General features: G+C 34.4%; 119 protein-coding genes (2 of these 119 running past the window's edge). 63 read left to right on the forward strand and 56 right to left on the reverse strand.

Annotated elements, in window-relative coordinates:
* A protein-coding gene (locus tag E5D58_RS03205) for a T9SS type A sorting domain-containing protein (RefSeq protein WP_235835826.1) crosses the window boundary here: on the forward strand, window positions 1-318 show its 3' portion. The gene continues 24 nt to the left of window position 1, outside the view; 318 of the gene's 342 nt are visible here — the last part of the coding sequence; its start codon lies beyond the left edge, outside the window; it ends in the stop codon at window positions 316-318.
* Window positions 319-390: 72 nt separating this feature from the next.
* Window positions 391-1,371 (forward strand): LuxE/PaaK family acyltransferase, encoded by a 981-nt coding sequence (locus E5D58_RS03210; RefSeq protein WP_136480371.1) that lies wholly within the window; start codon window positions 391-393, stop codon window positions 1,369-1,371.
* 137 nt (window positions 1,372-1,508) lie between these two features.
* Here E5D58_RS03210 and tyrS read toward each other — a convergent pair whose 3' ends face one another.
* Complete coding sequence (gene tyrS, locus E5D58_RS03215) at window positions 1,509-2,804, reverse strand: tyrosine--tRNA ligase (protein WP_136480372.1); 1,296 nt, start codon at window positions 2,802-2,804, stop codon at window positions 1,509-1,511.
* An 87-nt stretch (window positions 2,805-2,891) separates the two neighbouring features.
* Here tyrS and E5D58_RS03220 point away from each other — a divergent pair, with 87 nt between their 5' ends.
* Window positions 2,892-3,899, forward strand: coding sequence for an NAD-dependent epimerase/dehydratase family protein (locus tag E5D58_RS03220; protein ID WP_136480373.1), 1,008 nt, complete (start codon window positions 2,892-2,894; stop codon window positions 3,897-3,899).
* Here E5D58_RS03220 and E5D58_RS03225 read toward each other — a convergent pair.
* From E5D58_RS03225 to E5D58_RS03235, 3 genes are read right to left on the reverse strand one after another with little or no spacing between them, the layout of a single operon-like run.
* Window positions 3,862-4,362 carry a DUF4296 domain-containing protein gene (locus tag E5D58_RS03225; protein ID WP_136480374.1) on the reverse strand — a complete coding sequence of 167 codons (501 nt, stop codon included), beginning with the start codon at window positions 4,360-4,362 and terminating at the stop codon, window positions 3,862-3,864. The two genes, E5D58_RS03220 and E5D58_RS03225, sit on opposite strands and share 38 nt — an antisense overlap.
* 2 nt (window positions 4,363-4,364) lie before the next feature.
* Window positions 4,365-5,711 carry a dihydroorotase gene (locus E5D58_RS03230; protein ID WP_136480375.1) on the reverse strand — a complete coding sequence of 449 codons (1,347 nt, stop codon included), beginning with the start codon at window positions 5,709-5,711 and terminating at the stop codon, window positions 4,365-4,367.
* 15 nt (window positions 5,712-5,726) lie between these two features.
* The gene (locus E5D58_RS03235; protein ID WP_136480376.1) at window positions 5,727-6,452 is read right to left on the reverse strand and encodes a polyprenol monophosphomannose synthase; all 726 of its coding nucleotides are present in this window, start codon (window positions 6,450-6,452) and stop codon (window positions 5,727-5,729) included.
* A 117-nt stretch (window positions 6,453-6,569) separates the two neighbouring features.
* On the opposite strand from E5D58_RS03235, the gene E5D58_RS03240 reads away from it, so the two are divergent.
* Window positions 6,570-7,217 carry a DUF4271 domain-containing protein gene (locus tag E5D58_RS03240; RefSeq protein ID WP_136480377.1) on the forward strand — a complete coding sequence of 216 codons (648 nt, stop codon included), beginning with the start codon at window positions 6,570-6,572 and terminating at the stop codon, window positions 7,215-7,217.
* 19 nt (window positions 7,218-7,236) lie between these two features.
* Window positions 7,237-7,986, forward strand: coding sequence for a uroporphyrinogen-III synthase (locus E5D58_RS03245; RefSeq protein ID WP_136480378.1), 750 nt, complete (start codon window positions 7,237-7,239; stop codon window positions 7,984-7,986).
* Between the two features lie 54 nt (window positions 7,987-8,040).
* On the opposite strand, the gene pckA is transcribed toward E5D58_RS03245, so the two are convergent.
* Window positions 8,041-9,657, reverse strand: coding sequence for a phosphoenolpyruvate carboxykinase (ATP) (pckA, locus tag E5D58_RS03250; RefSeq protein ID WP_136480379.1), 1,617 nt, complete (start codon window positions 9,655-9,657; stop codon window positions 8,041-8,043).
* Between the two features lie 63 nt (window positions 9,658-9,720).
* The gene (locus E5D58_RS03255; protein WP_136480380.1) at window positions 9,721-10,116 is read right to left on the reverse strand and encodes a DUF423 domain-containing protein; all 396 of its coding nucleotides are present in this window, start codon (window positions 10,114-10,116) and stop codon (window positions 9,721-9,723) included.
* 107 nt (window positions 10,117-10,223) lie between these two features.
* Between E5D58_RS03255 and E5D58_RS03260 the strand changes: the two genes are divergently transcribed.
* Both E5D58_RS03260 and E5D58_RS03265 read left to right on the forward strand, forming a co-directional pair.
* On the forward strand, window positions 10,224-11,588 hold the full coding sequence (locus tag E5D58_RS03260; RefSeq protein WP_136480381.1) for a saccharopine dehydrogenase family protein: 1,365 nt from the start codon (window positions 10,224-10,226) through the stop codon (window positions 11,586-11,588).
* A 118-nt stretch (window positions 11,589-11,706) separates the two neighbouring features.
* Window positions 11,707-12,174, forward strand: a complete 468-nt coding sequence (locus tag E5D58_RS03265) for an Lrp/AsnC family transcriptional regulator (RefSeq protein WP_136480382.1) — start codon at window positions 11,707-11,709, stop codon at window positions 12,172-12,174.
* 103 nt (window positions 12,175-12,277) lie between these two features.
* On the opposite strand, the gene E5D58_RS03270 is transcribed toward E5D58_RS03265, so the two are convergent.
* Window positions 12,278-13,822: a glycine--tRNA ligase gene (locus E5D58_RS03270; protein ID WP_136480383.1), complete on the reverse strand. Its 1,545-nt coding sequence runs from the start codon at window positions 13,820-13,822 to the stop codon at window positions 12,278-12,280.
* Window positions 13,823-13,980: 158 nt separating this feature from the next.
* Here E5D58_RS03270 and E5D58_RS03275 point away from each other — a divergent pair, with 158 nt between their 5' ends.
* Window positions 13,981-14,607 carry a ComF family protein gene (locus tag E5D58_RS03275; protein WP_235835827.1) on the forward strand — a complete coding sequence of 209 codons (627 nt, stop codon included), beginning with the start codon at window positions 13,981-13,983 and terminating at the stop codon, window positions 14,605-14,607.
* A gap of 58 nt (window positions 14,608-14,665) precedes the next feature.
* Window positions 14,666-16,273, forward strand: coding sequence for an Ig-like domain-containing protein (locus E5D58_RS03280; protein WP_136480384.1), 1,608 nt, complete (start codon window positions 14,666-14,668; stop codon window positions 16,271-16,273).
* Here E5D58_RS03280 and E5D58_RS03285 read toward each other — a convergent pair.
* From E5D58_RS03285 to leuS, 8 genes are all read right to left on the reverse strand, one after another.
* On the reverse strand, window positions 16,266-17,045 hold the full coding sequence (locus E5D58_RS03285) for an amidohydrolase (protein WP_136480385.1): 780 nt from the start codon (window positions 17,043-17,045) through the stop codon (window positions 16,266-16,268). The two genes, E5D58_RS03280 and E5D58_RS03285, sit on opposite strands and share 8 nt — an antisense overlap.
* 1 nt (window position 17,046) lies before the next feature.
* The gene (locus E5D58_RS03290; RefSeq protein ID WP_136480386.1) at window positions 17,047-18,189 is read right to left on the reverse strand and encodes a methionine aminotransferase; all 1,143 of its coding nucleotides are present in this window, start codon (window positions 18,187-18,189) and stop codon (window positions 17,047-17,049) included.
* Window positions 18,190-18,214: 25 nt separating this feature from the next.
* Window positions 18,215-19,987, reverse strand: a complete 1,773-nt coding sequence (locus E5D58_RS03295; protein ID WP_136480387.1) for a MutS-related protein — start codon at window positions 19,985-19,987, stop codon at window positions 18,215-18,217.
* Between the two features lie 83 nt (window positions 19,988-20,070).
* Window positions 20,071-20,772 (reverse strand): Bax inhibitor-1/YccA family protein, encoded by a 702-nt coding sequence (locus tag E5D58_RS03300; protein WP_136480388.1) that lies wholly within the window; start codon window positions 20,770-20,772, stop codon window positions 20,071-20,073.
* Between the two features lie 90 nt (window positions 20,773-20,862).
* Window positions 20,863-21,558, reverse strand: a complete 696-nt coding sequence (locus E5D58_RS03305; protein ID WP_136480389.1) for a zinc metallopeptidase — start codon at window positions 21,556-21,558, stop codon at window positions 20,863-20,865.
* A 187-nt stretch (window positions 21,559-21,745) separates the two neighbouring features.
* A complete protein-coding gene (gene ald / locus E5D58_RS03310) occupies window positions 21,746-22,843 on the reverse strand; it encodes an alanine dehydrogenase (RefSeq protein WP_136480390.1) in 1,098 nt (365 codons plus the stop codon).
* Between the two features lie 219 nt (window positions 22,844-23,062).
* Window positions 23,063-23,311, reverse strand: coding sequence for a SemiSWEET family sugar transporter (locus tag E5D58_RS03315; RefSeq protein ID WP_317129260.1), 249 nt, complete (start codon window positions 23,309-23,311; stop codon window positions 23,063-23,065).
* A gap of 121 nt (window positions 23,312-23,432) precedes the next feature.
* Complete coding sequence (leuS, locus tag E5D58_RS03320) at window positions 23,433-26,255, reverse strand: leucine--tRNA ligase (RefSeq protein ID WP_136480392.1); 2,823 nt, start codon at window positions 26,253-26,255, stop codon at window positions 23,433-23,435.
* A 152-nt stretch (window positions 26,256-26,407) separates the two neighbouring features.
* Here leuS and E5D58_RS03325 point away from each other — a divergent pair, with 152 nt between their 5' ends.
* From E5D58_RS03325 to E5D58_RS03335, 3 genes are all read left to right on the forward strand, one after another.
* Complete coding sequence (locus tag E5D58_RS03325) at window positions 26,408-27,325, forward strand: DMT family transporter (RefSeq protein WP_136480393.1); 918 nt, start codon at window positions 26,408-26,410, stop codon at window positions 27,323-27,325.
* A 99-nt stretch (window positions 27,326-27,424) separates the two neighbouring features.
* Window positions 27,425-28,303 (forward strand): cell division protein FtsX, encoded by an 879-nt coding sequence (locus tag E5D58_RS03330; protein ID WP_136480394.1) that lies wholly within the window; start codon window positions 27,425-27,427, stop codon window positions 28,301-28,303.
* 80 nt (window positions 28,304-28,383) lie between these two features.
* The gene (locus tag E5D58_RS03335) at window positions 28,384-28,638 is read left to right on the forward strand and encodes a DUF3098 domain-containing protein (RefSeq protein WP_136480395.1); all 255 of its coding nucleotides are present in this window, start codon (window positions 28,384-28,386) and stop codon (window positions 28,636-28,638) included.
* 1 nt (window position 28,639) lies between these two features.
* On the opposite strand, the gene E5D58_RS03340 is transcribed toward E5D58_RS03335, so the two are convergent.
* Window positions 28,640-29,764: a glycerate kinase gene (locus E5D58_RS03340; RefSeq protein ID WP_136480396.1), complete on the reverse strand. Its 1,125-nt coding sequence runs from the start codon at window positions 29,762-29,764 to the stop codon at window positions 28,640-28,642.
* Between the two features lie 85 nt (window positions 29,765-29,849).
* Between E5D58_RS03340 and E5D58_RS03345 the strand changes: the two genes are divergently transcribed.
* Genes E5D58_RS03345 through E5D58_RS03355 form a run of 3 tightly spaced genes read left to right on the forward strand, consistent with a single transcriptional unit; the run spans window position 29,850 to window position 32,110 of the window.
* Window positions 29,850-30,644 carry an undecaprenyl-diphosphate phosphatase gene (locus E5D58_RS03345; RefSeq protein ID WP_136480397.1) on the forward strand — a complete coding sequence of 265 codons (795 nt, stop codon included), beginning with the start codon at window positions 29,850-29,852 and terminating at the stop codon, window positions 30,642-30,644.
* Between the two features lie 3 nt (window positions 30,645-30,647).
* Window positions 30,648-31,340 (forward strand): tRNA pseudouridine(55) synthase TruB, encoded by a 693-nt coding sequence (gene truB / locus E5D58_RS03350; protein WP_136480398.1) that lies wholly within the window; start codon window positions 30,648-30,650, stop codon window positions 31,338-31,340.
* 53 nt (window positions 31,341-31,393) lie between these two features.
* Window positions 31,394-32,110 carry a hypothetical protein gene (locus tag E5D58_RS03355; RefSeq protein ID WP_136480399.1) on the forward strand — a complete coding sequence of 239 codons (717 nt, stop codon included), beginning with the start codon at window positions 31,394-31,396 and terminating at the stop codon, window positions 32,108-32,110.
* Here the strand turns inward: E5D58_RS03355 and E5D58_RS03360 are convergent.
* Both E5D58_RS03360 and E5D58_RS03365 read right to left on the reverse strand, forming a co-directional pair.
* Window positions 32,097-32,714: a thioredoxin family protein gene (locus E5D58_RS03360; RefSeq protein WP_136480400.1), complete on the reverse strand. Its 618-nt coding sequence runs from the start codon at window positions 32,712-32,714 to the stop codon at window positions 32,097-32,099. The genes E5D58_RS03355 and E5D58_RS03360 overlap by 14 nt on opposite strands.
* A gap of 219 nt (window positions 32,715-32,933) precedes the next feature.
* On the reverse strand, window positions 32,934-33,554 hold the full coding sequence (locus E5D58_RS03365; RefSeq protein WP_168796616.1) for a thioredoxin family protein: 621 nt from the start codon (window positions 33,552-33,554) through the stop codon (window positions 32,934-32,936).
* 254 nt (window positions 33,555-33,808) lie between these two features.
* Between E5D58_RS03365 and E5D58_RS03370 the strand changes: the two genes are divergently transcribed.
* The 3 genes from E5D58_RS03370 to E5D58_RS03380 are packed head-to-tail and all read left to right on the forward strand — an operon-like array spanning window position 33,809 to window position 35,604.
* A complete protein-coding gene (locus E5D58_RS03370; protein ID WP_136480401.1) occupies window positions 33,809-34,372 on the forward strand; it encodes a DNA-3-methyladenine glycosylase I in 564 nt (187 codons plus the stop codon).
* Window positions 34,338-34,937 carry a hypothetical protein gene (locus E5D58_RS03375; RefSeq protein WP_136480402.1) on the forward strand — a complete coding sequence of 200 codons (600 nt, stop codon included), beginning with the start codon at window positions 34,338-34,340 and terminating at the stop codon, window positions 34,935-34,937. Before E5D58_RS03370 ends, E5D58_RS03375 begins: the two co-directional genes overlap by 35 nt.
* Window positions 34,924-35,604, forward strand: a complete 681-nt coding sequence (locus E5D58_RS03380; protein ID WP_262710719.1) for a DUF2490 domain-containing protein — start codon at window positions 34,924-34,926, stop codon at window positions 35,602-35,604. The genes E5D58_RS03375 and E5D58_RS03380 overlap by 14 nt, the downstream gene beginning before the upstream one ends.
* Before the next feature lie 19 nt (window positions 35,605-35,623).
* Here the strand turns inward: E5D58_RS03380 and E5D58_RS03385 are convergent, their stop codons facing one another.
* From E5D58_RS03385 to E5D58_RS03405, 5 genes are all read right to left on the reverse strand, one after another.
* A complete protein-coding gene (locus E5D58_RS03385) occupies window positions 35,624-36,451 on the reverse strand; it encodes a copper resistance protein NlpE N-terminal domain-containing protein (protein WP_136480404.1) in 828 nt (275 codons plus the stop codon).
* A gap of 36 nt (window positions 36,452-36,487) precedes the next feature.
* Window positions 36,488-37,159: a DUF4377 domain-containing protein gene (locus E5D58_RS15005; RefSeq protein ID WP_136480405.1), complete on the reverse strand. Its 672-nt coding sequence runs from the start codon at window positions 37,157-37,159 to the stop codon at window positions 36,488-36,490.
* A 23-nt stretch (window positions 37,160-37,182) separates the two neighbouring features.
* On the reverse strand, window positions 37,183-37,806 hold the full coding sequence (gene aat / locus E5D58_RS03395; protein WP_136480406.1) for a leucyl/phenylalanyl-tRNA--protein transferase: 624 nt from the start codon (window positions 37,804-37,806) through the stop codon (window positions 37,183-37,185).
* Window positions 37,807-37,872: 66 nt separating this feature from the next.
* Window positions 37,873-38,250 (reverse strand): DUF3127 domain-containing protein, encoded by a 378-nt coding sequence (locus tag E5D58_RS03400; protein ID WP_136480407.1) that lies wholly within the window; start codon window positions 38,248-38,250, stop codon window positions 37,873-37,875.
* Window positions 38,251-38,280: 30 nt separating this feature from the next.
* Entirely contained in the window at window positions 38,281-39,150 is an 870-nt protein-coding gene (locus E5D58_RS03405) for a flavin reductase family protein (protein WP_136480408.1), read from the reverse strand.
* A gap of 122 nt (window positions 39,151-39,272) precedes the next feature.
* Here E5D58_RS03405 and E5D58_RS03410 point away from each other — a divergent pair, with 122 nt between their 5' ends.
* Together E5D58_RS03410 and E5D58_RS03415 are read left to right on the forward strand one after the other, a co-directional pair.
* Window positions 39,273-40,427: a sensor histidine kinase gene (locus tag E5D58_RS03410; RefSeq protein WP_136480409.1), complete on the forward strand. Its 1,155-nt coding sequence runs from the start codon at window positions 39,273-39,275 to the stop codon at window positions 40,425-40,427.
* A 2-nt stretch (window positions 40,428-40,429) separates the two neighbouring features.
* Complete coding sequence (locus E5D58_RS03415; protein ID WP_136480410.1) at window positions 40,430-40,768, forward strand: hypothetical protein; 339 nt, start codon at window positions 40,430-40,432, stop codon at window positions 40,766-40,768.
* Here the strand turns inward: E5D58_RS03415 and E5D58_RS03420 are convergent.
* Both E5D58_RS03420 and greA read right to left on the reverse strand, forming a co-directional pair.
* A complete protein-coding gene (locus E5D58_RS03420; RefSeq protein WP_136480411.1) occupies window positions 40,765-41,163 on the reverse strand; it encodes an HIT family protein in 399 nt (132 codons plus the stop codon). The two genes, E5D58_RS03415 and E5D58_RS03420, sit on opposite strands and share 4 nt — an antisense overlap.
* Window positions 41,164-41,165: 2 nt before the next feature.
* On the reverse strand, window positions 41,166-41,639 hold the full coding sequence (greA, locus tag E5D58_RS03425; protein WP_136480412.1) for a transcription elongation factor GreA: 474 nt from the start codon (window positions 41,637-41,639) through the stop codon (window positions 41,166-41,168).
* 173 nt (window positions 41,640-41,812) lie between these two features.
* On the opposite strand from greA, the gene E5D58_RS03430 reads away from it, so the two are divergent.
* On the forward strand, window positions 41,813-42,235 hold the full coding sequence (locus E5D58_RS03430; RefSeq protein ID WP_136480413.1) for a hypothetical protein: 423 nt from the start codon (window positions 41,813-41,815) through the stop codon (window positions 42,233-42,235).
* 7 nt (window positions 42,236-42,242) lie between these two features.
* Here the strand turns inward: E5D58_RS03430 and pnuC (E5D58_RS03435) are convergent, their stop codons facing one another.
* From pnuC (E5D58_RS03435) to E5D58_RS03470, 8 genes are all read right to left on the reverse strand, one after another.
* Window positions 42,243-42,815, reverse strand: a complete 573-nt coding sequence (pnuC, locus tag E5D58_RS03435; protein ID WP_136480414.1) for a nicotinamide riboside transporter PnuC — start codon at window positions 42,813-42,815, stop codon at window positions 42,243-42,245.
* A gap of 1 nt (window position 42,816) precedes the next feature.
* Window positions 42,817-43,593 carry a 2OG-Fe(II) oxygenase family protein gene (locus E5D58_RS03440; RefSeq protein WP_136480415.1) on the reverse strand — a complete coding sequence of 259 codons (777 nt, stop codon included), beginning with the start codon at window positions 43,591-43,593 and terminating at the stop codon, window positions 42,817-42,819.
* A gap of 6 nt (window positions 43,594-43,599) precedes the next feature.
* Window positions 43,600-45,777 (reverse strand): TonB-dependent receptor, encoded by a 2,178-nt coding sequence (locus E5D58_RS03445; RefSeq protein ID WP_136480416.1) that lies wholly within the window; start codon window positions 45,775-45,777, stop codon window positions 43,600-43,602.
* Window positions 45,778-46,046: 269 nt separating this feature from the next.
* Entirely contained in the window at window positions 46,047-46,454 is a 408-nt protein-coding gene (gene arfB / locus E5D58_RS03450) for an alternative ribosome rescue aminoacyl-tRNA hydrolase ArfB (RefSeq protein WP_136480417.1), read from the reverse strand.
* Window positions 46,454-48,004, reverse strand: coding sequence for a DUF4301 family protein (locus E5D58_RS03455; protein ID WP_136480418.1), 1,551 nt, complete (start codon window positions 48,002-48,004; stop codon window positions 46,454-46,456). The genes arfB and E5D58_RS03455 overlap by 1 nt, the downstream gene beginning before the upstream one ends.
* A 371-nt stretch (window positions 48,005-48,375) precedes the next feature.
* On the reverse strand, window positions 48,376-49,008 hold the full coding sequence (gene pnuC / locus E5D58_RS03460) for a nicotinamide riboside transporter PnuC (RefSeq protein ID WP_136480419.1): 633 nt from the start codon (window positions 49,006-49,008) through the stop codon (window positions 48,376-48,378).
* A 119-nt stretch (window positions 49,009-49,127) separates the two neighbouring features.
* Entirely contained in the window at window positions 49,128-49,853 is a 726-nt protein-coding gene (locus E5D58_RS03465; protein ID WP_136480420.1) for a geranylgeranylglyceryl/heptaprenylglyceryl phosphate synthase, read from the reverse strand.
* Complete coding sequence (locus E5D58_RS03470; RefSeq protein ID WP_136480421.1) at window positions 49,850-50,476, reverse strand: 4'-phosphopantetheinyl transferase family protein; 627 nt, start codon at window positions 50,474-50,476, stop codon at window positions 49,850-49,852. The genes E5D58_RS03465 and E5D58_RS03470 overlap by 4 nt, the downstream gene beginning before the upstream one ends.
* 132 nt (window positions 50,477-50,608) lie before the next feature.
* Here E5D58_RS03470 and ahcY point away from each other — a divergent pair, with 132 nt between their 5' ends.
* The gene (ahcY, locus tag E5D58_RS03475; protein WP_136480422.1) at window positions 50,609-51,925 is read left to right on the forward strand and encodes an adenosylhomocysteinase; all 1,317 of its coding nucleotides are present in this window, start codon (window positions 50,609-50,611) and stop codon (window positions 51,923-51,925) included.
* Window positions 51,926-52,102: 177 nt separating this feature from the next.
* Here ahcY and E5D58_RS03480 read toward each other — a convergent pair whose 3' ends face one another.
* Window positions 52,103-52,375, reverse strand: coding sequence for a hypothetical protein (locus E5D58_RS03480; RefSeq protein WP_136480423.1), 273 nt, complete (start codon window positions 52,373-52,375; stop codon window positions 52,103-52,105).
* 93 nt (window positions 52,376-52,468) lie between these two features.
* Between E5D58_RS03480 and E5D58_RS03485 the strand changes: the two genes are divergently transcribed.
* Window positions 52,469-52,942 carry a DUF1569 domain-containing protein gene (locus E5D58_RS03485; RefSeq protein ID WP_136480424.1) on the forward strand — a complete coding sequence of 158 codons (474 nt, stop codon included), beginning with the start codon at window positions 52,469-52,471 and terminating at the stop codon, window positions 52,940-52,942.
* Window positions 52,943-52,997: 55 nt separating this feature from the next.
* Here E5D58_RS03485 and rpmA read toward each other — a convergent pair whose 3' ends face one another.
* The 3 genes from rpmA to E5D58_RS03500 all read right to left on the reverse strand — a co-directional run bounded on the left by rpmA (window position 52,998) and on the right by E5D58_RS03500 (window position 54,323).
* Window positions 52,998-53,258 (reverse strand): 50S ribosomal protein L27, encoded by a 261-nt coding sequence (gene rpmA, locus E5D58_RS03490; protein ID WP_136480425.1) that lies wholly within the window; start codon window positions 53,256-53,258, stop codon window positions 52,998-53,000.
* Between the two features lie 25 nt (window positions 53,259-53,283).
* Window positions 53,284-53,793, reverse strand: coding sequence for a 50S ribosomal protein L21 (rplU, locus tag E5D58_RS03495; protein WP_136480426.1), 510 nt, complete (start codon window positions 53,791-53,793; stop codon window positions 53,284-53,286).
* Window positions 53,794-53,870: 77 nt separating this feature from the next.
* Window positions 53,871-54,323 (reverse strand): DUF4199 domain-containing protein, encoded by a 453-nt coding sequence (locus E5D58_RS03500; protein ID WP_136480427.1) that lies wholly within the window; start codon window positions 54,321-54,323, stop codon window positions 53,871-53,873.
* A gap of 195 nt (window positions 54,324-54,518) precedes the next feature.
* On the opposite strand from E5D58_RS03500, the gene E5D58_RS03505 reads away from it, so the two are divergent.
* Window positions 54,519-55,064: a cation transporter gene (locus tag E5D58_RS03505; protein ID WP_136480428.1), complete on the forward strand. Its 546-nt coding sequence runs from the start codon at window positions 54,519-54,521 to the stop codon at window positions 55,062-55,064.
* A gap of 57 nt (window positions 55,065-55,121) precedes the next feature.
* Here the strand turns inward: E5D58_RS03505 and gldD are convergent, their stop codons facing one another.
* The 4 genes from gldD to mutY form a co-directional block, all read right to left on the reverse strand.
* Complete coding sequence (gene gldD / locus E5D58_RS03510; RefSeq protein WP_136480429.1) at window positions 55,122-55,703, reverse strand: gliding motility lipoprotein GldD; 582 nt, start codon at window positions 55,701-55,703, stop codon at window positions 55,122-55,124.
* 2 nt (window positions 55,704-55,705) lie between these two features.
* A complete protein-coding gene (locus tag E5D58_RS03515) occupies window positions 55,706-57,034 on the reverse strand; it encodes a gliding motility-associated protein GldE (protein WP_136480430.1) in 1,329 nt (442 codons plus the stop codon).
* A 48-nt stretch (window positions 57,035-57,082) separates the two neighbouring features.
* Window positions 57,083-57,532: a single-stranded DNA-binding protein gene (locus tag E5D58_RS03520; protein WP_136480431.1), complete on the reverse strand. Its 450-nt coding sequence runs from the start codon at window positions 57,530-57,532 to the stop codon at window positions 57,083-57,085.
* Between the two features lie 87 nt (window positions 57,533-57,619).
* Window positions 57,620-58,663, reverse strand: coding sequence for an A/G-specific adenine glycosylase (mutY, locus tag E5D58_RS03525; protein ID WP_136480432.1), 1,044 nt, complete (start codon window positions 58,661-58,663; stop codon window positions 57,620-57,622).
* A gap of 142 nt (window positions 58,664-58,805) precedes the next feature.
* Here mutY and E5D58_RS03530 point away from each other — a divergent pair, with 142 nt between their 5' ends.
* Both E5D58_RS03530 and E5D58_RS03535 read left to right on the forward strand, forming a co-directional pair.
* A complete protein-coding gene (locus tag E5D58_RS03530) occupies window positions 58,806-59,096 on the forward strand; it encodes an HU family DNA-binding protein (RefSeq protein WP_019386001.1) in 291 nt (96 codons plus the stop codon).
* Between the two features lie 343 nt (window positions 59,097-59,439).
* Window positions 59,440-60,984, forward strand: a complete 1,545-nt coding sequence (locus E5D58_RS03535) for an Rne/Rng family ribonuclease (protein ID WP_136480433.1) — start codon at window positions 59,440-59,442, stop codon at window positions 60,982-60,984.
* A gap of 84 nt (window positions 60,985-61,068) precedes the next feature.
* On the opposite strand, the gene E5D58_RS03540 is transcribed toward E5D58_RS03535, so the two are convergent.
* The 4 genes from E5D58_RS03540 to E5D58_RS03555 all read right to left on the reverse strand — a co-directional run bounded on the left by E5D58_RS03540 (window position 61,069) and on the right by E5D58_RS03555 (window position 65,125).
* Window positions 61,069-62,073: a DUF4421 family protein gene (locus E5D58_RS03540; RefSeq protein ID WP_136480434.1), complete on the reverse strand. Its 1,005-nt coding sequence runs from the start codon at window positions 62,071-62,073 to the stop codon at window positions 61,069-61,071.
* Window positions 62,074-62,251: 178 nt separating this feature from the next.
* Entirely contained in the window at window positions 62,252-63,283 is a 1,032-nt protein-coding gene (locus tag E5D58_RS03545; protein WP_136480435.1) for an aldo/keto reductase, read from the reverse strand.
* A 98-nt stretch (window positions 63,284-63,381) separates the two neighbouring features.
* Window positions 63,382-64,341, reverse strand: a complete 960-nt coding sequence (locus tag E5D58_RS03550) for an OmpA family protein (RefSeq protein WP_136480436.1) — start codon at window positions 64,339-64,341, stop codon at window positions 63,382-63,384.
* 22 nt (window positions 64,342-64,363) lie between these two features.
* Window positions 64,364-65,125, reverse strand: a complete 762-nt coding sequence (locus tag E5D58_RS03555; protein WP_136480437.1) for an exodeoxyribonuclease III — start codon at window positions 65,123-65,125, stop codon at window positions 64,364-64,366.
* Window positions 65,126-65,304: 179 nt separating this feature from the next.
* On the opposite strand from E5D58_RS03555, the gene E5D58_RS03560 reads away from it, so the two are divergent.
* Entirely contained in the window at window positions 65,305-68,727 is a 3,423-nt protein-coding gene (locus tag E5D58_RS03560; protein WP_136480438.1) for a hypothetical protein, read from the forward strand.
* Here the strand turns inward: E5D58_RS03560 and E5D58_RS03565 are convergent.
* The 5 genes from E5D58_RS03565 to E5D58_RS03585 form a co-directional block, all read right to left on the reverse strand.
* Window positions 68,724-69,635, reverse strand: a complete 912-nt coding sequence (locus E5D58_RS03565) for a M28 family peptidase (RefSeq protein WP_136480439.1) — start codon at window positions 69,633-69,635, stop codon at window positions 68,724-68,726. The two genes, E5D58_RS03560 and E5D58_RS03565, sit on opposite strands and share 4 nt — an antisense overlap.
* A 95-nt stretch (window positions 69,636-69,730) precedes the next feature.
* Window positions 69,731-70,474: a succinate dehydrogenase/fumarate reductase iron-sulfur subunit gene (locus tag E5D58_RS03570; RefSeq protein WP_136480440.1), complete on the reverse strand. Its 744-nt coding sequence runs from the start codon at window positions 70,472-70,474 to the stop codon at window positions 69,731-69,733.
* A gap of 12 nt (window positions 70,475-70,486) precedes the next feature.
* Complete coding sequence (locus tag E5D58_RS03575) at window positions 70,487-72,499, reverse strand: fumarate reductase/succinate dehydrogenase flavoprotein subunit (protein ID WP_136480441.1); 2,013 nt, start codon at window positions 72,497-72,499, stop codon at window positions 70,487-70,489.
* 12 nt (window positions 72,500-72,511) lie between these two features.
* Entirely contained in the window at window positions 72,512-73,183 is a 672-nt protein-coding gene (locus E5D58_RS03580) for a succinate dehydrogenase cytochrome b subunit (protein ID WP_136480442.1), read from the reverse strand.
* Between the two features lie 181 nt (window positions 73,184-73,364).
* A complete protein-coding gene (locus E5D58_RS03585) occupies window positions 73,365-75,101 on the reverse strand; it encodes a T9SS type A sorting domain-containing protein (RefSeq protein WP_168796618.1) in 1,737 nt (578 codons plus the stop codon).
* 191 nt (window positions 75,102-75,292) lie between these two features.
* On the opposite strand from E5D58_RS03585, the gene E5D58_RS03590 reads away from it, so the two are divergent.
* A complete protein-coding gene (locus E5D58_RS03590) occupies window positions 75,293-76,588 on the forward strand; it encodes an aminopeptidase P family protein (protein WP_136480444.1) in 1,296 nt (431 codons plus the stop codon).
* Between the two features lie 4 nt (window positions 76,589-76,592).
* On the opposite strand, the gene E5D58_RS03595 is transcribed toward E5D58_RS03590, so the two are convergent.
* Complete coding sequence (locus E5D58_RS03595; RefSeq protein WP_168796619.1) at window positions 76,593-77,342, reverse strand: LytR/AlgR family response regulator transcription factor; 750 nt, start codon at window positions 77,340-77,342, stop codon at window positions 76,593-76,595.
* A 124-nt stretch (window positions 77,343-77,466) separates the two neighbouring features.
* Between E5D58_RS03595 and E5D58_RS03600 the strand changes: the two genes are divergently transcribed.
* Window positions 77,467-78,801 (forward strand): serine aminopeptidase domain-containing protein, encoded by a 1,335-nt coding sequence (locus E5D58_RS03600; protein WP_136480446.1) that lies wholly within the window; start codon window positions 77,467-77,469, stop codon window positions 78,799-78,801.
* 56 nt (window positions 78,802-78,857) lie between these two features.
* Here the strand turns inward: E5D58_RS03600 and E5D58_RS03605 are convergent, their stop codons facing one another.
* A complete protein-coding gene (locus tag E5D58_RS03605; protein ID WP_136480447.1) occupies window positions 78,858-80,180 on the reverse strand; it encodes an aspartate kinase in 1,323 nt (440 codons plus the stop codon).
* 117 nt (window positions 80,181-80,297) lie between these two features.
* Between E5D58_RS03605 and E5D58_RS03610 the strand changes: the two genes are divergently transcribed.
* From E5D58_RS03610 to E5D58_RS03625, 4 genes are all read left to right on the forward strand, one after another.
* The gene (locus tag E5D58_RS03610) at window positions 80,298-80,954 is read left to right on the forward strand and encodes a hypothetical protein (protein ID WP_136480448.1); all 657 of its coding nucleotides are present in this window, start codon (window positions 80,298-80,300) and stop codon (window positions 80,952-80,954) included.
* A gap of 124 nt (window positions 80,955-81,078) precedes the next feature.
* A complete protein-coding gene (locus E5D58_RS03615; protein WP_136480449.1) occupies window positions 81,079-81,858 on the forward strand; it encodes an alpha/beta fold hydrolase in 780 nt (259 codons plus the stop codon).
* 59 nt (window positions 81,859-81,917) lie between these two features.
* Complete coding sequence (locus E5D58_RS03620) at window positions 81,918-82,184, forward strand: hypothetical protein (protein ID WP_136480450.1); 267 nt, start codon at window positions 81,918-81,920, stop codon at window positions 82,182-82,184.
* An 88-nt stretch (window positions 82,185-82,272) separates the two neighbouring features.
* A complete protein-coding gene (locus tag E5D58_RS03625) occupies window positions 82,273-82,524 on the forward strand; it encodes a hypothetical protein (RefSeq protein ID WP_136480451.1) in 252 nt (83 codons plus the stop codon).
* Here E5D58_RS03625 and thiL read toward each other — a convergent pair.
* On the reverse strand, window positions 82,514-83,560 hold the full coding sequence (thiL, locus tag E5D58_RS03630; protein ID WP_136480452.1) for a thiamine-phosphate kinase: 1,047 nt from the start codon (window positions 83,558-83,560) through the stop codon (window positions 82,514-82,516). The genes E5D58_RS03625 and thiL overlap by 11 nt on opposite strands.
* A gap of 83 nt (window positions 83,561-83,643) precedes the next feature.
* Here thiL and E5D58_RS03635 point away from each other — a divergent pair, with 83 nt between their 5' ends.
* The 16 genes from E5D58_RS03635 (at window position 83,644) to E5D58_RS03710 (ending at window position 97,437) form a co-directional block, all read left to right on the forward strand.
* Entirely contained in the window at window positions 83,644-84,876 is a 1,233-nt protein-coding gene (locus tag E5D58_RS03635) for a choice-of-anchor B family protein (RefSeq protein WP_136480453.1), read from the forward strand.
* 10 nt (window positions 84,877-84,886) lie between these two features.
* Window positions 84,887-86,221: a hypothetical protein gene (locus tag E5D58_RS03640; RefSeq protein WP_136480454.1), complete on the forward strand. Its 1,335-nt coding sequence runs from the start codon at window positions 84,887-84,889 to the stop codon at window positions 86,219-86,221.
* On the forward strand, window positions 86,218-86,991 hold the full coding sequence (locus E5D58_RS03645; RefSeq protein ID WP_136480455.1) for an MbnP family protein: 774 nt from the start codon (window positions 86,218-86,220) through the stop codon (window positions 86,989-86,991). Before E5D58_RS03640 ends, E5D58_RS03645 begins: the two co-directional genes overlap by 4 nt.
* 158 nt (window positions 86,992-87,149) lie before the next feature.
* Window positions 87,150-88,049: a cytochrome-c peroxidase gene (locus E5D58_RS03650; protein ID WP_317129264.1), complete on the forward strand. Its 900-nt coding sequence runs from the start codon at window positions 87,150-87,152 to the stop codon at window positions 88,047-88,049.
* Window positions 88,050-88,188: 139 nt separating this feature from the next.
* Window positions 88,189-88,518 carry a HesB/IscA family protein gene (locus E5D58_RS03655; RefSeq protein ID WP_136480457.1) on the forward strand — a complete coding sequence of 110 codons (330 nt, stop codon included), beginning with the start codon at window positions 88,189-88,191 and terminating at the stop codon, window positions 88,516-88,518.
* A 15-nt stretch (window positions 88,519-88,533) separates the two neighbouring features.
* Complete coding sequence (gene sufB, locus E5D58_RS03660; RefSeq protein ID WP_136480458.1) at window positions 88,534-89,982, forward strand: Fe-S cluster assembly protein SufB; 1,449 nt, start codon at window positions 88,534-88,536, stop codon at window positions 89,980-89,982.
* Between the two features lie 14 nt (window positions 89,983-89,996).
* Window positions 89,997-90,407: a hypothetical protein gene (locus tag E5D58_RS03665; protein WP_136480459.1), complete on the forward strand. Its 411-nt coding sequence runs from the start codon at window positions 89,997-89,999 to the stop codon at window positions 90,405-90,407.
* Window position 90,408: 1 nt separating this feature from the next.
* The gene (gene sufC / locus E5D58_RS03670) at window positions 90,409-91,161 is read left to right on the forward strand and encodes a Fe-S cluster assembly ATPase SufC (RefSeq protein ID WP_136480460.1); all 753 of its coding nucleotides are present in this window, start codon (window positions 90,409-90,411) and stop codon (window positions 91,159-91,161) included.
* 112 nt (window positions 91,162-91,273) lie between these two features.
* Entirely contained in the window at window positions 91,274-92,587 is a 1,314-nt protein-coding gene (gene sufD / locus E5D58_RS03675; RefSeq protein WP_136480461.1) for a Fe-S cluster assembly protein SufD, read from the forward strand.
* A gap of 138 nt (window positions 92,588-92,725) precedes the next feature.
* Window positions 92,726-93,940 (forward strand): aminotransferase class V-fold PLP-dependent enzyme, encoded by a 1,215-nt coding sequence (locus E5D58_RS03680; RefSeq protein ID WP_136480462.1) that lies wholly within the window; start codon window positions 92,726-92,728, stop codon window positions 93,938-93,940.
* A gap of 43 nt (window positions 93,941-93,983) precedes the next feature.
* Window positions 93,984-94,463: a hypothetical protein gene (locus E5D58_RS03685; protein WP_136480463.1), complete on the forward strand. Its 480-nt coding sequence runs from the start codon at window positions 93,984-93,986 to the stop codon at window positions 94,461-94,463.
* Between the two features lie 40 nt (window positions 94,464-94,503).
* Window positions 94,504-94,926, forward strand: a complete 423-nt coding sequence (locus E5D58_RS03690; protein WP_136480464.1) for a SufE family protein — start codon at window positions 94,504-94,506, stop codon at window positions 94,924-94,926.
* A 1-nt stretch (window position 94,927) separates the two neighbouring features.
* Complete coding sequence (locus E5D58_RS03695) at window positions 94,928-95,251, forward strand: SUF system Fe-S cluster assembly protein (protein ID WP_136480465.1); 324 nt, start codon at window positions 94,928-94,930, stop codon at window positions 95,249-95,251.
* A 39-nt stretch (window positions 95,252-95,290) separates the two neighbouring features.
* The gene (locus E5D58_RS03700; protein ID WP_136480466.1) at window positions 95,291-95,860 is read left to right on the forward strand and encodes a class I SAM-dependent methyltransferase; all 570 of its coding nucleotides are present in this window, start codon (window positions 95,291-95,293) and stop codon (window positions 95,858-95,860) included.
* 1 nt (window position 95,861) lies between these two features.
* The gene (locus tag E5D58_RS03705; RefSeq protein ID WP_136480467.1) at window positions 95,862-96,368 is read left to right on the forward strand and encodes a DUF2480 family protein; all 507 of its coding nucleotides are present in this window, start codon (window positions 95,862-95,864) and stop codon (window positions 96,366-96,368) included.
* 130 nt (window positions 96,369-96,498) lie between these two features.
* Window positions 96,499-97,437 carry a DUF3078 domain-containing protein gene (locus tag E5D58_RS03710; RefSeq protein ID WP_136480468.1) on the forward strand — a complete coding sequence of 313 codons (939 nt, stop codon included), beginning with the start codon at window positions 96,499-96,501 and terminating at the stop codon, window positions 97,435-97,437.
* A gap of 78 nt (window positions 97,438-97,515) precedes the next feature.
* Here the strand turns inward: E5D58_RS03710 and E5D58_RS03715 are convergent, their stop codons facing one another.
* Window positions 97,516-99,774: a penicillin-binding protein 1A gene (locus tag E5D58_RS03715; protein WP_136480469.1), complete on the reverse strand. Its 2,259-nt coding sequence runs from the start codon at window positions 99,772-99,774 to the stop codon at window positions 97,516-97,518.
* Between the two features lie 13 nt (window positions 99,775-99,787).
* The gene (gene hflX, locus E5D58_RS03720) at window positions 99,788-100,981 is read right to left on the reverse strand and encodes a GTPase HflX (RefSeq protein ID WP_136480470.1); all 1,194 of its coding nucleotides are present in this window, start codon (window positions 100,979-100,981) and stop codon (window positions 99,788-99,790) included.
* A 91-nt stretch (window positions 100,982-101,072) separates the two neighbouring features.
* Between hflX and E5D58_RS03725 the strand changes: the two genes are divergently transcribed.
* The gene (locus E5D58_RS03725; RefSeq protein WP_136480471.1) at window positions 101,073-102,041 is read left to right on the forward strand and encodes an endonuclease/exonuclease/phosphatase family protein; all 969 of its coding nucleotides are present in this window, start codon (window positions 101,073-101,075) and stop codon (window positions 102,039-102,041) included.
* Here E5D58_RS03725 and E5D58_RS03730 read toward each other — a convergent pair whose 3' ends face one another.
* Entirely contained in the window at window positions 102,042-102,419 is a 378-nt protein-coding gene (locus tag E5D58_RS03730) for a hypothetical protein (RefSeq protein ID WP_136480472.1), read from the reverse strand.
* 366 nt (window positions 102,420-102,785) lie between these two features.
* Here E5D58_RS03730 and E5D58_RS03735 point away from each other — a divergent pair, with 366 nt between their 5' ends.
* The 13 genes from E5D58_RS03735 to E5D58_RS03800 form a co-directional block, all read left to right on the forward strand.
* Window positions 102,786-103,370, forward strand: a complete 585-nt coding sequence (locus E5D58_RS03735; protein ID WP_136480473.1) for a hypothetical protein — start codon at window positions 102,786-102,788, stop codon at window positions 103,368-103,370.
* A gap of 147 nt (window positions 103,371-103,517) precedes the next feature.
* On the forward strand, window positions 103,518-104,195 hold the full coding sequence (locus E5D58_RS03740) for a hypothetical protein (protein WP_136480474.1): 678 nt from the start codon (window positions 103,518-103,520) through the stop codon (window positions 104,193-104,195).
* A 167-nt stretch (window positions 104,196-104,362) separates the two neighbouring features.
* Window positions 104,363-105,157: a cation transporter gene (locus E5D58_RS03745; protein ID WP_168796620.1), complete on the forward strand. Its 795-nt coding sequence runs from the start codon at window positions 104,363-104,365 to the stop codon at window positions 105,155-105,157.
* Between the two features lie 194 nt (window positions 105,158-105,351).
* Window positions 105,352-105,870, forward strand: a complete 519-nt coding sequence (locus E5D58_RS03750) for a hypothetical protein (RefSeq protein WP_136480475.1) — start codon at window positions 105,352-105,354, stop codon at window positions 105,868-105,870.
* A gap of 313 nt (window positions 105,871-106,183) precedes the next feature.
* Window positions 106,184-106,519: a helix-turn-helix domain-containing protein gene (locus tag E5D58_RS03760; RefSeq protein ID WP_136480477.1), complete on the forward strand. Its 336-nt coding sequence runs from the start codon at window positions 106,184-106,186 to the stop codon at window positions 106,517-106,519.
* Window positions 106,520-106,521: 2 nt separating this feature from the next.
* Window positions 106,522-109,500 carry an Eco57I restriction-modification methylase domain-containing protein gene (locus tag E5D58_RS03765; protein WP_136480478.1) on the forward strand — a complete coding sequence of 993 codons (2,979 nt, stop codon included), beginning with the start codon at window positions 106,522-106,524 and terminating at the stop codon, window positions 109,498-109,500.
* Window positions 109,487-111,097, forward strand: coding sequence for an Eco57I restriction-modification methylase domain-containing protein (locus E5D58_RS03770; protein ID WP_136480479.1), 1,611 nt, complete (start codon window positions 109,487-109,489; stop codon window positions 111,095-111,097). Before E5D58_RS03765 ends, E5D58_RS03770 begins: the two co-directional genes overlap by 14 nt.
* Window positions 111,098-111,360: 263 nt before the next feature.
* A complete protein-coding gene (locus tag E5D58_RS03775; RefSeq protein WP_136480480.1) occupies window positions 111,361-111,615 on the forward strand; it encodes a hypothetical protein in 255 nt (84 codons plus the stop codon).
* Complete coding sequence (locus E5D58_RS03780) at window positions 111,616-112,056, forward strand: T6SS immunity protein Tdi1 domain-containing protein (RefSeq protein ID WP_136480481.1); 441 nt, start codon at window positions 111,616-111,618, stop codon at window positions 112,054-112,056. It begins immediately after the preceding gene.
* 243 nt (window positions 112,057-112,299) lie between these two features.
* Window positions 112,300-113,463, forward strand: coding sequence for a hypothetical protein (locus E5D58_RS03785; protein ID WP_136480482.1), 1,164 nt, complete (start codon window positions 112,300-112,302; stop codon window positions 113,461-113,463).
* A 193-nt stretch (window positions 113,464-113,656) separates the two neighbouring features.
* Entirely contained in the window at window positions 113,657-114,181 is a 525-nt protein-coding gene (locus E5D58_RS03790) for a hypothetical protein (protein ID WP_136480483.1), read from the forward strand.
* Between the two features lie 169 nt (window positions 114,182-114,350).
* Window positions 114,351-114,932: a hypothetical protein gene (locus tag E5D58_RS03795; protein WP_136480484.1), complete on the forward strand. Its 582-nt coding sequence runs from the start codon at window positions 114,351-114,353 to the stop codon at window positions 114,930-114,932.
* 175 nt (window positions 114,933-115,107) lie between these two features.
* Window positions 115,108-115,343: the beginning of a hypothetical protein gene (locus E5D58_RS03800; protein ID WP_136480485.1), read on the forward strand. It continues 379 nt past the right edge of the window; the window shows 236 of its 615 coding nt (coding positions 1-236); its start codon is at window positions 115,108-115,110; its stop codon lies off the right edge, out of view.

Here is a 115,343-nt window from a genome sequence, read left to right on the forward strand (position 1 = left end):
TTAGTATCAATATCAATGCTCTTTTGGAGCCAAACAAGCAATGGCCAAAACAGCCATTTACAACAACCTGTTGAACAAACTATTGAAGATTTATTAATATACCCAAATCCCGTTAGTAAAGAACAAAATACTATATACATTAGCTCAAAACTAAATACTCAAAAACACGTAGAGTTTTATGATGTTTTAGGAAAGCTTATACTTTCTACTTCACTTCATAGAAAAGCACTAGATATAGGAAATCTTGAGAAGGGTATATATATTTTAAGAATTACTGAAAATAATATAAGTGAGACTAGAAAGCTCATAATAAAATAAATTCCACTCTTCCTCTTTTAATAAGCGTGTTTTTATGCACGGTTTTTTATTTTATCTACTTTTGTTTCATATATGATTAGTCCCAACGATATATTCAATATTACTACCCAAACTGAGTTTAAAGCACTTGCCTTAGAGATCTTTAAATTTCAGTTTACAAACAATAGAGTATACCGTTCGTTTTGTGATTTGCTCAATAAACACCCCAGCGGGGTTAAAGACTTAAAAGATATTCCTTTTTTACCAATTCAATTTTTTAAAACTCGAGAGGTTTTAAGTTCATTAAACCCTATTGAAACTACGTTTATTAGCTCTGGAACAACTGGAAATTCTACAAGTAAACATCATGTAACCAATCTTCAAATTTATAAACAAAGTTTTACCAAAGGGTTCGAAAATTTTTATGGAAGTATTGAGGATTATGTGGTCCTAGGCCTGTTACCTTCTTATTTAGAACGTGATGGCTCTTCATTAGTTTACATGGTAAACGATATGATTAAAGGCTCTAAACACCCTGAAAGTGGTTTTTACCTTAATAACATGACTGATCTAAAAGATACCTTAATGGCTGTTGAGGAGCAAGGCAAAAAAACTTTACTAATAGGCGTTTCTTTTGCCTTACTTGATCTTATAGATCATTATCAATTTAGCCTTAAAAACACCATTATTATGGAAACTGGAGGTATGAAAGGTAAACGAAAAGAATTAATTCGACATGAACTTCATAATATCTTAAAACAAGGGTTTGGTGTTCGCGATATTCATAGCGAATATGGCATGACAGAATTACTTAGTCAGGCCTATTCTAAAGAACAAGGTGTATTTAAATGCCCACCATGGATGCACGTTCTTACAAGAGATCCGGAGGACGCATTAAGTATTCAAGATTTTGGAAAAGCAGGGGGTATTAATATTATAGATTTGGCCAATATAAATTCTTGCTCATTTATTGCCACTCAAGACTTGGGTCGTATTAATAGGGACGGGACATTTCAGATTATTGGTCGGTTTGACAACTCAGACATCAGAGGGTGTAACCTCATGGTTTTTTAAATAAAAAGGTCTCATGCCGTAAGTTGTGAATCATTAAAACGACCAAGCCTGCAACTAAGAAAAAGAAAAATTCATTTTAGTTTAGTTTGGTTGGTTAAACATAAAGTCTGATTTTGTTCAAAATCAGGCTTTATTATTTATATAACTTGAAGTACAAAATAATTCTTCTTACCGCGCTGTAAAAGGACAAACTTTTTATTAATCAAGTCTTTAGTGCTAATGCTATAGCCTTCCTTTACTTTTTCCTTGTTAACTGAAATAGAATTCTCCTTTAAGGCACGCCTTGCTTCTCCATTTGACTTTAAAAACCCTCCTTTTTCTGCAAGTGCTCCAATAATATCAAGTCCTTTATCAATTTCTGATTGGTCTATTTTAGTTTGTGGAACACCATCAAACACATCAAGAAAAGTATGCTCATCAAGAGCTTTTAAATCGTCGCTTGTAGATTTTCCGAAAAGAATATTACTAGCTTTAATCGCGTTGTCCAAATCGGCCTTAGAATGCACCATAATAGTAATCTCCTCAGCTAAGCGCTTCTGCAACAATCTTAAGTGAGGAGCTTCTTTATGCGCATTAATTAACTGATTGATTTCTCTTTTGTTTAAGAAAGTAAAGATTTTAATATACGTTTCTGCATCCTCGTCGCTAGAATTTAACCAGTACTGATAAAATTTGTATGGCGACGTTCTATTGGGGTCCAACCAAACATTCCCGCCTTCTGATTTACCAAACTTAGAGCCATCAGACTTGGTTATTAGTGGGCATGTAATGGCATAACCTTTTCCAGAAGCAATCCTTCTTATTAATTCTGTTCCTGTTGTTATATTCCCCCATTGGTCGCTACCACCCATTTGAATTGAACAGCCATTCTCCTTATACAAATGAAGGAAATCGTATCCTTGCACTAATTGATAAGTGAATTCCGTAAAACTCATGCCTTCTGAAGATTCAGAAGAAATTCTGTTCTTTACAGAGTCTTTGGCCATCATATAATTAACCGTAATATGCTTCCCAACATCACGGATAAACTCTAAGAATGAAAAATCTTTCATCCAATCATAATTATTTACCAATTTAGCAGCATTGGGGGCATCACTTTCAAAATCTAAAAAATGTCCTAACTGCGCCTTAATTGCTTCTTGATTATGACGCAAGGTACGCTCATCAAGCAAATTACGTTCATTCGATTTTCCCGAAGGATCTCCAATCATACCTGTTGCTCCACCAACCAATGCAACAGGCTTGTGCCCACATCGCTGGTAGTGTGCCAAAAGCATAATAGGTACCAAATTGCCAATGTGTAAAGAATCTGCTGTTGGATCAAACCCCACATAAGCACTTTTCATGCCTTCTAATAAATGTTCTTCCGCTCCAGGCATAACCGTATGAATCATACCTCTCCAAGTTAATTCCTCAACAAAATTCTTTATCATTATTCTTAAATTTTAAAAAAACTATGCAAAGATAAAAATACAGGTATAATTACTTATCAATTCTGAATAATTCTTTAATTTAGATCCATGATTTTAGTTACAGGTGGCACTGGTTTGGTTGGTGCTCATTTATTATTTAAGCTTGCATCGAACCATAATCGAGTAAGAGCTATTTATCGAAATGAAAAAAAACTCGTCAATACTAAAAAGGTTTTCGAGTGCTATACCAAAAATTATAAATCCATATTTGAATCTATTGATTGGATACAAGCCGACATCTTAGATATCCCTGCGCTATCTGAAGCCTTTAAAGACGTAACCAAAGTATACCACTGCGCAGCTTTTGTATCATTTGAACCTAACAAGTACCAATTACTTAGAAAAATAAACATAGAAGGCACCGCTAATATTGTAAATCTTTCCATTAGTCATAATATTAAGAAATTATGTTACGTAAGTTCTATTGCCACTTTGGGTAGACCTCTAAACAATGACTATATTGATGAAAACACAAATTGGAATCCTGAGGCCGATAACCATGTATACGCCATTACTAAATACGGTGCAGAAATTGAAGTATGGCGAGGCACCCAAGAAGGACTAAACGCTGTAATTGTTAATCCGGGATTAATTATTGGTGCTGGCATCTGGAAATACGGTTCTGGAAGCTTATTTACCAAAGCTAAAAAAGGGCTAAAATTTTATACGAATGGAACCGTTGGTTTGGTTTCAGTGAAAGATGTGGTGAATATTATGATCAACTTAATGGAGAGTAAAATAACCAACGAACGATTTGTTTTGGTCTCAGAAAACTGGACTTACAAAGATTTTCTGCAATCTTTATCAAAATCGGTTAATGGCAGAATCCCAGAAAAATTGGCTTCCAAGAGCATGCTTGGTCTGGTATGGAGGCTAGACTGGCTGAAACATAAAATTACTGGAAAACGCAGACAATTAACCAAACATATTGCACATGCTTTACAAACTAAAAGTAATTTTAACAGCCAAAAAATAAAAACAACAGTAGATTACAATTTTGAGCCAATGACTGAAGTACTTACTCAGGTTGGGCAAGTGTATCTAAAACAGGACTAATTAGAGCACCTTCCGGTAGATACTTTTCACCTAGGCTTTTCAATTTTAAAGAATCTTTCTTTTTTGACACCTGCATTAAAGAATCTTCCTCTTTTTTAGTTTGCTCTTTCCATTCTTCCGCCTCTATTTCTTTTAAACGTTTAGCTAGCCGTTCTAAACTATCTAAAGCCATATCATGTATGTCCTCGTACTCATCTAAATGAAAGGCATAATAACTGTTACTTTGCGCAAACTGTAAGCTATCGATATTATGCCTCTTAAAAATATAAGTGCTTACATCCACATTACTATCCTTTAAAACCTTTTTCGTATTTGTATTCCCCAGAGTTAATAACTTAGAGTCAATAAGTATATCAACCATTTTTTCTTTGGAAATCAAATTATCAGGCCTATCGGGACCATTAAACCGCTTGCAAGAAAACACAATTAAAAAAACGAATAAAAAAACTAAGAAACGCTTCAAAATTATCTATTAAAAGTTAATCGCTTTGCTGCTTTAACGTTTTTAAACGCTCCGTTTTTATATACCAAAGTTCCGTTTAAAAAGGTATCAGTAATTCTTGATTTAAACGTAGCACCTTCAAAAGGAGACCACCCACATTTATAAAGAATATTGTCTTTAGTTACTGTCCAAGGGTTATTCAAATCTACCAGGACCAAATCTGCAAAATACCCTTCTTTAATATATCCCCTTCTCTCAACATCGAAAAGAATGGCCGGATTATGGCACATTTTTTCAACAATTTTTTCTAACGATATTTTACCCTTATGATAAGCTTCTAACATCGCTGGCAAGGCATGCTGTACTAGCGGTCCTCCAGAAGGCGCATTAGTATAAACGCTTTGCTTCTCTTTTTTAGTATGAGGCGCATGATCTGTTGCAATAACATCTATTCTATCATCTAACAAAGCCTCCCATAATTTATCTCTATCATTAGCTGTTTTAACCGCAGGATTCCATTTTATAAAGGTTCCTTTTTTATCATAGTCTTCGTCGGAAAACCAAAGATGATGAATACAAACTTCGGAAGTTATTTTCTTATCCTTTAATGGGATGTCATTTGTAAATAAGTTGGTTTCTTTACCTGTTGAAAGGTGAAAAACATGTAATCGAGCTCCTGTTTTTTTAGCTAATTCAATAGCCTTAGATGACGACAAATAACACGCTTCTTCGCTTCTTATGATGGGGTGGTATTTTACAGGAATATCATCACCATATTCATCATGGTATTTCTTAAAGTTTCTCTTTATGGTGCCTTCATCTTCACAATGCACAGAAATCACCATATTTGTACTCTCAAAAATCTTTTCCAACACAGCTGGGTCATCGACCAGCATATTTCCGGTAGAAGAACCTAGGAATAGTTTTAGGCCAGCTACTTGGTTAACATCAAGTTTTAAAATTTCCTCTAAATTATCATTGGTTCCCCCAAACATAAAAGAATAGTTGGCAGACGATGTCTTTGCTGCGATATCAAACTTCTCTTCCAACTTTTCAATCGTAGTGGTTTGAGGATTGGTATTAGGCATTTCAATAAATGAGGTAATCCCACCAGCTATAGCCGCTTTTGATTCTGTTTCAATAGTCGCTTTTTGGGTAAGCCCTGGTTCTCTAAAATGTACCTGATCATCAATTGCACCAGGAAGCACATGCTTTCCTTCTGCATCAAAAACCAAAACATCTGCAGATTTAGGACTTATTGAAGCTCCAATTTGTTTAATGTATTCACCTTCAATTAATATATCACCGCTAATGATAGTACCCTCATTAACTATTTTAGCATTTTTTATAAGTGTAATTTTTTCTTTCATATAGCTTTGCTTTTCTTATGATTTCTTAAACAAACTCTTTAATTTCATAGAAATAACTCCAAATATAGCTTCAGAAATTATCCCTGAACTTAATTTAGATTCGCCTTTTGTTCTATCGGTAAAAATAACTGGCACCTCAATAATTTTAAACTGTTTTAAATACGCCTTAAACTTCATTTCAATTTGAAATGCGTATCCAATAAACTTTATCGCATTTAAATCAATAGCCTGTAAAACTTCTTTCTTATAACAAACAAAACCTGCAGTAGTATCATGGATTTTCATACCTGTAATAAACCTAACATATTTTGATGCCAGATAAGACATAAGTACCCTAGTCATAGGCCAGTTTACCACATTAACTCCCGTTACATATCTTGACCCTATAGACATATCTGCCCCATCTACATGACAGGCATGGTAAAGCCTTTTAATGTCTTCTGGGTTGTGCGAAAAATCGGCGTCCATCTCAAAAACATAACTATAATCTCTTTCTAAACTCCATTTAAACCCATGAATATAAGCAGTACCTAACCCAGACTTTTCTTCCCTAACTTCTAAATGCAATCTATTGGTAAATTCCTTTTGAAGCTCCTTAACCTTAATAGCTGTTAAATCGGGAGAATTATCGTCAACGACCAAGATATGTATATCCTCCGACTGAGAAAACACGGCTCTAACTATGGCTTCTATATTTTCAATCTCATTATATGTTGGAATAATAACAACAGTACCCGCCATACTTCTATTTTATGAAACCTTTTTAGTTTTAGCAAATGTACATTATTAAGCCTTTATTTTTTCTAAATATTTCCTAATAATAAGCAGCATTCTTAAAATTTATAATAATTTTATGCCATGCTTCGCGATATAATTTCAAACGAGTTGTTTACAGTTCTATTGGTTATAAGTTTGGTAATAATTGCCATTGCCAAATTAGTCGCGCCCAAACGTTTTGACGATTTTATTTTAGTTCTTGGGAATGATAGATACCTTAAAATCTACTCAAGAGATCAAAAATTCTTCGACAATTTTGATGCCCTGCTGTTTAGCAACCTTATCATATCGGTTTCAGTTTTTTGCTTTATTGTTTACCGCTTTACTAACGACACAACTAGACTACCTATAAACGGCATGTTTAAATTTGCCGTTGGTATTGCCATTTTTATTCTAATTAAAGTGCTTCTGGAACGACTTATAGGCAGTCTTTTTGAAATTGACAAACTCACGGACCTATATTTATTTCAAAAAATAACTTTTAAAAACTATTTAGGCGTTGTATTGCTCCCAATTAATGCACTATTACTTTTCACTCTTGAGCCTACAATAAATTTAATTTATGCAATTGTTATTCTTTTGTTAATTGTTAATATTATTGGGCTTTTAAGCTCTCTAAAAACAAATCAAAGTTTAATAAAAAACAACTTATTTTATTTTATTTTGTATCTTTGCGCTCTTGAAATTGCACCCTATATCATTTTGTATAAGGTGTTTGTTACCAAATAAAGACAAACTACTTGAGCTTATGAAAGTGAAAACAATTTTAGTATCTCAGCCAGAACCTAAAATAGAAAACTCGCCTTATTTCGATTTACAAGAAAAACAACGTGTAAAAATAGATTTCAGACCCTTTATTCATGTAGAAGGTGTGTCTGCTAAAGAAATAAGACATCAAAAAATTGATTTAAATAATTATACTGCCATTATTCTAACAAGTAGAAATGCTGTTGATCACTTTTTTAGAATTGCTGAAGAAATGCGCTTTAAGGTACCAGACTCTATGAAATATTTTTGTCAGTCTGAAGCAGTAGCATACTATTTGCAAAAATATGTAGTTTACAGAAAGCGTAAAATTTATGTTGGAAAAAGAACATTTGCCGAATTATCGCCATTAATCAAAAAATATAAAGACGAAAAGTTTTTACTTCCTAATACGGATAAGGTAAAACCTTTGGTTCCTGAAACTTTGGATAAATTAGGGGTTGATTGGAAACAAGCTACTTTTTACAAAACAGTGGTAAGTGATTTGTCTGACTTAGCAAATGTTTATTACGATGTATTAGTGTTTTTTAGCCCTTCTGGAATAGAGTCTTTATTTAAAAACTTTCCAGATTTTCAACAAAACGATACCAGAATCGCCGTTTTTGGAAACACAACAATTAAAGCGGTTGAAGAAAAAGGATTGCGTGTAGACATTGCTGCCCCAACACCTGAAACGCCATCAATGACCATGGCTTTAGAAAAGTATATTGAAAAAGTAAACAAAGGGAAATAAGAATTATAAAAGAATAAAAAAAGGGATAATGTTTAAACATTATCCCTTTTTTTATTAAAACGCATATCGTTGCGGTCCACCCCGCCTTATTTCCTCACTACAGTGAGCCTCAAATTTCTTGAAGTTCTCCCTAAAAGCATTCGTTAATTTAAATGCAGTCGTATAATAAGCCTGATCATCATTCCAAGTAGCTCTGGGGCTCAATACACTTGTTGGCACTCCCGGACAGGTTCTAGGCTGAGCTACACCAAATACCGAATGAATATGGTAATCGTCGTAATTATAAAGCCCTAATTTACCATCTAACACGGCATTTATCATGGCTCTAGTATATTTTAATTCCATACGCTTACCAATTCCATAGGGTCCTCCTGTCCAGCCTGTATTTATTAACCAAACATTTACGCCAGCATCAATCATCTTTTTACTCAACATCTCAGCATATTTTGACGGATGCAATGGCATAAACGGTGCTCCAAAACAGGCCGAAAAACTAGGTACTGGTTCTACAACACCAGCCTCTGTTCCTGCCACTTTTGCAGTATATCCTGAAATAAAATGATAAGCTGCCTGGCTTGGCGTAAGTTTTGAGATAGGCGGAATAACCCCGAAAGCATCGGCCGTTAGAAAGAATATGTTTTTGGGGTTGTTTCCTATGGAAGGCACCTTAATATTTTCAATATGATGAATAGGATAACTAACCCTCGTGTTTTGTGTTATAGTGGTATTTGTAAAATCGACCTTGGCGTTTTTATCAAGAATCACATTTTCAAGAATCGCCCCTCCCTTGATGGCATCATAAATTTCTGGTTCATTGTTTCTTGAAAGATTAATCACTTTTGCATAGCATCCGCCTTCAAAATTAAATACGGTATTTTCATTGGTCCAACCATGCTCATCATCCCCAATTAAACTACGATTTGGATCTGTAGATAGCGTTGTTTTTCCAGTACCAGACAATCCAAAAAAAATAGCCGTATCCTTTTCTTTTCCAAAATTAGCACTGCAGTGCATTGGCAATGTTTCTTTATATACAGGTAAGATAAAATTTAAGGCAGAAAAAATACCTTTTTTTATCTCACCAGTATATCCTGTACCTCCAATAAGTGCAATTTTTTTGGTAAAATTTAAAATAGCAAAATTATGTTGTCGAGTCCCATCAATCTCTGGGTCTGCCATAAAACTAGGAGCATTTATAACTACCCATTCTGGATTAAAACCTTCGAGTTCTTTTTCTGTAGGTCTTAAAAACATGTTATAAGCAAATTGATTACTCCAAGGGTATTCATTTATTACCCTGATGTTTAATTTGTAGTTTGCATCAGCACAAGCATAGCAATCTCTTGCAAAAACCTCTTTCCCAGATAAATAATCTACTACTTTATCGTATAGTTTATCAAATTGTTCAGATTGAAAAGGAATATTAATATCTCCCCACCAAACCCTATCTTTGGTTACATCGTCTTTAACAATAAACCTATCTTTAGGAGATCGGCCAGTAAACTCCCCTGTATTGACAACTAAAGCTCCCGAAGAGGCCTCAACACCTAAGCCTTTTTCTATACTTATTCTATGAAGTTCTTGATGCGATAACTGATAATTAACTTTTGCATTTTTAATTCCGTAAGCATCTAACTCAATCGTTTTCGTAACCTGATTGTAATTCCCCATATGTTTCTAATAAATTATTTATATCGCAAAATTAAAACATTTATAATAAGTAAAATGCAATTTTTAACCCTTTTTAGATGTGTTAATTAACAATTTCGTAAACAAAATACTCCATGCTGCTATAAGTAACAAGCCACCGATAGGTGTAATAAATCCAAAAACTCTGAAATCAAAATATGTCAACGTATTCGTGGCCAGCGCATAAATAGAAAACGAAAAAAGGCATACCCCAGCGACAACGAAATAACATATAAGTTTTTTTGACTTATTGCTTAGCACGTTAATATTTCCAAGAACAAGTAAAAAAAGAGCGTGGTACATTTGGTACCTTACCCCAGTTTCAAAAGACTGAATCGCTTCAGCCGAAACTAATTCTTTTAATCCATGAGCGCCAAAAGCCCCTAAAACAATACTTAATGCTCCTAAAGCAGTTCCAAAAAGATATAAAACCTTATCCATAATATTTAATTATTAACAAAAAATACTTGATTTTTTTACTAATTTCGCAACAACATGTGTGTTTACGCTTTTAAATCGAAATACAAAGCTACTTAACTAGACTGAATATGCGAAACATTTTAGTAATTGGATCCGGAAAATCAAGTCCGCACCTCTTAAAATACCTTCTTGACAAGTCTGAATCGGAACAACTATTCTTAACGGTTGGAGATATTAATACCACGCCTTCAGAAAGCTTGATTAAAGGTCATAAAAATGCTAAAGCGATAAATCTGGACATTTTTAATGAGCCTGCAAGAACAGAGGCAATAAATGCCGCCGACATCGTTATATCTATGCTTCCTGCAAGATTTCATATAGAAGTAGCTAAAACCTGTATTCATTTAAAAAAACACATGGTCACAGCTTCTTATGTAAGTTCTGAGATGCAAACCTTAGACCAAGACGCAAAAGCAAGCAACTTAATTTTAATGAATGAAATAGGTGTAGATCCAGGTATAGACCACATGAGTGCTATGAAGGTTCTTGATACTATTAGGGGTAAAGGCGGTAAAATAATATTATTTGAGTCCTTTACAGGAGGATTAGTAGCCCCAGAAAGCGATACTAATTTATGGAACTATAAGTTTACATGGAATCCCAGGAACGTCGTTATTGCGGGTCAAGGTGGTGCTGCCAAGTTTCTTCAGGAAGGCAGCTACAAATACATACCTTATAACAGGTTGTTTAGACGCACCGAGTTTGTTGAAATAGATGGGTATGGTCAGTTTGAAGTTTATGCCAATAGGGATTCATTAAAATACCAAAGCGCTTATGGCTTAGAAAACGTAAAAACGTTATATCGAGGCACCATAAGGCGTGTAGGGTTTAGCAGGGCATGGAATATTTTCGTAACACTTGGAATGACAGACGACAGTTATACTGTTGAAGGGAGTGAGCATATGAGCTATCGTGACTTTATTAACGCTTTTTTACCATTTAGCTTAAACGATTCGGTAGAATTAAAACTAAGGCATCAGCTTAAAATAGATCAGGATGATATTGTATGGAATAAGCTTCTTGAGTTGGACATATTTAACCCCAACAAATACATCGGTATCAAAAAGGCCACTCCTGCACAAATGCTTCAAAAAATACTTATGGATAGCTGGACTTTATCAAAAACCGATAAAGATATGATCGTTATGTACCACAAATTTGGTTATGAGCTGGAAGGACAAAAACATCAAATAGATTCTAGCTTAGTGGTTATTGGAAAAAACCAAACTTATACGGCTATGGCCAAAACCGTAGGTTTACCTGTGGCCATAGCTGCCATTGCTATATTAAATAAGCGCATAACCACTCCTGGTGTTCAAATCCCGATTAGAGAAGAAATTTACAAACCAATACTCAAAGAACTTAAAAACCATGGTATTATATTTAATGAAAAGCAAACCGCTTACCTTGGTTACAATCCGTTAAACAATTAAAAACACCCCTAATCCAAAAATCTTGTTTTCAACCAAACTTCTAATCTTTTCAAAAGTTCCTATTATACTTTCAATTTAAAATCAAATTCTTATTTTTACGTGCAAAATCATAACTCTCATGAAAAAAAATAAGGTTGTAACGGTTGATGGTATTGATAAAAAAATACTACGCGTACTTACTGAAGATGCCAGAACTCCTATCTTAGAAATTGCTAGAAACGTTGGTATTTCTGGAGCCGCCATACATCAACGTCTGCGCAAATTGGAAAAATCAAAGTTACTCAGCGGTTCTAAATTTATACTGAACCCTAAAGTCCTTGGTTATTCAACCACAGCCTTTGTCGGGATTTATCTTGACAAAGCTGCAAACACCGATGATGTTCTTAGAGCCTTAAAACGCTTTCCCGAAGTACTGGAATGCCACTACACTACTGGAAATTATAACCTATTTATAAAATTACTTGCTTTAGATAATGAACACCTCATGCATCTTTTAAATAAAAACATACAGTCTATTGAAGGTGTTCTAAGAACAGAGTCTCTTATTTCTTTAGACCAACAAATTGATAGACAGATAAAAGTATAAAGTCGTTTTTATCAGCCTAGTTTTCTAAAATGGTATTAAACAAAAAAGCAGAACTAAAGTTTACCTTGCGTTCTGCTTTTTTCAATAAGATTAATTCTTTTTTTTATTGCATCTTCATTAACCAATTCCGTACATCAACTTCCTCCTTAATTATTTGTCTTAAATCTTCTATTTTTACACGTTGCTGTTCCATGGTATCTCTATGTCTAATCGTAACTGTACTATCTTCTAAAGTATCATGATCTACAGTAATACAAAATGGCGTACCGTTAGCATCTTGCCTTCTATAACGTCTTCCAACGGCATCTTTTTCATCATAAACCACATTAAAATCCCATTTTAAATCATCAACAATTTGTCTCGCAACATCTGGCAAGCCATCTTTCTTTACCAAAGGTAATACCGCCGCTTTTATTGGAGCCAAGACACTGGGCAACTTTAAAACGGTTCTGGTGGTACCATTTTCCAAAGCTTCTTCCTGCAAAGAATTAGAAAAAACTGCTAAAAACATTCTATCTAAGCCTATAGAGGTTTCTAACACATAAGGTACATAGCTTTTATTTTCTTCAGGATCAAAATACTGTAGTTTCTTGCCTGAATACGCTTCATGAGCCTTTAAATCAAAATCTGTTCTAGAATGGATCCCTTCTAATTCTTTAAACCCGAATGGAAATTTAAATTCAATATCGGCGGCGGCATCAGCATAATGGGCTAACTTTTCATGGTCATGAAAGCGGTAATTATCTTCTCCCATTCCAAGCGACAAATGCCATTTTAAGCGTGTTTCTTTCCAGTGCTTATACCAATCGCCTTGTGTTCCTGGTTTAATAAAAAACTGCATTTCCATTTGCTCAAACTCGCGCATTCTAAAGATAAATTGTCGGGCAACGATTTCATTCCTGAACGCTTTACCTGTTTGTGCTATACCAAACGGGATTTTCATACGACCCGTTTTCTGAACGTTTAAAAAATTAACAAAAATACCTTGCGCCGTTTCTGGCCTTAAATACAAATCCATGGCGCTATCTGCAGAGGCACCCAATTTAGTCCCGAACATGAGATTAAACTGCTTCACGTCGGTCCAGTTTTTACTTCCAGTTAACGGGTCGGCAATACCCAACTCTTCAATCAAGGTTTTTACATCGGCTAAATTTTCCTTTTCTAAGGATTTTGCCATTCTAGAAAGAATCGTGTTAATTTTTTCTTGATAGCCTAAAACACGGCCATTAGTAGAAACAAATTCTTCCTTATTAAAGGCATCCCCAAAGCGTTTTGCTGCTTTCTTAACTTCTTTATCAATTTTAGCCTCTATTTTGGCACAATAATCTTCGATTAAAACATCGGCCCGATAGCGCTTTTTAGAATCCTTATTATCGATTAATGGATCGTTAAAAGCATCAACGTGTCCTGACGCTTTCCAAGTAGTTGGATGCATAAAAATAGCAGCATCGATCCCTACTATATTTTCATTCATTTGCACCATAGCTTTCCACCAGTAATCGCGAATGTTTTTCTTAAGCTCGGCACCGTTTTGAGCATAGTCATAAACTGCGCTTAAGCCATCATATATTTCGCTACTCTGAAACACATATCCATACTCCTTAGCATGCGATATTACCTTCTTAAATTTATCATCTTGATTTGCCATAGCTGCAAAAATATAAAACCCGAGTAAACTAAGGGAATGCTTTCATGAAAATTAAGCATTTATACCATAATTTTTCCCTAAGTTTACCAAACGCATTTTATAATTACATGCTTTACTCCTTACTCAATTTATTTTTCCCTAAGGTGTGTTATGCCTGCATGAATCTGCTACAAGACCATGAAGATTCTATCTGTATAGATTGCAGACACCATTTACCGGTTACTAACTTCCATTTTAATAATAATGATAGTCTCGCAAAAGTGCTATATGGCCGTGCTAAAATTGAATTAGGAACAGCGTTGTTTAGATTCGAAAAAAAAGGAAACGTGCAGCGGTTAATCCATAACCTAAAATATAAAGGTCATGAAAATATTGGCTGTGTTTTAGGCAAGTGGTTGGGTGGTGAGTTAAAAACTATAGCAGCATATCAAAATATTGATATGGTAATTCCAGTTCCTTTACACGAGAAAAAATTAAGAAAAAGAGGCTTTAACCAAGTTAGTTTGTTTGGACAAGAAATAGCAAAATGTTTAAATGCCTTGTACACCCAGAATAATTTGGTAAAAATCACCAAAGCGAACTCTCAAACCCAAAAGAAACGGTTTTCCAGATGGCATGCAAACGACGAACTCTTTGCCTTAAAAAACGCGTCTGCTTTGGATGGCAAACACGTTCTTCTTGTTGATGACATCGTAACTACAGGTGCTACTCTTGAAGCCTGTATCGCTATTTTGAATGAGTCGAAAAACATAACAGTAAGCGTGGCAACTATGGCAATAGCCTAATGAATTTACACGTTATATCTTCAAAATTATGTAGGTTTGTAAAAATTTTGATCTCTGGATGAACAAGACTTTTCCTAACATTATATTAGTACTTTTTATTAGTTCTATTTTTATTAATTGTGCCAATAGAGGAACGCCTCAAGGTGGACCAAAAGACGAAACACCTCCTGTTATTATTTCGTCCTCACCAGAAAACTACTCAACTAATTTTAAAGGAGACGAAATTAAAATCCAATTTGATGAGTACATAAAAATTGATGACCTCCAAAAACAACTCATCATATCACCTCCCATGAAAACACAACCAGAAATTTCTCCGCTGGGGGGGGCCAGTAAATACATCTCAATAAAAATTACAGACACCCTGCAACCTAACAGCACTTATGCCTTTAACTTTGGCAATAGTATTAAAGACCACAACGAAGGTAATCCATACCCATACTATAGATACGTGTTTTCTACTGGTGATTATATTGACTCCCTTTCTGTTAAGGGAGACATTCAAGATGCCCTTCTTACAAAACCCGAAACTTTTGTTAATGTTGGACTATATGAAGTTGACTCGACGTTTACCGACTCAATTATTTATAAAGAAGTCCCTAAGTATATAACAAACACATTAGATAGTGCGACCACATTTTCAATTGAAAACATAAAGCCTGGGAAATATATGCTTATGGCTCTAAAAGATAATAATGGAGATAATAGGTTTCAACAAAACTCTGACCAAATTGCTTTTCACAAAAACTTTATTGAGCTCCCTACAGATTCCACATACACCTTAAGACTCTTTAACGAAGCGCTTGACTTTAATGCGAAGCGCCCCAGTTTAATATCTGGAAACAAGATTGCCTTTGGTTATGAAGGCAGCTACGAAAACATGAATATTGAATTACTGTCAGAAACACCAGAAGATTTTGATTATAGAATAACTAAAGACAGTAAAACCGATTCGTTACTATATTGGTATAAACCTAATCTGGAAGTCGATTCGTTAGTTTTTAAAGTTTCGAACCCCATTTTTAAATTTGAAGAAGAATTTACGGCTAGAATTAGAAACCTAGACAGAGATTCGTTAAATTTAGATTCAAATCCCAGCGGTGCTATAGGAATTGATGAAGCTTTTGAGATTTCTGCAAACACCCCTCTAATTGAATTTAACAAATCTAAAGTATACATAACGGATAGGGACTCTTCTTTGGTAGATTTTACGTCAAATTTTGACACCATAAAAAACACCTATTCATTTAACTTTGATAAAACGGAATCAAACAACTATGAAATTCAAATCTTGCCCGAGGCCTTTATTGATTTTTATAACGACACCAATGACACATTGTTTTACACATTAAACACTAGAAAAGAGTCTGAATTCGGATATGCTAGATTCACTTTAATAAACGCGCCATTACCAATAATCATTCAACTTACAGACAAGTCTGGAGTTGTTAAAGTTCAACGTATTGTAAAAGAGCAGGGGGATGTCGATTTTTTAAATATGCCTCCTGGAATATATCCCATTCGCATAATTCTTGATGCCAACGGCAATGGTAAATTCGACACTGGTAACTACCTAAAAAAAATGCAACCTGAACGCGTGATTCATTTTAATGAAATTGAAATAAGAGCCGACTGGGGCATACAAGAAACCCTTAGTTTTAATTAATTATAAAACTATCTCTATCATTTAAAAACTTGAGTTTATTTCGATAAGCTTCAATATGTCGTTTTTCGAGTGTAACGTGTTGAATATGCTGTTCAAATGGTGGTATAGAAGTAAGTTTTTGCCCAAGGACATCGTAAACAGCAGAGTGGCCAGAATACTCACTACCTACACCGTCAACTCCCACTCTATTCACCCCAATACAATAGCACATATTTTCAATAGCTCGTGCTTTTAATAAGGCATCCCAGGCCGAAACTCTTGGTTTAGGCCAGTTTGCTACATAAATAAGCAGATCATAATCTTCAGTATTTCTAGACCAAACTGGAAAACGCAAATCATAGCATATTAGTGGGCAAATCTTCCAACCTTTATAATCAATAACCATTTTTTTGGCACCAGCCGTAAACACTTTGTCTTCCCCAACCAAGGTAAAGGTATGGCGTTTATCATAAATCTTGAGACTGCCATTTGGCTCCACAAAGAGCAACCTATTGAAAAAATTATTTTCCTCTTCGATTACAAGACTTCCTATAATAGCAACGTTTTTTTCCTTTGCTAATTCTTGCATCCATAACACGGTTTCCCCTTTCATGGTTTCAGCAACGTCTTTGGCATTCATAGTAAAACCACTAGTGAACATTTCTGGAAGAACTACTAAGTCGACCGAAGCCTCTAAATCTTCAATTTTTTTTGCGAATCGCTGCCTATTTTCCTTGGGATTTTCCCAAACTAAATCAGCTTGAATTAAAACAACTTGAAGTTCTTTTTTCATGTTAAATTTTATTTAGTATTTCAGCAGCTTGCTTTAATGTCTCATCTTTTTTTGCAAAACAAAAACGCAACATCTTATTGTCTACATTATTTTCATTGAAAACCGACATTGGTATAGAAGCTAATCTAAACTCCTTAGTAAGCCTTTTGGCATAATCCACATCATATTCATTGGTAATTTTAGAGTAATCAAGCACCTGAAAATAAGTTCCACTAGAAGGTTTAAACCTAAAACGAGAATCCTTGATTAGCTTTAAAAAGAGATCGCGTTTTCCCTGATAAAAATTGGCTAAATTGAGATAATGTTTGGGTTCTTTCATATAGTCCGCAATACCTTTTTGAGTGGGGTGATGCACACAAAAAACATTAAACTGATGCACTTGCATAAATAACGCCATAAGCGGTTTTGGAGCACAACAATAACCCATACGCCAACCGGTATTATGAAATGTTTTACAAAAGGATGCCACCACAAAACTCCTTAATTTTAGATCTGGAAACATAGAAGCACTTTGATGTAACAATCCATCATAAACCATGTGTTCATAAACCTCATCACTCAACACAATTATATCTGTATCTCTGGTAAGCTTTTGAAGCGCTAGCATATCATCCTTCGAAAACACCATTCCTGATGGGTTATGAGGTGTATTAATAATAATCATTTTTGTTCGCTTCGTTATCTTTTCCTTAACCTCTTGCCAGTTTATTTTAAAATCTGGCGCCTGTAATTGAACCGATATTGGTTTACCTCCATTAATCTGAACACCAGGCTCATAGCTATCGTAAGCTGGTTTAAAAATAATAACCTCATCATTGGGTTTAATAAAGGTTGTTAATATTGTAGATATAGCCTGTGTAGCACCAGCAGTAATGGTAATTTCATTTTCGGGATGATAACTCGCGTTGTAAAGCGTTTGAATTTTCTTTGAAATAGCTTCCCTAAGTTCAAAACTTCCTGCCATAGGTGCATATTGATTATATCCAGAATTCATGGCGTTATTTACTAAATCAATAAGCTTTTGGTCACTACCAAAATCGGGAAATCCTTGAGAAAGATTAATAGCTCTATACTCTTTAGCCAGACCACTCATTACAGAAAAAATAGTAGTCCCAATATTTGGAAGTTTTGATTGGTGCCGCATATCTGTAAAGTTAAAACAATAAAATCTATACGATATTCATCTTTTTCAATAAAAACGATGCATTCATATTTTTACAAATCCCTGTTTTGAGCATATAATCAAAATGAAGCTCCTCGTTAACAATTTCAGCATCAAAATAATAGTTTTTTACCACATCCAACATGGCTTCAATTTCGCATAAACTCAAATCGTGTGTTGCTATAATGCCTGTAGCTTTTGAAGCAACTAATCGTTCTACAAACTTTTTTGATCCAATTGCTTTATCCTTACTATTGGTGCCTTTTAATATTTCGTCGAGCACAATAAAGTAAGTATCCTTCTGGATTGCGTCTACAATGTATTTTAACCTTGTTAATTCAGAAAAAAAGTATGAACTATCATCTGCCAAAGAATCAGAGGTACGCATACTAGTAATTAGTTTAATTGGCTTGTAAATACTTGAGCTTGCACATACAGGCAACCCCATATTGGCCATGACAATATGTAAAGATACTGTTCTTAAAAAAGTACTTTTTCCTGCCATATTAGCTCCGGTAACAATAAAAAATTGTTCCCCATTTATAGTTAAATCACTATCAATTCGCTTATTTTTATCAAGCAGTGGATGCCCCAAATCTCTAGCATCAATAACCGCACCTGTTTCAATTATTTTAGGATAGGTAAACTCAGGCTTATTGAAAGCATAATTACCCAAAGAATTGAAAGCATCGAAAAAGGACACAACTTCAAACCAATCGGCTACTTTTTTGTGATAGGACTCAATCCAACGTTCTATCTGGTAGGCGTTCTTTAAATCGGTTAAAAACAAACCATTCCCAAAAATAGCACCAATTAAATTATTTCTATTATCCAGGGCATCTAAATATTTTGAAAATGTTTTAAACACATGAGACGCTTTTTCATTTTCAGCCTGTATCTCTTTTTGTTTTTTAACTAATAAACTAGAAGTAAAGTTTTCATTTTCAATTAGATCTAATAACTCAGCATATTGCCTAAATGTATCTTTAACCTTGCTAGTGTTTGCTGCTAAAACATTTATTTTCTTGAGATACAGCCCTGAAATTCCCAATCCTAAAACTAGCCAATATCCAATGATTGCTTGGTATGTTATGGCATTAAAATAGGTAAGCATCAATATTGTAAGTGATAAAAGGCTGAATACTTGAGGCAACCAAGCCATTAGTTTTTTTGGTAAAAAAGACTTGTGTTCGCTTAACCAGCCTATAATTTGATTTGCAGGGGTTTCAACCTCAACTAATTTAGAGGTAGCGATATAATACTGACGCCACTGTGGTTTTAAACACAACTCCTTAATGGCATCCTGCCTGGAAACAATATCATGAATATTGTTGGCTTTTAAATACTCAGCCAACTTTAATGTTCCCTCATTTATAGTGGTTCTGTTTATACATTGAAAAAAAGACCCGCGTCCAAACAAATCTATATCTAGACTGTAAAAATGATTTGAATCTTGAAAACTAAGTCCGGAATCCCTGTCATAAAAATTACCCAATTCAATGTCAAGCTCCTCTTTATTTATTACTGCAAGTTCCTTTTTAAACGCCTTTTGTTTTTTTAAATCTGTATATTTTGAAAGTAAATACAAAAAAGAAACAATCCCAATTAGACCAATAAATACAACTAATTTCCATGATGAAAAAAAAATATAAAGCCCAAAACCTGTAACAGCAAAAACGAATAATCTGAGCATGCTATATGTTAGCATAAGCTTACCTAAACGTTTTTCTTCTAGCTGATACTTGTCTAGATGCTGTTTGTAGAATGTAGTAGGATCCATTTTAAATAAACTGAGGAGTAAAGAAACAAAAAAAGCCCTGATTTGATTCAAGGCTTCCATCATATATTTATGTTAAAGTTAATTTAATCTCTGGAAAGAAAAATGCTTAAAACATACCAAAACAATAACATTAAAGATGCAAATAAGCCTAATGCTGCTGGTATATAATCTTCTTCTGAATATTTATGAACCAAATTAGAAGTTTGATACAAAATAGACCCTGCCGCCAATACGCACATCCCAACAGAAAACCACAATCCCAAATTAAATCCAAATAATACTCCGGCTAAAATAAGCCCAATAGCTATAAAAAAACCAACAGTTAGTGCAGATCTTAAAAAGGAAAAATCCTTTTTTGTTACCAAGACTATAGCGGATAGTCCAGTAAACAAGGATAGGGTAACTATGGCTGCTTGATTTAATAAATCAAAACTCTCGGTATAAGCAATAGCCATATAGATTAATGGTACAAAAATGAACGCCTCCGCTAAGATGTAAAGACCATAAGCCAAATATTGTTTATTCTTATCTGGGGTTTTAAGTGCCATCCCTTCAGCATAATTTGTGATAAACATAAACCCTCCAAGCATAATCAACCAACGCCAACCTTGTGTCATTGACAGTGCAAAATCAATTATAGCGTCACTTTGAAGTAATAAATACTCAAATAGCACAAATACTAGAACCCCTCCTGCTACATGCGAATAGGTCTTTTTATAAAACGCCACTTTATCAGTATCTGATAATTGGCCTACCATTAATTTATTCTGAAAATTAGTTTCCATAAAGTTTTGTCCGTTAAATTTTCTCACGACAATATATAAAAAAGCCTCAAATGACTTTGAGGCTTTCTGTCTTTATTTCTTCGTGTTCAATTAATCCCTGCCTCCAAACACTTGTAATGCCCAATAAAGTAAATTAGCCAAGGCTCCAATGGCCGCAACTAGATATGTTCTGGCTGCCCATTTTAAAGCATCTTCAGAGCCTTTATATTCTTCTGGAGTTACCATATTTTTGTTTTTTAACCATGCTAATGCTCTGTTACTAGCATCGTATTCTACCGGAAGCGTAATAAAACTAAATAGTGTAGCGAATCCCATAAAAACCACTCCTAATACAGCGACCCACCAGCCTAAACCAATGCCAGCAGCCCCTCCAAGCACTAAACCACCAATAATTAACCACTGAGACATCCCAGAAGTAACACTTACCATAGGCACCAAAGTAGATCGCATTTGAAGCCAATTGTATGCCTGAGCATGTTGCACTGCATGACCACATTCATGAGCCGCTACAGCTGCCGCTGCTGCATTACGTTGATTGTAAACCGCCTCACTAAGATTAACCGTTTTATTCTTTGGATTGTAATGATCTGTTAAACGTCCTGGCGTAGAAATTACTTCAACATCATAAATACCATTATCTGCTAGCATTTTTTGAGCAATTTCCGCTCCACTCATACCATTTCTTAACTGTACTTTCGAGTACTTTTCAAATTTACGTTTCAGGGTGTTACTAACAGCCCAACTAACTAATGCAACGACCCCAATTAATATATAATATCCAATCATAATTTCTTTTTTCAGTTTTAATTACTTCAATAAATATAGCAAAAATAACGCCACAATTTTCTTATGAAAATTTGTCAGTTTCATTAATTATGAAACATAATTTCTTCCTATTTATCTTAAAACCTAACTAAAAAAACGCCTTGATCTTTACAGATCAAGGCGCTTGTAAACACTTAAATACTAAAAACTAGACACTCATTTCCATGTCGAAAGCTTCAGCTATTTCTTTATATACAATATCGCCTTTTACAATATTTAATCCTTTAGATAACGGGACATTTTCCTTACATGCTTTTTCCCAACCTTCGTTAGCTAACTTAATAACATATGGTAAAGTTACATTGGTTAATGCCATAGTAGAGGTGTAAGGTACAGCCCCAGGCATATTGGCCACAGAATAGTGAACCACCTCGTCAATGATATAGGTAGGATTTTCATGTGTTGTTGGTTTAGTAGTTTCAAAACAGCCTCCTTGATCTACGGCAACATCAACCAAAACAGTACCATGACGCATATCTTTAAGCATGTCGCGCGTTATTAATTTTGGCGCTTTGGCACCTTTAATTAATACACCCCCGATAATTAAATCGGCATCCTTTATATGTTTTCTAATGTTGTATTCACTAGAAAACTCGCTAATAACATTATTTGGCATAGAATCACTAACATAACGAAGCGCTTTCATATTTATATCCATAATCACCACATGCGCTCCTAATCCAGCAGCCATTTTAGCAGCCTGGTACCCCACAATTCCAGCGCCTAATATTAAAACCTTTGCTGGCGGCACTCCTGGTACACCTCCTAATAATATCCCGCGACCTTTTATAGGCTTTTCTAGATATTTGGCTCCCTGCTGAATGGACATTCTTCCAGCTACCTCCGACATAGGAATTAGCAAAGGCAAGGTTCCGTCTGCATCCTCCACGGTTTCATAAGCAATACAAACAGCTTTGCTATCAATCATCGCTTTTGTTAACACCTCACTAGATGCAAAATGAAAATACGTAAACACAACCTGGTCTTCCCTAATTAACTTATACTCAGGTTCAATAGGCTCTTTCACCTTTACAATCATTTCGGCTATGGCATAGACCTCCTCAATGGTATTAAGCATAGTCGCACCAGCACTTACATAATCCTCATCAAAAAAACCACTGTTAAAACCAGCATTCTTTTGTACAAAAACCTCGTGATTTCGTTTTGTTAATTCAAACACTCCTGAGGGTGTCATTCCCACTCGGTTTTCGTTGTTTTTAATTTCAATAGGAACACCAATTTTCATAAGCGCAATATTTAATAGTTAATAATTGAAAACGCGTACAAAGCTAAAACAATTGATTGAAAAATAATCTGTATATTTAAAATATGTTGAAATATATATATCAAATTTAACACATCGTTAAGAATTATATAAAATAAATTCAAGCACAAGCCATTTGTTACGTATTTTTCAATAAACTAATACTTCAATAAACAGCGCTAGTTGGAATAGATTTTATTACTATTTTCTGTATTTTATTTTGAAGAAAATCAGCAGTGCTGATGATATGAGCGTAATAGAATTTGCGAAAATCATGGAGGGGCTATGCTTTAAAAAACCATAAACTAACCAGCCAATAATACCTATAAAAAAGATGATTAGCATAAGCAACGACAAACCCGATACATCTTTTGTTTTCCAGGTTTTGTATACCTGTGGCAGGAAAGCTGCCGTGGTTAAAATAGCTGCAACAAACCCTATAAGCTCCATATAACCCATTTAAAAAGTAATTTTAACACTATATAAAGAAACCCAAAACCACCGTAGCAAGGGCTAAGGTTACAATCAAGTAAAACACAAAAAACAAAGACTGTTCTTATTTAGACCTCTATTACCCCACAATATTGACTATTTTCCCTGGTACAACAATTACCTTTTTAGGTGTTCTACCACCTAATTGCTCTTGTGTTTTCTCGTTTGCAAGTACCGTTTTTTCTATCTCGTCTTTGCTCATATCTAATGGCAACTCCATAGTAAAACGCATTTTTCCGTTAAAGGATATAGGGTAGTTTTTACTACTTTCAACCAAATGGTTCTCGTTAAACTCAGGGAAATTAGCAGTCGCTATAGATGTATTATGCCCTAGAAGACTCCATAATTCTTCCGCTATGTGCGGTGCATAAGGTGAAATCAATACCAATAATGGTTCTAGAATAGCTTTAGATTGACATTTTTGCTGTGTCAGTTCATTAACCGCTATCATAAAAGTAGATACCGAGGTGTTGAATGAAAAGTTCTCAATATCGTCCTGAACCTTCTTTATTGTTTTATGAAGTGTTTTTAAGCTGTCTTTTGTGGGTGTGACATCAGAAACTTTCAACCCGTTTTCGTCAACATACAATTTCCATAGTTTTTTCAAGAAGGAGTGTACCCCTGATATACCGGCCGTATTCCAAGGTTTATACTGTTCTAAAGGCCCTAAAAACATTTCATAAAGACGCAAACTGTCTGCTCCATAATCGGCTACAATATCGTCTGGATTTACCACATTGTATTTCGATTTCGACATTTTTTCGACATCTCTACCTACTTTGTAAACACCATTTTCTAAAATAAACTCAACATCTTTATAATCTTCGCCAAACTCTTCATCAGCTTTCAAGCCATCAATATCTAATTCATCTGAAGCATTTACATACTTTACTTTTACATGAATTGGCTGTACATTTTTGTCTTTAATTAACCCTAGAGACAAATAGGTATTTGTGCCTTCTTCTCTATATACAAAAGCACTCGTTCCTAAAATCATCCCTTGATTAATCAACTTCTTAGCATACTCATCTGTTGGTACGACCCCCTTATCAAATAAAAACTTTTGCCAAAAACGCGAGTATAATAAATGGCCTGTAGCATGCTCGCTACCACCAATATATAAATCGACATCCTGCCAATAATTCAAAGCTTCTTTGCTAGCAATAGCATCTGGATTGTTGGCATCCATATAGCGGTTAAAGTACCATGAGCTTCCTGCCCACCCTGGCATCGTATTTAACTCTAAGGGAAATACGGTGGTATGATTTATCTTTTCATTATCAACAACCTTGTTAGTTTCTATATCCCAGGCCCATTTAGTGGCATTCCCTAACGGCGGTTCTCCTGTTTCGGTTGGTAAATACTTTTCTACTTCTGGAAGTTCAATGGGCAAATATTCTGTAGCAATCATTTGCGGTAACCCGTTCACATAGTAAACTGGGAATGGCTCTCCCCAATAACGCTGACGTGAAAATACGGCATCACGCAAACGATAGTTGGTTTTACCTTGCCCTTGTCCAATTTGTTCTAACTCGTATATGGCGCGCTTAGTCGCTTTTTTATAATTTAAACCATTCAAGAAATCGCTATTTGCAATGATGGTTTTTTCCTTCTCTGAGAATGCCTTTTCTGAAATATCTATACCTTCAAAAATATTTGGAATTGGCAAATCAAAATGTTTAGCAAAAGCGTAATCACGCTCATCGCCACATGGCACCGACATTACGACCCCTGTTCCATAGCCTGCTAGCACATAATCTCCAATCCAAATTGGAATAGGTGCCTTGGTAAACGGATGCTCTGCATATGCGCCTGTAAATACCCCTGTAATGGTTTTTACATCGGCCATTCTATCGCGTTCACTACGTTTTGCAGTTGCCTCAACATAAGCTTCCACTTCAGCCTGTTGTTCTGGCGTTGTAATTTGAGCCACTAAATCGTGTTCTGGAGCCAAGGTCATAAAAGACACTCCAAAAATAGTATCGGGTCTAGTAGTAAACACTTCTATTTTAGCAATGTGCTTATTAACATTAAAGGTTACAGAAGCCCCAACCGATTTACCAATCCAGTTACGCTGACTTTCCTTTAAAGAATCTGTCCAATCTATTTTTTCTAAGCCTTGAAGTAAACGCTCTGCGTAAGCAGAAATGCGCATGCTCCATTGCGTCATTTTCTTTCTAACTACAGGATGCCCACCCCGTTCGGATACGCCATTGACTATTTCATCATTAGCCAAAACAGTTCCCAAAGCAGGACACCAATTCACCTCTGTTTCGGCCAAATAAGTTAATCTATACTGTAATAATATTTTCTGTTGTTCTTCAGTAGATAATTTATTCCATTCTTCTGCAGTAAACAGTTTAATGTCGTCATCACATACAGCATTGACGTTCGCATTACCTTCGATAGCAAATAACTTTTCTAATTCACCAATATCTTCGGCCTTATCAGAATCATTATTATACCACGAATTGAATAATTGAATGAAAATCCACTGTGTCCATTTATAGTAATTTGGATCTGAAGTACGGACTTCTCGAGACCAATCAAAAGAAAAACCAATTTGATCTAACTGACGACGATACGTCGCTATATTATCTTTAGTTGTAATAGCTGGGTGTTGTCCTGTTTGAATAGCATATTGCTCTGCCGGTAAGCCAAAACTATCATAGCCTTGTGGATGCAATACATTAAACCCTTGATGGCGCTTATAACGCGCATAGATATCTGAAGCAATATAGCCTAACGGATGCCCAACATGTAACCCTGCACCACTAGGATAAGGAAACATATCTAAAACATAGTACTTGGGTTTGTCACTATTATTTTCGGCTTTAAACGTTTGGTTTTCTGCCCAATATTTTTGCCATTTGGCTTCAATTTCATTGAAATTGTACTTCATTATCATCCATTTTAAGAAGTTGCAAATTTAAGGTTTAATTAGAAATACCCGATGTTAATACACAAAAAATGAGTTTGCCAAATATTACTAAATTAATACGTTACATTTGAAACCATATTTAGGACTCACGACGTGTAAACACCTATTATTACTTGACAAAAAATAATATTATAAAAGCTCATTTAGCACTATTTGGTACGCATGTTATTTATGCTACAAATCATTTTATTGCCAAAGGTATTATGCCTGAAAAGTTAAGTCCAACACCCTTTGTTGTATTTAGAGTTTTGGGAGCAGGTATTTTGTTCTGGCTTCTAAAGGCCTTTATTAAGGAGAAAATTGAGAAAAAAGACTTCTTTAGACTTATGCTATGCGGGCTTTTCGGAGCCTCTTGCAATCAATTGTTTTTCTTTCATGGATTAAGCCTTACATCTCCTATAGACACTGCTATTATTATGACATCTGCACCAGCAATCGTTTTTATTTTGAGCATGATTTTTATCAAAGAAAAGCCCAATAAAAATAAGATTATCGGATTATGTATTGGTGCTATAGGCGCCATAGCTTTAGTATGGCACGGTCACGTTGCTGAGGGCACCAGTAGCTCATTAGGCAACTTGTTTGTATTCATGAACGTGCTATTTTATTCCTTATATCAAGTGACCGTAAAACCTTTAATGAAAAAGTATCACTTTATAACAATTATTAGCTGGGTGTTTTTATTCGGTTTACTGTTTATAATTCCTATTGGAATCAACGATGTGTTGCATCAAACCAACTATAAATTGTTTGACACAACCACCTATATCATTATTGCCTACGTTATAGTATTTACCACATTTCTAACCTTCCTGTTTAACATATATGCCCTGAAACAAGTTTCTCCTTCTGTGGCAGGGAGTTACAGCTACACACAACCAGCACTTAGTTTCATTATAGCTATTATTTTGGCCTTTTTTCTTAGTAACGATACTTACAGCAAGGATATGAATTTGGTAAAAATCATGGCATGCCTACTCATTTTTATTGGTGTGTATCTGGTCAGTAAAAAACCAAAGGCCATTGAGTAGTTTATTTTTACTTCTACAACATTATTAATATGTTTTAGTTTATATAAATTATAGATTTCATTTACTTTGTTATTTTTACAGCATAAATCCTATATTTTTATGAGTTCATCATTTGAAAAACATCAAAAGCGCAGGCTTATTTCTTCTTACTTTTCTGTGGTTTTAAGTATTGCTTTAGTGCTGTTTTTATTAGGATTATTGGGCATGTTAATACTAAATGCCAAAAAAGTATCAGACCATTTTAAGGAACAGGTGGTTGTAACCATATATTTGAAAGAATCTGCTAAAGAGGTAGAAACCAAGCAACTTGAAAAAAGTTTAGCCATGGCAGATTATGTGAAGTCTACAGAATACGTCTCAAAAGAGCAAGCCGCTGAAATTATGAAAGCCGAAAATGGCGAAGACTTTATGGATTTTGTAGGTTACAATCCACTTCAAAATTCTATTGACGTCCATCTTAAAGCCGATTATGTTACTTCTGAACATTTAGAAAAAATAGCATCGGAAGCTTTAAATAAAGATTTTGTTGAAGAAGTTACCTACGATAATGATTTGGTGAACTTAATGAACAACAACGTTAAAAAAATAAGTTTTTGGGTACTCGTTATTAGTGCCATTTTCACAATAATAGCCGTGTTGTTAATAAACAGTTCCATTCGATTAGCTGTTTATTCAAAACGTTTCACGATTAAGACTATGCAAATGGTAGGTGCAACAAAACGTTTTATTAGACGCCCTTTCATCTGGAAAAGTGTAAGACTTGGTATTATTGGGGCTTTATTAGCTCTTGTTGGGATGGCCATAGTTCTTTACTATTTGGATAAAACCTTTGTAGAATTAGAATTATTAAGCAATCCTGTTCTTGTTAGCCTTCTATTTGCTGTTATTTTTGGACTAGGGATCGTAATAACTTGGATAAGCACACATTTTGCAACACAGCGATTCTTAAACTTAAGAACGGATGAGCTGTATTACTAGATAATATTTACAAATAGATTAACACCTTAGTTTCAAATAAATCTTTTACTTTGCACTAAATTATTCCACAATAGTTCATTATGGGTGAAAAAAAACGTAAAGAGGCTGCCAAAGCTACCTTTGTATTTGGCAAGAAAAATTACAAAATCATGTTTATCGGTTTAGCGGTTATTGCTTTAGGCTTCATCTTAATGTCTGGAGGTGGTAGCGATGACCCTAATGTATTTAACCCTGAAATTTTTAGTTGGCGACGAATAAGGCTGGCTCCTGCATTAGTTTTAATTGGCTTTGGTATTCAAATTTATGCCATTCTTTTAAACCCAAACAAGGACTAGTTTAACTTATCGTTTTTGCAAATTTTTCAGCTATTTTTTTAAGATAGGTTTGTCCATTACGCATGGCATCTACTTTATTTACTGCGTAACTATCGACCATATCGGCATAATCAATACCAAATAGTTCTCTCTTACCTTTGGGCAAATCAATTACGCCACAAAAGGCGGCAACTTTAATATTTTTCAGTTTCGCAGAAGATAGCACCCCTTGAAGCGTCTTTCCCGACAAGGTTTGCGCATCCAATTTGCCTTCACCAGTAATTACCCAATCTGCCCCTTCTATCGTATCATCAAACTTCGCTAAATCTTTAATAAGTTCTATTCCCGATTTTAATGCTCCATTTAAAAACACTTTCGAGGCAATTCCCATACCTCCAGCCGCCCCAGCTCCTTTAACTAATTGAACATCTATCTTAAATTGTAACTCAAGAATTTCAGAGAATGCTTTCAAACCCCGATCAAGAGTATCGATATCTTCCCCTGAAGCACCTTTTTGTTTTGCATAAACATGAGCTGCTCCATCTTTACCATACAAAGGATTGGAAACATCGCAGGCCACCGTAAAGTTTATGTCCTTTAATTCTGGTAACACATTTGCACTGTCTATAGTTTCAATACAACCTAAGTTCGCACCAATTGGCAAGACCTCGCGACCCTGTTTATCTAAAAATCGATATCCTAAGGCTGTCGCCATACCAATGCCACAATCGTTTGTGGCGCTACCACCAATTCCTAGAATAATATTTTCCACCCCACTTTTAATGGCATCCAAAATTAGTTCTCCTGTACCCAGAGTGGTGGCGTTTTTACAATCTAGCGCTTCACGTTTTAAGAGCTTGACACCTGAAGCTTCTGCCATTTCGATAAATGCTGTTTTGGTAGAACCCGAAAGTAAATAGGAAGCCTTAATAGGTTCAAAAAATGGATTATTTACAACAACCTTAATAACATCTCCTTTTAAATAGTAATTCACTACCTCTATAGTGCCATCCCCACCATCTGCAAGAGGTAACTTGATAATCTGTGCATTAGGATTTACCTTATGAATACCATCTTTTACCGCATCGCAGAACTCTAAACCAGTGAGCGAATTTTTAAATTTATCTGGAGCAAGCACTATTTTCATTTACTTCTTATTGATTAACCTAAAATAACACTTTATTATTTGACTGGTAGTCTTGATTGTATGACTATTTTAATATTTTTGCGCCATGGAAATCATTGATGCTATTATATTAGGAATCATTCAGGGGCTTACAGAATTCTTGCCTGTATCGTCTAGTGGTCATTTAGAGTTAGGGAAAGCTATCTTAGGAGATAAATCTATTCCTGAAGAAAGCTTGCTTTTTACGGTTGTTCTTCATTTTGCAACAGCTTTGAGCACCCTAGTGGTATTTAGAAAAGATATCATGGATATTATAAAAGGAGCCTTAAAACTTAAGTGGAATGAGGATTTACAGTTTATTTCTAAGATTGTAGTTTCCATGATTCCTGCTGTTACAGTAGGCTTATTTTTTGAAAAGCAACTTGAACAACTTTTTGGAGGTAATATTTTATTAGTTGGTTTCATGCTTTTAGTCACAGCTGTTCTTTTGTTTTTTGCAGATAAAGCGAAAAACACAGAGAAAAAAGTATCCTTTAAAAATGCTTTTGTAATAGGTATTGCACAAGCTGTTGCGATGCTTCCCGGAATTTCCAGATCTGGCGCAACCATTTCGACTTCGGTACTTCTAGGAAATGATAAAACCAAAGCCGCTCGATTCTCTTTTTTGATGGTAGTCCCTTTAATTTTTGGAAAAATAGCCAAAGACGTATTAAGTGGCGATTTATCTTATAATAGTGGGAATTTCACAGCGCTCTCTATAGGTTTTGTAGCTGCATTTATAGCTGGGTTATTTGCTTGTACTTGGATGATTTCCTTGGTTAAAAAAAGCAAGCTTACCTATTTTGCGATATATTGTGCTATTGTTGGCGCAATAGCTATTATATTTTCTTTATTAAATTAACAAATGAAAACCGCCGAGTATTTTCAATCTGGCCAAGTCCTATTAATTGACAAGCCTTTAAATTGGACTTCATTTCAAGTGGTAAACAAATTGCGTTGGGAAATTAAACAGGCCTTCAATATCAAAAAGATTAAAGTTGGGCATGCTGGCACGCTCGATCCGTTAGCAACAGGTCTTCTTGTTATTTGCACAGGTAAAATGACTAAACAGATTGACACTTTTCAAGGTCAAATTAAAGAATATACAGGCACTATTGTTTTAGGAAGCACTACCCCATCATTTGATCTAGAAACTAAAATCAACAAAACGTTTTCAACAGAGCATATTACCGATGCCCTAATTCATGAGACTACAAAACAATTTATTGGTGATATTGAGCAATATCCACCTGTTTTTTCAGCGATAAAAAAAGAAGGCAAACGACTTTATGAATTTGCTCGTGCAGGTGAAAATGTTGATATCAAGCCCCGTAAAATTAAAATACTAGAATTTGATATTATAAGAATTGATGGTAATAATGTAGACTTTAGAGTAGTTTGTAGTAAAGGAACCTACATCAGGTCGTTAGCCAACGACTTTGGAGAAGCACTTAAGTCTGGAGGGCACTTATCGGCGTTAAGAAGAACAAAAATTGGAGACTTCAAAGTAGAAAAAGCAAAATCTATTGAGGCCTTTATAGATAGTTTAAAGAACTAATTTGCTTATTTTTCCGTATATTTCATACACCCATTGCTTATAATTAAACAGATTTGAGCTTAACAAATCAACATAAAGCCCTACTAATTACGCTCCTTATTTCGGGAACTGTGGTGCTCTCTATTTTTAATTTAAGCCTTCGTCAACAAGATGATATTAGCTCGGAAAGTTATTATGAGATTGAGCCAGAAAAGGAGCTTACTGAAGAAGAAATAAAAATTATTGATGCTTTGGAGAAATTAAATAATACCAAGGCAGAAACCAACAAAGCTTTTAACGAAACTCAAGAAGAGAAGCACTTTGCTCAAGCTTTTAAGCGCATTGCTCCGCCAGAAGACTACGTTCCAAAAGCACATAACAATTCTTCAGAAGGTTCTAACACACACCATAAAATTTATGATTCTTCACGCCAATCAAAATTAAATGAAGACGAATTATCAAAATTTAATAAAGTAAATAATTTATTAAAAGAGAAACTTTCGGAAAATAATAACGCCAGAAGCTCAATTAGTTTTTCTCTTAAGAATAGAAAAAAGGTTTACATTCCTATTCCTGTTTACCTTTGTGAGGTAAATGGTAAAATTGTTATCAATATTAAAGTAAATTCTAGGGGTAACGTTACGGATGCTTATGTTAATTCTTCCTCAAACTCGAGTAATGAATGTTTAATAGGGCATGCCAAAGAGTACGCCCTGCAATCTCACTTTAGTCCTGATGCATCCAAAAGAGAGCAATTAGGCACTATCACTTTTGTGTTTATAGGCAAGTAACGGCTTCAAATTGGCTAAATAAAGCAACTATATCATCAATAATGTTCTGTCCTCTGTCATTGTTATACCAATGCTGTAAATCTTGTTTAAAATCTGGTGTTAAAGCACCGTTTTTTGCTTTAAATCGTTTTACATAACCTGTTGCCTGAGTAGGTCTCGGACCATATGTATAAACAACATCTCCTGACTCATCATCGATCATAATAACCTTGGGAACAGATCGATTCCCATTTGTTAAAAAGCCATCCATCAACTCCGGGTTTACGTCTCGTAAAACAAGTCTTAAACGTATGTTTGGATTTAACTCGGCTATTTTATTCAGTACAGGAATAACATGGGCAGCATCTCCGCACCAACTTTCTGTAATAACTAACCATGTTAACTTATGGTCAAACTCCGCAATTTTTTTTTGAGCTACTTTTGATATTTTAATGGTTTTGTCCCAACGCTTCATACGCTTATCATTTAGCTTTGTATAAGCAGCAAAATCTTTGGTCTTCTCTAATCCTGTGGTAGAATTGTCCTCTGCCAATTGCCTAACCAAATCACGATATGAATGATAGGACATACTTCGTTTTAAACTTGACTCTATAATAGCATTCATAATCTTAAATTTTAGCAGGTAGAAAATCTTACATGGCAAATTTAACAGCCTCCTATATTATTTAAGATGATTTTTGTCATGCTTTACACAATTTGCAAAAAACCTCTAATATCTAACCATTGCTTAGAGCCGCTATCTGGTGCCATTAAATAAATCAAAAAAAGCGTCATACTGAGAGTCTGACACTTTTTTAACTATTTATTCGATCCTAAGATAATATTACACACACATACTGGGCTCAATTTGACATAGCTGCTGTGCAATATCTGTTATAATGCTTTGACCTTTATTTTTGTTATACCAAACCTGAAGCTCTTCCTTAAACTCAGCAGTTAATTGTCCGTGCTTGTCTTTATAATCCTTTACCATTTTGGTAGCTTCACTCGGTCTTGGCCCAAAGGTGTTTACAACTTCTCCTGTCTCATTATCAATCATTAATAATTTAGGAATAGCCCTTCCTCCGTTGGTAAGATACATATCCATCAAATCCATATGTTCATCACGTAAAACAATCCTTAAATCTATACCTTCATTAATCTCTGCCATCTTATTAATTACAGGAACAACATGCGCCGCATCACCACACCAACTCTCCGTTATGACAAGCCATGTCATTCTATGGTTAAACTCCGATAGGATATCCCTCGCTTCTTCAGAAACCTTTACAGTTTTATCCCAGCGCTTCATTCTTCGTTGATTTAATTTAGTATAAGCAACCAATGCTTCCGTTTGATCTGCCCCAGTTGTTCCTTTTCTCTCAACTAAGTCATTAATTAAATTAACATAATCCTGATAAGACATACTCCTGTTTAAACTCTTTTCAATTATTGGGTGCAACATAGTTTACATTTTTAATGGTACTTATTTCAATTTTAGAGATTTTGTCTCTTACAATGCAGTTTCCTTACTTTGTAGAGCAAAATAACGCCAACCATTTAAAACAAAATGTAACAATTGTTTCACAAAAACTATTGGTTTGATAAAACTTTTAGGATAGAAATGTTAACTTTAGTCTATGTTAAAGTCGCAATGAGTTTTTACTTGGAAGAGCTCTAACAAAAAGAAAAATATCGTTAAAATATTTATAAATCATTATGACAAAACACAGATGTGCATGGTGCCAAGGAGATTCTCTATATGAAGCTTATCATGATGAGGAATGGGGCGTTCCTGTATATGATGATGAAACACTATTTGAATTTCTTATTCTTGAAACATTTCAAGCTGGATTAAGCTGGATAACCGTTCTTAGAAAACGTGAAAATTTTAGAAAAGCCTTTGATAATTTTGATTACAAAAAAATTGCGCAGTACGATCAAAATAAAATAGTCGATTTGCTTGCAGATACTGGTATAATAAGGAACAAACTAAAAGTGAATGCCACAGTTACCAACGCACAAGCTTTCATTAAAATTCAGGAAGAATTTGGAAGCTTTAGTAAGTATATTTGGCAATTTACTAATGGGCAACCCATTAAAAACTCATTTAAATCTATTAAAGACATCCCGGCAAATACGGCGTTGAGCGACACTATTAGTAAAGACCTTAAAAAGAGAGGTTTTAAATTTGTGGGTACTACCGTGGTTTATGCACATATGCAAGCTACAGGTATGGTAAATGATCATGAAACGAGCTGTTTTAGATATGAACAAGTTTAGCCTTATATTTTTGCTGTGTTGTTTTTCGCTATCATTTTCACAATCAAAAAATGAAAGAGAAGAGCGCATCCCTTCATCCGAATTTCCGGAAGAAGCACACCGATATTTTAATGGTATTACAGACAAGGTAAACTACCTGAAATTTTATAGAGAAACCGACGGTGACAAAAAAAGTTATGAAGCAAAATTTAAACTCAATAAATTATACTACAGTGTTGAGTTTAGCACAGAAGGCGTTTTAGAAGATATTGAAATCATTATCAAAAAGAAGCATATCCCAAAACCTGTTTTAGAACAAATAGAACACTATCTAGACACTAACTTTGAGAGGTCTAGGTTTATTAAAATTCAGAAAAAATACGTTAATAACACATCAAAAAACGACAAACAATTCATTGATTATATCATTGAAAACCCAGAAAGTATAAACACACATTATGAGATTATAGCTGAAACAAAATCAAGAAACGACCACCAGTTAAGGGAATTAACCTTTACTAATTTAGGAGAGTTTAAAAAATCTAGAAAAGTATCATCGTCGTCTTATGAACATGCCTTGTATTAAAGCGTTATTTTTTTCTCTTCTATTCACCTGTTCATTAAAAGTATTAGGGCAGAGTAATTTTGTAGGAACTGGTGAAACAGGTTTTACTTTAAAACATCGGGTTTCAAAAAAATATAGTATGGCATTTCTGATAAGAAATAGATATATGCTTTATAAAGACAGAAACTTTGAATATGATAATCGACAACTGCATTTCATCCATTTCTCTACGTATAATTTTAACTACACACATAGCTTAAGCTTAGGTCTAGATTATAGGAATCAAGAACTTTTTGAAATTGGGGTGAACGAGTTCCGCATCACGGAACAGTTTAACTATATAAAACAAAAGCTAGGAGTAAGGTACGGACACCGAGTAAGAGCAGAACAGCGGTTTATAGAAAACCAAACATTTTACAGGCAGCGCTATAGGTTTGCCGTTGATTTTCCTGTGAATGGTGAAAAGTTGGATATTGGAGAGGCTTATTTAATATTTTCAACCGAAGCTTTGTGGAGTGTTTCTAAAACCTTAAAACCCTTCTTCGAACAAAGGTTAACCTCGCAAATTGGTTGGCAATTACTAGAGAGCCTAAAACTTCAAATAGGATTGGATTATAGACTAGAAGCGTTTAACATTGCTAGCATCCATAATCTCTTTGTACTAACGTCTGCCATACTAAAAATATAGCCCCTAAATATTTGCTCTATTACTCCATAACTTTCAGCTTTGCTAATGGAGCCATTCTAACTTTATTTAAATGCAAAACACCGTTAACTACTGTATAATTATCTGCTTTTTGAAGCACCTCCATAAATTGAGTAGCTCGCTCCATATTATCACATGCCATAAGCGTATTCATCATTTGTCCTATTTCTATCCTACCATTTGGTTTAAGTGTATAACCCCCTGAAAACAAATTGCAACTATTATTACCAGACATTCTGGCGTTGTTAGAATCAAAAATTACAAACGCTGGTTTCTTATCTTTTGAAAACTTAACTTCTTGCCCCATAAGTTCGATAAGCTGCCATTTTTTATTTTCTAAATTTGAATCACTAAAATTTTTCATAAGTCTATACATTTCTGCTAGATCTCCTTTTATTAGATTTCCTGCTTTATCTAAATGAAATAACTGGTTTTCTCCAACTTTATATTTTTGACCTCTGTCTCCTTCTCCAATGGTAATTACGGAACCTGATTCGTCCCAAACAAAGGAGCCCTTATCACTAAAAAAACCAGCTGTTTTACCCAGATAATCTATGGATCTTTCAAATTTATTATCTGCCAATAAGGTAATACTGGTTTTTATTCCTTCGCAGTCTGCACATGGTATAACGCCCTTATAAACGCCCTCCCAATCAAGGGACACCTTACTATTATGAGCACCTGCTTGACTTGCTTTAACACTTTGATTTCCCTTATTGCCAACTAAATTATCTTCGTTTAAACCGTTTCCCTTCTTAGACTTATCGCTGCAGCCTAAAACTGTAATAAGTAAAAGGAAACAAGAACTTATTTGAAATATTCTTTTCATAAAATATGTGTTTTTTCTGTTTGTTAACGACAAAAATTAATCTGTTTTTTTAAAAACCAACAAAACTTCTTCATCCTGAAACACAAAAAGTTTGCCTTTTTCAACCTTATACGTATTAGATTTCATAAGAAGTTCCATATACTTGAAAGACCAACTATCGTTTGGACATGCCATCTTAGTAGATATAGCTAATCCAAAACCTATTTGTGAATCATTCAGAGTTTCTAAGGTTCCACTGTAATTATTACAGCCGTCGTTTCCCAAATAACTTTTGGCATTAATATTAATTTCTAAAACAGGCAATCTATCAAATACATCGGAAGCTGACTGAACTTCCAACTTATCTAAAACCCAAATGTCATTGACAGCAAATCGAGTATCTTGCTCTTTACTAATAAGTTTAACCAAGGTATACTTTAATGATGAACCATCTGCAGGAATTAAATCTTTTGGAATAGTCTCTACAACAACTTCAATGGTGTAAAGAAAACCTGGTTCGAAAGTAAACCCTTCAATGGTAGAGTAAAAATTAGACCAGTTAACATCTACTCCTTGCTCCTTTACCTGTAAACATGACATAGGGGCCACACCTGTGCATGGCACTTTAAAGCTATTTACCATAAAGGTTTTAGTATGATTCTTATTACTAGACGAACAAGAAACCAAAATGAAACTAAAAACAATAAGCAAACCTTTTAATATTTTCATGATAGCTATTATAAATTGTTTAACTATAAATAACTTAAGAACTCTTCTCGAGAAAGCGCTTCTGCGCCCAAACTTTCAAGATGTTTGGTATATACCTGACAGTCAAAAAGTTTATAAGTTGATTGTTGTATAAAAGTAATTAATCCTACTTTACTGGCATTACTTATTTTTGAAAACATACTCTCTCCACAAAACACACCATTTCCTAAATCGACCCCATATAAACCACCAACCAAGGCCTCTTCATACCATACCTCAACGGACTTAACGTAACCTAACGCATATAGTTTCGTATAAGCTTCGATCATTTTTTGTGTTATCCATGTACCGTTTTGCCCTAACCGCTTAATACCAGCACATTGCGTTATAACTGCTTTAAAATTTTGGTTAATGGTTACTTTATATCGTTTATTCCTTAAAACTTGTTTCATACTTTTTGAAACTTTAAGTTTTTCAGGAAACAGCACAAATCTGGGATTCGGAGACCACCACAATATGGGGGTATCTATTTCAAACCATGGAAAAATACCACTTCGATAAGCCAATAATAACCGTTTTACAGATAAATCTCCACCAATAGCAAGCATGCCATCGTCGGTAGCTTCTTCAACCTTTGGAAACCATAATTCATCTGATAAATAATACATGTTAATAAAAATAAAAAAACCTCAATATTATGAACATATTGAGGTTTTAATTAACACTTTATTGCCCTAAAAAGGCAAGTCGTCATGATCGTCTTCCTTTAAATCTCCAGCAGGTTCGAAAGCATCAGCTGGTGGTACAGGAGGCATATTTGCACCAGAAGCCTCTGCCTGCAGTGCCTCTATTCTCCAACCTTGAATAGAATTAAAATACTTCGTTTCTCCTTGTGGATTTACCCATTCTCTCCCTCTTAAGTTAATGTTTATTTTTACCTGTTGGCCAACTTGATAATTGTTCAACAAATCTGTTTTATCTTGTACAAACTCCACCATAATATGCTGTGGGTATTGTTCTTCAGTAGTTACTACAATTTCTCTTTTTCTAAACCCATTACTTCCAAAAGTTTGAGTTTCTCCAATCATTTTTATTCTTCCTTGAACTTCCATTTACTAATAATTTATAATTGTTTTATTCTGTTAACTTAATAATACTTTCCATGCGCTTTGAACATCACCAAAGCTTAAATAATTTCTCGCCAATTTATGTTTCTCCCTATGAGTGGCCGTTTTTATATTAGGATAACGTCCTCCTACTTCTTTTACAAAAGTTTGTACGCTTAACTGGTCAGGCAAAGCTTCCACATTACCCAACATTCCTAAATCATTTCCTGTTAGTACCATACTCTGCTTTACGTGCTCAGGCAAACTATCAACACCTATACCTTTTGAGGCAACTGGTTTTGGTATTTCAAAAAAACCTTTCCTCGCTCTTGTATAAAAACTACCTCCAGCTCTAGCTACTAAATCTAACTTTTTTTGATTGATCTCTTCATTTTCATCTAAAACCTCATCATCAATGTGTAATTTAACAACCTCGCATATCACTAAATTCCCTGCACCACCCTCTTTTCCTAATGCCACAATATCCTGAACCTTACATTCAAACTGAATAGGCGATTCGGCCACTCTAAACGGCTTAACCATTTCAGATTTTAACATGGTTAATCCTGCTTTATCAAACTCGTTTACCCCGGCTGCATATTCTGTACTACTCAAGGACATTTGATGTACAATGTCATAATTCACCACGTTTATTACAACTTCCTTTACTTCTATTACATTGTGCAACGTATGCTTTGTTGAGTTGTCTCGAACCCTTCTAGCTGGTGAAAAAACCAGTATTGCCGGATTAGCGCTAAACACATTAAAAAAACTAAATGGTGATAAATTAGGGTTGCCTTTTAAATCAATGGTACTAGCAAAAGCAATTGGTCTTGGAGCAACTGAACTTAGCAAATAGCTATGTAATTTACTAGTTGACAAGCTTTTTGGATCAATTGAAGGCATTTAACACACTATGTTTCTACAAATGTAATTAAACTGTAACGCATCTAAAAACTGATTTACTAACATCTTGCGCAATAATATTAACAGATTTACATTATATTACAAATTAAATTAAATTGTTCATGATTTTTATAAAACATAGCAATCTATTTAGATGGATTATAATTCTTGCCTCTTTCACCGTGGTCTCGTTAATTCTTTGGAAAACATATGAATTTTTTCAACATTTTAAAGAAGAAGAACGCACCAAAATGGAGATTTGGTCATTTGCTCAAACAGAATTAATTAACTCCGACGTTAATACCAATCTTGATCTTACTCTAAAGATTTTAAATAGTAACTCCACCACACCCGTACTTGAAATTAACAGTGACGGAAGTGTTGGAAGTCACTTGAATATTGACGATTCTAAACTTGACAACAAGAAGTTTATTGATAAACTCGTGACCCAATTTAAGGATGAAAACACACCTATTGAAGTTGCTTTTGGTGGAAAACTAAACAGTACTATTTACTATGGGAACTCTCCATTGCTAAACAAATTAAAATATTACCCTTTAGCCTTACTTCTTATCGTTTTTCTTTTTGGCGCCGTTATTTTCTTCTTTTACAGTAGTACTAAAAATGCCACTCAAAACAAGTTATGGTCGGGTATGGCAAAGGAAACCGCTCACCAAATAGGCACTCCTTTATCTTCCCTAATTGGCTGGACCGAAATACTAAAGACCGAGCATGTAAACTCTGAATATATTGTTGAAATAGAAAAAGATATTAACCGCCTTAAAACTATTACTGAACGTTTTAGTAAAATTGGATCCTTACCAACTTTAGAAAAAGCCGACATAATAAAAGAAACTGTCGAGTCGTATGATTACTTAAAGGCTAGGTCTTCTAAACTTATTGACTTTGAAATTGATACGCCTAAAGATGAAATCTTCATAGATCTTAATAGACAACTTTATAGTTGGGCAATTGAAAATCTTGTAAAAAATGCCATTGATGCTATGAAAGGCAGAGGAAAACTCTCTGTTAAAATTACATCATCAGACAACTTCGTACGGATAACCGTTAAAGACACTGGAAAAGGTATTTCTAAGAAACACTTCTCTAAGATTTTTGAACCTGGATTCACCACTAAAAAAAGAGGCTGGGGACTGGGATTATCCTTAACAAGGCGCATCATTGAAGATTTTCATAATGGCAAAATAAAAGTCCTCGAATCTGAAAAAAACAAAGGTTCTACCATACAAATAAGCTTGCGACATAATACTTTATAACCATGATCGAAAAGTTTGTAGATATAAAAGAAGTTTCGCTAAACAACAACTGCCCTGAATGTTTCAGTAAAGAAGGACTGCGTCTAAAATTTAGTCAAAAAATTGTTGAGACTCGATTTTACAAGTCTATTACCTCAAGCATTAAGTACGACCTGTTTTGTAAAAACTGTAATACAACTATTTACCCTGTGCAATGGACACAGGATATTGAACAAGTTGTTGAATACCAGCAAAAGGCATTCAAGCCTAAACAAAACTCTACGTTTATAAAAAAATTAACTTGGGTGTTGGTGGGAGTAAAAATAGCGTTTATTTCATTGCTACTGCTCGCTTTCTTTTAAAGCTTTCTATACTCGACATATATAGCCTTTGCCAATTCCTGAAATTCTTCAGGAGACAAACTTGCTTTGTGAATAAACCTTGCATCATCCATAAAATTTAAAGGAATAAGATGAACATGCACATGTGGCACCTCTAAACCAATAACACTTAACCCAATTCTATCACAAGAAACCACTTTTTTAAGAGCTAAAGCCACTTGTCTTGAAAAAGACATTAATCCGTTATAAGTAACTTCATCCAAATCAAAAAGTTTATCAACTTCCTTTTTAGGAACACATAGGGTATGGCCTTTTGTATTTGGACTAATATCTAAAAAAGCAAAAAAATCACCATTTTCAGCAACTTTATAACAAGGAATATCTCCATTGATTATTTTAGTGAAAACAGAAGCCATAATTACCTCGAAATTTCTATTACATCAAACTTCATAACCCCATTTGGCACTTGTATTTCGGCTACATCACCTACAGATTTTCCTAATAAACCCTTTCCTATGGGAGAATTAACAGAAATTTTACCTGAGGCCAAATCTGCTTCACCATCAGCCACCAAGGTATAAGTCATTTCCATACCATTGGTTTGGTTTTTAATTTTTACTTTTGATAGCACCAAAGCTTTTGAGGTGTCTAACTGCGATTCATCAATAACGCGTGCTCCAGCCAAAGCATCCTCTAACTTCGATATACGCATTTCTAGCATGCCTTGAGCTTCTTTAGCAGCATCGTATTCAGCATTTTCACTTAAATCACCTTTATCTCTAGCTTCAGCAATGGCTTTAGATGCTTTTACACGTTCTACATCTTTAAGCTGTTGTAACTCGTCTCTTAACTTTTTTAATCCTTCTGGTGTATAGTATGATACTTTACTCATAACTTCATTGTTTAGTTAATAACAAAATATGCTGAAATAAACTCCAGTAAAAACATCTATTGAAGCCTTCAGCAATAAAAAAATCCCGTTTTCACGAGATTGAATAACAAATATACAAAATATTCCAGTCAATTTACTTTTTGTTGTAAATTGCCAATCTATTTTTTACACCTATGAGGTCTTTTTTTTATCTTCTTTTTGTGCTTTTATTGATATCCTGTAGCAACAACTCCAATGAGGAAAGCGAATGTAATTTTTTACTCGATTTGGGTGTTAATTTTAGTATCGACCTAAGCCTTCCTCAATATAGTCAATTAAACTTTGCAGGAAACTCCATTTACGTACCAAGCCAAGGCAATGCAGGGGTTATTGTTGCTTCGACAGGAACTGATTTCTTTGCGTGGGACGCGGCAGACCCAAACCATTTACCTTCGGCCTGCTCTGTGATTACCCCTAAAGGTCTTACTGGAAAATGTGGTTGTGACGATGGCAATAGCTACAATTTCGTTACAGGACAATCTGAAGATGGTTTAAGATGTTCTCTAAGAAACTATAGGGTGGAAAAAAACGGAAATACTCTTGTAATATTTAATTAGGAAAATACTAAACTAAAATAGTTTGTTGAGACATTTTCTTTTTCCATTTATAATAGCCAACAAAAGAAAAAACCAAATACACGAAGGTTAGAACTGTGTAGTAATTCAATTCTTTTTGTAAATAGAGCACTATTGTCACGGCATTTATCACTATCCAAAATTTCCAGGCACTTAACTTTTTTCTGGCTTCAAGAAAACTTGCCAAAAAACTAAATAGCGTTGTTTGCGCGTCTAAATACGGCATGGCTGCATCAGTATATTTCGAAAAAACAAACCCAAGGATTATAGCTAAAATCTCTGTGATAACAATTTGATAAACATAACTCAAATTATGGAAATCGGTTACAGGAAGCGACTGATTCTTAGTTTTTGGAGCATTCCAATGGTAAAAGCCATAACAACCAATTACAACGTAGTACAGATACAAAATTGCCTCAGAATACAAGGCGGTTTTATAAAATAATATAACACTAAACAGAGATCCTACAATTCCAAACGCCCAACAAATTATCTGTTCACGTATTAGAAAAAACAAATAAGCAAGACCAAAAATTACCGCCAGAATCTCTAAATACAACATTCTAAAACAGGTTTAAATAATCCTTATAGTACCCTTCTGATGTTGATTCAACACCATTAAAACTCCATTTGGAATTGGGTTTAGGTATGGAAAAAAAAGCAAAAGAAAACCGGTCTTTATCAAAATCTTTAAAGCCTACTTGATGCGACAAGGCTTTATAGGTTCCTTGAGTTAAATACTCGAGTAAATACCCTGGAAATACCACAACGTTATCGGTTGCATAAAGGGCTTTTTGCTGTCCATTTTCATCGCTGTATGAAAATCCGCTTTCTGCACCAAAAATAAATACCGTAAAAAGTGACACGTCCACATGCTGTGATAATCTCGACCCCGATTTTTGATGCCTTGTATCAAGCCTCGGATAATAATTACATGACGCCATATGCCCTATATGTTCTTGATAAAAACCATCTAATCTGGGTATTTTCAACTCAGCAATTAGTTTCTTTTCTATGTTTTTAATTTCTGAAGTTAAGCGCAACCATTCTAAATTTAAAAACTCAGAAAACATAGGAGGAAACAATGAAGGTTTAGTAAATTCAGATAGCACGAAAGAGTGCAACAAATCAAAATCATATTGATTGCTGCTATCCTTCTGTCCCATATAAGAATACCCATCAAAAACAGTGTTTATATGCTTTTGCAGAAAGCGTTGTTTATAGGTCTCTGGTTGATTTAAAAACAGCTCAAAAGCCTTCTTTAATACCATATTAGAAGATTTAGGAATAGTTGTTTCAACTATTCCTAAATCTGAAGCTATTATATTTCCTTTAAACATTAAGGCTTAAAACTTGAAAGTGGCACCAAGCAAGAAATTGGCTGTCGCTTGCGGGTAATAACCAGCAAAAGTTCCTGTGGTAACACCTGTAGGGCTATCAGGATCTTCAAAATCAAAAGTTCCAAAATAACCGTTAGATACATATTTTACATTAAAAATATTATTAACCAACCCTGTTAAGATTATTGATTTAAACAATTTACTAGGCTTTATTTCATAAACTATATTGAAATCATTTACAAAATAACTGTCTAATTTGGAATCTTCACTATCTATGTTACCCATGTACTGTTCTCCAACAAATTTGCTCAACAATGATAATTGTAAATTATTTACAGGATAATAATTCAATGCGTTTCCAATAACTACATCTGGTGAAAAAGCAATATTCGTTTCGCCTAAATCTACAAGTTCACCATTAATCTCGCTTTTAAAGTCTTGGTTTCTATTTCTACTAACAGCAATATTGGTATTCATACTGAAGTTAGATAGAAACTGGATATTAGCATCTATTTCTAAACCTAAACGGTAACTCTTTCCGCTAGTTGCTCTTAAAGGACTACCAACATCATCAAGTGCACCTGTTAGGACCAATTGGTTTTGGTAAAACATATAATACAAATTTGTATTTAAACTTACCTTTGATGTGTTATAACGCCATCCCAACTCAATATCATTCAGCGTTTCATGCTCGGTAACGCCATTTTGAAAATCGTCTCTATTGGGCTCTCTGTTCGCTCTTGCATATGAAGCATAATAACTACTAAAACCTGAAGACTTATAAGTTAAACCGAATTTAGGATTGAAGAAATTGAATTCTGCATCGGTAATAAATTCATTTCTATTATTATCTAAACCATCGGTTTTATAGGTAACAAATCTGCCTTGCAAGTCAACATAACCAGTCAATTGCTCATTAATGTTAAAGGATGCTTTTGAAAATACACTAAAGTCATTTTTAGTGGCATCACCTTGGTAATAACGATCTCTTATTTCAGCATCCTCAGAAAAACGACGTGCCCAAATCACTTCACCAAAATGATCTCCTAAATATGAGCTATATGATAAGCCTGAAATAATTTCCAAACCCGTATTTTTATAAGTCACATTGCCGTTAACTACATAGAAATCATTATCTAACCAACGGCGCCTAATTAAGTCTGTAATAGGAATTTCCTCGCCATCATCATTAATATACGAATCTGTTGGTAAAACAATGCCATTATACAAGTCAATTTCATCAGTTTCTGATTCGTATTGTTCAAAATACCCTTTTCCCTTAGTATAATTTAATCCCAGATTGGTAGACCATCGATTATCTATACGCTCATTCCAATGTAATTGATAATGATCTTGCCAATAATTATCAGTTTCATTATCGTAGGTATAAGGGTTTTGCCTTCTATCTTCTTCAAGTTGTTCAGCTGTTAATCCAAACCAGGACTGGTAAGTGCGCTCTGAACCTCCAAAAACAAGTGCTTTAATTAATCGGTTATCATCTTTATATACACCCTGAAGGAAATATGATTTCAAATCTGAAAATGCACGATCAACATAACCGTCAGAATAAATATTGGACAAACGCCCGGAAATCTCAAAGTGATCATTTAACAATCCTGTACTCATTTTAACAGTATGTTTTCGGGTATTAAAACTACCAAAGCTATTTGAAATCTCTCCATAGGCTTCCTTTGAATATGCATCGGTTAGTAAGTTTAAACTAGCCCCGAAAGCCCCCGAACCATTGGTTGATGTACCAACACCACGCTGTAACTGCATACTTTCAGTAGATGAGGCAATATCACCCAAATTTACCCAAAAAGTTCCTTGACTTTCTGCATCATTATATGGAATTCCGTTAATGGTTACATTCACACGTGTTGCATCTGTACCCCTAACTCTAATTCCTGTATAACCAACACCTGCTCCAGCATCACTTGTTGTTACAACAGACGGTAAATAATTTAAAAGAATAGGAATATCTTGTCCTAAATTACGTTTAGCAATTTCTTCTTTAGAAACGTTAGAATGGGTAATAGGTGAATCTGCATCAACCCGAACTGCTTTTACAAGTACTTCATCAAGTTTTTCTGTTTTTGTTGAATCTTGTGATTTTTGATTTTGTTGTGCATATGCACTGACTGACAACACTAAAAGTGTTAGAAAAAGAAAAATGTTTTTCATGTCGATTAATTGATTTAATCGAATAAAAAGAGGTAATTATTCTTTATTGTTAATAATTAATTTATTTGAGCGCAGCAAACTGCACAGCCAAGCTTTAGAATTTGCTAAAACACATTATTGTGCTTCTTTAACGCTCACAATCCCTAAACAGCATTACCTGTTCTAGGTTCATTGGGTATGATCTCAGCCGAAAATAGGCACCCCTTTTTTGAGAACGGCGCAAAAATAAGAACGATTAATGAATTATCTATTATGTATTGCAATTATTTTTAGTCCAGCTTAGGCTTTCTTCTATTTACTTTTTTTAACGAACGTATTTTTTTACACTTTAATCGTTTTTGAATAGCAGACTTAGAAATTTTCGTTGGGACTCGCTTTTTTCGAATAATTAATGCGGACTTTAATAATTCCAACAAACGCTTTGTTGCAATCTCCTTGTTTTTATGCTGGCTTCTTGACTCGTCACAAAAAACAACTAATAGCCCGTTTTTTGTTAATCTATTTTGAAGTTTGGTTTTTAATATTTCTGTTTGAGATTCATTAAACACTAGAGACTCATAAAGATTAAAGGTTATTTCAACCTTACTTGAAACTTTATTGACATGTTGTCCCCCGCTACCAGAGCTTCTGATGGCTTTAAATTTTAACTCCTCTAGTAACTGTTTCTCATTAAACATTATAAGGCTTGATGGGCTGGCTTCAATAAATCATTCACATTCTTAACTGGGTTAAAGGTATTTAGTGGCACCTCAACAAAAATGGAATTCCAAAACGCCATACTGCCATTCCAAAGCCCCGGTAACTCAAGAGCTTTAATATCAACGCCATTTTGGGTTTTCATGGTAATAAAGGCAGCATCAGGATCTACAAAATCCATTAAATCAAACTTCTCACCTTTATAATTTCTCACTCCACAAACCACATCTGTAGGATTAAAATGTGTTGCCTTATAAACAAGCCTTTGCTGCGCTTTGCTCCTAAAATCTATTTGAGCAAATTCAACAATTTGTAGCGACACATGGCCATTAACATCTCTCACCCAAAAAGGCCCTCCCCCAGGCTCTCCTTCATTTTTAACCATTCCACAAACGCGAATGGGTCTATTCAATTTATCTTTTAAAAAGATTATTTTGTCTGCTTGATCTAAACTTTCGAAATCAACCGAAATAGATATATTTAACCTATACCTTAAAAACAGAAGCATTATTTTCATATCTGCATCAGAAATGCTTCCGCTATCAAGTAAATTTAAGTACTCAAAAACCTTTTCCTGCGCCTCCAATAAAACACCAGCTAAAAGCTTTTTGAAGGCCGAAACTTTAATGTTTTTCTTAGCCACAACTATATTGTCAATATTCTTTATAAAAACCAAATCATAATCCAAATCATTCAAATTCTCAAGAAGTGCACCATGACCAGCAGGTCTAAAAAGAATGGACCCGTCTTCATTTCTATAAATATCGCCTTTCGATGTTAACGCAACCGTTTCCGTTGCTTCCTTTTGGAATGAATACGATACATTAAACATCGTTTTGGTTCTATCCTCTAAGTGATCGACAATAGCTCCAAACTCTTTTTTAAAATAAAGATGATGTTTTTCGGAAACTGTAAAATGGATATTGGACTTACCTTTCGAAGAAGCATAAAGGGTAGATTCAAATAAATGCTCTTCAAAAGCAGTTTTCACTTGGTCTTCATACTTATGAAAAGGCAACAAACCCTTTGGTAAAAAACTATAATTTAACCCATCTTTATCTAACATTATTTTAACAAAATACCATTGCCTTTCTCCTTCTGATAAAGTGTCAAAATCTGGAACTACTTTATTTAGCTTTAAGGCTACTTCTTCATAAAAAGGGAAGGCTTCTAGTTTTGAAAAAAAAGGTTCAATTAAATCGTCATTTTTACGGTCCGCATACGCCTTGACGGTTTCTTTTAGTGGCTCAAACTCTTTTAAAAACTGAAAAAGAAATTTAAACATTCTTGTAGCAGCTCCAGATGCAGGCACAAACTTCACAATCGATAAATTGTCCTTTTTAGAATCGTATAAGCTTATTAATTCTTCTATTTCATCTCCATTGTAACTCTCAATTCCCTTACCTACGGTTGCTGCCGACACCAAGTTTGAAAAAGACATACCATTTTTTAAGCGAGACACTTGTGCTTGTATCTGGTCAAGCGTTATGCCTTTTTCCTTTATCTGTTCAATATCATTATCCAAAAACATATCTTAATTAATAGCTTTTATTAGTATTTAGTTTAAATATCTCTTTTGTACTTCTCAGTCATCTTTTAATTCCAACTTACAATTTCTTTAAGGCTAATTCTTTAAAACGGTATGTTTAAGAGACGAGGCAATATAAATCAAAAAACATAAATCGCAAATGCATTTTAATTAGTATTTTCCACGAATATCGGAACATGTATACAATAAAATAGAAGCACCTATATCATTTAATTTCCTGGAAACCATTAAATAAAAAAGGTTTAATATATTCTTTTTCAATTCTGAAAACACAGTACTGAAAAAACTGTAGCAGCTTCCAAATTATCTGAAAAATAGGCTTGATAAGAGCCTCTATAGAATACATTATAAAATCAAACCTTTTGCAGTTTCTTATTCACAATTTCCCGCCATGTTAAATAACCAAAAATGGCAATTAAGGTAAACCCAAAATACTGTAAACTCGTAAACGTAAGACCTTTATGGTAATACAAAGGAATTGAAATAAGATCGCCGACAATCCAAAAAATCCAATTTTCAATTTTACGTCTGGCCATTAGCCACATACCTACAAAAAATATGGCAGTAGTTATGGTATCAACATATGCAACCCAACTTGTCCACTTATTAAATGTTATGTAAACTAAATACACAAATAGCAAGGTAGCCATAAACAATAAAGCTCCAACTTTCTTTTCATTACTGGTTGTTCTCGATATTGGTGTTAAGTGCGTCTTGTCCACCCGCCTCGTCCAAACATACCAGCCATAAACACTCATGATAAAATAATAGGCGTTTATCATCATGTCTCCCAGCAACTCCCATTTTAAAAGCAAATACACAAAAATAAGTGTACTTACCATACCTGTTGGAAAAACCAGCACGTTATTTTTCTTAGAAAACCAAACCGATGCAAAACCAAAGAATACCGCAATTATTTCAAGAATAATATCGACCGTTTGGTATTGTGCATACTGTTTAAAAAAGAACTCAAAAATAAGACTCATAATCTTTCGGAATTAACGGACTCTTTAGATATTTTTCACATGTAACCATTAGTCTTTTTTAATTATTTAAAAACATTTTAACTTGGCATAAATGTTAAGTATTCTAAATACTTGATAATCTATTTTTTTAATTCGTTAAAAAAAGATTCATCTTCTTCAAAAGCTGTACCAATAACAACTAAATCTGCTCCTGCATTATATGCGCTATCTAATTGCTGTTTATTTCTTATACCACCACCAACAATTAATGGAATAGTCAATTCATCCTTAACCGATTTAATAATTTCTTGAGACAACGGAATTTTCGCACCACTTCCTGCCTCTAAATACATTAGTTTTAGCCCTAGAAACTCGCCCGCTTTTGCAGTATCTATGATGATTTGGATGCCTTTTCGCGACAAGGGCTCTGTTTTTGTTACCTGGGAGGTTGCCGTCACAGTTCCGCCTTCAATTAAAATATACCCTGTTGAAATGATTTCTAAATCAGCCTGTTTCAACACGGAAACAGACTTTACATGTTTTCCAATTAAATAATCTGGATTACGACCAGATATTAAGGATAGAAATAACAACGCGTCTGCCTCACTTGTAATCTGAGACACATCCCCTGGAAATAAAACTATTGGTAAAAATGTATATGCTTTTATTTCTTTAACTAAAATATACGTAGCGTCTTCGTCTACCGCACTACCGCCAACAAAAATATGTGTGGCTTTGGAATTATTTACTTTTTTGATAAACGCACTTGTGTTTTTAATTGAAAATTTATCAGGATCAATTAAAACAGCTAAAAGCTTATTGCCATTATTACGAGCTTCAAATATGTCTTTATATATCTTTGTCATGCAATAGCATATGCACAAGTAAAACCTTCGAACTCAAAAAACTGGATGTTATATCGACATTTGTTATCCCTATAATCAACCCAAGCCACGGTATTATTTTCATCCAAAGAAAAAGGAACAACCAAACAGTGCTTTTTAAAACTCAACCCTGGTGTGGCAAAAAGCTTATATAAAGATTCTTTTACGCACCAAATCACCGTTAGTTTTTTAATATAGTCTGCGCTGTCTTCATCAACGTAATCTAGTTCATAATCAAGAAACTTATGGGCTATAATTGAGATTTTATCTCGTTGTTTTTCAACATCAATCCCTACTATTAAATCACTAATAATAACCGCCGAAAATTCGAAGGAATGGGTTATCGATATTTGTTTACCATCTTTTAAATGTGGCTTACCATTATTATCATAAAACAAATCTGCATCCGTATATCCAAATTCTTGTAATAGGTGTCGTACACTTAAAAACCCACGTTGATGGAGTTTACTCTTCATGCCTAAAACCCGCTCTAAAGCAACTGGTTTTAAATTCACCTGTTTCATTAAATCTTCATAAGACTCGGTAATTTTCCAGATTTTAACTGTAGTTTGGGAATTTGGATGAATGGTTTTATAAAGAGGCATTTATTTTATGGAAGTTATTGATTATCTTTGCACCGCCTAAGTAGATTGCTTTTTCGGTAAGCGAATTTAAGTATTTTAAATACCATACACAATCAAAAAAATTAGGTTTAAAAATCAAAAAGAAAATTGAATATGAGCACAAAAACAATTCCTTACGTAGCTAGTAAAGTAAAAGACATCTCACTTGCAGATTGGGGTCGTAAAGAAATAGAATTAGCCGAAGCTGAAATGCCGGGGCTTATGAGTCTGCGCGAAGAATACAAAAACGAGCAGCCTCTTAAGGGTGCGCGCATTGCTGGTTGTTTGCACATGACCATACAAACAGCAGTGTTAATTGAAACTTTACAAGCTTTAGGAGCAGAAGTCACTTGGAGTTCATGTAACATATTCTCTACTCAAGATCAAGCTGCTGCGGCAATTGCTGCTGCTGGGACTGCTGTTTATGCTTGGAAAGATATGACAGAAGAAGAGTTTGACTGGTGTATTGAACAAACCTTGTTCTTTGGAGAAGAGCGCAAACCTTTAAACATGATTTTGGATGATGGTGGCGATTTAACCAACATGGTTTTAGATAAATATCCAGAATTAGCTGCTGGAATAAATGGTCTTTCGGAAGAAACCACCACAGGAGTTCATAGATTATATGAGCGTGTAAAAAACGGCACATTACCGATGCCTGCTATTAACGTAAATGACTCCGTTACCAAATCTAAATTTGACAACAAATACGGCTGTAAAGAAAGTGCTGTAGACGCTATTCGCCGTGCAACCGATGTGATGCTGGCAGGAAAACGTGTAACTGTTTGTGGTTATGGAGATGTTGGTAAAGGTACTGCAGCTTCTTTTAAAGGCGCAGGAAGTATTGTAACGGTAACTGAAATTGATCCTATCTGTGCCTTACAAGCGGCTATGGACGGTTTTGAAGTTAAGAAGCTTGAAACAGTAGTAAGCAATTCCGATATTATAATTACTACCACTGGAAATAAAGACATTGTTCGTTCTGAGCATTTCAAAGCTATGAAAGACAAAGCTATTGTTTGTAATATTGGCCATTTCGATAACGAAATTCAAATGGCTTGGTTAAACGAAAACTACGGAGACACGAAGGTTGAAATCAAGCCTCAAGTTGATAAATATTCTGTTGATGGCAATGATATTATTATTCTTGCTGAGGGTCGCTTGGTAAACTTAGGTTGTGCCACGGGTCACCCTAGTTTCGTAATGAGTAATTCGTTTACAAACCAAACTTTGGCGCAAATCGAACTTTGGAATAATGCTGATGCCTACAAAAATGAGGTTTACATGCTACCAAAGCATTTGGATGAAAAAGTAGCTAAACTACATTTGGAGAAAATTGGTGTCGAGCTTACAGAACTAAAGGAAGATCAAGCTGCATACATTGGAGTTACCGTTGAAGGTCCCTATAAACCTGAACATTACAGATACTAATTAGGAATTTGATATTCTCTAAAATAATAAAATCCCAAGCAAACCATGCTTGGGATTTTTTCTTATAACACTTTGTATTTAAATAAGTACAGAATCCAAAACTCTTCATACAAATCATTCCTGCGATATACGGATTTAAAATAAATCCTATAATTAAAGATATAGAAACACACTTAATTATTCATCTACCATATCCTCTTCAAAATACCACCATAAACTTGAATCTATTGAGGCTTTCATTTTATTGATATCCACATGGTCTTTTAAAAAAATGGTAATATTTTCTCCAGCTCTATTTTGACCATGGGTCTCTCTAATTTCAATGGTTTCAATTTCTTTAAAGTGCTCTAAATGCTTTTTAATTCTAGCATCTAAGGACTCATCCGTTAAAAAAACTTTAATGGTAGGTTGCGTAGGGGAGTTTCTAATTTCAGATCTAAACGGCAGCATAATCACATAATTTCTAGTTAGACATACTCAATTGCGAGAGCAATAGCTTAAAGTTAAGAATTTAATTAATATCTTCTAAATTATTTTTCAACGATGTCTAAAAAACACATTAGTACTTTATATCAATTATTAGACAAAATAGAGACTGCCATCCCTCATCTTGACCGAATAAAGCCTTCTATATCTAAGGTAGAGGTCGGATGGCATTTAGACCACTCCCTAAAAGTTATTAATCGGGTAACCACGATTTTACTTAAAACAAATCCTAAAAAACACAAGCGTGATTTCAATTTAGCTAGAAGCGTATTATTTCCTTTGCATTTTATTCCTAGAGGAAAAGCAAAAGCTCCAAAAGTTGTAATGCCACCAGAAATCATAACTTTAGAAAGTTTGAACCAGCAATTAACCGAAGTTAAAAAGCAAATAGATCGCACTAAACCACTTCCTGAAACCTCTCATTTTATTCACCATGTTTTTGGTGTGCTTTCCAAGCAACAAACCCTGAAGTTCTTGGCGATACACACCAAACATCATTTAAAAATTGTAACCGATATTTTAAACAAATAAAAAACCCTTCCTGTGTAAAAAGAAAGGGCTTTACTTCGTTTAAGAAAATTATTTCCTAAGCCTCAAAAGGCTCAATAGAAACGTAAGATTTGTTGTCTTTTTTCTTAGTAAACTTAACAACACCATCTACTTTGGCGTGTAAAGTATGATCTTTTCCTTGGTATACATTCTCACCAGGATGATGAGTGTTACCACGTTGTCTTATGATAATGTTTCCAGCTAATGCAGCTTGACCACCAAAAATCTTAACACCTAAGCGTTTCGATTCTGATTCTCTACCATTTTTCGAACTTCCGACTCCTTTTTTATGTGCCATTTTATTTCGATTTTATTTTATTATACTAACTTAAAGCAGCAATTAAATCGGCTTTCTTCATTGAAGAAATTCCATCTATACCTCTTTCTTTAGCTATAGTTTTTAATTCAGCAACCGTTAATTTGCTTAAATCTTGCACATCATCAGCTTTTGGAGCTTCAACTTTAGCTTTAGGTTCTTCTTTCTTTTCTGCTTTTTTTGCTGGGGCAGCTTTCTTAGCTCCAGTAGAAGCAATACTTTCAATTACAATTTCAGTTAAAGATTGACGATGACCATTTTTTACACGGTAACCTTTACGTCTTTTCTTTTTGAATACTATAACTTTATCACCTTTAAGGTGTTTTAAGACTTTAGCTCCTACCTGAGCTCCGTCTATAGCCGGGGCGCCTACAGTTACATTGTCACCTTCACCAACTAAAAGAACATTATCGAAAGAAACTTTCTTACCTTCTTCTGCTTGCAAACGGTTAACAAAAACTTTTTGGTCTTTTTCAACTTTAAATTGTTGCCCTGCTATCTCTACAATTGCGTACATAGCGTAACGTTTTTATTAATTTATTTGTTTAAAAAATGAGTGCAAATATACTGCTAATTAATTAAACTGCAAACGTTTTAGGAATTTTGAGAAATATTTCTGGAGTTTTTAAAAAGCTGCATAACTGTAAGCGACGCCACCACGCTCGTAGCAAATCCCATTATGGCAACAACAAATGCTACCATGCCAATATCTGCATTAAAATGTCCGTTTACAGTTTCAAGTAATTGTGGCAAAAATTCTGCGTTAACTTCTGTGGCATAAAACAAGAAAAAGGCGGTAAACACAATAGTCGCAACAAACCCTGTGACCAGTCCTGTTTTAAAACCTTCTGTATAAGAGAAGCTTGCAGGGTTTTCAAGCTTACTCAACCTAACAGCTTCATAAACACCCAGCCCAGTAATAAGTGCATTAACAAAGCTAAAAGCAGGGTTTATATGTTTATCAACCAACGCTAAAACCAAAAAATATGCTATTAAAACTGCACTAGTTACTAAACCAAAGCGAATAGGAAGAGATAATTTTTTCATAATGACTACATGTTTATTCTTCTTAAATTTCGGTAAAATTTGTGAATAATAATAATTTCAAGCTATAATTCTTAACATGAACACCTTAACAAACCAATTAGTTGTTTAAGAATTTACACCTTAAATTCTGCTTATTAACTTATAACAACATAATAATTTAGTAAGTTTGTAACATTCAATTCTAAACCTAGACATATGAAACTCTTGAAACATATTTTATTGCTTTCATTGATTGTAGCAATTGTTAGCTGCAAACAAAAAGAAGCTGAAGTTAAAACTATTGAAGTTGAGACTACAGCTGTTAAAGAAATAGATCCTAATGCTACCTACGCTAAAGCTGAATTTACCATTGATGGCATGACCTGTGCCATTGGCTGTGCCGCTACCATTCAAAAGAAAATTTCGAAAATGGACGGTGTGAAAACTGCAACAGTTGACTTTGACAGAAAGCTAGCCATGGTTGAATATAATGAGGCTAAAGTAACACCAACAACACTTGAAGAGGCTGTTTCTAAGGTTTCTAACACTTATAAAGTGAGTGATATGAAAACTGTTGAAACGTTCTCTTCGGAAAAAACATGCGCTTCAGACTGTAAAAAGGCGTGTTGCAGTAGTAAGGATAAAAAAACTTGTAAAACTGGCTGTACAAAAGACTGCTGTAACAAGGACGCTAAAAAAGGTGAAAAAATGGCCTGTAAAGCAGATTGTAAAGAAACTTGTTGTACTAAAAAAGCAGCTTAAACCAAGAATAAATCATACTTTAAATAGAAAAGGTTGCTTAATTTGAAGCAACCTTTTCTATTTCCAATTAACGGATTCCATTATACGCTTCATATCTTTCTGCAGGTAATTTGCAGCTGGTAAGATAGAATCGTAATTAGGTTTAGCATAGAAATACAAGGATCCTGTTAGAAAGTGATTCACACTATCTGTTACATAAAACTGTGCAGGCGAAGCCACATTACCTCTCACTTCTGCAAAGGCGCCATACACTTTACGCTCGTCATCTTCAAAAGCTGTTACAGGGATTTCATCTGCCTTAACGGTGTGTTTTTGTGTGAAATTTTGAGCATCCCTTAGAAAAGCTTTTAAATTCTTTCCCTTTTCATCTACTGTTTTATAGGTTAAAAATATAGTCCCCTTAAGTTGTGGGTACTCAATATTTAAACCATAACTTCTGGTAGAAGCGCTAACTTGCTTTATACTTACTTGGGATAGTTGTTCATTTCTTTCAAAAGTAAAGGGTACATCTAAATCGAGAGCGACATAATGAGCCCTAGGGTATTCTAATCTTAAAAACGCTTTTGGCTTGGGCACATAATCTTCACTACATGAAAGACAGAATAACATTAAACCTAATACACATAAAGACTTCATCATTCTTAGTTAATTGTAAATTTTACAAGTTTAATTCTCTTTTTGTCCATGGCTTCTATAGTGAAAACGTAATTTTCAAAATTTATTTTACTATTTAGCTTAGGAAAACTTCCAGAAATTTCTAGAACAAAACCAGCAATAGTCTCCGCTTCCCCTTTATTCTCCTCAAAAACAGTATCGTCCTCAACTTTAATAATTTTATAGAAATCCTTTAAAGCTGTCTTACCCTCAAACACATAATTCTTCTCATCAAGCTTTGAATAGGTTAAATCTTCATCATCGAACTCATCACTAATATCTCCAACTATTTCTTCAATAATATCCTCTAAAGAAATTAATCCTGAGGTGCCTCCGTATTCATCTACAACAACCGCTAAGTGCACTTTTTTCTCTTGAAATTCTGCCATTAAATCATCTAATTTCTTGTTTTCAGGCACAAAAAAAGGTTCACGCAACAAGGTTATCCAGTCAAATTGTTTTCTATCTAAATAAGGCAACAAATCTTTAACATATAAAATGCCTTCAATAGTATCTACATTATCTCTGTAAACTGGAATTCTTGAATACCCATTGGCAACGATTTCAGGCATAATCTCTGCATATTTCTGTTCAATATTCAAAGCAAAAATATCGATACGAGGCCTCATAACCTGCTTTGTATCAGTATTTCCAAAAGACACAATCCCTTTTAAAATTTTATGCTCCTCAGTTGTTGTATCCTCTTCACTGGTTAGTTCCAAAGCTTGCGATAGCTGATCAACACTTATATTAGACTTTTGTTTCCCTAATTTATTATGAATGCCAAGGGTAACACTGCGCATTGGTAAGCTAACTGGCGATAAAACCACATCTAAAACGCGAAGTGGATACGCCATAAACGTTGCAAACTTTACATTATTTCTGCTCGCATAAATTTTCGGCAAAATTTCTCCAAAAAGCAAAATTAAAAATGTAATAACCACAACCTTTAGAAAAAACACCAAACTAACTTTAAAAAAGAAGAAATTAATTTGAGTAGTAATATTTGAGAATAATACATCACTTATTGCTGCAAATAAAATAACCACTGCTATATTTATAAAATTGTTTGCCACCAAAATGGTAGCCAAAAGTTTTTTGGGACGCTCGAGCAATTTGGCTACAATCTGTATTCGTTTATCCTTTTGCTCTAACCCCTCTTGGATATCACCTAAATTAAGGGAAAACATAGCAACTTCTGCCCCAGAAATTAAGGCTGAGCATACCAACAGCGAAAAAAGCATTATAAAACTAAAAACAACCGAAGGATCAATTGCTATAAATATTGATAATAAACTGACAGGATCAGGATCCAATTACTAAGGTTTTAATTAAACATAGTTCTTGATAAAGTATCAAGAAAATTAAAATGGCAAATCATCGTTATCTCCTTCAATTGATTTGCTTTGACCCTCCTCTGGAGTAGCCATCGGACTTTGACTTACAGGATCATTTTGGGTATTACCAACGCCATCCCTTTTAGTAGAAAGAAAGGTAAAATCATTGCATTGAATTTCAGTCGAGTAGCGTTCATTTCCTTTATCATCGGTCCATTTCCTAGTTTTTAACCTGCCTTCAATATAAACTTTATCCCCTTTGCTTAAATACTTTTCGCAAATTTCCGCCCCCTTATTTCTAACCACTATATTATGCCATTCTGTATTCGTAACACGTTCGTTAGTCTGTCTATTTGTATAGGTTTCATTGGTTGCCAAAGGAAAACGTCCAATACAACCTCCCCCTTCAAAATAGTGCATTTTAATCTCATCTCCTAAGTGACCTATTAGCATTACTTTATTTAAAGTTCCTGACATATCATAAAATTAATTAGAAAAGCAAAATTAGTCAATTGCTACTCATTTTATTAAAATTAATAAAAAAATATGAGCATGCTAGCCCTTCTATTGAAAATTAAAAGTTTTAAGAAAATTTTCTATCAAAACAGGTACAGGAAAGTGTTCTAACTTGTCAATATACAGACCTTTAATCGGTAATCTATCAACACTAACCACCCAAAACTTTGTATACAAATGCTGATGGGATAATTTATGTATTATGGGCTTCTCATTATATAATGAATAATTATACGATCTATCTGTAAACAGTTTATAGTTTTCAAAGGTATTTTGAAAACTGTTAGCATTAAGTTCTTTTACTGTTTCAATAAGCGGAAATTGGTATAGGTTCTGCCAAATGCCCTTTCCCTGTCTTTTTTCAAGAATCGTTTTTCTATCCTCAGAAATAAAGACCAGAAAATTAAAGTGTTTTCTTTTGGCCTTTGCCAACTTAATTTTAACAGGTAACTCATGTATCCTGTTCGTATTAAAAGCTATGCATCTAGTATTGAAGGGGCACTCATGGCAATACGGATTCTGAGGTTTACAATGCGTGGCTCCAAATTCCATAATAGCCTGATTAAACTCCTCCGGTCGTTTCGCATCAATTAAGTTTTGAGCTAAATTCTTAAACTCTTTGGCTCCTTTTGATGAGTTTATTGGAGTTTCTATACCATAAAAACGCGCCAGCACACGATATACATTACCATCTACCACAGCCACTGCTTCATTAAAACAAATGGAGGCAATAGCACTAGCAGTATAATCGCCAACCCCCTTTAGTTTAAGTAAGTCTTTATAGTTGTTAGGAAATTTACCCTTTAAGGATTCTGCAACAAATTTGGCAGAGGCATGTAAATTTCTGGCTCTCGAATAATAGCCCAAACCTTGCCATAGTTTTAGCACGTCACTCTCTTCGGCTTTTGCCAAATCAAAAACAGTAGGATACTCGTTCACAAAAGCTTCATAATATGGTAACCCCTGTTTAACTTGGGTTTGTTGTAAAATAATTTCCGACAGCCATATGTAATAAGGATTTTTGGTTTCTCGCCATGGCAAAAAACGCTTATTAACTGAATACCAATCAATTAAAGTTTTTGAAAATATCATGAATTATCTAAATCGAGGTAACAAAAATAAACGTTTATAATATTAAATTTTAGTGAATTAGGTTTGAAATATTGAATATTTAATTCCTATATTTGCATCCCTTTTAGAATTTATAATAACCCAATAAAATATAATATTAAAAATGACGAAGGCTGATTTAGTAGCAAAAATTTCTGAGAAATTAGGAATTGAAAAAGGTGACGTGCAAGCAACGGTTGAAACTTTTATGGAAGAGGTAAAAACGTCTTTAGAAAGTGGAGATAATGTTTACTTAAGAGGTTTTGGAAGCTTTATTATTAAAACAAGAGCTGAAAAAACAGGTAGAAATATTTCAAAGAATACTACTATCAAAATACCTGCTCATAATATCCCTGCATTTAAGCCAGCAAAAGTATTTGTTGAAGGCGTTAAAACAAATGTAGACGTTAAATAAAACAACCTGTGCTGATTTGTTTCAGCAGTAAAACGAATTATTAATTTAAAAGACACTATTTATGCCAAGTGGTAAAAAACGTAAAAGACATAAGGTAGCGACTCACAAACGTAAGAAACGTAGACGCGCTAACCGTCACAAAAAGAAAAAATAAATCGAAAAAGTAGTTAGGTTAACTACTTTTTTTGATTTTAAAAACAACAAAGTTCTTTGAAATGAGTTCAACAATTTTTTAACATCGAATGATGGTTTTTTTGAACTCCACGGATTAAATCCTGTGAAAAAATAATGTATAATCCATCTATCACTTCAAAAAAACAAGTGGTGGATTAAAATTAACACAATGGATAAAGAATTGATTATTCGATCTAGTTCCGATAATGTTGATTTTGCCTTATTAAAAGATGGAAAACTTATTGAATTGCAAAAGGATGAAGATAGTAACGACTTTTCTGTTGGTGATGTGTTTATAGCCAAAATAAGAAAAGCTGTTCCCGGGCTAAATGCTGCATTTGTAAATGTAGGTTATGAAAAAGATGCATTCTTGCATTATCATGATTTAGGGCCCAAACTACCCTCCCTTTTAAAATTCATAAAACGTGTAAGCACAGGTAAACTTAAAGATTTTACTTTAAAAGATTTCCCATTTGAAAAAGATATTGAGAAAGACGGTAAAATTACCGACGCCTTAAAATCTAATCAATCGCTATTAGTACAAATAGTAAAAGAACCTATATCGACCAAAGGTCCTAGAATTAGCTCAGAGCTATCTATTGCTGGAAGATATATTGTTTTAGTCCCTTTTTCTAATCGAATTTCTATATCACAAAAAATAGAAGATCGTGAAGAAAAAGATCGATTAAAACGATTGGTAAAGAGTATAACTCCCCAAGGTTTTGGTGTTATTGTTCGTACTGTAGCTCAAGGCAAAAAAGTAGCTGAGCTAGATAAAGATTTGCAAAATTTGCTTAGTCGATGGACGGCAATGTGCAAAAAGCTACACAGAGCGCATCATCCAAGTAAAGTATTAGGAGAAATGAATAAAGCCTCATCTATTTTAAGAGATATATTCAATGATACCTTTACAGGAATTACAGTAGATGATGAAGAGCTCTATTATCAAATTAAAGATTACGTGCAAGAAATTGCACCCAAGAAAGAATCAATAGTAAAATTGTATCAGTCTAAAGTTCCAATTTTTGAGAAATACGGAATTGAAAGACAGATAAAAACCTCGTTTGGCAAAACGGTTTCTATGGCAAAAGGTGCTTATCTCGTTATTGAGCACACCGAAGCCCTTCATGTTGTAGATGTAAACAGCGGAAATCGCTCCAACAAAGCCAATAACCAAGAGGATACAGCACTAGAAGTAAATCTTATAGCTGCTACCGAAATAGCCCGCCAACTGCGTTTACGTGATATGGGGGGCATTATAGTGGTGGATTTTATTGACATGACTAATGCTGAAAATAGGCAGAAGCTTTTTAATCACTTTCGAGATGAAATGAAAGATGACAGAGCAAAACACAAGATACTGCCTCCAAGTAAATTTGGATTGATACAAATTACAAGACAACGTGTTCGCCCGGAAATGAACATTAAAACCAGAGAGGAAAACCCTAATGGTATTAATGGCGCCGAGGTTGAAGCTCCTATTGGGCTTATACAAACCATAAATCACGATCTTGAAAAACTATTTAAAAAAGACTACAAAAAGGTGACCTTAAACACACATCCTTTTATAGCAGCCTTTTTAACTAAAGGCTTTCCATCTATTCGTTCTAAATGGTTTTTAGAACACAAAAAGTGGGTAAAAATTTTACCTCGCGATGCTTACACATACTTAGAATATCATTTTTTTGACAAAGATGGTAATCAAATTAAATAATTTAAAACCCGCAACTTATATAAGTTAGCGGGTTTTTTGTTTTCATATTACCATAGAGCTTACACGCGCCCCACAACTATCACGCTAAGACTTTCTTTTTCGTTTTTTTCCTCTGCCTAATTTATAGCCAAAAGCTAACTTGGCTTTTGAAAGATTAAAACGATACTTGTTATCATAGCCCAAATCTGTTGAATAAAAACCTCCTCCATAAATTAAATTAACATAATAACGCTCCATATTATAACCTAATGCAAATGTATAATCAACCTTAAAGAGTAAATTGTTAGATGGCTCATAACTTGTATCTACTAAGGTTACATGTTTATAGATAAGTCCTATACCAGGCATAATATTACAGGATGCCGAAATATTATAAGGCAACCCCAATACTGCCAAAACACCCCCCAAGACTCCTGCAGAAACACTATTATATCGTTTTATTTGGGCCTGATCATTAAAAAACAGATCAGCACTATCTTCTAAAATAGTATTATCCGCAGAAAAATAATCAAAAAAGCAAAACGCCCCAAAGCCTCCGGTAACGTAAAACTTTCTGTTCACATTATCCAAACCAGCCTTTAACATAGAGTAGGAGAATTCAATATCTGGAATGGTACGTAAAGTATTAAAGCCAATAGTTACTGACCTGATATCATCTCGAAACACCGTGGGTTGATCAAAATTGTTTTTTACATTGAACCCTTTATAACTTTGTACATAAAAATTAACATAGTTCTTTTTTCCAATAATGGTAGTACCTTGCATATCAAAGCGCTCAGTAACCTCCTCATCATTTCCTTTTATATTAAAAGCAATATCAATTAGTACTTTACTGCTTGAAAAACCAAAACCTATCCCAGATCTATTTTTAGGTACATAACGTAATTTAAAATCGTCGTTAAGAATAACAAATTGCTTGACTTTATAATTAGCAAAAACTCGTAAAGAATAATTAGAGAGCTCATGATCTACAAACCGCTTATCTACAAGCTCGATAAAATTTAAAGAATCTAGTTCCTTTAATATTTGAGAACTTACAGGTGTTGAACCCAATAAAAATAGAAATAAAATAAGGGTTTTTTTAACCATATATATTTAGTTCTCCAAACTGATTTATTATTTAAAACAAAGCATTACAATAAGTTTAAAGCCTCTTAGACAATATTAACACAAGTCAAAACCTATCTTGCATGCTCCGCTCCAAACCACGTATTCATTTTTGCTGATAACAAAACAACCTACTTAAATTTATAAGCACATATGCTAATCAAGCTGCTGGATTAGGAATAGCTTGATGTACTTCATTTATTTCTTGTAATACCTCTTTTGAAAGCGAAACATTTATGCTTTCTATATTTTCTTTTAATTGAGCTAAGTTAGTAGCTCCAATAATATTACTAGTAACAAATGGTTGCTGATTTACAAAAGCTAAACTCATTTGAGCCAGAGACATATTATTGTTTTCAGCAATCCTTAAATAACGTTTTGCTGCCTCAGTTGACTGCGCACCACTATAACGCGAAAACCTAGGAAACAACTTCAATCGAGAATTATCAGATGCTTGTTCTTTAATATATTTCCCAGACAAAACACCAAAAGCCATAGGAGAATAAGCCAACAAACCAACTTTTTCTCTTAATGACACCTCGGCTAAATCTGTTTCAAAAGTTCTAGTAAGCATTGAATAAGCATTTTGAATGGTAATAATTCTGGGAAGGTCATGCATCTTTGACTCTTCTAAATAACGCATCGTACCCCATGAATTTTCATTAGAAATACCAATATGTCTAATTTTACCTGCCTTAATAGCCTGACCTAAGCTATGTAGTATACTGTTGAAATTATCCTCCCATTTCTCATCAAACTTATAATCTCTAACTCCAAATCTGTTAGTATTGCGTTCTGGCCAGTGCAATTGGTATAAATCTATATAGTCTGTCTGAAGTCTTTCTAATTCTAAATCAATGGCTTCTTCAATTGATTTAGCACTAAATCCAGATGTTCTTATATGCGCTGTGTAATCACCCGTACCAGCAATTTTAGAGGCAATAATCACCTTATCTCTTTTACCAGGTTTTCTAATCCAAGACCCAATAATTCTGCTTGTAGCTCCCTGGGTATTGGCATTTGCAGGAACTGGATATAATTCTGCTGTATCAATAAAGTTCACTCCTTGATCTATAGCATAATCTAATTGATCATGCCCCTCGGCTTCACTATTTTGATTGCCCCAGGTCATTGAGCCTAAACAGATTTTACTAACTTTTATCTGGGTATTTGGAAGTGTTGTATATTTCATTTTCAAAATTTTCTAACAAATTTAAAAAGATAAAACCTTTTGAAGAAATGACCTTCAAAAGGTTTAATACTTTAATAAAATATAGGTATTACCAATATCTATTGGTCATTTAACAACTTAGAAAGCTCGTCCAATTTAGGAGTTAAAATTACTTCAATACGTCTATTTTTTGCCCGTCCAGCGGAAGTCTCATTTGAAGCAATAGGTGAAAATTCGCCTTTACCTGCTGCTGTTAAATTCTCGGGGTTAATGGTATTATCTTCCCGTAAAATATTAACTATAGAAGTTGCACGCTTTGTGGATAAATCCCAGTTCGAGGTTAAAGTACCATTCCCTTTATAAGGCACATTATCTGTATGACCCTCTATTAAAACTGCTATGTCTGGGTTATCCCCCAAAACAGACCCCAGTTGCTTAACCGCTCTACGCCCTTCGGCCCCAACAGCCCAGCTTCCTGACCCAAAAAGCAGTTTATTCTCCATAGACACGTAAACCTTGCCATCCCGTTGCTCAACAGTTAGTCCTTTACCTTCAAAGTCTGTTAATGCTCTTGATATAGCCTCTTTAAGTCTTGTCATAGCTGCGTCTTTCGCCGCTATAAGCTCCTCTAACTCTGCTACTCGTTTTGAGCGATCATCCAACTCCTTTTTAAGCTTTGCTAACCGAGTAATCTCTGCCGACAATGCTTGCTCCTTTGCTTCCAATTGCGCTAGCAACTCTCTATTTTTTTGAGAGTTTGCTGCTATTGCTGCAGAACTATTCTTCTCTAAAGCTTCGTATGAAGACTTTAAATTATCAAGATTTGCTTTAGTTGCATTATAATCGGCTTGAAGCTTATCCCGCTCAGCAATAGCCTCATCATAGGCAGCATTTAATTGTTTGAGTTGGTTTTCTGCAGTGTTTTTAGAACTTAGTAAATCATCATTTTCAAGGGCTAACTTTCTATTTTCTTCTTTTAAATCATTATATCTGGCCTCCAAATCTTTATACACCTTTGGTGATACACATGATGTCACAAAAGCGATTGCAAGCAAGGAGCATACAATATTTTTAATCATTCTGTTTAAGTTTAATTTATTGCTATTTATCAATTTCTACTAAAATTGGACAATGATCACTATGCACTGCCTCACTTAGTATAACGGCTCGTTTAATGTTTTCTTGTAATGGTTGCGACACCATAGCATAATCTAGGCGCCATCCCTTATTATTTGCTCTTGCATTAGCTCTATAGCTCCACCAACTATACTGTTGTAAATCTGGGTTTATGTACCTAAACGAATCAATAAACCCACTTTCTATAAAACGGCCTAACCATTCTCGCTCTACCGGTAAGAAACCAGACACGCCTTTCATTTTGGGGTTATGGATATCAATTTCCTCATGGCAAATATTATAATCGCCACAAATAATTAGGTTTGGGATATCTTTTTTAAGTGCATTAATATACTCCTGAAACATGTCCATATATTCTAACTTATGATTTAAACGCGCATCATTAGTTCCTGAAGGTAAATATAAACTCATTACAGAAAAACCATCGAAGTCGGCCCTAATATTACGACCCTCAAAATCCATAGATTCAATTCCTGTTCCATATTCAACATGCCTAGGTTCTGTTTTGCATAATAGAGCCACCCCACTATATCCTTTTTTCTGCGCACTAAACCAGTAATGGTAGTTGTATCCAGCATCCTCAAAAAGGCTTAAATCTAATTGCTCCTTCATAGCCTTCGTTTCTTGCAAGCAAATTACGTCTGGGTTTGCAGCTTTTACCCAGTCAATAAACCCTTTGTTTATTGCTGCTCTAATACCATTTACATTGTAAGAAATAATTTTCATTTTGCACTTTTAATTATACTAAAACAGATAAAAACTCTGTTTTTCTCATACTGGTTATAATGATTCAGACATTTTAGCTAAAATAAATAATACGTTACTTTTACACTATTAATTTTAAAGTAGATTTAACCCGTTCTACTAATTAAAATATTTTAAACTATTTTCAGTTTAAGTACCTAATGAAGTGTTTGACCTATTTTCTTTTGGTTTTTATTGGTTTTTGTGGCTTGGCCCAGAGTCAGACTTCTAATTATAAAACAAAAAAAGTAGCAGTACATGATTCTATTAAAATAGATAGTGTAAGTATTAATTCAAGATATTTTTTTCTAAAACGTAATGACCATACACTCATTGACACCTCTTACTATAAGGTGGATTTTTCCAAAGCTTTGTTAACCTTTAAGAAAAAACCAGATACAGACTCTATAGTATTGGAATACCTAAGATTTCCCGATTTTCTAACAAAAACCTACCAACAACTGGACGATGATATTATTGTTGAGAACAATGACAACACAAAAACCCTCTACAAGTTTAAACAATCTAATACTAACAACAACTTTATTCCTTTTGATGGTTTAACCACATCAGGAAGTATTTCGAGAGGGGTAACAGTGGGCAACAACCAAAGCTCCGTTTTAAACAGTGAATTAGATCTTCAAATATCTGGCAAGTTAAACAATAACGTATCTTTAAGAGCTTCAATTCAAGATGCAAATATCCCACTTCAAGAAAGTGGTTATAGTCAACGTCTAGATGAATTCGACCAAGTTTTTATAGAACTCTATAGTGACCAATGGAATATTAGAGCTGGTGATATAGACTTGGTAAATAACACATCTTATTTTTCGGCTTTTTCTAAACGCGTACAAGGGTTAAACTTTAATTTAAAGCTTGGAGAAAAAGACAAACAAACAAGCTTATTTGCAGCCGGAGCTATTGTTCGAGGGCAATTTACAACAGACCAATTTACCGCTCAAGAAGGAAATCAAGGACCTTATAAATTAAGAGGCCCTAATGGAGAACTATTTGTACTAATAGTGTCTGGCAGTGAAATTGTTTATGTAAATGACGTGGTGGTTAAGCGTGGCGAAGATCAGGACTATATTATTGATTATAATGCCGGCGAGATTATCTTTAACTCTACTTTCCCAATTACTTCTGAAATGCGCATTTCGGTAGACTATCAATATACTGAAAGAAGCTACACCAGATTTGTGGCATCTGGAGGAGGACAATTTGAAAGTAAAGACCTTGACATTAGTGTTTCTGTTTATTCTGAAAACGATGCTAAAAACCAACCCTTACAGCAAAACCTATCGGAAGACCAAGTTAAAATATTAGCCGATGCTGGCGATGATATGAGCAAAATGATTGCGCCTTCAGAAGTTCAGGAAGCCTACAATCAAAACCGCATTCAATATAAAAAAGATGTGATTAATGGCTTAGAGATATTTGTATTCTCTAACAATCCAGACGATGAATTATATAATGTGACCTTCTCTTTGGTTGGAGAGAATCAAGGTGATTACCGACTTAGCAGTATTAATGCCATTAATAACATTTATGAATATGTTGGTCCTAATCAAGGTAATTTTGCTCCAGTTATTCAGTTAATTGCTCCAAAAAAACTTCAACTGGCGGTAGTAAATGGATTGTACAAGCCATCGAGCAAAACAAATATTTTTTTCGAAGCAGCAGGCAGCACTTTTGACCAAAATCTATTTTCGAATATAGATAATAACAATAACAATGGATTTGCTGGCAAAGTAACCATCAATCAATCTATTATAAAGAATGAACACTCATGGGGTTTAGATGCTTTAATTGATAGTGATTTTATTACAGCTGATTTTAGAAATATCGAAGGGCTTTACAATGTTGAGTTTAATAGAGATTGGAATCTAGACCAACCCCCTGGCAGGCAAATAGCCAGCGACTTAGGAGATCAAGTTCTTTTAAATTCAGGGCTTAGATTTGCTCATAAAAACAAGGGGGTTATTGATTATACCTACCAATTTTTAAATTTTTCTAATAACTTTAATGGTAATCGACATATCCTAGATGCAAACTTAAACTTAAACCAGTTTCTCATTTCGTCAAAATCAAGTTATCTAGATACCGATTCCAATATAAAGTCATCAACCTTTATAAGGTCTCATAACCGTGCTGTCTACAGTATGAACAAGAGTTGGGTTGGTGCAAAATTATCTTTGGAAGATAATGAAGCGCGAGAAAAAGAAACACAAATTTTAACCCCATTAAGCCAAAGGTTCTTATCTTATGAAGGTTTTGTAGGTATTGGAGATAGCACAAAAGTTTTTACAGAATTAGGATACAAAAAGCGTGTAAATGACAGTATTAGAAACAATGAGCTAAAACGTGTAAACAGTTCAAATACCATATACCTGAACTCGAAACTTGTTCAAAATAAAAATACCAATCTTCAACTTTTTGCTAACTATAGAACCTTAAAAAGTACTGAATTAAATATTGAAGACGAGAATTCTTTAAATTCTAGATTTCTATTTAATCAGAAACTATTTAAGCAAATTGTAGTTTGGAATACTATTTTTGAGACCAATTCTGGAGCACTACCATTACAGGACTTTACATATGTAGAGGTTGAACCTGGTCAAGGTGCATACACATGGATCGATTATAATAATAATGGCATTCAAGAACTTGAAGAGTTTGAGTTGGCTCAATTTCAAGATCAAGGAAAGTACATTAGAGTTCTCTTACCAAACCGTGTGTTTGTAAAAACACATCAAAATAGACTGAGCCAAACCATTAGTATTAATCCTGCTCAATGGTCTACATCTAACAAAAAAGCACAACGCTTTTTCTCACACTTTTATAATCAAACAAGTTATTTGGTTGACAGGAAATTAAAAAAAGAAGGCAGCGGTTTTAATTTAAACCCTTTTGAAGGTAATGACGAAGATCTACTTGGCTTGCAACTTAACTTTAGAAATGTCCTTTTTTATAATCGCGGAAAACAACGTTATACTACATCTTACACTTACTTAAAAAACACCTCAAGAAATGTGCTATCTATTGGTTTTATCGAGAATAGTTTAAACAGTCATCAGATTAATTTTAATCATAAAGTTGCTGCAAACTGGCTAATTAACGTACTTAGTTCTTTAAACCAGAACGAAAGTACAAGCCAGAATTTCTCGAGTAAAAACTTCAACTTAGATGAAACTAGAATAAACCCGAAATTATCTTATTTATTTAATGATAATTCGAGCATCGATATTTTTTATCAACTAACCAATAAAGAGAATCGTATTGGAGATAATGAATCCCTGTCACAACAAAACTTCGGTGCTTCATTTACATTGGGTAGTGGAGCAAAAAGTGCTATTAACGGTGTATTTAATTATTTCTCCAATAGCTTTAAAGGAGATCCTAACACACCTGTAGCCTATCAAATGTTAGAAGGGCTACAACCAGGAACCAACTTTACTTGGAGCTTATTAGCCCAACGTAAGCTCACCAAATTTTTAGACCTTAACTTGAGTTATTTTGGAAGAAAAACAGAAACCAGTCAAACCATTCACTCAGGATCTGTTCAATTAAAAGCATACTTCTAAAACTCTAAATTATCGACAGATTTGAATACTTTTATAATTGTTCTTACTGATTCGATGTAGAATTTTGTATGAATCTTTTCAAAAGTATCGGTAGGTTCGTGGTAATCTTTGTGGTCCTCAACCCCAAAGTACAAAAATGAAATACCTTTTTTATAAAAGTTGACGTGATCGGAAGCATAGGTCCAATTATCTAAACCATCGTAACCATCGTGCCCCAACAGTAAATTTATATTTGTTGAATATACCTCCTCCTTAAACAAGGCTTTTAGTTGTGTATTATAAGAAGTGCCAGCCACGAAGAGTTCCTGTTGATCGCTTCTGCTAATCATATCCATGTTTAAATTTAGAACAATGTTTTCAAGCTTAACCACTGGATTTTTCATATAGTATTTAGAACCCTGAATATCTAATTCTTCAGCATCAAAAGCAGCTAAAATCACTGAATGTTTTGGTGGATTCTGTCTAAAATATTCACCAAACGCGAATAAGGCACTCACCCCAGAAGCATTATCATCCGCCCCGTTAAAAATTTCTCCTTGATTTATGCCCTCATGGTCGTAATGAGCACTAATCACGATGTATTCTGAAGGAAATAAAGTTCCTTTAATACAACCAAGAATATTAACACCATTATAATAGCTGCCTTTATGAACAAACCTAAATGGTTGCCTGTAATCTTTTACGAGCGGTTTTACGTTTAAAGCGAAGAACTGATTAATGATATACTTTTGAGCTTTTAACCCTCCCTTAGTACCTGTACGACGGCCTTCAAAAGCATCTGAAGAGAGAGACCTAAGGTGTTTTAATATATTTCCCTCGCAAAAAAGTTTAGATTCAACATATTTATTTTGGGATACACCATAACTTAGCCAACAAAGAAAAAAACTATAAAGAACTATTCTTGCCATGAATGTGAAATATACGCAAATTAATTTCGGCAACGAATAAAAAAAGTCTATATCAATTAAGATATAGACTCTTCTATGTTTATTAAAAGCTTGTTTTATTTTATAGCAGCTTTCATTAATTCTCTATTCATTCTGGCAATGTTATCTAGAGAAATCCCTTTAGGGCATTCAATTTCACATGCTCCAGTATTTGTACAGTTACCAAAACCTTCCAAATCCATTTGAGCTACCATGTTTTGCACACGATCAGCAGCTTCTACCTGCCCCTGAGGTAACAATGCGTATTGAGATACTTTTGCTCCTACAAATAACATAGCAGACGAGTTTTTACAAGTTGCAACACAAGCCCCACAACCAATACAAGTTGCGGCGTCCATAGCTTCATCGGCAGCATGCTTAGAAATAGGAAGTGCATTAGCATCCTGAGTATTACCAGAAGTATTCACAGAAATATATCCTCCAGCCTGTTGAATACGTTCAAAAGCTGTTCTATCTACCACTAAATCTTTTATCACAGGAAACGCAGCAGCTCTAAATGGCTCAATTGTAATAGTATCGCCATCATTAAACATACGCATATGTAACTGACAGGTTGTAATACCTCTATCAGGGCCATGTGCCTCTCCGTTAATATACATAGAACACATACCGCAGATACCCTCCCTACAATCATGATCGAAAGCTATAGGTTCTTCGCCTTCAGCTATCAATTGTTCGTTAAGAACATCCATCATTTCTAAAAAAGACATATGTTCTGAAATATCAGTTACTTTATAATCGACCATTTGACCCTTTGCATTTGAGTCTTTTTGTCTCCAAATTTTAAGCGTTAAATTCATAGTGTCTTTTTTTTATTTGTATGAACGTTGTTTCAGTTCAATATCCTTAAATTCTAATTCCTCCTTATGTAACACTGCATCTGCAGGCTCCCCTTTATATTCCCAAGCAGAAACAAAAGCAAAATCTTTATCATTACGTTTTGCTTCTCCTTTTTGCGGTCCATCTTCTTCAGCAGACTCTTCTCTAAAATGCCCGCCGCAAGACTCTTCTCTCGTTAAAGCATCTTTAGCGAATAATTCTCCTAGCTCTAAGAAATCAGCAACACGGCCAGCTTTTTCAAGTTCAGGGTTCATTTCATTAGCCCCTCCTGGAACAGAAACGTCTTTCCAAAACTCTTCACGAATGGCTTTAATCTCAACCATGGCTTCTTTTAAGCCTTTTTCGTTTCTAGACATCCCACATTTATCCCACATCACTTTTCCAAGTTTCTTGTGGAAGTAGTCTACAGATTTGGTTCCATTATTATTCACAAAGAAGTCTATTCTGTCTTTAACTTCCTTTTCTGCTTCGTCAAATTCTTTTGAATCTGTTGGTATTTTGCCCGTTCTAATGTCATCAGCTAAATAATCCCCAATAGTATAAGGTAGAACAAAATAGCCATCTGCTAACCCCTGCATTAAGGCAGAAGCCCCTAACCTGTTAGCTCCATGATCGGAGAAATTAGCCTCTCCAATACAATACAATCCAGGTACTGTAGTCATTAAATTATAATCAACCCAAACACCTCCCATAGTATAGTGAACCGCTGGATAAATCATCATAGGTGTTTTGTATGGGTCTTGATCCACAATCTTTTCATACATCTGGAATAAGTTTCCGTATTTAGCCTCAACAATTTTCTGACCTAATTCATAAATCTTTGCATCAGAAGGGTTAGAAATATTGTGAATTTTTGCTTGCTCTTTCCCGTAGCGTTCAATTGCAGCAGCAAAATCTAGATATACGGCCTCACCAGTTGCATTCACACCATAACCTGCATCGCAACGCTCTTTAGCCGCACGAGATGCTACATCACGAGGCACTAAGTTACCAAAGGCTGGGTAACGTCTTTCTAAGTAATAGTCTCTTTCATCTTCAGATAAATCGGTAGGTTTTTTACGTCCTTCACGAATCGCCTTTACATCTTCTATATTTTTCGGCACCCAAATACGCCCGTCATTACGCAATGATTCAGACATTAAGGTTAATTTAGATTGATAATCTCCCGAACGCGGTATACACGTGGGGTGAATTTGTGTATAACAAGGATTCGCAAAATAAGCGCCTTTTTTATGGATCTTCCAAGCCGCGGTTACATTACTACCCATAGCATTAGTAGATAAGAAATATACATTTCCGTAACCTCCTGTTGCTACAACAACCGCATGCGCTGAATGACGTTCAATTTCACCAGTGATTAAGTTTCTTGCAATAATTCCCCTTGCTTTTCCATCAACTTTTACAACATCAAGCATTTCATGACGGTTAAACATCTCTATCTTACCACGAGCTATCTGTCTGTTCATAGCAGAATATGCTCCCAATAATAATTGCTGCCCTGTTTGTCCTTTGGCGTAAAAGGTTCTTGATACTAATACACCACCAAATGAACGGTTATCCAATAGCCCACCATAATCTCGAGCAAAAGGAACACCCTGTGCCACACATTGATCTATAATATTTGCAGAAACCTCAGCTAAACGATAAACATTAGCCTCGCGTGAACGATAATCGCCTCCTTTAACAGTATCGTAAAATAATCTATATGTGGAGTCTCCATCACCTTGGTAATTCTTAGCGGCATTAATACCACCTTGCGCTGCAATAGAATGTGCTCGACGCGGTGAATCCTGATAAGCAAATGCTTTTACATTATAACCTAGTTCGGCTAAAGTTGCTGCTGCCGAACCTCCAGCTAAACCTGTACCAACAACAATCACGTCAATATGACGCTTGTTAGCCGGATTTACTAGGTTAATTTTGTTTTTATAATCTGTCCATTTATCTTGAATTGGACCTTTTGGTACTTTTGAATCTAAAGCCATTGTTATTTAAGATTAATGGTTAAAATGATGAAAAATAGCAATAATTATAAATGCTAACGGAATTATAATTGAATATGCCTTACCTATTTGTTGCAGTGTTTTTTTACGTCCTGCGGTAGCTCCCATAGATTGGAAAGCTGATGTAAACCCATGTGCCAAGTGTAATCCTAGAAGCACAAAAGAAACAACGTAAGCCCCAACTCGTAATGGGTTATGAAATTTCTCTACCATTTCATGAAAATATCGGTAATCGCCATCGTGCATTCCTGACATATCGCCTAAAACATATTTCGTATTGAGTTCTGGAATCCAAAAATCAATAAAATGAAGCACAATAAACGCTAAAATAACTAGGCCACTATAAATCATGTTTCTACTCATCCAAGTAGAATTGGCGGCACCATTATTTTTTGCATAACTTGTACCATTAGCTTTTTTATTTTTTAGTTCTAGTACAAATCCCATTACAAAATGAAACACCACTCCAAAAATTAAAACAGGCTGTAATGCAAATTGCACCAGTGGATTTGTTCCCATAAAATGAGATAATTCATTAAACAAATCCTCACTAAAAAGCGAGGTAATGTTAACAGCTAGATGAATGATTAAAAAGAACATAAGGAAGAATGCCGAAAGCGCCATAGCCACTTTCCTTCCAATCGAAGATTTAAAAAATCCGCTCATTTGAATATATTTAGTTAAAACAGACACAAAGGTAACTCAGGGCACTATTCTAGACAACTAACAAAGCTCATGTTTTTGTTATTTAGAATCGTTTTAATTAAAAAAGTAAATCCAAACAATAAGACCTAGCTTAAAAAGAATAAAAAGGAGACACTAGATTTATTGTAAAATTCGCAAAGCACTAGTTAATCATTAACTTACTTGTTATATTGCCTTTTTCTGAAATTAAATGAATAAAATAGAGTCCTTTTGACACTCCAGAAAGGTTAATTGTTTTAGAATTTTCACCTTCTAAAATTTCTTGTCTTAAAATCTGCCTTCCGCTAGCATCAAAAATTAGAAGTTCTTGAAGACCTGTTGAGGACTGATTGTTAATATAAAAGACACCACTTGTTGGATTTGGGTATATGATTATGGAATCGTCAAACTGATTATCGACAACGCTCAGCTGGCAATCAAATTCTATCATCGGAGATTTGCCGGAGAAACATCCAAATACGGGCACAGAAGCCTCACTCCTTGAGAAGACGTTGTCAGCTGCAATTTTATTGAATTCGGATAAAGCTCTAATTTGTTCACCAAATCCAATGGAAAAGTGCATCACATCGTCGTTATCATTTATAACGTGATTTAATTGATGCGCATGCCCAAGCTCATGCAAGGCAACACTTCTAAAATCAATCTCAAACCCTGGCAAACCAGCTCCAAAATGCCATGCTTCGTCATTACTAAAAACCAAATCCATCTCTTCTGCAAATACTTCATAATTTTCTAATGAAGAACCGCACCCGCTAAACGAGTAAGTACACTGACCTAAAACTCCTTCGGGCAATTCATTTCCGCTCTCAAATCTAATAACATTGACACCATCAACTACAGCTTCATCAATTGAGGTAACTGGACCTATAGAAAAATTAACACCAGATTCACACCTCCAAGTGTCAAGAGCGTTTATAAAGTCTGCTTTCGCGCCAGCATTTTCTACATCTGCATCGAACCGTGTCTCCATCCGCCAAATATACCCTCCACTTTCATCATTATTAAGAAGTCTTGTTGGAAATGCATATGTGCTAGTTTCTGTTCCGATAGTAAATGTTGCATTTACATTTAATTCAGCATACTCAATTATTAAATCTTCGGAGGAGTCAATGACATTTAAAGAGGCATCAGTAACCCTAATATTACCTGTTCCAGCTCTAGCAGGAACTTCAACTGTAATAGAATTTGTCGACCAATTGGTTATTTGAGTATCCAAAGCATCAATATAGTCAGGAAGATCATCGTCATCCAAACCACCAGTGTCGGCATTTCTAAAACTGACCGTACCCTTTTGGCTTCCAAAATCACCAGTAGCTCCAGATGCTATGGAAATAGTGATAGTCGTTTTGGTACCCGCCGATACCGTGCTAGGTGAAAACGTAATACCTGTAGGTACTAAGCTACCCTTAGCTGTTCGGAGTTTTGAAGTAGCCCCTTTGACGCTAAAAGGCTTAACATACAATACATCCTGTTTTGTTAAAACCTCAATATCTTTATAAAATTTGTCCGAAATCCCTCTTTTACCTCCAAAAACATTTAGAACCACATCGTCGTAGATATTGTACTTATAAAACCCTTGAGGTCCAGCGTAAACTTCGTATAACATATCGCTTACGCCAGATTTTGTAATCTTTTTCAAATTAAATAATCCTATTTGACCAACCTGCAAATCCAAAGCATGTGTAACCATTTGAAATCTAGACCCTACGTTTCCTCCTGCTGTAATTATTTCTATTTGATTTCTCTTATCCCCCTTAAAGACTTTGAAAACTTCAACCCTATTTACTGTATAAATATTGTTATCAGTCCCTATAAACGACTCCTTAGAAACAACTTCTCCTTCAACAATTAACTCAGAATTTTCGACTTGTCTTTGCAAGGAAATCTCTTTTAGGGTAACTTGGGCCAATGTTTGTAATGAAGTACTGAATACTAAAACAAAACAAATGAGGCAGTTGGTAGCTAATTTTTTCATCAAAACAACTTTCTTTTCAAGAATCTCAAAGATAACAATAAATGGTTAAGTTAGATACAGATTCATTACATTTATCGAACTAAACGCATCGAAATATGAAATACTTACCCATTGATAGCAAGCTCTTTATAAAAAACAGAAGCAAGTTTATTACAAAAATGCAACCCAACAGTTTAGCGGTTTTTAACTCGAATGACATTTATCCTATAAGCGCAGATAGCACCATGCCTTTTCAACAACATAGAGATATATTTTACCTATCTGGAGTGGACCAAGAAGAGAGTATTCTCGTATTATTCCCCGACTGTCCAAAAGAAAAACATCGCGAAATCCTTTTCCTTAAGGAAACTAATGAACATATTGCCATCTGGGAAGGAGAAAAGCTTACCAAAGATAGAGCTTTTGAAATTAGTGGAATAAAAACAGTGTATTGGCTTCAAGATTTAGAAAAAGTATTGTTTGAACTAATGACTCAGTGCGACACCGTTTATTTAAACACGAATGAGCACTACAGGTCTAATGTTGAAACAGAAACCAGAGAGGATAGATTTACAAAATGGCTAAAAGAAAGGTATCCAGCGCATAGTGTAGCCAAGAGCAATCCCATTTTACAAAGACTTAGATCTGTAAAAGAGGATATTGAAATTGATTTAATTCAAAAAGCTTGCGACATTACAGAAAAAGGATTTAGACGGGTATTAAACTTTGTAAAACCGAATGTTTGGGAATACGAAATAGAAGCAGAGTTTATGTATGAATTTTTAAGAAATCGATCCAAAGGTTTTGCTTACACGCCCATTATTGCCTCAGGAAACAATGCTAATGTTCTGCATTATATTGAAAACAATCAACAATGCAAATCTGGTGATTTAATCCTTTTTGACACGGCTGCCGAATATGCCAACTACTCAAGTGATTTAAGCAGAACAATTCCTGTTTCGGGACGATACACCGACAGACAAAAAGCCGTTTATAATGCCGTTTTAAGAGTTAAAAACGAAGCTACAAAAATGCTTGTACCAGGGACTATCTGGGCAGATTACCATCTGGAAGTGGGTAAAATAATGACCAGTGAGTTACTTGGTCTTGGACTGCTAGATAAAGCAGATGTTCAAAAAGAAAATCCAGATTGGCCCGCATATAAAAAGTACTTTATGCACGGTACTTCTCACCATATGGGATTAGATACACACGATTATGGCATTTTAACAGAACCCATGCAAGAAAATATGGTGTTTACCGTTGAACCAGGGATTTATATTCCTGATGAAGGTTTTGGTATCAGGCTGGAAGACGATGTTGTTATTCAAAAGTCAGGGAGTCCTATAAATTTGATGAAAAGCATCCCTATTGAAGTTGAAGAAATCGAGGATATTATGAATAAAAACTAAGCTGTTAGTCAACTAAAAGATCATCTGCTACACTTTTGCCTCTTGGAATAAAAGCGTCATTTATCTGTATTGAATTTGAATCAAAAGAGCGAACCTCGTTCTTATTGACAACATAAGATTTATGTACGCGAATAAAGTTTTCCGGAAGTTGTTCCAAGGCTTTTTTTAAAGAACCATATGCCGTAATCTTTGATGCATCCATAAGATTGTATGTACTATAATTACCCTTGCCTTCAATAAATAAAATATCCTTTGTATCAACCCGATGAATTCTTCTATCGGCTTTTATTTCTAAAACAGAATCAATAGCCTTTTCGTTTTTTGCTTTCTCAAGCAGATATAATTGAAATATTTTAAATGATAATAATAAAAACACCGAGGTATTTATCAATATACCAGCACGTACTAACATTTTTAGACTGAAGAAATCGGTATCAGTATTAGCCAGTAGCAGCTGGTCATAAAAAAAGTATATGAATAAGCGTTGTAAAACGGCCGAAACAGCAATCAGTAAAAAATACCCAAGGCCGAAAGTAAAATAACGCTTTTTGAGCAAATAATTGGGCAATAAAAGATATAGGGTAATATAAACAGCAAAAATTCTTATTGGCAGTAAAATAAACTCTAAGTAAAAAGAATAAAAAAGACCATGACTAGTTGACCATATCACACTAAAAAACAGATAGTATAATACCCAAAACACCACGTGCGTAACTAATCTAGAATTAAAAATATATAAGTTCTTAGAGTTCATCTTTGTAAAACAAAAAACATCATCAGAGAAAAACGAGTTTTGACATAAATTTAAGATCATTTGGTGTAAAAACAACTTGTGATAAATTTAATCAATATACTTTTAAATAAAAGTTAAATAAATCATGAAGCAAAATATCTTTAACCCCCTGATCATATCAACCCTTTTATCAATTACTTTTTCTATTTCTTCCAACTCACAAGAATTAAAAAGGCGTGGATTATGGGAATCTAAAATAGCCTATCCGAAAAACAATATTCCTGGTGCAAAAATAGTTTCAGTCACAAACAATAGTGCATTTGAGACCGCAGGTCTAAAAGCAGATGATATGATAATTGAGGTAAACGACATTCTTATTGATACTCCAGAAACTTGGACGGAAATAAAGTACGATGTTCGCGCACAGAATAATACGAAATTCAAAATTATTCGAGGTAACGACCTCCTTATAAAGCATGTAAACTTCAAAGAATACCCTAAGGAAAAACACCCTAATCTGGAAACATACTATGAGCAAGTCACAAACCGGTTTGGCATTACACAAAGAGTTATTATAACTAAACCAAAGAACATAAAAACACCACAACCTGCCATTGTTTTAATTGGAGGACTAAGTTGTTCTAGCATAGAAGCACATCCAACTAAAGCAAATAATTGGACACGACTAATAAAAGATCTTGTAGAAAAATCGGAGATGGTGGTCATGCGAATAGAAAAACCAGGTGTTGGAGATAGCGAGGGAGACTGTTCAAAAAGTGATTTCCTAACTGATTTATCGGGCTACAAGGCAGCCATAACCCACCTTAAGAGCAAGACTTATATTAATACGTCCAAAATAGTTGTTTATGGATCGAGCATGGGAAGTGCATTAGCGCCATTACTTGCCAATGAATATGACCTAGCTGGTGTTATTTCAGATGGCACTTTTTTCAAAACATGGTTTGAGCACATGCTGGAAATTGAACGCCGAATACTCAGTATGAAGGGCAATAACGAGTCCACAATTGTTAAAAAAATGAATACATATTATATACCACTATACTACGGCATGTTAATTCAAAAGAAAAGTTACATGGATATAGTAAACGACTACCCGGCGCTTTCTGAATATAATTATCATGGCCCATATCACATGTATGGCAGACCTTTAAAATACTACCAACAGCTTCAAGATTTTGACATAGCCGGAGCTTGGGAAAAAGTAAACGCTCCTGTTCGAATTTTAAGAGGGACCAATGACTGGATTATGTCTGCATTTGATAATCAAATGATCTTAAAAGTGCTTCAGCAAAAAAAACATTCGAACTTCGAGCTTTACGAATATCCTGGTTTAGATCATTGGAATACAATACATGAAAGTGCCTTAGATTCCTTTAAGGGAAAGCCAGGGAAATGGGACGACAAAATAAGCCAAACCATTATAAATTGGGCAAAAGAGATTGTAGTAAATGACTTATAAACAAGGGTCGCTTATAAAAGCGACCCTTTTTGCTAACAATACTAAATATTAAGTTTTTACAGAGTGACTAATTCAAATAAATAATCGTTTAGTTTTTGTAGCGTTGTAATTTTATCATTAGAATCAATAAGAAGTGAAATGTTATTTTTGCTTCCTCCATAAGAAATCATTCTAATTTTAACATCTTTCAATATTTGAAACAACTTATAAGTCCCAGCATCGTTAACAACAGAATGACCAACCAAACAAACAATACTTTGATTCTTATCTACTTCTATCTTTGCTATTTGCTCTAGTTCATTCAAAATCTTATCTAAGTTTCTATCATCATCAATTGTTAATGACACAGCAACTTCAGATGTTGTAATCATATCAATAGGCGTTTCATAGGTTTCAAAAATCTCAAATACTTTTTTTAAGAAACCATGAGTCTGTAACATTCTTGCAGACTTAATCTTAATAGCCGTTATTCCATCCTTGGCAGCAATAGCTTTAACACCTCCTTCTGATGTCTTACTGGAAATTAAAGTTCCATGTGCAGGCGGATCCATTGTATTCTTTAACCTTACTGGAATATTATCTGTTCTTACTGGCGTAACTGTTTGAGGGTGCAATATCTTAGCCCCAAAATAAGCCAACTCTGCAGCCTCATCAAAAGACAAATTAGAAATCGGATTGGTATTTTCAACATACCTTGGATCATTATTATGCATACCATCTATATCCGTCCAAATTTGAACCTCTTCTGCTAATATAGCTGCGCCTATTATCGTAGCTGTAAAGTCGCTCCCCCCTCTTTGAAGATTAGAGATATTATTTGCCGCATCTAAGCAAATAAACCCTTGCGTTATAAATATTTCAGCATTCGTATACTCCTCTAGCATTGTATTTAACCGCGCTCTTATATAGCCTTGATCTGGTTCCTTATTAGCATCAATCTTCATAAAATCTAAAGCAGGAAGCAACTTCGCATTCACCCCTTCTTGATTAAGATAACTTGTAAACATATAGGTTGAAAGCAACTCGCCTTGAGCCAGTATTTTGTTTTCAAGTTGCTCTGAATAGGTTTCGTTAATGCAAGTACCTAACAATGAAAACACTTCTGAAACATAAGTCTTTACCTTATGGTTTAAACTTGAATCTTGTAACAAATTATCCACGGTTACCTGATAGGTTTGATGTAAAGCTTTTACCTTAGATTGAGCCGAACTCACTTCACCTTCTTTAATATCTTGGGCAATAGAAACCAAATGATTCGTAGTACCAGACATGGCTGATAAGACCACAATCTTTCTATCTCCATCATTGATGATACTTTTTACATTACCCATGTTTTCAACTGAGCCTACAGATGTTCCTCCAAACTTTAATACTTTCATTTTCAATAAATTTGACCGCTAAGCTATAACTCCTGAATGTATTAGCGATGTTTATTAAAAAAAAAGATTATTTTTACACAAATTGTTAAATATTTAACATTTAATTCGTTTACTAGCATGAAAACAGTCTCTAATTGTGTAGAAGACATCTTAATTACGCAACCCTATTTAGAAGAAGCGCTATCAAGAAACATTATTAATTTCAGTGCATTGGCACTAGAGTTGGTTGAACCAATCAGCAAAATGTTGAAAAAAGACGTTAAACCAGGAGCTATCATGATGGCCTTAAGAAGATACAACCCTCCTCCTACATTGACCAATTCAGTAAAAATGAAACGTGCTATCCAAAATTTAGGCGATATAACGGTACGCTCTAATCTTACGGATTTTACGGTTCGAAACTCTGAAACCCTCATTAACAATCATGCCAAAATTCTAGAAAGGATACACATTGAACCTAAACTTTTCTATACGTTTACTAGGGGTATTCATGAAAGTAATATTATAATATCAAGTAGCCTGAATGATTTTATTAAAACCCAACTCCAAAATGAAATGTTTTTGGCTATTCAAGATGGGTTAACAGCCATAAGTATAAATCTACCTCAAGATAATTCTAAAATTGCGGGTCTTTATTATCATTTTTTTAAAAGGCTTGCCTGGGAAGGTGTTGTGCTCTATGAGGTTATTTCGACTACCAATGAGTTTACTATACTTGTAGAGGACGACTATGTAGACAAAGCCTTTGCAGCTATAAAGCGCGTAAAAGTATAAAAATTCTAAATAAAAATGATTTATAAAGATTATGTCTTTAATTAAAAAACACGGACTTAAAGGCCGGTAATTCTTTGGATTTATTTACCTGTTGATTTTATCTTTGCCCAGATAATTACATTGCATGAATCTAATTTACAAAGGCGCAAATATTTGGTATACCGACTCTGGGAAAGGAGCAGCTGTTGTTTTCCTGCATGGTTTTCTAGAAAACAGCAAAATATGGAATCCCTTTGTAAAAGTCCTCTCGAAAAAGTATCGAGTTATTTGTATTGATATGCTTGGCCATGGTAAGTCCGAATGCCTCGGCTATATACATACCATGGAAATGATGGCAGAAACAGTTGAAGCCATTTTAAAACATTTAAGAATTAGACGTTCTATTATTTTTGGTCATTCTATGGGAGGCTATGTAGGCCTTGCATATGCCGAAAAAAATCCAGATGCTATTAAAGGACTTTGCTTAGTAAACTCCACAGCAAACGCAGATACCCCAGAGAAAAAGCTAAATAGAAACCGAGCCATTAAAACCGTTAAAGCAAACCATAAAACCTTTATTAGAGTTGCGATTAACAATCTATTTAGACCCAAAAACAGAAAATTATTTAAAGAACAGATAAAATGTTTGATAGCAGAAGCTCAACAAACACCTCTGCAAGGTATCGTTGCAGCATTGGAAGGCATGAAAATTAGAGAAGATAGAGAAGCGTTATTGCATTTTACGCCATTTAAAAAAATGTTAATTGCTAGTAAAAAGGATCCCGTTCTAGATTTTGATACACTAAAAAACCAAACAATAACTACACAAGTTAAATTTGTAGAATTTCCTGATGGGCATATGAGTTTTTTAGAGAATGAAGGGCAATTGCTGCAAACAATATTGCGTTTCATCGAAAAAATATAGCTTTTTAACGATTTATTAGTTTTTTTTTATAGATTTATCCCGTTCCAAATTTTGAAACCATGAAAAAAACTACTAACAAACCAGCTTTAATTCCAAAAATGTACTGCAGCTTATTTGGACATGATTTTCAAGTCTCGAAAAAAGTAACCTTACATGTTAAAGAGTACACCTGTAAGCATTGCAAAAAAGAACTAACAACAAACAGCAACGGAAACCTTACAGAACTAACCCCGAAATTCAGGGAAATAAATGCCATTTTAGAACGTATCTACAACTCTAGAACCGAGCGTTTAAAGAGAAAAACAATCACTTCGTCGATTTGTTAACCTCCTAACACCTTTGTCTTCCCGCTTTTTTTTAAATTCCCCGTCTCTCCGGTAGTTAGAAGACTAATTAAAAGATTTAAAAAGCGAAATGAAGCACATCCAATGCAAGATGTTTGGGCATGATTACGAAATTACGCGTCATGTTACCCATTATGTTAAAGAGTATACCTGCAAAACTTGCAGAAAAGAACTTACCACTAACGGAAACGGCACCCTTACTGAGCTTACTCCAAAATTTAAAGAGATTAACGACGTCTTAGAACGCATTCACAAAAAGAAACACAGAATCAGGCTTAAAGGGCGTCCCGTAAATCCTGAATTACTCGTTTTTAGTCATTAAAGTTTTTCCACCCTTGCGCTTTTAAAGGAATACGTGTGTCTGCACGCGTTACAAGATGCATACCTGCCTCATGTTCCTTCATAAAACCTATAACCGAGAAATTAGGATTTCCTTTTATTTTCGGAAAATCATCTTGGGACACTGTAAACAGTAGTTCATAATCTTCTCCTCCGTTAAGCGCTATTGTTGTGCTATCTACATTAAACTCTTCACATACAGAAATTACCTGAGGGTCTAAAGGAATTTTATTTTCATATAAATCACATCCTAAACGACTCTCTTTACAAAGGTGCATGATCTCTGACGATAATCCATCACTAACATCAATCATAGAGGTTGGCTTCACCCCCAGATCTTTTAAAAGAGGAATAACATCTTTACGTGCTTCAGGTTTTAACTGCCTCTCCACTATATAGGTGTAGGGTTCTAAATCTGGTTGATTATTCGGATTTACCTTGTACACCTCTTTTTCACGCTCTAAAACCTGTAAGCCCATGTAAGCCCCTCCTACATCTCCGGTTAACACCAATAAGTCATTTACCTTGGCCCCAGACCTATAAACTTCACTATCCTTTTCCAGTTCACCTATTGCTGTAACAGAAATTAACAACCCTGTGTTCGATGATGTGGTATCTCCTCCAATTACATCAACATTGTAAATATTCGCAGCCGTTTCAATGCCAGAATACAAATCTTCCAGCGCCTCTAAAGGAAACCTATTTGATACGGCTATGGATACGGTAACCTGAGTTGCAATTGCATTCATCGCATAAACATCTGATAAATTAATCATCACAGCCTTGTAACCTAAATGCTTTAAAGGCATGTAACCTAAATCAAAATGAACACCTTCTACAAGCAGGTCGGTGGTAACAACAATATTTTTGCTGTCAAAATTTAAAACCGCTGCATCATCTCCAATTCCTTTTATAGTAGATGACTGCTTTATTTTAAAGTTTTTTGTTAAATGCTCTATCAGCCCAAACTCGCCTAAATCACTTAAAGGGGTCTTCTGTTGGTTTTTATCTTCAATCATAGTGCAAAAATAAGAAGCTATTTTTGTTTTTGCTATCTTTATACTAAAACATGACTTTTTTAAGTTATTAAACAAAAAGTGCTATGAACCTTAATAACCCTGCCTATCGGGTTTTTTTACTGTTTTGTATTTTCGTGGTTGCAAGTTGTTCTAACGATGATAACGTGCAAGCCCCAATACCTAATGATGCAACAGCAGTATGTGAAAACGGTCTTGCAGGATCTTACCCCTGTGATAATTATGACCTTATGGGATTTTTGTCTATTGAAGAATTGGCTGGATCTGATGCGAGAGGAAATGATTGTTGGGGATGGACAGACCCTATCACCCGTAAAGAATATGCTTTATTCTGCGCTACTACGGGCGTGGCGTTTGTTGATATTTCAATACCAAAAACCCCTGTGCTAATAGGCAAGCTCCCAACTGCCACAATAAATAGTGTTTGGCGCGATATAAAAGTATTTAACAATTATGCGTTTATTGTTGCCGATAACGCTGAAGGCCATGGAATGCAAATTTTTGACCTCACCAGGTTAAGGGACGTACCCAATCCTCCAATCAATTTTACAGCAGATAATTTATTTAAAGACTTTGGAAGTGCCCATAATATTGTCATAAATGAAGACTCAGGTTTTGCATACGCTGTTGGAACTAGTAGACTTGAGGTTTTTGAAGGAGGACCTCTTTTTATAGACATTAACACCCCTTTATCTCCAATTAGCTCTGGCGGTTTTATCGGTTACTCACATGATGCCCAAGCAGTTATGTATTCCGGTCCAGACACCGAACATAATGGTAAAGAAATACTCATTGGAAGCAATGAAAATGAAGTGGTTATTGTTGATGTTTCCGATAAAAATAATCCAAAACAATTATCAACCATTAGCTACTCTAATGTTGGATATACGCACCAAGGATGGTTCACAGAAGATATGCGCTATTTTATTTTGGGGGATGAACTTGATGAAATAAGAATGGGCAACAAAACAAGAACCATTATTTTCGATTTTGCCGATTTAGACAACCCAAAACTGCACACAATATACTTTGGCCCATCAGATGCAGTTGACCATAATGGTTATGTAAAAGGAAATTCGTATTTCCTGGCTAACTACACTGCAGGAATGCGTGTTATAGACCTTACTGATATTGAAAATAAGAACTTAACTGAAGTTGGATTTTTTGACACTCATCCCGAAAATAACAACACTAGTTTTGATGGAGCATGGAGCGTATATCCTTATTTCCCAAGTGGTAACATCATTATAAGTGATATTAATCGTGGCCTGTTTATAGTTAGAAAAAGCGCAAACTAATTTGTTTTTTATGTTCAAAAAAGAACTAACCCTCATAATACTTCTTGTTGTTGCCTGCTCAAAAATAGAACCTATTGGCAAACCTATTGAACCAACTATTGAAATAGATTTTACTAAAACGATTGGAGGATCATTAAATGAAAAGGGGTGTTCAATCGTAAAAGATATTTCTGGAGGCTATACAATTCTTGGGCATGTTCAAAGTATGGATGGAGATATAGAGAACAAAATGAATGATTCTTTTGACTATTGGTTGCTAAAATATAACTCAAGTCATTCCTTGCTATGGCAAAAAAATCTTGGAGGAAGTCTCGAAGATAAGGGAGCTAAAATCATCAAAACCAACAACGATGGTTATGCGGTAATAGGTTATAGCAAAAGTTCAGACGGAGATGTGTCAGAAAACAATGGTGCCAACGATTTTTGGATGTGTTTACTAAACTCAAATGGCAATATAATCTGGGAGCAATCGTATGGTTTTTTGGGTGCCGATATAGGAAACACGTTAATACAAACACAAGACAACGGGTTTCTTCTTACTGGAGTGCTTGACGTATCTGCTTCAAATGGGCAAGGAAATAGCAAAACCAGTAGAGCCAGACGGCATGCAGGAGGTGATTATTGGGCTGTTAAACTTGATGAACAAGGTAACAAAGAATGGAGCAGATATTATGGCGGAACCTTTACCGACACCCCAAACGATGTTCTCCAAACACCAGATTTGGGGTATCTCATTGTAGGCTCTTCCGATAGTAACGATGTCGATATAAAGAATAATAAGGGCTCATACGATATTTGGATTATAAAAATTTCAGAATCTGGAGATTTAATCTGGGAAAAATCTTTTGGTGGTTCGCAAATCGACGAAGGGTATGCAATTACCAATTCTAGTGATGGTCATTACCTCATTGCAGGAGACACCAGAAGTAATGACATGGATGTTTCAACCAATAATGGCGCTTCCGATTTATGGGTTATTAAGATAGCTGAAGATGGCAACTTAATTTGGGAAAAAACGTTTGGAGGTACTAGCTTTGATTCAGGTAGATCCATATCTAAAACTCAAGATGGCGGATTTATTTTATCGGGAAGTTCAAGAAGTCTTGATGGCGATTTAACATCGAACAATGGGCAAAATGACGCTTGGATTTTGAAAATAGATTCCAATGGAAATCTATTATGGCAAAGAACCCTTGGAGGGTCTCAAATTGACATTGCCTACAGTGCTATTGAGCTTGAGGATCGAAGTATTCTAGCTATAGGCGAATCTGCAAGCAGTGATGGAGATATCTCTGCAAATAAAGGGTTTTCAGACTTACTAATTTTTAAAACAAAGTCGTTATGAATAAACATTTTGTTTTCATAACTATTTTCCTAATGGTCTTATTTTCCTGTAACGAAGACACAGGCGATAATGTTTCGATAGCCTCGGTAAGTCTTAATTTCTCGCACTCATGGGATGATGCACCAATTACTAATTCCGATTTTAATATTATTAAGTTCACAAATGCCAATGGAGAAGTATTAAGTATAACAAAATTACGTTACCTAATTTCTCGCATAATTTTAGAAAACGCTTCTGGGGAAACCTTACCTATAAACGGCTATAATTTAGTTGATGTTAGCAAAAATGAAAGTCTACTTTTTAGGCCAATAAACAATATTCCTCAAGGTGATTATAAGGTGTCATTCCTTTTTGGATTCAATAACGAAGACAACTATAACAACAACTACCTCGACCTAAACTCAGCATCTTGGAACGTGCCAGAGCAATTAGGTGGCGGTTACCACTATATGCAACTGGAAGGGAAGTTTATAGATAACGACCTAACAGAAAAAGGGTACGCATACCATGCCATTCGGGCGGTAGATGCTTCTAAACAACCACTTAAATTTGAAGACACTTTTATTAAAGTAAATCTAGGAACCGTGAACTTAACAAACCATGCTCAATTAAATATTGACATGAATGTTGCAGAATGGTTTAAAAACCCTATTGTTTGGAGTCTAGAAGAACGTAATAATATGCTCATGCCCAATTTTGAAGCTCAAATAGCTATGTTTAAAAATGGACAAAATGTGTTTAAATTAAAATCTATAACGCCATCAAAATAAGCGGATTACATATTATTTTCTTTGTTATATTAACGAGCCTTTCATGCGCAGATGATAACAATCAAATATTCCAACCAACACCAGTTGAATTAACAATTCCTCCGCTATTTGAAAACAACATATTAGCGCCCATTATTCCAGCGGACAACCCACAAACCATGGAAGGCATAGCCTTAGGGGAAAAATTATTTTTTGACCCTGTGCTATCTATAGATAATTCCATTTCATGCGCAGATTGTCATGCTCCCGAGTTTGCCTTTTCAGATAATCGTCAATTTAGTGAAGGGGTTAATGGGACACAAGGAAACCGTAATTCTATGCCGCTTTTTAATTTAGCATGGAACTATGATGAACATTTTTTTTGGGATGGCAACACCTTTAGTTTAGAACACCAAGCCTTTGTTCCGGTTACCGACTCAACAGAAATGAAAAGCACCTGGATAGATGTTCAAAACAAACTACAAAACCACCCTGAATACCCGACTTTATTTGAGAATGCCTTTGGGTCGTCAAATATCGATTCAACTAGGATTGCCAAAGCCATTGCCCAATTTGAGCGTACTTTAATATCTTCTAATTCTAAATTCGACCAATTTCTTTTAGGGGAAACAGATCTGAGTCCGCAAGAGCAAAATGGCTTTAGTATTTTTATGGATGAAGCTCGTGGTGATTGTTTTCATTGCCATGGAAGCGATAAAAATCCGTTATGGACAGATAACATATTTCACAATAATGGTTTGGATGAGACCTTCACCGATTTGGGTTTGGGCCGAGTTACCGGAGACCCAGCAGATAATGGTAAATTTAAAACACCTTCCCTACGTAATTTAGCATATACAGCACCCTATATGCACGATGGCCGATTTGCTACCATAGATGAAGTTATCAATCATTACAGTGAAGGCTTAAAAAACTCAGCAACCATCGATCCCTTAATGAAAAAAGTAGGACAAGGGGGTGTAGGCTTAACTACTTCGGATAAAGCTGACTTAAAAGCCTTTTTACTGTCACTTTCTGATTATGACTTTATTAATAATCCAGCCTTTCTAAATCCATAGTAAAAAACTATAAAACCATATATTAATATAATGTTAGGTAATATGGGATTCGGAGACTTATATTGTATATTTGTGCTCTATTTAGAAACTGTCTTAATAAATAGAGTATTAAAACAACTCTAAATTCAAAAAGAAAAACATGATAAAAGTCTCTGAAACAGCTAAGAAAAAAGTAGTTGAACTCATGACCGAAGATGGTTATGATGCATCTACCGACTATGTTCGTGTAGGCGTAAAAAGTGGAGGATGTTCTGGGCTCTCGTACGATTTAAAATTTGACAAAGAACAACAGGAAGAAGATAAAGTTTTTGAAGATAACGGTGTAAAAATCATTGTAGACAAAAAAAGCTTTTTATACTTGATAGGAACTACTTTAGAATATTCAGGAGGATTAAACGGGACAGGGTTTGTATTTAACAACCCTAACGCAAACAGAACCTGCGGTTGCGGCGAATCATTTTCACTATAATTCAAGAAATTAAATATGTCAAAATATACAGAAGATGATCTTCGGGAAGAACTGAAAACCAAAGAATACGAATACGGTTTTTATACAGATATTGAATCTGAAACTTTTCCCAATGGCCTAAATGAAGATATTGTAAGAGCCATTTCTAAAAAGAAAGAAGAACCTGAATGGATGACCGAATGGCGTTTGGAAGCGTTTCGTGTTTGGCAAGACATGGAAGAACCAGAATGGGCCAATGTACGTTATGAGAAGCCCGATTTCCAGGGTATTTCTTACTACTCTGCACCTAACAGCAAACCTAAATATGATAGTTTAGATGAGGTTGACCCAGAATTATTGGCAACTTTTGAAAAGCTTGGTATTTCCTTAGATGAGCAAAAAAAACTAGCTGGGGTTGCCATGGACGTTGTAGTCGATTCGGTTTCTGTGGCAACAACCTTTAAAAAGACCTTAGCTGAACAGGGTATCATATTTATGAGTATCTCTGAAGCTATTCAAGAACATCCCGAACTCGTTAAGAAATATATTGGTACCGTTGTTCCGCAAAAAGATAATTTTTATGCTGCGCTAAACTCCGCTGTTTTTAGTGATGGATCGTTTTGTTATATTCCTAAAGGGGTTAAATGTCCTATGGAACTTTCAACGTACTTTAGAATAAATCAAGCAGGAACAGGACAGTTTGAAAGAACGTTGGTAATTGCCGATGAAGGTAGTTATGTAAGTTACCTAGAAGGCTGTACCGCTCCAAGCCGCGATGAAAACCAATTACATGCTGCCGTAGTAGAATTAATAGCGCTTGATGATGCTGAAATAAAGTACTCTACTGTTCAAAACTGGTTTCCTGGAAATGCCGAAGGTAAAGGAGGGGTATTTAATTTTGTAACCAAACGTGGTTTATGTGAAAAGAATGCTAAAATTTCTTGGACACAAGTTGAAACTGGGTCTGCTGTTACTTGGAAATACCCATCTTGTGTTTTAAAAGGTGACCATTCAGTTGGCGAATTTTACTCGATTGCTGTAACCAATAACTACCAGCAAGCAGATACCGGTACAAAAATGATTCACCTTGGTAAAAACACCAAGTCTACCATCATATCAAAAGGAATATCTGCAGGAAAATCACAAAATAGTTATCGCGGTTTAGTTCAAATAAGCTCGAGGGCAGAGAACGCTAGAAATTTTTCGCAGTGTGATAGTTTATTAATGGGCAATGAATGTGGTGCACATACATTCCCATATATTGAAGCTAAAAATAAATCGGCTAAAATAGAACATGAAGCTACCACGAGTAAAATAGGTGAAGATCAAATTTTCTACTGTAACCAAAGGGGTATTGATACCGAAAAAGCAATTGCCCTAATCGTTAACGGTTTTAGTAAAGAAGTTTTAAACAAGCTGCCAATGGAATTTGCCGTGGAGGCCCAAAAGCTTCTTGAAATAAGTTTAGAAGGTAGTGTTGGTTAATTAATGAAAATATAATGAGAAACGGCTTTTTTACATTATTGATAATTACAGCTTTACTAAGCTGTAAAAATGAAACTAAATCGGCTGATGCATCTGCAATTGAAGCTGAAGTCTTAGACAATAAAAACAACACCTTAACCCTACTAAAAGGGGACTTTGTATTTTATAACGATGCGGCGGTATTACAAGCTAATAATGAGATATACGGTGTTTTTATCACCGAAAAAATGAAAGAGCTAAATAAACAGGCTGAAGCATTTAAAAATGCACCGACGGACATGGTTCAAGTAGAAATAAAAGGAAAAATCACAAATCAAAAGGATGATAAAATTCTTTGGGAGAATAAGCTGGAAATCGTTGAAATATTAAATGTAAAACCAATAGCGAACAAAGAAAATAACGTTGTAAAACTAGGAGCAGAGTAGTATGTTAAAAATTAAAGATTTACACGCAAGTGTTGAGGATAAAAGCATTTTAAAAGGTATTAATCTAGAGGTAAAACCAGGAGAAGTTCATGCTATTATGGGACCTAATGGTTCTGGTAAAAGCACACTTTCATCAGTAATTGCTGGAAAGGAAGAGTATGAAGTTACCAAAGGTTCTATTGAATTTGATGGTGAAGATATTGATGAACTGGCGGCTGAAGAGCGGGCTCACAAAGGCATCTTTTTATCATTTCAGTATCCAGTAGAAATCCCAGGTGTATCTGTTACTAACTTTATGAAAACTGCGATAAACGAATCAAGAAAAGCCAAAGGTTTAGAAGAAATGCCAGCTAAAGATATGCTTAAGCTTATTCGTGAAAAATCTGAACTCTTAGAAATAGATCGTAAGTTTTTATCGCGTTCTTTAAACGAGGGTTTCTCTGGTGGTGAGAAAAAAAGAAATGAGATCTTTCAAATGGCTATGCTGGAACCAAAATTAGCAATCCTTGATGAAACAGATTCTGGTTTAGATATTGACGCCCTTCGTATTGTAGCCAACGGAGTTAATAAATTAAAAAGTCAAGATAATGCGGTAGTTGTAATTACACACTACCAGCGTTTACTAGACTATATTGTACCTGATTATGTTCATGTTTTACATAATGGTAAAATTGTTAAATCTGGAACCAAAGAACTAGCACACGAGCTTGAAGAAAAAGGTTACGACTGGATTAAAGAAGAAGTAAACGCCTAACCCTGTTATTCCTTAAATTGTTAAGATTTAACGGCGCGGTACGAAAAAAGTTATTATAGTAAACAGTCCGATTGGTGTACGTTACTAATATTAAGACTGAAAACTGAAACCCATGGATTTAAAAGACAAATTAGTATCCTCCTTTTTAGCATTTGAAAACAAAGTTGATGTAGATAGCTACGTGCATGATGTAAGAACAGATGCTATCAAAGTTTTTGAAGAAAAAGGATTTCCTTCTAAAAAAGAAGAAGCTTGGAAATACACCTCTTTAAACAAAATCTTAAAAGAAGATTATAGTGTTTTTCCAAAGCAGGAAAATGCCTTAGAATACAAAGATGTAAAGAAGTACTTTATTCATGATATAGATACTTATAAAATCATTTTTATTGATGGTAAGTATTCGTCTCACCTCTCTGAGACCACACATGATGGTATTGATGTTTGCTTAATGTCTGCAGCATTAACCAAACCAAAATACCGCTTGATTATTGAAAATTATTTTAACAAAGCAGCTACTAAAGAAAGTTTAGCATCACTAAACACAGCATTTTCAAGTGAGGGTGCCTATATTCACATTCCTAAAAACAAAATCGCAGATAAACCCATTCAAATTCTGCATTTTTCAACAGGTAACGAATCGGCTACTTTATTACAACCACGTAATTTAATTGTTGCCGAAGAAAATAGCCATGTTCAAATAATTGAACGCCACCAGAACCTAACAGACAACCCTGTTTTAACCAATAGTGTAACAGAAATATTTGCTAAGAAACGTGCCATCGTAGATTATTATAAAATTCAAAACGATACAGCAAAGGCATCTTTAATAGATAACACCTTCATCAAACAGCAGAGAGAAAGTGTAGCATCTGTGCATACATTTGCTTTTGGAGGAAAACTTACTAGAAACAATCTTAATTTTTACCAAGAAGGCGAACGCATAGACTCCATTTTAAAAGGAGTAACCATTTTAGGCGATAAGGAGCATGTAGACCACAATACGCTTGTGCATCACATTGAACCCAACTGCGAAAGTCATCAAGACTATAAAGGTGTTTTTGGCGATAATGCTACTGGTGTATTTAATGGTAAGATTATTGTTGAAAAAGAAGCTCAAAAAACCAATGCCTTCCAGTCTAATAACAACATTCTTATTAGTGATAAAGCATCGATAAACACAAAACCTCAACTTGAAATATTTGCAGACGACGTAAAATGTTCGCATGGTTGTACTATTGGTCAACTAGATGAAAGCGCACTATTTTATATGCAATCTCGTGGTATCCCTAAAAAAGAAGCTAAAGCCTTATTAATGTATGCTTTTTGCAATAATGTATTAAGTTCTGTGAAAATACCTGAGGTTAAGTACCGTATCAATAAAATTATTGCAAACAAATTAGGGGTAGACATAGGGTTTAACCTTTAATAGTATTTTGGAGCCATTTCCCGCTATCCGCTGTATCTTTTTGAAGCTTCGCTTCGGTATCTACAAACAAAATTTTATTTTGTTCTTGATAACCTCAAAAAAGGATACCGCTTCTATCGGGGCTAGACATAATAAACTATGCGCAACGTACAAGACATAAGAAAAGACTTCCCCATTCTTTCTCGTAAAGTCAACGGGAAACCACTAGTGTATTTTGACAATGCAGCAACATCACAAACCCCACAACAGGTTATTGATGCTATAGTGGATTATTATTCTAATTACAATGCTAACATTCACAGAGGCGTTCACACCTTAAGTCAAGAGGCTACCGATTTATATGAACAAGCGCGATTAAAAATTCAACAACACTTTAATGCCAAGTTTTCGCATGAAATTATTTTTACCTCCGGTACAACGCATGGTATTAATTTGGTAGCAAACGGGTTTTCAGCATTACTTAAAAAAGGGGACGATATCGTTGTTTCCGCTTTAGAACATCATTCAAATATTGTACCTTGGCAAATGCTCTGTGAGCGTACAGGAGCTAACCTTAAGGTAATTCCTATGAACGCGCACGGGGAATTACTTCTGGATGCGTATGCAGATTTACTCTCTAAACACACCAAACTTGTTTTTGTTAATCATATTTCAAATGCTTTAGGCACCATAAATCCTATTAAGCATATTATCGAAAAAGCACATGAGGTAGGAGCTGCCGTTCTAATAGATGGCGCACAATCAAGTCCTCATATTAAGCCCGATGTTCAAGATTTGGACGTCGACTTTTACGTAGTCTCTGCACATAAAATGTGTGGCCCTACAGGTGTTGGCATGTTATACGGCAAAGAAGCTTGGTTAAAAAAACTACCGCCGTATCAAGGTGGTGGCGAAATGATTGCCGAGGTAACTTTTGAAAAAACAACCTACGCCGATTTACCCCATAAGTTTGAGGCTGGAACTCCAAACATAGCAGGTGGCATTGCTTTTGGTACTGCTATCGATTATATGAATACTATTGGGTTTCAAAATATTGCCAAGTATGAACATGACCTTTTAGAATATGCAACCGAAAAACTACTACAAATAAAGGGTTTAAAAATATACGGCACAGCAAAACATAAAACATCTGTAATCTCCTTTAATTTAGACGGCATACACCCTTATGATGTTGGCACTATTTTAGATAAACTAGGTATTGCGGTAAGAACAGGTCACCATTGCGCTCAACCTATCATGGACTTTTATAACATCCCAGGGACTGTTAGAGCCTCCTTTGCATTTTACAATACCAAATCAGAAATTGATGCCTTGGTTGAGGGGGTTAAAAAAGCCAAAATGATGTTATCATGATTTTGGTGTTGTTTTTGTATGTATCATAAAAACATCATTCAAAATGAAAACGCTGTACCTTTTTCTTATTAGCCTTTTAGCCATACAATCTTGCGGATGCCATAATAAAACGAATGTAGGAGAAAGTGAAACTACGGCATCAAACTATTTACCACCCACTCAAAAAGAGCATGTTATTATTGAATATACGGCGTCCACAAGGGGGTTTTATCAAAAAATACGCCTCGCTAACAGCAACCTATCATTCAGCAAAAAAAGAGGCAAAAATGGCACGTATCATCGCATTTCAAAAAACGACTGGCAGCACATACTAAAAATACTTGGGGTTGTAAATCTAGATAGCATTTCCAAACTAATACCGCCCAGTAAAGATTTTCAATTTGATGGAGCACCATTAGCCAGAATCGATATTACCAAAAACACCCAAACGTATAATTCCGTGGCTTTCGATCATGGAAACCCACCACCAGAATTAAAGGAATTGGTTGAAGTGTTATTATCCGTTTCTGAAAAGATTGAATAGCAACTTTTGTTGTTGTATTTTTGCATAAAAATTTGTGATCGTGAGTATTGAAGATATCCAAAATGAAATAATCGACGAATTCTCAATGTTTGAGGACTGGGAAGAGCGTTACCAATATATGATTGATTTAGGGAAAGATTTACCCTTAATTGACGACCAATATAAAACAGACAGTAACATTATAAAAGGGTGTCAAAGCAAAGTATGGGTACATGCAGAAATGGAAGACGACAAGATTGTATTTACTGCAGATAGTGATGCCATTATTACTAAAGGCATTATTGCTATCCTAATACGGACGTTTTCTAATCAACATCCCAAAGACATTATAAATGCCGAAACCGATTTTATTGATAAAATAGGCTTAAAAGAGCATTTATCACCAACACGAGCCAATGGTTTGGTAAGTATGGTAAAACAACTAAAAATGTATGCTATTGCGTACCAAACACAATTGAATTAAAATGAGCGAGTATATAAATACAACAGATTTAGGAGAAAAAATTGTAAATGTTTTAAAAACCATTTATGATCCTGAAATTCCTGTAGACATCTATGAATTAGGGCTAATTTATGACGTTTTTGTAAATGAAGATTCTGATGTCAAGATTTTAATGACCCTTACCACTCCAAACTGTCCAGTAGCAGAGACATTGCCACTGGAGGTTGAGGAAAAAGTTAAATCTTTAGATGAAGTAAAAGATGCCGAGGTAGAAATAACGTTTGATCCGCCATGGTCTCAAGAGCTTATGAGTGAAGAAGCCAAACTCGAATTAGGCATGCTCTAACCAACCATTCCTTCATTATTCAATTAGTTCACCAGAATTATGAAAGGCGACTATTACAAGACAGAGGCATCTGTAAAAGCTTATATAGAGCTGGCAAAAAACGTTAATGGAGGGACGCTCATTGAACTTTTAAAAGACTACTTGCCTTTAGACTCAAAAGTGCTTGAAATTGGTTCAGGACCAGGAACCGATTGGAGAATTTTAAACACCTATTTTCAAGTTATTGGCTCTGATAACTCAGATGAATTTATTAACCATCTAAAGACTCAAAATGTAAACGGTGAGTTCTTGAATTTAGATGCCACTACTTTAACTATTAAGGATAGATTTGATGGTATTTATTCTAATAAAGTCTTACATCATTTAACTAATGACCAATTGTCTCAATCTATTAAAAGACAATGTCAAATTTTAAATGACTCAGGAATAATATGTCACTCCTTTTGGAAAGGTGAAGACTCCGAGATTTTTAAAGGTCTATTTGTTAACTACCACGATAAACCTGATTTAGTGAGCTTTTACAAAGACTCTTTTAACATTCTTTATTTAGAATATTATGAAGAATTTGAAACAGATGACTCAATTTTATTAATTGCAAAGAAAAAATAACATGGCAGACGACATTATAAATAGAGTAGCCAATAGTAAGCTGGTTACCATCGACTTAGAAGATTACTACCCAGAAGGAAACCGTATTCTGTTTGACATAAAAGACTGGTTGTTTGAAGGTCTTATTTTGCGTGAAAAAGACTTTCGAGAGAAAGCTAAGGGGCATAACTGGAGTCAATACCAAAACCATTATGTCGCATTAACTTGTAGTACAGATGCCATAATTCCTGGTTGGGCCTATATGCTTTTAACTGTTTATTTGGAACCCTATGCAAAACAGATTACAATAGGAAACCTGAAACAGTTGGAAACATCAATATATCAAGATATCATAAACAATCTTGATATTTCTATATTCCAAGATAAACCTATTATAATTAAAGGTTGTTCAAACAAACCAGTCCCAGACAATGCTTATATAATGCTTACCAAAAAATTAAAACCTGTTGCTAAATCCCTTATGTATGGCGAAGCTTGCTCTTCTGTTCCTCTTTACAAAAACAAATAAACACACCTAACTTTTTGTGACTTGAGAGTGATTTTTGAATCTCATTAAAAATTTGGAGTTTTGTTGATGGATTATTCTTTCAACTGAAAATTAACTTATCTTTGAACGCATTTTATTAAAAATCATAAAAATGAAAAAAACGCTATTAATCATTACATTATTCATTGGAGCAGTTTCAATGAATGCACAAACTAAGGAAGAATTAAAGGCTCTAAAGGCTGAAAAAGAAGCCGAAGCAAAAGCTTTAACAAAAGAAGCCGAAGATCTTCAATCTCAAATTGACAAATTCCCAGGCTGGAAATTTGGTGCTTTTGGTACTATTGGAGCTAGCTTATCTGAATTTAACAATTGGTATGCCCAAGGAACACCAAACAACTCCTCAGGGAATATTAATATTACTGCTAACCCATATGCTAAATTAGACCGTGAAAAATATTTTTGGTATAGTAAAGCAAATATCAATCTTAGTTGGGTAAAATTCGATGATAAAGACGACCCAACCGATGATGATAGCTTTAAGGAAGCCAATGATGTGTTTAGCCTTACCTCCCTTTATGGATATAAATTAAGTGAAAAAATTGCCATTTCTACCTTAGGAGAATACCGCTCAACCTTAATTAACAATTTCAACGACCCAGGATATTTAGATTTAGGTGTTGGTATTACATGGACACCTGTTGAAAACCTTGTTGTAGTTGTTCACCCAATAAACTACAACTTTGTGTTTGCAGAAAACGATGCCATTTTTGAATCCTCTTTTGGTGCTAAAGTAGTTGCAAACTATGCACGCAAATTTGGTAATTTTGAATTAAGCTCTAACCTGTCATCATTTATAAGTTATCAAAATTCTAATTTATCAAACTGGACTTGGATTAACTCCTTTAGTTATACCGTATGGAAAGGTATTGGTTTAGGCTTTGATTTTGGTCTAAGGGACAGTAAACAGGAAGCTGTTAATTTTGCCTTAGGCAATTGGGATCCTGATGGAACAGATCCTATGCCTTCATTTGAAAACGTGGATAACAAATTACAAGTTTATACTACTTTTGGCCTTAGTTATAAATTCTAAGCTAACACTTTACAGATCCAAAAAACAAAAAGTACTTCTTTACAAGAAGTACTTTTTGTTTTTAACCGCATCCTTATCTTATTTATTTCCTTTAAATTTTTTAGTTTTTTTCTTCTTACTAAATAGTCGTTTAATAAAAGAGTCACGCTTTTCAGGCTCGCAATCTAAATCCTCAATAACTTGTTCTGAAGGATGTTCAAATTGGGCTTGGGTTATGCCATCAAACTCAGTAGCTTCATTCAGTTTCTGATAAAATTTAGCAAAAATAGGTAATGCCGAATTGGCCCCTTGCCCTAGAGCAGTTGTTTTAAAACCAATGGCGTGATTATCATTACCCACCCAAGTAACCGTTACCAAATTGGGTGTTATGCCTACAAACCAACCATCTTTATTATTTTGTGTTGTTCCGGTCTTACCAGCTATTTCATTATGCAGTCCATAGGTGCTTCGTAATCTAGAAGCTGTTCCAGAGTTAACCGTAGACTTCATCATTTCTAGCAAAACCTGTCTAGTATATTCATTATATGCAGGATCATCTAATACATTAGGTTTAAAATCTGCTATTACGTTTCCATGCTTATCCTCTATACGCTCAATATAATATGGTTTTACGCCTTTTCCTTTATTAACATAACTCGCGTAAGCTCCTGTTAAATGCTTTAAATTTATTTCAGCCACTCCTAAGGCCAATGCCGGTTTATTAGGCAGTTTTTCTGGGATACCTAATTTATTCGAAAGATCTATGACGTTGGAAATTCCAACCTCATTAAGCACTTTTACTGAAACTGTATTTACCGATTGACTCAAAGCCTTTTCCAAGGTGTAATTAATAAAAGGGGTGTCTTGATCCTTTCCTGAATTACGAGGCGTCCAATTATCATAGTTAGTATAGGTAACCTCAGATAACGAAAAATAGGTACACGGATCCATACCTTTTTCAATAGCTGCCGTGTAAACAAACGGCTTAAATGTAGACCCTACTTGCCTTGTACTCTGCGAGACATGATCATACTTAAAAAACCTATAATCAATCCCACCGATATAGCTTCTAACGGCCCCCGTTTTAGGTTCAATAGACAGCATGCCCGTATTTAAAAGTTTTAAATAATGCTTAATACTATCTTTTACACTTATATTTTCTATCACATCTCCACTCCAGCTAAACAACTCAACAGGTCTTTTAACAGACAAAGAATCTTCGATCTGTTCCATACTCAAACCTAATTCTTTTAACCTATTATATTCAGGAAGTGCTTTAAAAACACCATCAACTAGGTGTTTGTTTTGTATCCATGGAGCCAATTTTCCATAGGAATCTTCATAATTCTTTTGAAGTTTAGACATATGTTCTTGCACAGCTTCTTCGGCTAGCCTCTGCATTTTATAATCTAATGTTGTATAAACAATTAGCCCATCTCTATACAAATCATACGAATCACCTTCATGCGAGACTAAGGTATCCAATATGTGTTGCAGTTCTTTTTTAACCGCTTCTCTAAAATAGGGTGCCACACCTAAATCATGACTAAACGACCTATATTCTAGAACTAAATCTTGCTTCTGTAAAGAATCTTTTGTCTTCGTATCTATATAGTTATATTTAGCCATTTGACTTAAAACCACATCCCTCCTATTTCGACAATTCTCAGGTCTTTTTCTAGGATTATAAAAACTATTCGCTTTCAAGGTGCCCACTAGGGTGGCGGCTTCCAAAACACTTAACTGAGAAGCGGCTTTGTCAAAAAATTTTCTAGAGGCACTTTCAATACCATAGGTATTATCGGAAAAAGGGACTGTATTTAAATACAACGTAAGAATATCTTTTTTGGAGTATATCTCCTCTATTCTAGTTGCGATAATTGACTCCTTTAATTTATTTATTACCGTACCTAAAAACAGATAGTTTTTTCTACCAAATAGGTTTTTTGCCAATTGCAAACTTATGGTGCTTCCTCCTCCCGCAGATTTCTTTTGCAACAGAATACTTTTAACAAAGACCCTTACTAAACTTGTATTATCAATACCATTATGCTCATAAAAACGTACATCTTCGGTGGCGATTAAAGCATCTATAAGGTGCTGAGGAAAATCATCATATCTTAAAGGCTGTCTATCATAAATGTAATATTTCCCTAGAAGTAATCCATCTTTATCCAAAACTTGAGTGGCCTGCTCCTGCTTAATAGACCTTAAATCCTCTTGTGTTGGTAACTTTCCAAAAACACCTATGTAAATAGCAACGTATAGCCCAATGAAAAAAGTTATTACTAACCCAAATAGTACGGCTAGCCATTTCACCCATCGTTTTTTAAACATGTTTGAAATTATCTTAATCATAAGTTCAATTTAACTAACTCTCTTCTTCGTAGTCTGGGTAAAGAAAGTGATTATAAGGAAAACGTGTTACATGTATGTCTCTTACTTCTTTATAAACACGTTTTTTAAAATCTTCTAAATTTTGTTTATTTAAAGCAGAAATAAATAAGGCATTATTACCAACCTTACTCATCCAAGTACTTTTCCATTCCTCTAAAGAATAATGCTTTTCTGTGCGCTGGGTTTCTAGGTCGTCGGCATCAATCGACTCTGGTTGGTAGGCATCTATTTTATTAAAAACCATAATAGTTGGCTTATCGCCACTTTTTATTTCACCCAGAATCTTCTCAACGGAAGCAATATGTTCTTCAAAATTAGGGTGCGAAATATCGACCACATGAAGCAATAAATCTGCCTCTCTAACTTCGTCCAGAGTACTTTTAAAACTGTCTACCAATTGTGTTGGTAGTTTTCTAATAAACCCAACCGTATCCGATAGCAAAAAAGGTAAATTTTGAATAACCACTTTTCTTACTGTGGTATCTAAAGTGGCAAATAATTTATTTTCGGCAAACACTTCGCTTTTACTAATAACGTTCATTAGCGTAGACTTCCCTACATTAGTATATCCAACTAGGGCGACCCTCACCATTTTACCACGATTACCGCGTTGAACAGCCATTTGTTTGTCGATGGTTTTTATTCTAGCCTTTAGCAAGGCAATCTTATCGCGAACAATACGCCTATCTGTTTCGATCTCTGTTTCTCCAGGACCGCGCATTCCAATACCTCCTTTTTGTCGCTCGAGGTGCGTCCACATACCTCTTAATCTGGGTAATAAATATTCACACTGCGCCAGTTCTACTTGGGTTCTGGCATAACTTGTTTGGGCACGTTGTGCAAAAATATCTAGAATTAAATTGGTTCTATCCAGCACCTTTACGTTTAATATTTTACTGATATTACGTTCTTGAGCAGCAGATAATTCATCATCAAAAATAGCGGTAGTGATATGGTGCTCTTCAATATACTTACGCACATCCTCCATCTTTCCAGTCCCAATAAAGGTTTTGGGATTAGGCATATCCATTTTTTGTGTGAAACGCTTAACGGCGTACCCTCCAGCTGTAAAAGTTAAAAACTCAAGCTCATCTAAATATTCTTTAGATTTGACTTCATCTTGATCTTTTGTAATGACTCCTATTAAAACCGCTTTTTCTAAACCCACCTTGTTCTTTTAAATACTACAAATAAATATGTGCAAAGTTACATAATTGATAGCATTTTAATATTTATAATTTTAGGCCTATTTTTGGTATATGACAGAACTTTTTGAAGATATTCCTGTGCGTCAGGATATGCAAACCATTGCTTTTTACAACCTTGAAAATTTATTTGACTTAAGAGATAACAGGCATACTAATGATAATGATTTCTTACCGGTGTCTGTGAAAAAATGGACCCCAAAACGATATGATAACAAGCTAAGAAAATTAGGGTTTACTATTTCAAATATAGGGAAAGAGATTACTGGCAAACACCCCGCTTTAATTGGAGTTGCAGAAGTTGAAAACGCCAAAGTTTTAAAAGATTTAATAGCCTCAAAACATCTTAATAGTTTTGATTATGACTTTGTGCACTTTGATTCTTTAGATGAACGAGGCATTGATGTCGCTCTTATTTATGACAAAAACGCCTTTAAGGTTAAGCACACAGAAACTTTTAGGGTAGCTTTAACTGATGATGACGGCTCTCCGGATTATACACGGGATATCCTTTTAGTATCGGGGAATTTAGATTCTGAACCTGTCCATATTATTATTAACCATTGGTCCTCAAGACGTGAAGGTGAAAAAGAAACTGAACCAAAACGTTTAGCCTCTTCAAATATGGTTGGCCATATTATAACTAAGCTAAAACAAGATAACAGCCATTCAAAAATCATTGTTTTAGGAGATTTTAACGATGACCCCCACAGCAACAGCATTCAACAATTAATTGAAAGTTTTGGACTATTCAATCCTTTTGAAACACTGAGGTCTTTTAATAGAGGTACAGTAAAACATAGACGACAATGGTTTGTTTTTGATCAAATATTGTTTTCTACCAACTTCCTTAAAACATCTAACAAGAACTTCGAGTTTTTTAAAGCTGATATTTTTGACGCAGACTTTTTAAAACTTTTTAAAGGCCCTTTTAAAGGAGCACCATTTAGAACCTATGTTGGCAAAAAATACAAAGGTGGATATAGTGACCACTTTCCGGTATACGTTGTTTTTAAAAAATAACTAAGTGGCTTGCATAAGTACAAAGGCCAAACCTAAAACAACAAATGGGACCAACCAAAGTAGACCTATAGGGTAGGTTAGTTTCTTTTTATGTAGGCGTTTTGCATTTCTAACCTTTAATTTTTTACCACCGTATTGCGTCCAGTTCTTAAAATACAAGAATATCACCACCAAGGCAAAAAGCGTCCAAGCTTTTGTCCCCGACATAGTAGCCACATGCATGCGTTTGAAAAATTTTGAAAAAAACACCCCTAAAACTAACAGTAAACTGCTTTGTAAAAACGTGATATAAAAAACAGCTAGCGTATTCGCGTTTTTATTTTTCTTGTTTTTGTAGTACTGAAAGACCCGAAAAAAAAGCACATCAAATATTGTCATGCCACAAATGTAACAACTACTAAAGATTTACTCGGTATTGCGCTTCATTATTTCCTGTAAGCAACACGTATATCATCTAAATCCATACAGTATTAAGAGAAGACTACCCGCCGTCAGTGCACTTAACAGCTGTCAACTAATTAAGCTGATTTAACAACTTGAACAAACTTCTTAAAACATTTAGAACCTAATTATTTATTTACCTCTTAAACTATTGTAAGAAAAAATGTATTTTTACAAAAGGGCGGTAAACAATTAAAATGGTATAAGGATAATAAAAATCACCAAAAACCATCGTTATCACCCCAAATGGGATTATTATGATTAATTAAATCATCCATATAAACAAGTTGGCAACAATAAAAAATGAGGATACTAAAACTGACTTTCTTACTTCTATTAATAATTTCTTGTAAAGAAAATAAACAAGAACCTAAACCTGAATTGAAAACGGAAAGTGAAGAATCGAATTCCATAGCTGAAGAGGAATTAATGAAAGCTAAAATGGATTCGATTTATAAACTATACAAAAAAGGAGAAGTAGAAAAATACGACTGGGATTTAGCTTTTCAAAAAGCCGAGGATTACCAAAAAGTGTCTGAATCATACTCTGACAAAACAAAAGTTCCGAATGGTTTTCTGGAATTTAGTAAAAAGTTCATTTCCGACACTAATTTTCAAAAGACTCACATTGACTTTGACAATTTGATTGCAGTAGTTGGAGCTTGTGAAGAAACTTATGTTTTAACAGAGGATAATTGGGTATTTGACGATTGGAACTTTATTGAAGAAATTAGAATTGACAAAGAATGGGAAAACACATTCAGTTATTCTGACAATAAATTTTACTTTGAATATACCTTAAAAGAAGTCGGAACCCTAAAAATGCTTGGATTTGAAAAAATAAATGGACAGTGGAATTTGACTTTATATATTGAAAACGACTGTTAAATTACTGTTGCCAACACTGTGTATAATTCATTGCTAGTAAAGGCTTACTTACGAAAATTCCGCTAGAATTTTCTATCCGTGATTATTTGCTAACTTTAGTGCTTAAACCACGCAACGAAATCATACACTAACACGTTGTAAGCAATTATGAGAAACATCCGAAACATAATTTTAATTTCAATATTCGTAGTTGGATTTGCTAATGCACAAGACAATCCAAAAACTGTTGAATACAGCGAATTATTGAAATTAAAAGTAGATGAAAACCGATTTACATTTGGTTGGTTAGATAATGTTTTTAGTGGAATTCCTTGTTTCAGAGATTATACAAAATCAGATATTCAAACGGAACTTGTCGACCCAAAAACGGACTCAATTATTTATACTTCATCAGAGCCTAAAAGAAACGGATTAATAATAATTCCGAATGAAATTAAGATTGACCGAAAAAGCAAGACATTTAAAATTAACGGAAAAGTAACTGGAGGTTGGGAAAGTGTAATTCCGACCGAATTTGAAATTTACATTGGACATAGAAATGATACGATTTCAAATACTACTCTTTCACCAAATTTACACGGAGATATATATTTTAATGGCCAAAAAGTGGATAGTACAATAGTCATAAATACGGTTCCTGCTTTTTATATGAATGATTTACAAAAATTTGAAGTTTATCGAGGAAAGAAAAATTTAGAAAACTCAAAACACAAAGAAATGCTTTTCGAAATTAATGGAATAATAGATGAAAAAAGTATTTTGGTTTTTGGCCTTTCATCCCGCTATGCTGAAATATTTGAAATAGGAAAATTATTAACCGAATAAAAAAACTGCTTACAACACCGTGTAAAAAAAATTGCTGGTAAAAGCCAATTTACGAAAGTCCTGGCGGACTTTCTATCTGTGATTTATTTGCTAACTTTAGTGCTTAAAACACGCAACTTTCCTTACACAATCACGTTGTAAGTAATGCCGAAAAACCCAGAAACCAAGTGAATAAAACGATATTTGAAATTACCAAAATGGATTGTCCTTCAGAGGAAAATCTTATCCGAATGAAATTGGACGGAATTTCAAGCATTGCGAATTTGGACTTTGATATTCCGAACCGAAAATTGACCGTTTTTCACAGCGGAGAAATTGACCAAATCGAAAAGTCCGTTATCGAACTGAATTTAGGTGGAAAAAAAATCTCAACGGAACAAACCGACCAAACGGAATTTAAAGAAAACGAAAATCAGAAAAAACTACTTTGGTCTGTACTTGCCATAAATTTTGCATTTTTCATTATCGAAATGACGACAGGAATTATCTCAAAATCTATGGGACTTGTTGCCGATAGTTTAGATATGCTTGCGGACAGTTTTGTGTACGGAATTAGTTTGTTTGCGGTTGGTGGAACAGTAACAAAGAAAAAACGGATTGCCAAACTTGCTGGATATTTTCAAATAATACTTGCGATTATTGGATTTGTAGAAGTCTTGAGAAGATTTTTCGGAAACGAGAAACTTCCCGATTTTTCAACAATGATTATCGTTTCGATTTTTGCACTTATTGCAAACGGAATTTGCCTTTATATTTTGCAAAAGTCAAAGAGCAAAGAAGAAGCACATATGAAAGCAAGTATGATTTTTACTTCGAATGACGTGATTATCAATTTGGGAGTAATTATTGCAGGAATTTTAGTGCATTATTTGAGTTCTAATAAACCTGATTTGATTATCGGAACAATTGTTTTTGCATTGGTAATTCAAGGAGCATTTCGGATTTTGAAATTAAGTAAGTGAACGAAAAAAGCACTACTTACAACAACGTGTATAATTAATGGCTAGTTCGAGCTTGCTTACGAAAATCCTCGCGGATTTTCTATTCGGTTTGTATTTACTAAATTAGTTGCTTAAATACGCCGCTAATCATACACAAACACGTTGTAAAACATTTGAAAAAAGTCCTGAACATATCATTAATTATTCTCGGATTTGTGAGTTTAATACTAATCGGAATATTGATTTTTATAGGAACTTCTATGGGGGAAAAAGTCGATAATTATGACTTTGCTGAAAAGAAAATTGCGAAAACTGAATCAAGAATTGAAAAGAGAATTCTTTTCGTTTTCCATACAGAAATCGCTAAACCAATTATGGAATATGAATTAGTTATTTCAGATAATGACTCAATAACCAAATACTACTATAGGAATTTGAATAATAAAGAGAAAAACATGAAATTCTACTATAACAAAGCATCTGAACAATTGACTTTTACATTTGACAAGTTCATTCTCTCTCATAAAATTGAGTACCAAAATCAGGAAATACACGAATCTAATTTTGGGAATTATATATTAAAAGAATCTTATGACGACGCCACTGGACCATTGTTATTCAATCCAGAATATGGAATTTTAGGAATCGGAAACAGCTATGGACCTCAATTTGTTTATTTACCGAATTCTAATCTTGAATTGGCAAAAGAAGTCATTAATGAATTGTATAAATAAAAACGTTTTACAACACCGTATATAAAAAATTGCTAGTTTTACCCTAAACCAATGTGAGTTGCTTTGTTTGCTAGCATCTGATTTTCCTTCGGAAAATCCTCGCACACAAACTCGCAACTTTCCATATACAACAACGTTGTACACAAGCTCTGAAAAGCCAACCGCATAGTCAAGCACATTTCATTTTGCTCGTGCCTCACAAAATAAAAAGAGCTTGTCTTTTTCCACCGCTCTTCTTACTCAATTCCAAAAAAAAACAATTATATTTGGACAATTATTGTCCTGAATATATTTTCAGGAAAAACAGAAAGAAATGAATACGAAACAATCATTTGGAGAATACTTGAGGAAATTGAGAGAAGACCAAAATCTTCCAATACGGAAAGTTGCATCAAAACTTGACATTGACCCTTCAACGTTGGGAAAAATTGAACGTGGAGAAAGAAGTGCTAATAAAGAAATGATTCCATTATTGGCTGAATTGTTCGAAGTTGAGGAAAAAACTCTTGGACTTATTCTTTTTAGCGATAAAGTAGCTTATCAGATTATAGAAGAAGAAAATACCAACGAAATCCTAAAGGTAGCGGAAGAAAAAATTAAATATTTAAAAAATAAGAATCTTAAACAAGGTTCATTGGACTTAAAATAAATATGAACATTAAAGACCTTGTAAAAAAATATCACTCAAATAGAGAAGCATACCTAAAAGCAGATTACAACGAAACTCAGCTTAGGACAGATTTTCTTGACCCTTTATTTGAAATACTTGGTTGGGACATAAAAAACTCGACTGGAAAACCGACAAACGAACGAGAAGTTTTAGTTGAAGAAGGACTAAAAGCAGATGCTAGTTCCAATACTAAAAAACCTGATTATACTTTTAGACTTTTCTCTGAACGAAAATTCTTTTTAGAAGCTAAAAAACCAAACGTAAAAATTGAAAGCGACAACGAACCTGCAAAACAAATTCGCAGATACGGTTTTACTGCAAAACTTAAAATTTCAGTCCTATCCAATTTTGAATATTTGGCAATCTATGATTGCTCTCAAAAAGTTGGAAAAGATGATTCTGTAACAAAATCTAGAATAAATCTTTATCACTATACAGAATATGAATCAGCTTTTGAGGATATAAAAAAACAGCTAAGTAACGAAGCTGTCTATTCTGGAGAATTTGAGGAAACTTGGAAAGAAATAGAGGAGCAATTAAAACTTTCAAGTGTAGATGATTTATTTCTTTCACATATTAACGAATGGCGAATTGTTTTAGGTAAAGAAATTTATTCACATAAACCTGACCTGAGTATAGAAGAATTAAACGATATTGTTCAATCTTATATCAATAGTATAATATTCTTAAGAGTTTGTGAAGACCGAAATTTAGAAACCTATAAAACCTTATTAAACTTTGCAGAAAATAATGATTTCTCTTCGCTCATCAAAAAATTCAAAGAAGCAGACAAAAAATATAACGCAGGTTTATTTAATCAACCTTTAACAGAAAAGGTAGTTTCTGATAGCTCTTCTGCGTTTTGGGAAATAATCAAAGATTTATACTTCCCTGAAAGCACTTATTCCTTTTCCGTTTTTGCTTCGGACATTTTAGGTAATATCTATGAAATATTTCTTGGAGAGCAATTAGCGATAGAAAACGGACAAATTCTCTTAAAAAAGAAACCGGAAAATGTTGATAGGGATATTGTTACAACACCAACTTTTATTATTCAAGATATTCTAAGGCAAACAGTTGTAGAGCATTGCAAAAACAAAAATGCTGATGAAATTTTAAATTCATCTTTTGCAGATATTGCTTGTGGTTCTGGTGCATTTTTACTCGAAACTTATCAATTACTTCAAGATACACTCGTAGATTTCTACTTATCAAGTGACCAAACAAAATTAATTCAGACATCAATAAACATTTATAAATTACCTTTTGCTCTCAAAAAGAAAGTTTTAGAAAGTTGCATTTTTGGAATTGATAAAGATTATAATGCTGTTCAAGCCTGTAAATTTGGCCTGTTATTGAAGCTTCTAGAAAATGAAGACAATGCAACAATAACAACACCTGCTTTACCAACTCTTGACCAAAATATCCAGTTTGGAAATAGCTTAATTGAGTCATCAGAAACAAATAAAAAAAATCAAGTTGAAATAAATCCTTTTGATTTTGGCAAAACTCGTTTTGATGTTATTGTTGGTAATCCACCATATATGGCTACAGAACATATGAAAGAGTTTACACCTCTTGAATTACCAATTTACAAATCAAAATTTGAATCATCTTACAAACAGTTTGACAAGTACTTTCTTTTCATAGAAAGAGGTTTGCAACTATTAAAAGAAGGAGGTTACTTTGGTTACATAGTTCCAAGTAAGTTTGCGAAAGTTGGAGCTGGTAAAAAGTTGAGAAAATTACTTGTCGATAATAAAGCAATTGAACGAATAATATCCTTTGGTGCAAACCAAGTTTTCCAAAACAAGACGACATACACCTGCCTTTTAATTCTCAAAAAAGAAAAGCTAGAACAACTCAAATATTTTGAGGTAAACTCACTCAAAAATTGGAAAACAAGAAGTATTGAGAAAGAATATTTTGACGAATTCAAGATTGATTCTTTAGAAGTCGAAGGTTGGGTGCTTTATCCAAGTATTTTAAAACCAATTTACACATCTATAGTTTCTCAATCGAAAACATTAGAGGAACTTATTGGTTCTGAAAACATATACAATGGTATTCAAACAAGTGCCAATAACGTTTATATTCATTCTATAGAAAAAGAAGATAAACACTTTCTTTATTTCAAAAAAGATGGTGTTCAATGGAAAGTTGAGAAAACATTAACTAGGCCATATTTCAAGACTTCTAGCGGAGAAGATAATTTATATACTTATCGCCCATTTTCGCCAAACTCATTTGTCATATACCCTTATTTAAAAACTAAAAAAGGAATTGAGTTTGTAGAAATTGCTGACTTAAAATCTAATTATCCTGAAACATACAAGTTTTTACATCACTATAAAGATAAACTTGATAACGATAAGAGAGACATTAAACCTGAACCTCTAACAAAAAACGAATGGTATAGATATGGTAGACATCAAAGTTTAGACAAATGTGATGTGCCTGCAAAAATCATTGTTGGAGTTTTAGCACAAGGCAATAAATATGCAATTGATTATTTTGGAACTTTAATATCTTCTGGCGGTACAGCAGGTTATTGTATGATTACTTTACCTGACAACTTCCCTTATTCTATCTACTATATTCAAGCGTTATTGAACTCTAAATATTTAGAGTGGTTTTCTGCACTAATTGGAGAAGTATTCAGAGGTGGTTATATCGCAAGAGGTACAAAAGTGCTCAAAAAGCTACCAATTAGGCTTATTGATTTTGACGCAAAATCAGAGAAAGATATTCACGATAAAATCTCGAAAATTCAAAAAGAATTAATTGATGTTCAAGGAAAAATAGATGATAGCAACGGAAATAAAAGGACATTAATTCCATTACAGCGTCAGTTCGACAGTTTAAAGTCTGAACTAGACGACACACTTAAAACTTTGTTTAATTTGGGAGAAGCCGATAGCAATATCCCTTTAATTTCTGAGATTTATGCAACTAATTAAAGAAGCATCAAAGGAAAAATTAAGGGGTGGATTCTATACACCTGAACCAATCGCATCATTTGTTTTAAAATGGGCATTTAACGGTAATACACAATTTGACATTTTAGAACCAAGTTGTGGGGATGGAGTATTCCTTGAAGAAATACAAAAAGGTGGTTATGAATATAATTCTGTAACTGCAATAGAGTTTGACGAAGTTGAAGCTGAAAAGTCTAAAAAAATTGGCTTGGACAAAACTAACGTTATTAATACCGATTTTCACGATTTCTGCATTAACACCAAACAAAAGTTTGATTTGGTAGTCGGAAATCCACCTTACATTCGCTACCAATATTTTGACAAAGAACAACAAGAATTTGCTTCACAGATTTTCGACAAAGCCAAACTAAAGTATTCTAAACTGACCAATGCTTGGGTTTCGTTTGTTATTGGTTCTTCCCTACTTTTAAAAGAGGAAAGCAAAATTGGATTTGTATTACCAGCCGAAATACTACAAGTTTCGTATGCTCAACCTTTAAGAGAGTTTTTAGCTCATTTTTATAATAAAATAAACATTGTATCTTTTGAAAAGTTGGTATTTCCAGACATTCAACAAGAAGTAGTTCTTTTGTTGTGTGAGAAAAATAAATCTAAAACACATTTAATTGAACATTTAGAATTGAAAGATGCGGAAGAACTTAAAAAACTAGATGTATCAAAATTAAAAAGCCCAAAAAAGAAGATTGATTTCAAATCAAACAAATGGACTTTTTATTTCCTTGAACAAAACGAAATTGACTTTTTAGAAAAACTTCAAAACGACAAGTTAATTCCAAGACTAAGAGAATTCGCAAAAGTAGAAGTCGGTATTACAACAGGTTCAAATCCATTTTTTACAGTTCCACTTTCTACTGTACAATTCTATAATTTAGAAAAGTATGCAAAACCATTAGTTGGTAGAAGTGTTCAAGTTCCAAGTGCGATTTTCACAGAAAAAGATTGGATTAAAAATAGAAACTCAGAAGCTCGAACGCACTTTTTATCATTCCCAAAAATGGACGAACTGAATGGTTCTGTTGGAGCTAGAGATTATATTGCTTGGGGAGAAGAAAACAATATACACAAAGGTTATAAATGTAGAATACGTGATGAATGGCAAATTGTGCCTTCTCAAAGAATATCTGATGCATTATTTATTCGAAGAAATAATAAGTATCCAAAATTAATAATTAACGAAGCAAAAGCTTTCACAACGGATACTATGCATAGAGTAACCATTAAAGAAAAAGTGAATATAAATGCTTTAACTGCTAGTTATTACAATTCACTTTCATTTGCATTTGCTGAGATTTGTGGGAGAAGTCACGGAGGCGGAGTTTTAGAATTAATGCCGAACGAAGTGGAAAAAATACTTTTACCTTACAATGAAAAGAATGCGGAATTACTTCCAACTATTGACGAAATGATTCGTGAAAAGGAAGACATTTCGGAATTACTAAAAATTACGAACGAAAAAATATTAAAAGAAAATTACGGCTTGACAAATGAAGAAATTGAATTGGCAGATAGTATATGGAAAAAATTATCTAACCGAAGGTTAAACAGAGGAAAAAAATAGCCAACGCTTAAAGCCATACACATTTGCAATTCGCACAACCCATCGTAACGCCAAAAATTGCAAAAGAGTATGTCTTTGCCAACGCTGAATGACAATCTGAACGGAAAAAAGCCAGTGTACAACAACGTATATAAAAAATAGCGGTTTAATCGCTTAATCTTAACAAAATGAATAAATTAAAGGTCTGTAATAATCTGAAAAGTTAGTGCTTAAAATCCGCTACTTTTCATATACAAGACCGTTGTGCCTAATTTAACGAAAACTTGAGCCTGGAATTAGAAAACATACAGAAACGTAAAACCATACCTTTAACAAAAGGAGAATGGCTCGCCTTTTTCTTCGTTCCAATTAATCCCAATTGGCGTTTAAATCCAAAAAGTGCTAACCAAATTGAATTTGAACGTTATAAAAAGTTTGGATTTGAAAAAAAAATTGAACAAGCCGAAAAAGCAAGAATTGCTGGAATACTATTTTATCTTCTAATAATACTTGTTGCAATCATAATTAGTAGTTTTTAAATGGAAAAAATAATTACTGAAATAAACAAAGCTTGGAATTGGAAAGGGTTTAACGCGACCGAAATAGTTCGAACGAATGACTTTGGCAACGTAATATTCAAAACGGACAAAAACGAATATTGGAGAATTTGTCCCGAAGAAATTAGTTGTGGAAAAATTGCGAAATCAGAATCTGAATTTGACCGAATTACTGCCGACTCTGAATTTATTGAAGATTGGGAAATGACAAACCTTGTGAACATTGCAAAATCGGAACTTGGAGAATTAAAAGAAAACGAAAAATATTGTCTAAAAATGTCGGCTGTTATTGGCGGAGAATATGAGAAATCGAATCTCGGAAAAATTAGTTTTGCGGAATTAATTGCTTTTAGCGGAGATTTAGGATTTCAAATAAAGGATTTGAAAGACGGACAAAAAATAAAACTAAATATAAAAAACTAGGCACAACACCGTATAAAAATAATGCTTAGTTTAGTGATTAATCAAAGGTTAGTACGGTTTTGCTAGCTTCCGATTTTCCTTCGGAAAATCCTCGCACACAAAAACGCACTATCCTTATACAATACCGTTAGTGGCAATTACGTTAGAAACCAGAAAATGAGAATAATAAGTCTTATATTCATAAGCGTTTTAAGCATTGCAATCCTTAGGATAAATTTTAAGTTGCATTCTGAGAACCATTCTTTGACTGAAGAAAAGGAAGATATTATTCTTCAGTTAAACTTTCTTGAAAAGGAATTAAAGGATAATAAATTAGGACAGCGCATGCAAAATATTTTCCCCGAAGGATACATTTTTGTTAATGCTCTTTATGGTTTAGCTTGGTGTGAGGTAGCATTGGCTGATACAGTTGATAAATCAACTAAAGATAGAGCGTTGTCCGAAGCTCTTTATGCTTATAAAAACATAGACATTGATCAGGCAAAATGGTCTTTTCCTGTCTATCTAGATCCTGAATATGGGATATTTTATCACGGTTGGAGAAACTATCTCCTTTCTAAAATTCTACTTGTAGATACTTCATTTTCAAATAGTGAAACATTCATCAAGAAATTACAAGACCAAAGTGATATTATCGCAAATGCTTTACACTCTTCTGCCGTTCCATTTTTAGAATCTTATGACCAACAATCTTGGCCAGCTGATATGTTTGTAGCAATGGCTTCTTTATCAAATCATGACAAATTATTCGCTCCTAGATACGATAATGCAATAGATCATTGGATCAAAGACGTTAAAACCAAACTTGACGAAAATACAGATATGATTCCTCATAAAGTTAATTCTTTGACAGGGCTGTCTAGTCAAGGTTCTCGCGGCTGTTCTATGGGATTAATTTTGCGTATGCTAGGTGAAATTGATTATAAGTTTGCTCAACAGCAATATGATTTATTTAAAGATAAATTTATATCAACAAGATTTGGATTGCCATGTATTCGAGAATATCCCAAAGGAGTTAGAGGTTTAGGTGATATTGATTCTGGTCCAGTTATATTTGGTGTGGGATTTTCTGCGACTATTGTAATGATAGGAACTCTCTCAATGTATGATGACAGTAACCTGGCTGACAACCAATACAAAACAATTCATGCATTCGGTTTTGATAGACGAACTGATAAAGTCAAAAAATATCTATTTGGAAAACTCCCTATGGCTGATGCATTTATCGCCTGGGGTAGATCAACAGGATTAAATTACAACACTGAAAGCAATTCGGCACTAAAATTTTGGAGGTTTAAGTTTCATATCATTTCCCTATTTGTCATTGCAATCATTTGGATTATCTATAATAGAAAACAAATACTAACACACTATAAAACTGCCACTAACAAAGTGTATAAAACATAGGCGATTCGGTGAATCGCTTAGGTTTGGTGCTATTTGAAGCATCGCCAAATCTTTCGGATTTCGTTATATTTACGAGAACAATTTAATAACAAAACACAAAAGCTAAGGCTCGTTGTATTTTGATTAGTAGGTGCAATTAAGATTCGCCTACGATTTCATACACAAGCCGTTAGGCACAAGCTGAAAAAACCGAATGGCGAAAAAAATTGGAATTTTAATATTAATCGTAATTATCTCGATAGTTCTTGCATCAATTTACGGATTTTTACATAACCAAATTTCCTACTCAATCTCGACTGAATACTTTACTAAATTTAAATTTGAACAATTTTGGTCAATTAAATATACGCTTGACTTTCCTCGAATGAGCGCAGGATTAATTGGAATTGCCTCAACTTGGTGGTTTGGACTGATACTCGGACTGATTATCGGAATCGTAGGAATGGTTCAAACTAATTCCAAAATTATGTGGAAAAGTGGAATCGGAGCAATATTTCGGACTTTAGGAATAGCAATCGGAATTGGAATCGTGGGAATTTTAGTTGGTAAACTTATAATCTCAAACTTGGATGCGAATTGGAATCTACCAGCTGAATTGAATGACCGAAAAAGTTTTTTGACTGCTGGAACAATGCACAATTTCAGCTATCTTGGTGGAATAATCGGACTGATTTACGGAATAGTATATCAACTAAAAATAAAAAAAGCCAGTGCCTAACAATGGCTATAATTCATTGCGGTTGAATTCCTAATCGGAATTCAACGCTTATTTGCTATCTTTCGTCTACGGCGGAAAGAATCCTGCGGATTTTTCCGCAACGAAATAATAGCCGAGACCGTTAGGTGCAAGTTAACAAAAACATTTTTACACATAAATTCATACAGATTTGGATATTAATAATTGGATTACATTTTGGAGAGGAGTTGCAATAGTTGCCTCTGTTATTGGTTTGATAGGTTTAATTGGTCTTGCTATAACAACACGAAAAGCAGCTAAAATTTCAAACGAAAGAATTATTGAACTCGAATCTTCTAAATTGTCTTTAATACAGGAAAAGGAAGAATTAGAGACTTTAAAAAAAACAGCTCCAGAAGTTGAAATTATTGGACTACTAATAAAGAATGGAGAATTAAAGATAATTTATGAAACTCTAAATAAAGTTCCTATTAGATTTAAATCTTCTATCGTGGATGAAAAGAATAGAGTAATTTCTAATTCGGTTCAAACCGAAAGTGCTGAAACGTATCCTACCAAAGAGCCTCAAAGATTTAATATTCCCTATAATTCGATACAACAAATCGTTAGGACAAATTTTATCCCGATGGATAAGGATGTAAAAGTCAAAGTTAACTTTTATTATCATTCTATTTATTATCCAGAAAACGGACTGGTGGACTTAAAAAGGAGTACCTCTCAAATCTTTATGGCCAATTTTAAAAACGAAACTTTTGAAAAAATCACTAATTAAAACCTGCACCTAACATTGTATAAAAATAATGCGTAAGTTCATTCATCAATCAAAAGGTCAGTGCGTATTTGGTCTCTCTGATTTTCCTGCGGAAAATCCTCGGACACAAAACCGCACTATTCTTATACGTAACCGTTGTAGCACATATTGAAAATCACTTAAATGGATAAAATCAATGAATTTTCTAACCCCGCCAACAGATAACCTCTATAAATTTATAGCCATTTTTGGGCTTGTGTTAATAGGACTTTCCTTTTTTGTGAGCGATTTATATCTTGACGAAAAACACGAAATTAATAAAGACTTTTCTAATTATCTTGTTGATGCTGAAAACACAGAAAAGGAATACAATATCGCTATAACCAATTACGATTCATTGGAAAAGGAAATTATTGAATTAGAAGAATTGGG

Origin of the sequence: Cognatitamlana onchidii, from assembly GCF_004804355.1 — a bacterium.
Lineage (GTDB): Bacteria > Bacteroidota > Bacteroidia > Flavobacteriales > Flavobacteriaceae > Cognatitamlana > Cognatitamlana onchidii.

Bases quoted from the DNA above. Each gene is read 5' to 3' on its own strand.
- E5D58_RS03210 (WP_136480371.1), top strand. From the start codon at position 391: ATGATTAGTCCCAACGATATATTCAATATTACTACCCAAACTGAGTTT.
- tyrS (WP_136480372.1), bottom strand. From the start codon at position 2,804: ATGATAAAGAATTTTGTTGAGGAATTAACTTGGAGAGGTATGATTCAT.
- E5D58_RS03220 (WP_136480373.1), top strand. From the start codon at position 2,892: ATGATTTTAGTTACAGGTGGCACTGGTTTGGTTGGTGCTCATTTATTA.
- E5D58_RS03230 (WP_136480375.1), bottom strand. From the start codon at position 5,711: ATGAAAGAAAAAATTACACTTATAAAAAATGCTAAAATAGTTAATGAG.
- E5D58_RS03235 (WP_136480376.1), bottom strand. From the start codon at position 6,452: ATGGCGGGTACTGTTGTTATTATTCCAACATATAATGAGATTGAAAAT.
- E5D58_RS03240 (WP_136480377.1), top strand. From the start codon at position 6,570: ATGCTTCGCGATATAATTTCAAACGAGTTGTTTACAGTTCTATTGGTT.
- E5D58_RS03245 (WP_136480378.1), top strand. From the start codon at position 7,237: ATGAAAGTGAAAACAATTTTAGTATCTCAGCCAGAACCTAAAATAGAA.
- pckA (WP_136480379.1), bottom strand. From the start codon at position 9,657: ATGGGGAATTACAATCAGGTTACGAAAACGATTGAGTTAGATGCTTAC.
- E5D58_RS03255 (WP_136480380.1), bottom strand. From the start codon at position 10,116: ATGGATAAGGTTTTATATCTTTTTGGAACTGCTTTAGGAGCATTAAGT.
- E5D58_RS03260 (WP_136480381.1), top strand. From the start codon at position 10,224: ATGCGAAACATTTTAGTAATTGGATCCGGAAAATCAAGTCCGCACCTC.
- E5D58_RS03265 (WP_136480382.1), top strand. From the start codon at position 11,707: ATGAAAAAAAATAAGGTTGTAACGGTTGATGGTATTGATAAAAAAATA.
- E5D58_RS03270 (WP_136480383.1), bottom strand. From the start codon at position 13,822: ATGGCAAATCAAGATGATAAATTTAAGAAGGTAATATCGCATGCTAAG.
- E5D58_RS03275 (WP_235835827.1), top strand. From the start codon at position 13,981: ATGAATCTGCTACAAGACCATGAAGATTCTATCTGTATAGATTGCAGA.
- E5D58_RS03280 (WP_136480384.1), top strand. From the start codon at position 14,666: ATGAACAAGACTTTTCCTAACATTATATTAGTACTTTTTATTAGTTCT.
- E5D58_RS03285 (WP_136480385.1), bottom strand. From the start codon at position 17,045: ATGAAAAAAGAACTTCAAGTTGTTTTAATTCAAGCTGATTTAGTTTGG.
- E5D58_RS03290 (WP_136480386.1), bottom strand. From the start codon at position 18,189: ATGCGGCACCAATCAAAACTTCCAAATATTGGGACTACTATTTTTTCT.
- E5D58_RS03295 (WP_136480387.1), bottom strand. From the start codon at position 19,987: ATGGATCCTACTACATTCTACAAACAGCATCTAGACAAGTATCAGCTA.
- E5D58_RS03300 (WP_136480388.1), bottom strand. From the start codon at position 20,772: ATGGAAACTAATTTTCAGAATAAATTAATGGTAGGCCAATTATCAGAT.
- E5D58_RS03305 (WP_136480389.1), bottom strand. From the start codon at position 21,558: ATGATTGGATATTATATATTAATTGGGGTCGTTGCATTAGTTAGTTGG.
- ald (WP_136480390.1), bottom strand. From the start codon at position 22,843: ATGAAAATTGGTGTTCCTATTGAAATTAAAAACAACGAAAACCGAGTG.
- E5D58_RS03315 (WP_317129260.1), bottom strand. From the start codon at position 23,311: ATGGAGCTTATAGGGTTTGTTGCAGCTATTTTAACCACGGCAGCTTTC.
- leuS (WP_136480392.1), bottom strand. From the start codon at position 26,255: ATGAAGTACAATTTCAATGAAATTGAAGCCAAATGGCAAAAATATTGG.
- E5D58_RS03330 (WP_136480394.1), top strand. From the start codon at position 27,425: ATGAGTTCATCATTTGAAAAACATCAAAAGCGCAGGCTTATTTCTTCT.
- E5D58_RS03335 (WP_136480395.1), top strand. From the start codon at position 28,384: ATGGGTGAAAAAAAACGTAAAGAGGCTGCCAAAGCTACCTTTGTATTT.
- E5D58_RS03340 (WP_136480396.1), bottom strand. From the start codon at position 29,764: ATGAAAATAGTGCTTGCTCCAGATAAATTTAAAAATTCGCTCACTGGT.
- E5D58_RS03345 (WP_136480397.1), top strand. From the start codon at position 29,850: ATGGAAATCATTGATGCTATTATATTAGGAATCATTCAGGGGCTTACA.
- truB (WP_136480398.1), top strand. From the start codon at position 30,648: ATGAAAACCGCCGAGTATTTTCAATCTGGCCAAGTCCTATTAATTGAC.
- E5D58_RS03360 (WP_136480400.1), bottom strand. From the start codon at position 32,714: ATGAATGCTATTATAGAGTCAAGTTTAAAACGAAGTATGTCCTATCAT.
- E5D58_RS03365 (WP_168796616.1), bottom strand. From the start codon at position 33,554: ATGTTGCACCCAATAATTGAAAAGAGTTTAAACAGGAGTATGTCTTAT.
- E5D58_RS03370 (WP_136480401.1), top strand. From the start codon at position 33,809: ATGACAAAACACAGATGTGCATGGTGCCAAGGAGATTCTCTATATGAA.
- E5D58_RS03375 (WP_136480402.1), top strand. From the start codon at position 34,338: ATGAAACGAGCTGTTTTAGATATGAACAAGTTTAGCCTTATATTTTTG.
- E5D58_RS03380 (WP_262710719.1), top strand. From the start codon at position 34,924: ATGCCTTGTATTAAAGCGTTATTTTTTTCTCTTCTATTCACCTGTTCA.
- E5D58_RS03385 (WP_136480404.1), bottom strand. From the start codon at position 36,451: ATGAAAAGAATATTTCAAATAAGTTCTTGTTTCCTTTTACTTATTACA.
- E5D58_RS15005 (WP_136480405.1), bottom strand. From the start codon at position 37,159: ATGAAAATATTAAAAGGTTTGCTTATTGTTTTTAGTTTCATTTTGGTT.
- aat (WP_136480406.1), bottom strand. From the start codon at position 37,806: ATGTATTATTTATCAGATGAATTATGGTTTCCAAAGGTTGAAGAAGCT.
- E5D58_RS03400 (WP_136480407.1), bottom strand. From the start codon at position 38,250: ATGGAAGTTCAAGGAAGAATAAAAATGATTGGAGAAACTCAAACTTTT.
- E5D58_RS03405 (WP_136480408.1), bottom strand. From the start codon at position 39,150: ATGCCTTCAATTGATCCAAAAAGCTTGTCAACTAGTAAATTACATAGC.
- E5D58_RS03410 (WP_136480409.1), top strand. From the start codon at position 39,273: ATGATTTTTATAAAACATAGCAATCTATTTAGATGGATTATAATTCTT.
- E5D58_RS03415 (WP_136480410.1), top strand. From the start codon at position 40,430: ATGATCGAAAAGTTTGTAGATATAAAAGAAGTTTCGCTAAACAACAAC.
- E5D58_RS03420 (WP_136480411.1), bottom strand. From the start codon at position 41,163: ATGGCTTCTGTTTTCACTAAAATAATCAATGGAGATATTCCTTGTTAT.
- greA (WP_136480412.1), bottom strand. From the start codon at position 41,639: ATGAGTAAAGTATCATACTATACACCAGAAGGATTAAAAAAGTTAAGA.
- E5D58_RS03430 (WP_136480413.1), top strand. From the start codon at position 41,813: ATGAGGTCTTTTTTTTATCTTCTTTTTGTGCTTTTATTGATATCCTGT.
- pnuC (WP_136480414.1), bottom strand. From the start codon at position 42,815: ATGTTGTATTTAGAGATTCTGGCGGTAATTTTTGGTCTTGCTTATTTG.
- E5D58_RS03440 (WP_136480415.1), bottom strand. From the start codon at position 43,593: ATGTTTAAAGGAAATATAATAGCTTCAGATTTAGGAATAGTTGAAACA.
- E5D58_RS03445 (WP_136480416.1), bottom strand. From the start codon at position 45,777: ATGAAAAACATTTTTCTTTTTCTAACACTTTTAGTGTTGTCAGTCAGT.
- arfB (WP_136480417.1), bottom strand. From the start codon at position 46,454: ATGTTTAATGAGAAACAGTTACTAGAGGAGTTAAAATTTAAAGCCATC.
- E5D58_RS03455 (WP_136480418.1), bottom strand. From the start codon at position 48,004: ATGTTTTTGGATAATGATATTGAACAGATAAAGGAAAAAGGCATAACG.
- pnuC (WP_136480419.1), bottom strand. From the start codon at position 49,008: ATGAGTCTTATTTTTGAGTTCTTTTTTAAACAGTATGCACAATACCAA.
- E5D58_RS03465 (WP_136480420.1), bottom strand. From the start codon at position 49,853: ATGACAAAGATATATAAAGACATATTTGAAGCTCGTAATAATGGCAAT.
- E5D58_RS03470 (WP_136480421.1), bottom strand. From the start codon at position 50,476: ATGCCTCTTTATAAAACCATTCATCCAAATTCCCAAACTACAGTTAAA.
- ahcY (WP_136480422.1), top strand. From the start codon at position 50,609: ATGAGCACAAAAACAATTCCTTACGTAGCTAGTAAAGTAAAAGACATC.
- E5D58_RS03480 (WP_136480423.1), bottom strand. From the start codon at position 52,375: ATGCTGCCGTTTAGATCTGAAATTAGAAACTCCCCTACGCAACCTACC.
- E5D58_RS03485 (WP_136480424.1), top strand. From the start codon at position 52,469: ATGTCTAAAAAACACATTAGTACTTTATATCAATTATTAGACAAAATA.
- rpmA (WP_136480425.1), bottom strand. From the start codon at position 53,258: ATGGCACATAAAAAAGGAGTCGGAAGTTCGAAAAATGGTAGAGAATCA.
- rplU (WP_136480426.1), bottom strand. From the start codon at position 53,793: ATGTACGCAATTGTAGAGATAGCAGGGCAACAATTTAAAGTTGAAAAA.
- E5D58_RS03500 (WP_136480427.1), bottom strand. From the start codon at position 54,323: ATGAAAAAATTATCTCTTCCTATTCGCTTTGGTTTAGTAACTAGTGCA.
- E5D58_RS03505 (WP_136480428.1), top strand. From the start codon at position 54,519: ATGAAACTCTTGAAACATATTTTATTGCTTTCATTGATTGTAGCAATT.
- gldD (WP_136480429.1), bottom strand. From the start codon at position 55,703: ATGATGAAGTCTTTATGTGTATTAGGTTTAATGTTATTCTGTCTTTCA.
- E5D58_RS03520 (WP_136480431.1), bottom strand. From the start codon at position 57,532: ATGTCAGGAACTTTAAATAAAGTAATGCTAATAGGTCACTTAGGAGAT.
- mutY (WP_136480432.1), bottom strand. From the start codon at position 58,663: ATGATATTTTCAAAAACTTTAATTGATTGGTATTCAGTTAATAAGCGT.
- E5D58_RS03530 (WP_019386001.1), top strand. From the start codon at position 58,806: ATGACGAAGGCTGATTTAGTAGCAAAAATTTCTGAGAAATTAGGAATT.
- E5D58_RS03535 (WP_136480433.1), top strand. From the start codon at position 59,440: ATGGATAAAGAATTGATTATTCGATCTAGTTCCGATAATGTTGATTTT.
- E5D58_RS03540 (WP_136480434.1), bottom strand. From the start codon at position 62,073: ATGGTTAAAAAAACCCTTATTTTATTTCTATTTTTATTGGGTTCAACA.
- E5D58_RS03545 (WP_136480435.1), bottom strand. From the start codon at position 63,283: ATGAAATATACAACACTTCCAAATACCCAGATAAAAGTTAGTAAAATC.
- E5D58_RS03550 (WP_136480436.1), bottom strand. From the start codon at position 64,341: ATGATTAAAAATATTGTATGCTCCTTGCTTGCAATCGCTTTTGTGACA.
- E5D58_RS03555 (WP_136480437.1), bottom strand. From the start codon at position 65,125: ATGAAAATTATTTCTTACAATGTAAATGGTATTAGAGCAGCAATAAAC.
- E5D58_RS03560 (WP_136480438.1), top strand. From the start codon at position 65,305: ATGAAGTGTTTGACCTATTTTCTTTTGGTTTTTATTGGTTTTTGTGGC.
- E5D58_RS03565 (WP_136480439.1), bottom strand. From the start codon at position 69,635: ATGGCAAGAATAGTTCTTTATAGTTTTTTTCTTTGTTGGCTAAGTTAT.
- E5D58_RS03570 (WP_136480440.1), bottom strand. From the start codon at position 70,474: ATGAATTTAACGCTTAAAATTTGGAGACAAAAAGACTCAAATGCAAAG.
- E5D58_RS03575 (WP_136480441.1), bottom strand. From the start codon at position 72,499: ATGGCTTTAGATTCAAAAGTACCAAAAGGTCCAATTCAAGATAAATGG.
- E5D58_RS03580 (WP_136480442.1), bottom strand. From the start codon at position 73,183: ATGAGCGGATTTTTTAAATCTTCGATTGGAAGGAAAGTGGCTATGGCG.
- E5D58_RS03590 (WP_136480444.1), top strand. From the start codon at position 75,293: ATGAAATACTTACCCATTGATAGCAAGCTCTTTATAAAAAACAGAAGC.
- E5D58_RS03595 (WP_168796619.1), bottom strand. From the start codon at position 77,342: ATGAACTCTAAGAACTTATATATTTTTAATTCTAGATTAGTTACGCAC.
- E5D58_RS03600 (WP_136480446.1), top strand. From the start codon at position 77,467: ATGAAGCAAAATATCTTTAACCCCCTGATCATATCAACCCTTTTATCA.
- E5D58_RS03605 (WP_136480447.1), bottom strand. From the start codon at position 80,180: ATGAAAGTATTAAAGTTTGGAGGAACATCTGTAGGCTCAGTTGAAAAC.
- E5D58_RS03610 (WP_136480448.1), top strand. From the start codon at position 80,298: ATGAAAACAGTCTCTAATTGTGTAGAAGACATCTTAATTACGCAACCC.
- E5D58_RS03615 (WP_136480449.1), top strand. From the start codon at position 81,079: ATGAATCTAATTTACAAAGGCGCAAATATTTGGTATACCGACTCTGGG.
- E5D58_RS03620 (WP_136480450.1), top strand. From the start codon at position 81,918: ATGAAAAAAACTACTAACAAACCAGCTTTAATTCCAAAAATGTACTGC.
- E5D58_RS03625 (WP_136480451.1), top strand. From the start codon at position 82,273: ATGAAGCACATCCAATGCAAGATGTTTGGGCATGATTACGAAATTACG.
- thiL (WP_136480452.1), bottom strand. From the start codon at position 83,560: ATGATTGAAGATAAAAACCAACAGAAGACCCCTTTAAGTGATTTAGGC.
- E5D58_RS03635 (WP_136480453.1), top strand. From the start codon at position 83,644: ATGAACCTTAATAACCCTGCCTATCGGGTTTTTTTACTGTTTTGTATT.
- E5D58_RS03640 (WP_136480454.1), top strand. From the start codon at position 84,887: ATGTTCAAAAAAGAACTAACCCTCATAATACTTCTTGTTGTTGCCTGC.
- E5D58_RS03645 (WP_136480455.1), top strand. From the start codon at position 86,218: ATGAATAAACATTTTGTTTTCATAACTATTTTCCTAATGGTCTTATTT.
- E5D58_RS03650 (WP_317129264.1), top strand. From the start codon at position 87,150: ATGGAAGGCATAGCCTTAGGGGAAAAATTATTTTTTGACCCTGTGCTA.
- E5D58_RS03655 (WP_136480457.1), top strand. From the start codon at position 88,189: ATGATAAAAGTCTCTGAAACAGCTAAGAAAAAAGTAGTTGAACTCATG.
- sufB (WP_136480458.1), top strand. From the start codon at position 88,534: ATGTCAAAATATACAGAAGATGATCTTCGGGAAGAACTGAAAACCAAA.
- E5D58_RS03665 (WP_136480459.1), top strand. From the start codon at position 89,997: ATGAGAAACGGCTTTTTTACATTATTGATAATTACAGCTTTACTAAGC.
- sufC (WP_136480460.1), top strand. From the start codon at position 90,409: ATGTTAAAAATTAAAGATTTACACGCAAGTGTTGAGGATAAAAGCATT.
- sufD (WP_136480461.1), top strand. From the start codon at position 91,274: ATGGATTTAAAAGACAAATTAGTATCCTCCTTTTTAGCATTTGAAAAC.
- E5D58_RS03680 (WP_136480462.1), top strand. From the start codon at position 92,726: ATGCGCAACGTACAAGACATAAGAAAAGACTTCCCCATTCTTTCTCGT.
- E5D58_RS03685 (WP_136480463.1), top strand. From the start codon at position 93,984: ATGAAAACGCTGTACCTTTTTCTTATTAGCCTTTTAGCCATACAATCT.
- E5D58_RS03695 (WP_136480465.1), top strand. From the start codon at position 94,928: ATGAGCGAGTATATAAATACAACAGATTTAGGAGAAAAAATTGTAAAT.
- E5D58_RS03700 (WP_136480466.1), top strand. From the start codon at position 95,291: ATGAAAGGCGACTATTACAAGACAGAGGCATCTGTAAAAGCTTATATA.
- E5D58_RS03705 (WP_136480467.1), top strand. From the start codon at position 95,862: ATGGCAGACGACATTATAAATAGAGTAGCCAATAGTAAGCTGGTTACC.
- E5D58_RS03710 (WP_136480468.1), top strand. From the start codon at position 96,499: ATGAAAAAAACGCTATTAATCATTACATTATTCATTGGAGCAGTTTCA.
- E5D58_RS03715 (WP_136480469.1), bottom strand. From the start codon at position 99,774: ATGATTAAGATAATTTCAAACATGTTTAAAAAACGATGGGTGAAATGG.
- E5D58_RS03725 (WP_136480471.1), top strand. From the start codon at position 101,073: ATGACAGAACTTTTTGAAGATATTCCTGTGCGTCAGGATATGCAAACC.
- E5D58_RS03730 (WP_136480472.1), bottom strand. From the start codon at position 102,419: ATGACAATATTTGATGTGCTTTTTTTTCGGGTCTTTCAGTACTACAAA.
- E5D58_RS03735 (WP_136480473.1), top strand. From the start codon at position 102,786: ATGAGGATACTAAAACTGACTTTCTTACTTCTATTAATAATTTCTTGT.
- E5D58_RS03740 (WP_136480474.1), top strand. From the start codon at position 103,518: ATGAGAAACATCCGAAACATAATTTTAATTTCAATATTCGTAGTTGGA.
- E5D58_RS03760 (WP_136480477.1), top strand. From the start codon at position 106,184: ATGAATACGAAACAATCATTTGGAGAATACTTGAGGAAATTGAGAGAA.
- E5D58_RS03765 (WP_136480478.1), top strand. From the start codon at position 106,522: ATGAACATTAAAGACCTTGTAAAAAAATATCACTCAAATAGAGAAGCA.
- E5D58_RS03770 (WP_136480479.1), top strand. From the start codon at position 109,487: ATGCAACTAATTAAAGAAGCATCAAAGGAAAAATTAAGGGGTGGATTC.
- E5D58_RS03780 (WP_136480481.1), top strand. From the start codon at position 111,616: ATGGAAAAAATAATTACTGAAATAAACAAAGCTTGGAATTGGAAAGGG.
- E5D58_RS03790 (WP_136480483.1), top strand. From the start codon at position 113,657: ATGGCGAAAAAAATTGGAATTTTAATATTAATCGTAATTATCTCGATA.